The organism is Nitrospirota bacterium, assembly GCA_030684575.1.
In the GTDB taxonomy this organism is placed as follows: Bacteria; Nitrospirota; Nitrospiria; order Nitrospirales; family Nitrospiraceae; genus Palsa-1315.
Window position 1 is genome coordinate 1 of the sequence record JAUXVD010000021.1, and the last position, 115,343, is coordinate 115,343.

At 58.7% G+C, this 115,343-nt stretch carries 94 protein-coding genes and 1 tRNA gene (1 of these 95 running past the window's edge); 46 read left to right on the top strand and 49 right to left on the bottom strand.

The features are described from left to right. Window positions 1-564 precede the first annotated feature (564 nt). The 7 genes from Q8N00_15315 to Q8N00_15345 form a co-directional block, all read right to left on the bottom strand. Window positions 565-1,980 carry a sigma-54 dependent transcriptional regulator gene (locus Q8N00_15315; protein MDP2384159.1) on the bottom strand — a complete coding sequence of 472 codons (1,416 nt, stop codon included), beginning with the start codon at window positions 1,978-1,980 and terminating at the stop codon, window positions 565-567. A gap of 51 nt (window positions 1,981-2,031) precedes the next feature. Next, the gene (locus Q8N00_15320) at window positions 2,032-4,062 is read right to left on the bottom strand and encodes an ATP-binding protein (GenBank protein MDP2384160.1); all 2,031 of its coding nucleotides are present in this window, start codon (window positions 4,060-4,062) and stop codon (window positions 2,032-2,034) included. Between the two features lie 120 nt (window positions 4,063-4,182). Beyond that, complete coding sequence (locus tag Q8N00_15325; protein MDP2384161.1) at window positions 4,183-5,097, bottom strand: SUMF1/EgtB/PvdO family nonheme iron enzyme; 915 nt, start codon at window positions 5,095-5,097, stop codon at window positions 4,183-4,185. A gap of 20 nt (window positions 5,098-5,117) precedes the next feature. After that, a complete protein-coding gene (locus Q8N00_15330) occupies window positions 5,118-5,729 on the bottom strand; it encodes a hypothetical protein (protein MDP2384162.1) in 612 nt (203 codons plus the stop codon). 28 nt (window positions 5,730-5,757) lie between these two features. Further along, window positions 5,758-6,759, bottom strand: coding sequence for a zinc-dependent alcohol dehydrogenase family protein (locus Q8N00_15335; protein MDP2384163.1), 1,002 nt, complete (start codon window positions 6,757-6,759; stop codon window positions 5,758-5,760). A gap of 203 nt (window positions 6,760-6,962) precedes the next feature. Next, window positions 6,963-7,574 (bottom strand): YceI family protein, encoded by a 612-nt coding sequence (locus Q8N00_15340; protein ID MDP2384164.1) that lies wholly within the window; start codon window positions 7,572-7,574, stop codon window positions 6,963-6,965. Window positions 7,575-7,643: 69 nt separating this feature from the next. Continuing rightward, window positions 7,644-8,621, bottom strand: a complete 978-nt coding sequence (locus tag Q8N00_15345; protein ID MDP2384165.1) for an energy transducer TonB — start codon at window positions 8,619-8,621, stop codon at window positions 7,644-7,646. A 60-nt stretch (window positions 8,622-8,681) separates the two neighbouring features. On the opposite strand from Q8N00_15345, the gene tdh reads away from it, so the two are divergent. Then, window positions 8,682-9,746, top strand: a complete 1,065-nt coding sequence (gene tdh, locus Q8N00_15350) for an L-threonine 3-dehydrogenase (protein MDP2384166.1) — start codon at window positions 8,682-8,684, stop codon at window positions 9,744-9,746. Window positions 9,747-9,832: 86 nt separating this feature from the next. Beyond that, a complete protein-coding gene (locus Q8N00_15355) occupies window positions 9,833-11,023 on the top strand; it encodes a glycine C-acetyltransferase (protein MDP2384167.1) in 1,191 nt (396 codons plus the stop codon). A 224-nt stretch (window positions 11,024-11,247) separates the two neighbouring features. Here the strand turns inward: Q8N00_15355 and Q8N00_15360 are convergent, their stop codons facing one another. The 3 genes from Q8N00_15360 to Q8N00_15370 form a co-directional block, all read right to left on the bottom strand. Continuing rightward, complete coding sequence (locus tag Q8N00_15360; protein MDP2384168.1) at window positions 11,248-12,123, bottom strand: VacJ family lipoprotein; 876 nt, start codon at window positions 12,121-12,123, stop codon at window positions 11,248-11,250. A gap of 227 nt (window positions 12,124-12,350) precedes the next feature. Continuing rightward, window positions 12,351-13,112, bottom strand: a complete 762-nt coding sequence (locus Q8N00_15365) for an alpha/beta hydrolase (GenBank protein ID MDP2384169.1) — start codon at window positions 13,110-13,112, stop codon at window positions 12,351-12,353. Between the two features lie 33 nt (window positions 13,113-13,145). Next, window positions 13,146-13,793, bottom strand: a complete 648-nt coding sequence (locus Q8N00_15370) for an outer membrane beta-barrel protein (GenBank protein MDP2384170.1) — start codon at window positions 13,791-13,793, stop codon at window positions 13,146-13,148. 290 nt (window positions 13,794-14,083) lie between these two features. Between Q8N00_15370 and Q8N00_15375 the strand changes: the two genes are divergently transcribed. The 4 genes from Q8N00_15375 (at window position 14,084) to Q8N00_15390 (ending at window position 17,954) form a co-directional block, all read left to right on the top strand. Continuing rightward, window positions 14,084-15,439, top strand: coding sequence for an NAD(P)/FAD-dependent oxidoreductase (locus Q8N00_15375; GenBank protein MDP2384171.1), 1,356 nt, complete (start codon window positions 14,084-14,086; stop codon window positions 15,437-15,439). Window positions 15,440-15,464: 25 nt separating this feature from the next. After that, entirely contained in the window at window positions 15,465-16,511 is a 1,047-nt protein-coding gene (locus Q8N00_15380; protein ID MDP2384172.1) for a hypothetical protein, read from the top strand. A 76-nt stretch (window positions 16,512-16,587) separates the two neighbouring features. Further along, on the top strand, window positions 16,588-17,547 hold the full coding sequence (locus Q8N00_15385; GenBank protein MDP2384173.1) for a polysaccharide deacetylase family protein: 960 nt from the start codon (window positions 16,588-16,590) through the stop codon (window positions 17,545-17,547). Beyond that, the gene (locus Q8N00_15390; GenBank protein ID MDP2384174.1) at window positions 17,544-17,954 is read left to right on the top strand and encodes a hypothetical protein; all 411 of its coding nucleotides are present in this window, start codon (window positions 17,544-17,546) and stop codon (window positions 17,952-17,954) included. Before Q8N00_15385 ends, Q8N00_15390 begins: the two co-directional genes overlap by 4 nt. Before the next feature lie 72 nt (window positions 17,955-18,026). Here the strand turns inward: Q8N00_15390 and Q8N00_15395 are convergent, their stop codons facing one another. From Q8N00_15395 to Q8N00_15475, 17 genes are all read right to left on the bottom strand, one after another. Next, window positions 18,027-18,836 carry a glycosyltransferase family 2 protein gene (locus tag Q8N00_15395; protein MDP2384175.1) on the bottom strand — a complete coding sequence of 270 codons (810 nt, stop codon included), beginning with the start codon at window positions 18,834-18,836 and terminating at the stop codon, window positions 18,027-18,029. Continuing rightward, window positions 18,833-19,555, bottom strand: a complete 723-nt coding sequence (gene fabG, locus Q8N00_15400; GenBank protein MDP2384176.1) for a 3-oxoacyl-ACP reductase FabG — start codon at window positions 19,553-19,555, stop codon at window positions 18,833-18,835. Before fabG ends, Q8N00_15395 begins: the two co-directional genes overlap by 4 nt. Then, window positions 19,555-19,998 (bottom strand): 3-hydroxylacyl-ACP dehydratase, encoded by a 444-nt coding sequence (locus tag Q8N00_15405; GenBank protein MDP2384177.1) that lies wholly within the window; start codon window positions 19,996-19,998, stop codon window positions 19,555-19,557. The genes fabG and Q8N00_15405 overlap by 1 nt, the downstream gene beginning before the upstream one ends. Next, complete coding sequence (locus Q8N00_15410; protein ID MDP2384178.1) at window positions 19,986-20,786, bottom strand: beta-ketoacyl synthase chain length factor; 801 nt, start codon at window positions 20,784-20,786, stop codon at window positions 19,986-19,988. Before Q8N00_15410 ends, Q8N00_15405 begins: the two co-directional genes overlap by 13 nt. Next, the gene (locus Q8N00_15415; protein MDP2384179.1) at window positions 20,786-22,000 is read right to left on the bottom strand and encodes a beta-ketoacyl-[acyl-carrier-protein] synthase family protein; all 1,215 of its coding nucleotides are present in this window, start codon (window positions 21,998-22,000) and stop codon (window positions 20,786-20,788) included. The genes Q8N00_15410 and Q8N00_15415 overlap by 1 nt, the downstream gene beginning before the upstream one ends. Then, entirely contained in the window at window positions 21,990-24,311 is a 2,322-nt protein-coding gene (locus Q8N00_15420) for an MMPL family transporter (GenBank protein ID MDP2384180.1), read from the bottom strand. Before Q8N00_15420 ends, Q8N00_15415 begins: the two co-directional genes overlap by 11 nt. Then, entirely contained in the window at window positions 24,308-24,934 is a 627-nt protein-coding gene (locus tag Q8N00_15425; protein ID MDP2384181.1) for a LolA-related protein, read from the bottom strand. The genes Q8N00_15420 and Q8N00_15425 overlap by 4 nt, the downstream gene beginning before the upstream one ends. 61 nt (window positions 24,935-24,995) lie before the next feature. Beyond that, the gene (locus tag Q8N00_15430; GenBank protein MDP2384182.1) at window positions 24,996-25,892 is read right to left on the bottom strand and encodes a lipid A biosynthesis acyltransferase; all 897 of its coding nucleotides are present in this window, start codon (window positions 25,890-25,892) and stop codon (window positions 24,996-24,998) included. Next, a complete protein-coding gene (locus Q8N00_15435; GenBank protein ID MDP2384183.1) occupies window positions 25,889-26,215 on the bottom strand; it encodes a hypothetical protein in 327 nt (108 codons plus the stop codon). Before Q8N00_15435 ends, Q8N00_15430 begins: the two co-directional genes overlap by 4 nt. Beyond that, window positions 26,205-27,551, bottom strand: a complete 1,347-nt coding sequence (locus Q8N00_15440; protein MDP2384184.1) for an AMP-binding protein — start codon at window positions 27,549-27,551, stop codon at window positions 26,205-26,207. Before Q8N00_15440 ends, Q8N00_15435 begins: the two co-directional genes overlap by 11 nt. A 14-nt stretch (window positions 27,552-27,565) precedes the next feature. Beyond that, window positions 27,566-27,838 carry a phosphopantetheine-binding protein gene (locus Q8N00_15445; protein ID MDP2384185.1) on the bottom strand — a complete coding sequence of 91 codons (273 nt, stop codon included), beginning with the start codon at window positions 27,836-27,838 and terminating at the stop codon, window positions 27,566-27,568. Window positions 27,839-27,845: 7 nt separating this feature from the next. Then, a complete protein-coding gene (locus Q8N00_15450) occupies window positions 27,846-28,637 on the bottom strand; it encodes a class I SAM-dependent methyltransferase (GenBank protein ID MDP2384186.1) in 792 nt (263 codons plus the stop codon). Between the two features lie 71 nt (window positions 28,638-28,708). Further along, window positions 28,709-30,664 (bottom strand): DUF4105 domain-containing protein, encoded by a 1,956-nt coding sequence (locus tag Q8N00_15455; GenBank protein ID MDP2384187.1) that lies wholly within the window; start codon window positions 30,662-30,664, stop codon window positions 28,709-28,711. A gap of 10 nt (window positions 30,665-30,674) precedes the next feature. Beyond that, the gene (locus Q8N00_15460; protein ID MDP2384188.1) at window positions 30,675-31,187 is read right to left on the bottom strand and encodes a DUF3015 domain-containing protein; all 513 of its coding nucleotides are present in this window, start codon (window positions 31,185-31,187) and stop codon (window positions 30,675-30,677) included. Between the two features lie 277 nt (window positions 31,188-31,464). Continuing rightward, the gene (locus Q8N00_15465; protein ID MDP2384189.1) at window positions 31,465-32,607 is read right to left on the bottom strand and encodes a M48 family metallopeptidase; all 1,143 of its coding nucleotides are present in this window, start codon (window positions 32,605-32,607) and stop codon (window positions 31,465-31,467) included. A gap of 166 nt (window positions 32,608-32,773) precedes the next feature. Beyond that, on the bottom strand, window positions 32,774-33,457 hold the full coding sequence (locus tag Q8N00_15470; GenBank protein MDP2384190.1) for a TIGR00266 family protein: 684 nt from the start codon (window positions 33,455-33,457) through the stop codon (window positions 32,774-32,776). A gap of 147 nt (window positions 33,458-33,604) precedes the next feature. Beyond that, window positions 33,605-38,044 (bottom strand): hypothetical protein, encoded by a 4,440-nt coding sequence (locus Q8N00_15475; GenBank protein MDP2384191.1) that lies wholly within the window; start codon window positions 38,042-38,044, stop codon window positions 33,605-33,607. 503 nt (window positions 38,045-38,547) lie between these two features. Between Q8N00_15475 and Q8N00_15480 the strand changes: the two genes are divergently transcribed. From Q8N00_15480 to Q8N00_15570, 19 genes are all read left to right on the top strand, one after another. Next, entirely contained in the window at window positions 38,548-40,143 is a 1,596-nt protein-coding gene (locus Q8N00_15480; protein MDP2384192.1) for a secretin N-terminal domain-containing protein, read from the top strand. A gap of 505 nt (window positions 40,144-40,648) precedes the next feature. Continuing rightward, the gene (locus Q8N00_15485) at window positions 40,649-42,331 is read left to right on the top strand and encodes a proton-conducting transporter membrane subunit (protein ID MDP2384193.1); all 1,683 of its coding nucleotides are present in this window, start codon (window positions 40,649-40,651) and stop codon (window positions 42,329-42,331) included. A gap of 26 nt (window positions 42,332-42,357) precedes the next feature. Beyond that, window positions 42,358-45,621: a DUF2309 domain-containing protein gene (locus Q8N00_15490; GenBank protein ID MDP2384194.1), complete on the top strand. Its 3,264-nt coding sequence runs from the start codon at window positions 42,358-42,360 to the stop codon at window positions 45,619-45,621. After that, window positions 45,584-45,913 (top strand): P-II family nitrogen regulator, encoded by a 330-nt coding sequence (locus Q8N00_15495; GenBank protein ID MDP2384195.1) that lies wholly within the window; start codon window positions 45,584-45,586, stop codon window positions 45,911-45,913. The genes Q8N00_15490 and Q8N00_15495 overlap by 38 nt, the downstream gene beginning before the upstream one ends. 130 nt (window positions 45,914-46,043) lie before the next feature. After that, window positions 46,044-48,008 (top strand): PAS domain S-box protein, encoded by a 1,965-nt coding sequence (locus Q8N00_15500; GenBank protein MDP2384196.1) that lies wholly within the window; start codon window positions 46,044-46,046, stop codon window positions 48,006-48,008. A gap of 1 nt (window position 48,009) precedes the next feature. Next, window positions 48,010-49,410: a sigma-54 dependent transcriptional regulator gene (locus tag Q8N00_15505; protein MDP2384197.1), complete on the top strand. Its 1,401-nt coding sequence runs from the start codon at window positions 48,010-48,012 to the stop codon at window positions 49,408-49,410. Window positions 49,411-49,724: 314 nt separating this feature from the next. Continuing rightward, window positions 49,725-50,729, top strand: a complete 1,005-nt coding sequence (locus Q8N00_15510) for an alkaline phosphatase (GenBank protein ID MDP2384198.1) — start codon at window positions 49,725-49,727, stop codon at window positions 50,727-50,729. A gap of 93 nt (window positions 50,730-50,822) precedes the next feature. Further along, window positions 50,823-51,197, top strand: a complete 375-nt coding sequence (locus Q8N00_15515) for a hypothetical protein (protein MDP2384199.1) — start codon at window positions 50,823-50,825, stop codon at window positions 51,195-51,197. A 20-nt stretch (window positions 51,198-51,217) separates the two neighbouring features. Continuing rightward, on the top strand, window positions 51,218-53,596 hold the full coding sequence (locus Q8N00_15520; GenBank protein ID MDP2384200.1) for a hypothetical protein: 2,379 nt from the start codon (window positions 51,218-51,220) through the stop codon (window positions 53,594-53,596). A 27-nt stretch (window positions 53,597-53,623) separates the two neighbouring features. Continuing rightward, window positions 53,624-54,421 carry a sulfate adenylyltransferase subunit CysD gene (cysD, locus tag Q8N00_15525; GenBank protein ID MDP2384201.1) on the top strand — a complete coding sequence of 266 codons (798 nt, stop codon included), beginning with the start codon at window positions 53,624-53,626 and terminating at the stop codon, window positions 54,419-54,421. 296 nt (window positions 54,422-54,717) lie between these two features. Beyond that, window positions 54,718-58,005 (top strand): DUF2309 domain-containing protein, encoded by a 3,288-nt coding sequence (locus tag Q8N00_15530; protein MDP2384202.1) that lies wholly within the window; start codon window positions 54,718-54,720, stop codon window positions 58,003-58,005. Window positions 58,006-58,045: 40 nt separating this feature from the next. After that, complete coding sequence (locus Q8N00_15535) at window positions 58,046-59,431, top strand: Mur ligase family protein (protein MDP2384203.1); 1,386 nt, start codon at window positions 58,046-58,048, stop codon at window positions 59,429-59,431. Between the two features lie 122 nt (window positions 59,432-59,553). After that, on the top strand, window positions 59,554-61,332 hold the full coding sequence (locus Q8N00_15540) for an IPT/TIG domain-containing protein (protein ID MDP2384204.1): 1,779 nt from the start codon (window positions 59,554-59,556) through the stop codon (window positions 61,330-61,332). A 95-nt stretch (window positions 61,333-61,427) separates the two neighbouring features. Beyond that, window positions 61,428-62,417, top strand: coding sequence for an L-threonylcarbamoyladenylate synthase (locus Q8N00_15545; GenBank protein ID MDP2384205.1), 990 nt, complete (start codon window positions 61,428-61,430; stop codon window positions 62,415-62,417). Between the two features lie 85 nt (window positions 62,418-62,502). Then, window positions 62,503-63,210, top strand: coding sequence for a nickel pincer cofactor biosynthesis protein LarB (gene larB / locus Q8N00_15550; protein MDP2384206.1), 708 nt, complete (start codon window positions 62,503-62,505; stop codon window positions 63,208-63,210). Window positions 63,211-63,620: 410 nt separating this feature from the next. After that, window positions 63,621-64,637, top strand: coding sequence for an isocitrate/isopropylmalate family dehydrogenase (locus tag Q8N00_15555; GenBank protein ID MDP2384207.1), 1,017 nt, complete (start codon window positions 63,621-63,623; stop codon window positions 64,635-64,637). Window positions 64,638-64,675: 38 nt separating this feature from the next. Continuing rightward, the gene (locus Q8N00_15560; protein MDP2384208.1) at window positions 64,676-65,026 is read left to right on the top strand and encodes an isocitrate dehydrogenase; all 351 of its coding nucleotides are present in this window, start codon (window positions 64,676-64,678) and stop codon (window positions 65,024-65,026) included. Window positions 65,027-65,200: 174 nt separating this feature from the next. Beyond that, window positions 65,201-65,401, top strand: a complete 201-nt coding sequence (locus tag Q8N00_15565) for a hypothetical protein (protein MDP2384209.1) — start codon at window positions 65,201-65,203, stop codon at window positions 65,399-65,401. A gap of 18 nt (window positions 65,402-65,419) precedes the next feature. Further along, window positions 65,420-65,794, top strand: coding sequence for a Na-translocating system protein MpsC family protein (locus Q8N00_15570; protein ID MDP2384210.1), 375 nt, complete (start codon window positions 65,420-65,422; stop codon window positions 65,792-65,794). A gap of 455 nt (window positions 65,795-66,249) precedes the next feature. Here Q8N00_15570 and Q8N00_15575 read toward each other — a convergent pair whose 3' ends face one another. The 4 genes from Q8N00_15575 to Q8N00_15590 form a co-directional block, all read right to left on the bottom strand. Further along, on the bottom strand, window positions 66,250-66,840 hold the full coding sequence (locus Q8N00_15575; protein ID MDP2384211.1) for a site-specific integrase: 591 nt from the start codon (window positions 66,838-66,840) through the stop codon (window positions 66,250-66,252). 472 nt (window positions 66,841-67,312) lie between these two features. Continuing rightward, entirely contained in the window at window positions 67,313-67,624 is a 312-nt protein-coding gene (locus tag Q8N00_15580; GenBank protein MDP2384212.1) for a helix-turn-helix domain-containing protein, read from the bottom strand. A 21-nt stretch (window positions 67,625-67,645) separates the two neighbouring features. Next, entirely contained in the window at window positions 67,646-68,677 is a 1,032-nt protein-coding gene (locus Q8N00_15585; protein ID MDP2384213.1) for a replication initiation factor domain-containing protein, read from the bottom strand. Then, window positions 68,674-68,973, bottom strand: a complete 300-nt coding sequence (locus Q8N00_15590; GenBank protein ID MDP2384214.1) for a helix-turn-helix domain-containing protein — start codon at window positions 68,971-68,973, stop codon at window positions 68,674-68,676. Before Q8N00_15590 ends, Q8N00_15585 begins: the two co-directional genes overlap by 4 nt. A 955-nt stretch (window positions 68,974-69,928) precedes the next feature. Between Q8N00_15590 and kdpF the strand changes: the two genes are divergently transcribed. The 6 genes from kdpF (at window position 69,929) to Q8N00_15620 (ending at window position 78,119) form a co-directional block, all read left to right on the top strand. Further along, window positions 69,929-70,018 (top strand): K(+)-transporting ATPase subunit F, encoded by a 90-nt coding sequence (kdpF, locus tag Q8N00_15595; GenBank protein MDP2384215.1) that lies wholly within the window; start codon window positions 69,929-69,931, stop codon window positions 70,016-70,018. After that, the gene (gene kdpA, locus Q8N00_15600; protein MDP2384216.1) at window positions 70,018-71,823 is read left to right on the top strand and encodes a potassium-transporting ATPase subunit KdpA; all 1,806 of its coding nucleotides are present in this window, start codon (window positions 70,018-70,020) and stop codon (window positions 71,821-71,823) included. The genes kdpF and kdpA overlap by 1 nt, the downstream gene beginning before the upstream one ends. 25 nt (window positions 71,824-71,848) lie before the next feature. Next, on the top strand, window positions 71,849-73,933 hold the full coding sequence (gene kdpB / locus Q8N00_15605; protein ID MDP2384217.1) for a potassium-transporting ATPase subunit KdpB: 2,085 nt from the start codon (window positions 71,849-71,851) through the stop codon (window positions 73,931-73,933). Between the two features lie 10 nt (window positions 73,934-73,943). After that, window positions 73,944-74,519, top strand: coding sequence for a potassium-transporting ATPase subunit KdpC (gene kdpC, locus Q8N00_15610; GenBank protein ID MDP2384218.1), 576 nt, complete (start codon window positions 73,944-73,946; stop codon window positions 74,517-74,519). 156 nt (window positions 74,520-74,675) lie between these two features. Continuing rightward, entirely contained in the window at window positions 74,676-77,378 is a 2,703-nt protein-coding gene (locus Q8N00_15615; GenBank protein ID MDP2384219.1) for a sensor histidine kinase KdpD, read from the top strand. A 42-nt stretch (window positions 77,379-77,420) separates the two neighbouring features. Further along, a complete protein-coding gene (locus tag Q8N00_15620; protein ID MDP2384220.1) occupies window positions 77,421-78,119 on the top strand; it encodes a response regulator in 699 nt (232 codons plus the stop codon). A gap of 690 nt (window positions 78,120-78,809) precedes the next feature. On the opposite strand, the gene Q8N00_15625 is transcribed toward Q8N00_15620, so the two are convergent. After that, window positions 78,810-78,886: transfer RNA gene (locus Q8N00_15625), tRNA-His, on the bottom strand. 67 nt (window positions 78,887-78,953) lie between these two features. Then, a complete protein-coding gene (pyrF, locus tag Q8N00_15630; GenBank protein MDP2384221.1) occupies window positions 78,954-79,667 on the bottom strand; it encodes an orotidine-5'-phosphate decarboxylase in 714 nt (237 codons plus the stop codon). Between the two features lie 89 nt (window positions 79,668-79,756). On the opposite strand from pyrF, the gene rpsT reads away from it, so the two are divergent. After that, window positions 79,757-80,035: a 30S ribosomal protein S20 gene (gene rpsT, locus Q8N00_15635; GenBank protein MDP2384222.1), complete on the top strand. Its 279-nt coding sequence runs from the start codon at window positions 79,757-79,759 to the stop codon at window positions 80,033-80,035. Here rpsT and holA read toward each other — a convergent pair. The 4 genes from holA to Q8N00_15655 all read right to left on the bottom strand — a co-directional run bounded on the left by holA (window position 80,007) and on the right by Q8N00_15655 (window position 85,086). Beyond that, window positions 80,007-81,128, bottom strand: a complete 1,122-nt coding sequence (gene holA / locus Q8N00_15640) for a DNA polymerase III subunit delta (GenBank protein ID MDP2384223.1) — start codon at window positions 81,126-81,128, stop codon at window positions 80,007-80,009. The two genes, rpsT and holA, sit on opposite strands and share 29 nt — an antisense overlap. A 14-nt stretch (window positions 81,129-81,142) precedes the next feature. Beyond that, window positions 81,143-81,784 carry an LPS assembly lipoprotein LptE gene (lptE, locus tag Q8N00_15645; GenBank protein MDP2384224.1) on the bottom strand — a complete coding sequence of 214 codons (642 nt, stop codon included), beginning with the start codon at window positions 81,782-81,784 and terminating at the stop codon, window positions 81,143-81,145. 31 nt (window positions 81,785-81,815) lie between these two features. Beyond that, window positions 81,816-84,251, bottom strand: a complete 2,436-nt coding sequence (gene leuS / locus Q8N00_15650) for a leucine--tRNA ligase (protein ID MDP2384225.1) — start codon at window positions 84,249-84,251, stop codon at window positions 81,816-81,818. Between the two features lie 148 nt (window positions 84,252-84,399). Continuing rightward, a complete protein-coding gene (locus tag Q8N00_15655) occupies window positions 84,400-85,086 on the bottom strand; it encodes an outer membrane beta-barrel protein (protein ID MDP2384226.1) in 687 nt (228 codons plus the stop codon). Between the two features lie 175 nt (window positions 85,087-85,261). On the opposite strand from Q8N00_15655, the gene Q8N00_15660 reads away from it, so the two are divergent. Further along, window positions 85,262-85,882 carry a class I SAM-dependent methyltransferase gene (locus tag Q8N00_15660; GenBank protein ID MDP2384227.1) on the top strand — a complete coding sequence of 207 codons (621 nt, stop codon included), beginning with the start codon at window positions 85,262-85,264 and terminating at the stop codon, window positions 85,880-85,882. A 14-nt stretch (window positions 85,883-85,896) separates the two neighbouring features. Here the strand turns inward: Q8N00_15660 and Q8N00_15665 are convergent, their stop codons facing one another. Next, on the bottom strand, window positions 85,897-86,577 hold the full coding sequence (locus tag Q8N00_15665; GenBank protein ID MDP2384228.1) for an HAD hydrolase-like protein: 681 nt from the start codon (window positions 86,575-86,577) through the stop codon (window positions 85,897-85,899). Window positions 86,578-86,648: 71 nt separating this feature from the next. Here Q8N00_15665 and der point away from each other — a divergent pair, with 71 nt between their 5' ends. From der to Q8N00_15705, 8 genes are all read left to right on the top strand, one after another. After that, window positions 86,649-88,049, top strand: a complete 1,401-nt coding sequence (der, locus tag Q8N00_15670) for a ribosome biogenesis GTPase Der (protein ID MDP2384229.1) — start codon at window positions 86,649-86,651, stop codon at window positions 88,047-88,049. Between the two features lie 247 nt (window positions 88,050-88,296). Continuing rightward, entirely contained in the window at window positions 88,297-88,728 is a 432-nt protein-coding gene (locus tag Q8N00_15675; protein MDP2384230.1) for a hypothetical protein, read from the top strand. A gap of 236 nt (window positions 88,729-88,964) precedes the next feature. After that, complete coding sequence (locus tag Q8N00_15680; GenBank protein ID MDP2384231.1) at window positions 88,965-89,669, top strand: hypothetical protein; 705 nt, start codon at window positions 88,965-88,967, stop codon at window positions 89,667-89,669. A gap of 218 nt (window positions 89,670-89,887) precedes the next feature. Then, window positions 89,888-90,508, top strand: a complete 621-nt coding sequence (locus Q8N00_15685) for an RNA polymerase sigma factor (GenBank protein ID MDP2384232.1) — start codon at window positions 89,888-89,890, stop codon at window positions 90,506-90,508. A gap of 421 nt (window positions 90,509-90,929) precedes the next feature. Further along, a complete protein-coding gene (locus tag Q8N00_15690) occupies window positions 90,930-92,645 on the top strand; it encodes a hypothetical protein (protein MDP2384233.1) in 1,716 nt (571 codons plus the stop codon). Between the two features lie 56 nt (window positions 92,646-92,701). Then, window positions 92,702-93,397 carry a leucyl/phenylalanyl-tRNA--protein transferase gene (gene aat / locus Q8N00_15695; GenBank protein MDP2384234.1) on the top strand — a complete coding sequence of 232 codons (696 nt, stop codon included), beginning with the start codon at window positions 92,702-92,704 and terminating at the stop codon, window positions 93,395-93,397. 394 nt (window positions 93,398-93,791) lie between these two features. Continuing rightward, entirely contained in the window at window positions 93,792-94,817 is a 1,026-nt protein-coding gene (locus tag Q8N00_15700) for a tetratricopeptide repeat protein (protein MDP2384235.1), read from the top strand. 203 nt (window positions 94,818-95,020) lie between these two features. Then, complete coding sequence (locus Q8N00_15705; GenBank protein ID MDP2384236.1) at window positions 95,021-95,266, top strand: helix-turn-helix domain-containing protein; 246 nt, start codon at window positions 95,021-95,023, stop codon at window positions 95,264-95,266. A 767-nt stretch (window positions 95,267-96,033) separates the two neighbouring features. Here Q8N00_15705 and Q8N00_15710 read toward each other — a convergent pair. Next, window positions 96,034-97,404 carry a M20/M25/M40 family metallo-hydrolase gene (locus tag Q8N00_15710; protein ID MDP2384237.1) on the bottom strand — a complete coding sequence of 457 codons (1,371 nt, stop codon included), beginning with the start codon at window positions 97,402-97,404 and terminating at the stop codon, window positions 96,034-96,036. A 116-nt stretch (window positions 97,405-97,520) separates the two neighbouring features. Between Q8N00_15710 and Q8N00_15715 the strand changes: the two genes are divergently transcribed. From Q8N00_15715 to Q8N00_15725, 3 genes are read left to right on the top strand one after another with little or no spacing between them, the layout of a single operon-like run. Then, a complete protein-coding gene (locus tag Q8N00_15715; protein MDP2384238.1) occupies window positions 97,521-98,012 on the top strand; it encodes a hypothetical protein in 492 nt (163 codons plus the stop codon). Further along, entirely contained in the window at window positions 98,009-98,938 is a 930-nt protein-coding gene (locus tag Q8N00_15720; protein MDP2384239.1) for an NAD(P)-dependent oxidoreductase, read from the top strand. The genes Q8N00_15715 and Q8N00_15720 overlap by 4 nt, the downstream gene beginning before the upstream one ends. Then, window positions 98,935-99,636 (top strand): hypothetical protein, encoded by a 702-nt coding sequence (locus Q8N00_15725; protein MDP2384240.1) that lies wholly within the window; start codon window positions 98,935-98,937, stop codon window positions 99,634-99,636. Before Q8N00_15720 ends, Q8N00_15725 begins: the two co-directional genes overlap by 4 nt. A gap of 86 nt (window positions 99,637-99,722) precedes the next feature. Here Q8N00_15725 and Q8N00_15730 read toward each other — a convergent pair whose 3' ends face one another. The 4 genes from Q8N00_15730 to Q8N00_15745 all read right to left on the bottom strand — a co-directional run bounded on the left by Q8N00_15730 (window position 99,723) and on the right by Q8N00_15745 (window position 106,340). Next, window positions 99,723-100,184 carry a hypothetical protein gene (locus Q8N00_15730; protein ID MDP2384241.1) on the bottom strand — a complete coding sequence of 154 codons (462 nt, stop codon included), beginning with the start codon at window positions 100,182-100,184 and terminating at the stop codon, window positions 99,723-99,725. A gap of 1 nt (window position 100,185) precedes the next feature. Next, window positions 100,186-100,692: a hypothetical protein gene (locus Q8N00_15735; GenBank protein ID MDP2384242.1), complete on the bottom strand. Its 507-nt coding sequence runs from the start codon at window positions 100,690-100,692 to the stop codon at window positions 100,186-100,188. A gap of 3 nt (window positions 100,693-100,695) precedes the next feature. Continuing rightward, complete coding sequence (locus Q8N00_15740) at window positions 100,696-101,472, bottom strand: carboxypeptidase-like regulatory domain-containing protein (protein MDP2384243.1); 777 nt, start codon at window positions 101,470-101,472, stop codon at window positions 100,696-100,698. A gap of 128 nt (window positions 101,473-101,600) precedes the next feature. Then, a complete protein-coding gene (locus Q8N00_15745; protein MDP2384244.1) occupies window positions 101,601-106,340 on the bottom strand; it encodes a multicopper oxidase domain-containing protein in 4,740 nt (1,579 codons plus the stop codon). A 571-nt stretch (window positions 106,341-106,911) separates the two neighbouring features. On the opposite strand from Q8N00_15745, the gene Q8N00_15750 reads away from it, so the two are divergent. Both Q8N00_15750 and Q8N00_15755 read left to right on the top strand, forming a co-directional pair. Further along, window positions 106,912-107,856 (top strand): SUMF1/EgtB/PvdO family nonheme iron enzyme, encoded by a 945-nt coding sequence (locus Q8N00_15750; GenBank protein ID MDP2384245.1) that lies wholly within the window; start codon window positions 106,912-106,914, stop codon window positions 107,854-107,856. A gap of 23 nt (window positions 107,857-107,879) precedes the next feature. After that, entirely contained in the window at window positions 107,880-108,479 is a 600-nt protein-coding gene (locus tag Q8N00_15755) for a hypothetical protein (protein MDP2384246.1), read from the top strand. 12 nt (window positions 108,480-108,491) lie between these two features. Here Q8N00_15755 and Q8N00_15760 read toward each other — a convergent pair whose 3' ends face one another. From Q8N00_15760 to Q8N00_15785, 6 genes are all read right to left on the bottom strand, one after another. Continuing rightward, window positions 108,492-109,874 (bottom strand): sigma-54 dependent transcriptional regulator, encoded by a 1,383-nt coding sequence (locus Q8N00_15760; protein MDP2384247.1) that lies wholly within the window; start codon window positions 109,872-109,874, stop codon window positions 108,492-108,494. Beyond that, window positions 109,850-111,883: an ATP-binding protein gene (locus tag Q8N00_15765; GenBank protein MDP2384248.1), complete on the bottom strand. Its 2,034-nt coding sequence runs from the start codon at window positions 111,881-111,883 to the stop codon at window positions 109,850-109,852. Before Q8N00_15765 ends, Q8N00_15760 begins: the two co-directional genes overlap by 25 nt. Before the next feature lie 207 nt (window positions 111,884-112,090). Beyond that, the gene (locus tag Q8N00_15770; GenBank protein ID MDP2384249.1) at window positions 112,091-112,570 is read right to left on the bottom strand and encodes a DUF1566 domain-containing protein; all 480 of its coding nucleotides are present in this window, start codon (window positions 112,568-112,570) and stop codon (window positions 112,091-112,093) included. 58 nt (window positions 112,571-112,628) lie between these two features. Continuing rightward, the gene (locus tag Q8N00_15775; protein MDP2384250.1) at window positions 112,629-113,351 is read right to left on the bottom strand and encodes a zinc ribbon domain-containing protein; all 723 of its coding nucleotides are present in this window, start codon (window positions 113,349-113,351) and stop codon (window positions 112,629-112,631) included. Window positions 113,352-113,573: 222 nt separating this feature from the next. Then, the gene (locus Q8N00_15780) at window positions 113,574-114,548 is read right to left on the bottom strand and encodes a site-2 protease family protein (GenBank protein MDP2384251.1); all 975 of its coding nucleotides are present in this window, start codon (window positions 114,546-114,548) and stop codon (window positions 113,574-113,576) included. A gap of 298 nt (window positions 114,549-114,846) precedes the next feature. After that, window positions 114,847-115,343: the 3' portion of an MBL fold metallo-hydrolase gene (locus tag Q8N00_15785; GenBank protein ID MDP2384252.1), read on the bottom strand. 346 nt of this gene lie beyond the right edge of the window; the window shows 497 of its 843 coding nt (coding positions 347-843); its start codon lies beyond the right edge, outside the window — the gene reads right to left on this strand; the stop codon is at window positions 114,847-114,849.

The window sequence follows — 115,343 nt, forward strand, 5'->3', positions numbered from 1 at the left end:
TCCCCTAACGGGTTCCCGACTTCGATGACCGGCTGGAGCGCGGTCAACGCCAGGACCTTATCCGCCACCGCCACTGCGGCGACCGTCCCCACGGAGACTTTTAAGAACTGCCTACGTGACAAAAACATGGGTAACACCTCCCTGCTAGTTAGACACTGACTAACTGCTACTTGCTCCCGAATCGAACCGTCCCACCTCCCTTCGCCGTTGATCGACACGATGCAATCACGCACAGGCAACCGTTTCGATCTGCGAGGATCCTTTACAAGCCCTGTGCCCAACGGGAGAGTTTTCAGGAAAGAGATGCGGCTAGAAATAGACCAGGTTAATCATTTGGTTACGCGAGGCCTGGATTGCGATTTTTACCGGAAGACCAATGGAGGCAGGAGGGCACCGTCAGCGATTGCTGACTCATGGATTGGAGAATCTTCTAACCGTGCAGATCGACAGGATATTTTACTGTCAGTGAATCAAGACAGGAGGCGCTGGCAGTCGAAAACGCAATAGGGAGGCGTGATTCAGCCGTAAATACGGAAAGGACTGTCAGGGAAACATGACGCTCGGTTACTTCTCGTCTTTCAGATATCGTCGCATAATTTCGTGAAAATACGAACGAGGAAGTCCTGCCTCCAGCGAGGCATGAGTCACGTTTCCCTGGTGGCGGTCGAGTTTGCGCTTGATGTATCGGCGACTGAAATCCTCCAATACTTTTTCCTTCGCCTTTGCGTAAGGCAAGGAGAGGTAGTCGTCCGACTCCGGTCGTTGCGCTTGATCGGTGAATTGCAGCAACCCGACGACGTCGTGGTAACCGATACGGTCGCCTTTGGCTAACATCACAGCCCGCTCCATTACGTTCCGCAACTCGCGTACGTTTCCAAGCCAGCAATAGGCGACGAGTTCGGTCGCGGCCGAGGGATGCAAGTCCGCGATGGGTTTTCCAAATTCTTTCGCGTATCGCCTGATGAAATGGCGTGCAAGAAGGGGGATATCTTCCGTTCGCTCCCGCAACGGTGGCACCTTAATCGCCATCACATTGAGCCGAAAGAAGAGATCCTTTCTGAACTCGTTCCGTTTAACTTTTTCAATCAACTCCTGATTCGTCGCGGCAATGAAGCGAGCCCTGAATTTCTTGAGCTGGACGCTTCCGACCGCCCGTACCTCACCTTCCTCCAACACACGAAGCAGTTTCGCCTGTAAGGGGAGCGGTAAGTCGCCGATTTCATCGAGGAATAGCGTCCCTCCCACCCCCTGTTCGAGGAGGCCGAGCTTGTCTCCGACAGCGCCCGTAAACGCGCCACGCACATGGCCGAAGAGTTCGCTATCGACGGTGCCTTCCGAGAAGGTCGTGCAATCGATGACTTGAAAGGGACCGTTTCGTTCCGCGCTCCGATCATGGATCGCTCTGGCGATGAGCTCTTTCCCGGTCCCGGTTTCACCGATGATCAAGGTCGTGGTATGGACGCTGGCGGCCGCTTCGATCATGGTCGTCAAGGCGCGAAAGGCGGGGCTGACTCCTACAAGTTCCTTGAACGGGAGCGCGTCCCCGGTCTGGCCAGGCTCGTAGCGGTACAGCATTTCTGAAATCCGCATGGCGCGATGAATCCGCGCCGCTAAATCGAGCTTCTCGAATGGCTTGGTGATGTAGTCGAAGGCGCCGCACCGCATGGCTTCAACCCCGATATCCACCGTATCCACCCAGCTGATCATAATGACGGGGATCCTCCGGTCCATGGCTTGCACGCGCTGCAGCAGTTCAAGGCCGCTCATGCCCGGAAGGCGCACATCCGAAATCACCAGATCGATTCGTCGCTCATTCAGGATCTGCAACCCGCCCTCGGCTCGGGCGGCAATGACCAATTCGACTCTTTCATCATCTTTTCGAGGCAGCTCCTCCTCGACCGTTCGGAGGAACATTTCGACATCTCCCCCGTTATCCTCCACGAGCAGAATGGTAAAGGTCTTATCGATGGTGCTGTACATTGCGCATCACTCCTATTGCTTCGACCATGAATCGCTGAGCCCAGAATCCCCTTACGGAGCGGCGAGGTTGTGCTGCTGCCGGTCGGGAGGCGACGGTGCTATGGATAACACGGGCAACCGGACAAAAAACGTACTGCCCGATCCGACAGCGGACTCCACGGTGACCTCGCCCTCATATTGCTCGACCACCGTCTTGACGATCGAGAGACCGATTCCCGATCCCGGAACCTCCTCCCCTACCAGTCGGGAAAATGGGAGGAACAGGCGATCAAACATGGACGCGTCGATCCCCATCCCGTTGTCGCGGACATACAAGAGGGGCCCCCGACTGCTCCCGGTCGTGCCGATCTCTACATGGGGGTCCGCCTGATCGCCCATGTACTTAATGGCGTTACTGATCAGATTATCAAACACTTGTTTCACATGGATGCGACGGCATCCGAGGCGTGGCAGATCGGGCTCGATCGTCACCCGGATCCTGTTCTTCAGGCAATCTTTCTCCAGCAGGGCCAGGATTTCGCCGATGACCGAATTCACGTCCACGCTTTCCAGCGGCGAGGGCTCATATTTGATCCGCGCAAGATCCAAGGTTCGCTCAGCCAGCGCCGCAAGATCCTTCCCCTCGTTCTTGATCCAGGCAAGGTATTGCAGTCCCTTCGCATCAAGGTGCTTGCCGTAATCCTGCTCGATCCATGACGCGAACTCCGCCACACGTCCCGCCGGCGCTTTGACCTCATGAATCATCTCGGCGACGTTGCGCTCGACCGCCTGCAGTCTCGCGCGCAGCGTGTGAGACTCGAACTCGACCGCCTCGAACAGACGCGCATTCTCCATCGTGACCGCGGCATACGACGCGAATTGCTGAGCCAACTGAATGTCCCACTCCGTAAACTTCTGTGTATGCGTCAGGCTCAACAGCACCAGCACGCCACGGCACTCATGCGGGCCCACCATGGGAACCGCCATATAACTCTTGGCGCCGAACTGGTCGCGAAACCGGATTGGTCTGTCCGGATATTTCGACAGGTCTTCGACCACCACGGGGCGCTTCGTTTCGAACGCCTGGTTGGAAAACGGCGTTTCTTCGACGAGGAGAATTTGATCCCGGATCCGATCGAAGGCCGTGCCGGAAGCCGCCGCCACCAGCCAGCATTCCATCGTAGGATGGCGGACCATCACCAGCGCGAGATCGGCTTCCAAGGATTCGACCGCGCGATCGGCGATTCGTCGAAGCACACCATCCAGCCCCCCCGGCTCCAGCATGCCGATGTCTTCCCCCGTCGCGTGCAGGGCCTGTATTTCCTCAATATGACCTTGAATGGTTTCGGCCATTCGATCAAAGGTCCGCGCGAGCTGTCCCAGTTCATCCCTTGTGTCGACTTGGATTTTCGTATGGAACTCGCCGGCTGCCATACGCTCGGCTCCCTCCGTCAGGCGTTTGAGCGGCTCACGGATCAGACGATAGAGAAACAGCAGCGCCGTGCCTACCAATCCGAGCGACAGGACAAGAAACCCGATCTGCAAACTATACAGAGCGTGCAGCCGACCGGCAGACTCCTGCTCCACCGACTGCACCACCTCCTCCATGTCCGTGACGAATTCATCCGTCAGATCGAGGTACTCCTCCTGCTGCGTGATGAGATCCCTGCCCGTCGATTCTAACGCCCGCTCCAGGGCAGGCCTCAGCTGATTCGACCAGCGATCCTGGACCTTCTGCATTTGCGCGGACAGGTGGGGGTTGATGTCCCCGACGGCGTCATGCTCCGGCGTCCCGAAGCGTAGTCCTTCCAGGACCCGTTCCAACTCGAGGATGTCTTCGCGAATGAGCGCCGCTTCTTTTCCTGCAAGGGAACCGGGAAGACGCTGGACGAGGGAAGCCAGTTTGTATGCGCGCATGCGCTCGGCCCCGGCCTGTTCGATCGCTTTGCTCGTTCCGATGAGCTGCCGTGTGTAATGGGACGTGATCAGGAGCAACAAGCCGAATGCTACCGACAGGCCGCCGACGACCATCCCGACCTTGATAAGAATCGAGGCGGTGCCGCGCTGCCCCCCATTGTCTTGTATGCCGATCGAGGCGCTCATGGGTATGCGACTCCGGTGCCGAAAGTGCTGGAACGATGCGCCTCACAGACCAGGCCCACCGATCGGCGCAGTTGAAGATAACAGCCGGGCATGGAGTCGACGGCGGAGATGCCGCGGCTTTCAGCCCTGCCCACCAGGTGCCTCCCGGACATCCCGCGCGCAGCGAAAGCCCATCCAGTTCATCTTGGTGTTCGGATCGGTCCCGTTGCGTTGCGCGGTCCGTACGCTGGGGGTACTGTCAATCCAGCCGCCGCCGCGGAAGCTCCGCTGCGTTCCCTTCTCTGGCCCCTTGGGATTCTTATCCGGCGCAGTCGCGTAGTACTTGGGGTCGAACCAATCTGCCACCCACTCGGCCACGTTACCCGCCATCTGGAACGTGCCGTAGGGACCGACGCCATTGTCGTACTTGTCCACGGAAATGATCGGTGGATAGAGGAGTAACCGCTCGGGACGATCGCGCACCGGGCCGGACAAGCCGGTCCGACCGAAGTTCGCACGCGACAGACCGGCTGGCTGGTTACCCCAAGGATAAATCCGCCCATCCTCCCCACGGGCCGCCTTCTCCCACTCGGCCTCGGTGGGGAGGCGTTTGCCGGCCCACGTGCAGTAGGCAGCGGCATCGTCCCACGATACGTGCATCACCGGATGGTTAACCATGGTGTCCTGGAAGTTACCGCCGTCATATTGCCAGTCGATCAGCGGTGCAAAACCTTTGGCGAGGGTGTACTTCAGATATTGCACGGTGGTCACTTCGAATTTATCGATCTCATAGGCATCCAGATAGACCGTTCGCTGCGGGAACTCCGCCGGGTACGCATTGCGATCGACCTTTCGATCGCTCCCCATCAGGAAAGGCCCCGCGGGAACCAGGACCATGTCGTCGTGAGCCGGCAGCTTCGCCCGCTCGGCAGCAAGCTTCTTTCCTTCAGGAGTCCATTCCCGGACGACGTCGGACACATCCAACGCATACACCGGCCCACTGACTCCCATCAACCCTGAGATCACGACCCCAACGATGATTCCACATGCTCGCACGATCCATCCTCCTTGCTGTGTTACATGCCCGGCGTAATCGGCTCCGGGGCTGCTTGTTTCTGGAAATCTTCCAACGGCTGAAAATTGAGCGGCAGATTAAAGAGGTAGTCCGAAACCGAGCGCAACTTCACATGCTGGTACTCCACGATCCAACTCCCGTCTTTCTTCGCCAGCTTCATCGGGAAATGCATGTCCGTCGCGACCCACTGATAATAGACCTCGACCAGCTCCCCTTGCTTCGTCGTCACTTCATACAGAACGGTCGGATGACCTTCGCGCATTTCCGTCCCGATCTCCTGTCGCGACACTTCCCCCTCCATCCGTTCGCTCACCCTGAGATCCTGCTCCGGACCATAGGGCATCGTTTTGAAATGCTTCATCCGCGAAAGCAGCAACCACACGACCTGCTTATCCTTGCGCACGATGCTCACGTTGACCGGTCCCATTGAATGGTGCTCGATCCGCCACATCTGATCCCGGTAATAGATGACCGCTTTGTGCGACTTACCGTCGATCTTCGTCACTTGATCGGCGGTAAACTCCAGCGCCCAAGCCGGTAAACCGACGAGCAGCAGGCTGCAAACCATACACATAGCGAGACCGATCTGACGCATTGCGGAAAACTCTACCATAAGCCCCTGCTCACCTGCTTCTGATCGGTTACGAGAGGACGAGCACCCCGGCTCCCGAATACCCTCCGGCTTTCAATTCCTGCAGCGCGCGATTGGCGTCAGCGAGGGGGAACGACAGGGTATGTGGTTTAATCGGAATCGCAGCGGCTTCGCGCAGGAGATCGAGCCCGTCCTGCCTCGTATTGGCCGTCACGCTTCGAAGGACCCTCTCGCCAAAGACCTCGCGATCGTAGTCGAGCGAGGGAATCGCCGTCATGTGAATCCCGGCGAGAGCGAGCGTGCCGCCGCGTTCCAATGCACGCAGAGCCGGCGGGACCAATTCACCGGCCGGAGCAAAGATGATCGAGCCGTGGAGCTTGTCGGGCGGCTGGTCGGTCGCCCCGCCCACCCAGACGGCGCCCAAGTCACGGGCGAAACGTTGATGCGCCTCTGTCAACGAGCTGACATAGACCTGACAGCCCCAATGGCGAGCAATCTGGATGACAATGTGCGCGGACGCGCCAAACCCATAGAGACCGAGCCGTTGCCCCGGCTTGATGCCGCTCAAACGCAAGGCGCGGTAGCCGATGATCCCGGCACAGAGGAGAGGGGCCGCTTCTTCATCGCTGAAGATAGGTGGAATCGGATAGGCAAAGGCTGCCGGAACGAGCGCATACTCCGCATATCCGCCATCGACCTGATAGCCGGTAAACCTGGCATGCTCGCACAGGTTCTCGCGCCCGCTCGTGCAAAACTCACACATGCCGCACGTGTGCTGCAGCCAGGCGATGCCGACTCGCTCGCCGACCGTCCGCTCACTCACGCCGGGGCCAACCTGACTGACGACCCCCACGGCTTGGTGGCCGGGAATAAGCGGAAGCGTGGGATTGGCCAACTCGCCTTCGATGACATGCAAATCCGTCCTGCAGATCCCGCAGACGGTGAGGCGAACCAAGACCTCACCAGGACCTGGCTGTGGTGTTGGACGCTCGCACAGCTGCAGCGGGGAGGTTTCCACATCCGCCGTGCGCGCCAGAACCATCGCTTTCATGCGTGATTGCTCTCAGAAAGATGAGACTCGATGCGCCGATTATTGGTCACGCGTATTAGGACAACAGGAAAACACTCTTGCAGGCTGTTCAAAATGACCGTCCGGCAAGGCCGCAGCAAGCGAAGTGGCGAGGCGTACCCTTGAGGTACGTTGAGCCTCTGAGCAAAGCGAGAACGAAGCCGGCGGGATTTTTCAACAGCCTGCTAGGGTTTCGCCTTGATACATTCAATATCGAGTCGTATCTGAACCTCATCGCCGACCACGAGCCCGCCGCTATCCAACGTTTTGTTCCAGACCATCCCGAAGTCTTTGCGATTCAGCTTCCCCTCCGCATTGAAGCCGGCCCTCGTATTGCCCCAAGGGTCTTTCGTCACTCCGTTATAATGGCCCACCAGGGTAATTTCCTTGGTCACGCCCCGCATCGTGAGATCGCCCACCGCCGCATAACCCTCTGCGGTTTTCTTATAGCTCTTCATCTTGAAGGTCATCGTCGGTGCATGTTCCACATCAAAAAAGTCGGCACTCCGCAAGTGGGCATCCCGTTTTTCGTGATTCGTATTCACCGACCCCGTCTTGATCGTGGCCTCAATCGCCTTCACCGTGCCGGCTTCGGTATCCATGTCGATATGCCCGGTATAGTCCATGAACCGCCCCGTCGTCTTCGATACCAGCATGTGCGCGACACGAAACTCGATCGACGAATGCTCAGGATCCACATTCCAACGAGCCGGTTCTGCGTGACTCTCCAACGGACACCAGACCATCACGCCGAACAGCACACACAGACCCCACCTCTGCATTCTTCGCCTCAACATACAACACTCCTTTGGGATCCCATCGATCGGTATGGCCGACAGGGCCTGAATGGAATAATGGAATAACTGCTACTTCTTCGCAGGCTGGCTGACTGACGGATTCCCCACCGCCTGTACATCGCGAGACCGCACCCGGCTACCGGTTCGCATCCGGATATGCACGTCCACCGCGTCCTCCCCCAGCTCACTGGGGAACGGCAGAAACGGTTGCGCATGGACCACGGCATAAATTCCCGCTTCGTCGATTTCACGGGCGCCGGACCCCTTCTCAACTTCAATCAGCTGGGCGCGGCCGTTGGGAAACATTTTGAAACGGACCTTTACGGTTTCGCTGCTCGCCGCATGCCGGATTCCGCGGACCTGGCGAGCCCAACTCTTGCTGATCAGTTGACTGACATGCTGCCAGTAGGCCTTGCCCTCCCCGGGAGAAGCAAACGGGACCAAATCCTCCTCGGCTAAGACGCCCGTCGAGATCGGTTCCACCGCCGTCTGCACTTCATCCAGAACCACCTCATCGCCCCGTGATTCTTCGGAGCGGACAGGGAGCACCTCACTCGTCTCATCGACCGGCTCTGACCGATCCATCGTCACATACACGACCCGACGCATCAGCCGTTCGAGTTTATCCTGACGGGATCGGGCAAAGGTCACTTGGACTCGCGCCGCTCTGGGCGGCACAGAGGTCCGGCTCATCGGGATGGGCTCGAGCGTCACCGTCCCCTTCAGCCCCATCGACTCTGCATCCGGCTCAAGCGTAACCGTTTGGGCTTGAAACGCCATCGATTCACAGATCGCCACCACCGGAGTCGTCCCCGCAGCGACCCCCCCAAGTACGATCGTCAATGTCACCGGCTTGCCGGTTTGCGGATCGCCCATCGACTCCGCTTGGCTTAACTCGAACTGCGCCCAACGCTTCGTGGGACCCGACGAGGGGGCCGTCTGTGGGGATGATGCGGAATATGCGGGTGAGGGAGAGCCGGGAGCCAACCATGCGGCGCAACAGATGCCTGCCACAATCACAAGGCTTTGGTGGTACAGCGCCTTCATAAACTGCATCCTACCGATCTCGCCGCACCCGTGCAACTCGGTGTTCCCCTAGGAGTAGGCATGGTCCAATCGCTGGTATACAATGGATTCATGCAGGCGCTTGTGAAAACATCGGCTCAACCAGGATTGACGCTCAGCACCTGCCCCGATCCACAACCGGGCCGCACCGATGCGGTCATCCGCGTGAAAGCCACGTCGCTCTGCGGGACCGATGCCCATATTTACAATTGGGATCCTTGGGCCCATAGCCGCATCCACCCGCCACGGATCATCGGTCATGAAATGTGCGGCGAGGTCGTGGAAGTCGGGCCCGAGGTCACCTTGGTCAAGAGAGGGGACTATGTCGCAGCCGAGTCGCACCTCACATGTGGGCACTGTTTCCAATGCCGGACCGGACAGGCGCATGTGTGCAAGAACTATCGCATCCTGGGAGTCGATCTCGACGGATCGTTTGCGGAATACGTTGTCCTGCCGGAAGCCGTGCTCTGGAAGACGTCACCCACCATTCCACCGGAACTCGCCTGCGCGCAAGAACCGCTCGGCAACGCCGTCGATGCCGCCTTAGTCGAAGACCTCACGGGACAGACGGTACTGATCACCGGCTGCGGTCCGACCGGACTCTTCGCAGCCGCCGTCGCACGAACGGCCGGCGCCGCCACCATCATTGCGTCGGACGTCAGTGCCTACCGCCTGGACCTGGCCAAACAGGTCGGGGTCGATCATGTGCTCAACGCCACAACTGACACCGCCGATCACATCGCCGCCGCCATTCGTGACATCACCGCCGGCGAAGGGGTCGATGCCTCCCTCGAAATGTCGGGAAACCCGATCGCCTTACATCAGGCCTTCAATGCCGTGAAGAACGGTGGACGTGTGACGCTCTTCGGCATTCCCACAGGGTCCGTATGTTTTGATCTCCCCAACGAAATTATTTTTAAGGGCATCCGCGTGTACGGCGTGACGGGCCGCCGACTCTTCAAAACCTGGTACCGCTTGGCCGGGCTCTTCCAGGCCGGGCTGAATATTAAGCCGATCATGACCCATACCTTTCCCATGAAAGACTTTGAACAGGGGTTCAAGTTGATCAACTCAGGACAATGTGGAAAAGTGGTGCTGATTCCGTGAAAGGCTAGAGGCCAGAGGCTAAAGGCAAGAGGCTCCAGATAGAGCCCGCTAGCCACTCGCCCCAGGCCTCTCGCCTAAACAATGTTATGGCCTACCATTCACTCAAGACATCAGTCTCAGCGCGGCTCGCGGACATCCGTGCGGCGGGCCTCTATAAATCCGAGCGCCAAATCCTCAGTCCGCAAGGGGCCGAGATTCGCGTGACGCAAGGTGAGGTTCTCAATCTCTGCGCCAACAACTATCTGGGGCTCGCCAACCACCCTGACATCAGACGGGCCGCCATGGAAGGGTTGCACGAACATGGCTACGGTATGGCCTCCGTCCGGTTCATCTGTGGCACGCAGGATCTCCACCTACAGCTCGAACAGACGCTCAGCACCTTCCTGGGTACCGAGGACACCATCCTGTATAGTTCCTGCTTCGATGCCAACGGCGGACTCTTCGAGGTGCTGCTCGGCGAGCAAGACGCCGTCATCAGCGATGCCCTGAACCATGCCAGCCTGATCGATGGTATCCGTCTCTGCAAGGCCACCAAACTTCGTTATGCGCATTCCGATATGGCGGACCTGGAAGCCAAGCTGCATGACGCAACAGCCTGCCGCCTTCGCCTGATTGCGACGGACGGGGTCTTCTCCATGGATGGCGATCTCGCGAAACTCGATCGGATCGTCGAGCTGGCGGAGCGGTACGATGCAGCGGTGATCGTCGACGACAGTCACGCGACCGGCGTACTCGGACGCAATGGCCGCGGCACGCCGGACCATTTCGGCGTGGCGGACCGGATCGAGATCGTCACCAGCACGTTGGGGAAAACATTGGGGGGCGCAGCAGGCGGGTTTACATCCGGACGAAAAGAAATCGTCGAGCTGTTGCGACAACGGTCGCGACCATACTTGTTTTCAAACTCACTTCCCCCGGTCATTGCCGCAGCGGCTCAACGGGCCGCCATCCTGGTCGCCCAAGGCGACCAGTTGCGAACCAGACTGCGCGAGAACGCTGCCTTCTTCCGTGCGCAACTCACCGCCCTCGGGTTCCGGCTCATTCCCGGCGAACATCCCATCATCCCGGTCATGTTGGGCGATGCCTCGCTCGCGACCAGGATGGCAGAACGGCTGTTGGAGGAAGGGATCTATGTCGTGGGATTTAGTTACCCGGTTGTGCCGGAAGGGCAAGCGCGGATTCGCGTCCAGATGTCGGCAGCCCATACCAGAGAACAGCTGGAGCGGGCCAGCGCTGCCTTTGCCACGGTTGGACGGGAACTGGGTGTGATTTCCTAACAGGCGGCTGAAACCGTCCGCCAGCGTCGTTCTCGCATCGTTCAGACTCTCAACGGGGACCCAGCCGCCTCACCACTCGGCGGCGCGCACAAACATGGTACTCCTTATTCGTCGCACCGTGCGCCCCAGCGGGTACGCCTCGGCCCTTCACTCGCTGCGGCCTTGCTGAACGAACGGTTTGAGCCGCCTGCGAAGGCTATTTGCTTCTTTGCCCCAGCACTTGCTTACTCTCGGACTGCCTTCGCTCGCGTCTGCAGATAGGCATTACGGACAGCCGTGTAGAGATCGAGCGTCGCCTCTTCGACTCCCTGGTATTTCTCGAGATTTCGCGAGCGCTCATTCACGATCTCTTCGACACGGACGCCGAATTGGATCACGCTGGTCGTCGTCCGATTCTTATGTGCGATGATCGAGGGAACATTCTTGACCTCGATGAGCGGAGCAACCAGCCAGTTGATCGGGTTTAAGAACACGTCGCCCACGTAGCCCGTGAAATCTCTGACGGTAAAGGGAGGCAACAACGGCAACACTAAATAGGGGCCAGGCTTCATACCGTAATGCCCGAGTGTTTGGCCCATATCTTCTTCAGGCGTCTCTAAGCCCATGTCTTTGGCCACGTCGATCAGTCCCGCCCCACCGATCGTGCTGTTCACCAAGAACCGTCCGACTTCGATGCCGGCCCCCTTGAACTTGCCCTGAAACATATTGTTCAAGAAACGCGGAGGAAAACGCAGGTTGTAATAGATGTTGCTGATACCGATCTGAACCCAGTCCGGCAAGAGAAAGTTATACCCCTTCGCGGCCGGCTTGAGCACAAATCGGTCGACCTGACGGTTGAACTGAAAGATATTGCTGTTGAACGGCTCCCAGGGATCGTACTCCTCACCGGCTGCTTCATCGGCCCTGGCAAAGGGATCGAACGGTTCGTCTGGAGCGGTCACGTCCTGCGACGGAGGAGTCTGTGCGGAAGTCTCCCCAATCGCCGGCTTCTCGTCGCTCACCCCCTGCGTCTGTACTGTGCCTGATTTCCCCGCACAGCCAGTAACCAGTAGCATCACAACCGTCAGCAGACTGAACGTCAGCATACGAAAAGAACTCATCAGCCCGGCCTCCTTCACCCACATTGCATGAACAAGTCTCTTTCGGCCGCCATCCCCCTCTGAGCGGGCCTTCTGGTCAACCGACGGCACTCTACCAAATGCCGGCGCGATCTCCAATCACTTCTTACGAAATTCAGGCATGGCACGCGATAGGCCTACTCTATCTCGGTCTGTCGGCCCATTTGCTCAAGTCTTACAAACCTATGCGAGCACGGACTAGCAGCCTGCTAAGACCGGATGGCGGCTTGAACAAACTCTACCCACCGCCTGAAATAGGCCGTGCCACCGATCTGATAGGTATTGTTATGGTCGGCGCCCTCGATGAGATAGAAGAATTTCGGCGGCCTCGCTGCCTCAAAGACCTGCTTGCCTAATTCGAGGGGAATAATGTCGTCTCTGTCGCCGTGAATGATCAGCTTCGGCAGCGAGAGCTGCGGAAGGCGATCAAGGAGCGTGAACGCGGCCCCCAACAGCCAATGAACCGGCAACCCGCCGTAATGGAACTTGGCCACCGCTTCGATGGACGGAAACACCGATTCGAGGATCAGCCCTGCAGCAGGCTTCTGAGAGGCCAATTCCCCCGCCACCGCTCCACCGAGTGAACGTCCGAAGATGATGAGGCGTTCGGAACGGATCATTCTGGTGCGAGTTAGATAATCATAGGCACCCAGCGCATCCTGATAGAGCCCTTCCTCCGAAGGCCGCCCCTGGCTCCGACCGTAGCCGCGATAGTCGAACAGAAACACCGACAGGCCTGACTGATAGAGCAGCTTCAGATTCTCCAGCCGATGGATCACATTACCGGCATTACCATGGCACCAGAGTATGACCGGACGATCGGCTTGCGCTTCGACATACCACCCGAACAGGCGGATGCCATCGCCGGCCTGAAACCACACCTCCTCCAGCGGCAAGCCGGTCAGCCTCGCCCAATCGCGATCTTGCCAGGGTTCAGGATGATAGACGAAAAATTGGTCGAGGATGCTCATAGCAGCTTCGGACAGGTTGGCTTCGCGGTCAGTTCAGAACGACCATCCAATGCCGCCGGACAGGATCTGCGTGTGGAAATCGAGTTTGACCCGCTGGTTACCGGCGCCTCCACTGTCCCAACTATACTTGGTCACGAAATATTTGTACTCGCCAAAGAGAAACAGTTGCTCCGTCATGAAGACCCGCAGGCCGCCGAGAAACTGATAGGCGAAGGCGAAATCTGCTGAACTGCCAGACAGCCTGACATTGCTACTGGTGATGTTCACGCTATGGAGGATGCCGGTCGACGTACCCCCTCCGGCTCCGATGTAGGGGTGGACCGCCTCACCTGGATACCGCAATATCACGTTATACATCGTTGCGAGGGCGATCACGCTGCCCTGCGCCTCTGTCGTGCCGGTCCCGGACGTGGTTCGCGGAGCCCTCACGCTGCCGCCAAGCCCGAAGGCTTCGATCTCAGCACCGACGATTTTCCTGGTGAACCAAGGATAGATATCGAATTTGATCCCCGCACCGATTGCCCCCCGTACGTCGGTGCTTGGGATACGATTGCCGCCGACGGAAAGGTCCTCATTTTGGGGGAAGAGGCCCATGACATGTCCGCTCAAGTAGAGATCGATATTCTTTTCTGGCGGGGATAACGGAGCTGGCTGCGGAGGCACTCCCTGTGCGAATGCCACACCGTCCCCTATCGGCTCGATACCGGAAATTCCCGACAGGCAAACGATGGAAACACAGACGAGTCTGCTCCTCCAGGTCGTTTCTCCCATAGCCGTAACCTCATTCGCACAAATGTGCAGTACGTGAGTTTTTTCATGGAACCTAGCACGGTCGGCCAACAGAGACAACGCCGAGAAAGTCATGGCAGAGTCGTTCCAAACCGATGTCTCCAACCCGTCCTTGATCTAGCAACGTTATCCCTTCTTGGATATACTCCAACCCACTCGATTACCATGCCATGAGGTTGTCCATGTCTTCCGTCCCTTCCGCAGGCTCGAATACGACTCCGACCCCATGCGACGTCCTCGTGGTTGGAGGCGGCCCGGCCGGCTCGACCATTTCAGCTGTGCTCGCGGAACGCGGATGGAATGTGCATCTGCTGGAAAAAGATTCCCACCCGCGCTTTCATATTGGAGAATCGCTCCTCCCGCATTCGGTCCCGATGTTGAGAAAGCTCGGCGTGCTGCCGGAAATCGAGAAGATCGGCATCATCAAGTACGGCGCGGAAATGGTGTCGAAGTACCATGGTCGATCACACATGTTCTATTTCGCTAAGGCCATCGATTCCTCCCAGCCCTATGCATTCGAGGTCAAACGATCCGAGTTTGACGCTATCTTGATGAAAAACGCGGTGGCAAAAGGCACTCATATCCACGAAGGCCTGAAGGCCCAGCATGTCGAGTTTCGTCCTGGATCGTCTTCAATCGTTCATGCCGAAGATCGGACCGGGCGCCCCGTCGCCTGGGAGGCGAAGTTCGTCGTGGATGCCAGCGGCCGCGATACGTTTCTTTCCGCACAGCTGGGAGGGAAACATCGGAGCGCCACCCACAACAGCGCGGCAATCTTCGGACATTTCGAAGGGGTGACTCGATTGCCCGGCGCAGACGAAGGGAACATCACGGTCGGCTGGCACGACCACGGGTGGTGCTGGCTGATTCCCTTCAAAGACGGCACGATGAGCGTGGGCGTCGTCTGCTGGCCCGACTACATTCGATCGCGACAGGTCCCGCTCGACCAATTTCTCCTAGACACCCTCGCGCTGATGCCGTCCATCGCTGAGCGGATGAAGCAGGCCACGCTGAGGACCGAGGTCTACGCCGCCGCAAATTTTGCCTACCGTAGAGAAACCATGTCCGGCGAGGGCTATCTCATGGTCGGCGACGCATTCGCCTTCATCGACCCCATGTTCTCCAGCGGTGTCCACCTGGCCTTGAACAGCGCGATGATGGGAGCCGACGTCGTCGAGGCCTATCTGCGGCACTCCCCGGAATATAGGCCGAAACTTCGCGAATTCAACCGCACCGTGCGGCGGGGGATCGATGCATTTTCCTGGTTCATCCATCGATTCACTCAACCGGCCTTTCGGGATCTGTTCATGTCGATGCGGAGACCCCCGAAGATGGAACAGGCTGTCCTCTCGCTCTTGGCCGGTGATGTCTTTACCCAATCACGGGCGCGAGTGCCGCTTTTCATCTTTAAAGTTGCCTACTACCTGACCTATGTGCTCAATTGGAAAGAGAATAGGACTGCGGCTCGTCGTCGCAGATTAGGGCTCCAGACCACCGTCACCAACCTGAAAGATTACGCCGTCAACCACGAGACCTAGCCGAGGGACCAAGAGGAGCGTCGTCGTGCGACCAAGCCAGACACAACAATCCTACGCGGCAGGTCATCACACGTCGGACGCAACGTTGCGGCCCCGCCTGACCTATGTCGAGACTTCGGAGCTGACGACCTGGCTCGCCGCGTCCGGCACCCATCCCTTGGCCATCATTTCATTCGGACAGGCCACCCCACGCACCATTTTATGTCCAACCATGAGCCTCGACCTCGCGCAATTGGAGGGGCATCCCTTGCTTGAAGTCTGGACATCCGACCAGCCCGTGGCGACTCTTCAGAAGAATGAATGCTCCTTGGCAATGAGCGGGGATGTCCTGGCTGGGACCATCTCCCTCGACGAAAAATCGGGAGCCACGTTGGATGTCACGACAGAGCTGGCCTACCGACAGCTCCTTCAGCACACGCGTGAACTCGGGTTTCCCTATCTGTGGCGAGTCTGGAACTTTTTCCCGGATATTAATGAAGAAAAAGATGGTCTGGAGCGGTATCGGCGATTTTGCATGGGACGCCATCAGGCGTTGGAGGCAAGCCTTCAGAACTTCCCCTCTGCGCTTCCCGCCGGCACGGCAGTGGGCACGCGATCCGGGCCGCTGCAGCTCTACTTTCTGGCTGGGGCTCACCCCGCGACCCATCTCGGGAACCCACGTCAAATGAACGCCTACGAGTATCCGGACACGTACGGACCACACAGCCCGTCGTTTGCCCGCGCAACCGTTTCCCGATCTGAGACCCGCGCGCAACTCTATATTGCCGGAACGGCAAGCGTGGTCGGACATACCAGCCAACATGTAGGACTTCCGAAGCAACAGACGCTCGAAACGATCCAGAACCTCAAGGTCTTGCTCCCTCATGCTGAAAGCGCAGCCCACAGAGATTTCACCGGGCCACAGAGCGAAGCCCTGTATAAAGTCTATGTGCGGGATGCAGCCCATCTATCTGAAATCCGCGAGGCCCTCCGCAGCTTCCCGTTATCCTTGAATCAGGTTCTCTTCCTGCAAGGAGAACTCTGTCGCAAGGAACTGCTGGTTGAAATCGAAGGGCTCGTCACCTCGGACTGATTCCATCCATGCGATATCCTGCATCGTCTGTTCAACAGCCGTTCCATCTCCCCGTCATGCGCGGGAGCCATTCATAATGTTCAGAAGTCGTGCCACACATCTCCATGCCGTCGAGGGGAACGGGCATGGAGCGATCGCGCCCCCGAAGTTTTACTTTACGATCGACTGCGATTGGGTGCCCGGCTCTCACTCGGGACTCGAACTGCTCCTCAGCCTCTGCGATCGCTACCAGCTCAAGGGCACGATCTTCTTCGCGGGACGCTTCGCGGAAGCCTATCCGCATTTGGTCAGAGACTGTCACGACCGCGGACACCAGCTAGGCACACATGGATGGGCCCACGGCGGGCTGGAACACGACGAAGATTTCCGCACGGCCAGTTACGAGCAGCAACGGGAATGGATCAGCCGCGCCACCGAGGCGGTCGAGCGAGCCGCCGGCATTCGTCCTGTCGTATTCCGCGCGCCCAACCTCTCGATCGGTGAAACCACGCTCCGCGCCCTCGAACACGAAGGGTATCGATGCGACTCCTCCGTTCCGGCCAGGCGATTCGACATGGGGCTGGGACGAGTCCATTATCTGAAATACTTCTGGGCTCCACGAGACCCCTATCGACCATCGCGGGAAAATTTGACGACACCCGGTGAGGGTCCCTTGACCGAAGTCCCCCCCTCCTCATACCTGTTTCCGATCAACCTGGCGACGCTGCGCACGCTCGGCCTACCGATGATTCAACGCATGATTCGCTGGATCGGACGCCGTTCGCGCCATCTGGTCTTCTACTGTCATCCCTCGGAGTTCGTACTCGCGAAGCATCAGGTCTTCCCAAACGCCATGTCCAAGTGGAACCAGAAGGGCATGTGCCCGGCCAACCTCTCGCTAGTCGAAGATTTGATCGACCATGTCCTCGAGCGCGGCTATGCCCCTACACCTATGATGGAGGCCCCGACGCGTGAACTTGACTTGAGACCGAGGGTGGGATTAAGAGCAAAGAACTTTCAGTCAACCGGGGCCTATCCAAAGGAGGGACAGCGATGAAGCAGTTGCTATCTGGGATTCTTGTGGCATGTCTGGCTGTTGTGATCGTGACAGGATGCCGGGGTGCAGGACAAATCTATAATGTCAAAGAAGCGCCGATTACGACGTCGGCTGGCAAAGAGCTGACCGTGGATCAGGTCGGCAAGGCGATCATGGATGCGGGGATCGGACTCAGATGGATCATGGTGGTCACCAAGCCGGGCCAGATCGTCGCCACGCAAAATGCTCGAAACCACACCGCCATCGTCGACATTGCGTACGACACCAAAACGTACAGCATGACCTATAAAGATAGCGTGAACTTAAACTACAACGCCGAGAAACAAACCATCCACGAGGCCTACAGCGGCTGGATTCGCAATCTTGATAACGCCATCAAGGGTCGGCTCGCTATAGCAGGAATGTAAGACGCTTCACCCTCTGCCGCAAACATGCGGCAGAGGGAATCTTCCCGCTCCCTGCCCATCCCCGACAATTCGTTATTTACGTGAAGACTTGGCAGGCTTGTCGGCCCGCGAAAGACCTTCCGCGGACGAAGGACCGAGCCATTCCCTGACAACGCGATACAGGCCTGCCGGATACATCCCTCGCGAGAGCAACCTCGCGGCGACCATGAGCGTAATCTTCGCGATGTCATACACCGGCCTGAAATGGCTGGGGCTTGGCCCCCTCCGAGGCGCTACGCCGACGGCGATCATGTTGATCGGAGTACCCACTTGACTCGCGGCAATCAGAACTTCGCTTTCAAACACGAAACTTCGCGCCTTTCCATGTGCGAGATTAATATTTTTCAACAATGTCGCCGGATACAACCGGAACCCGGATTGCGTATCGTCGATGAGTTGACCAGCCGCCCACGAGATCCAAAAATCCGCAACTCGATTGGCACCATATCGCCAACATGACATCTTGCGCTTGTCTCGCGGGCGGACCCCGACAAGAAACGTATCGGGAGCATTCACGGAAGCCGTAAGGAAGATCGGGATCTCTTCCGGCGCATGTTGCCCGTCTGCATCGAGCGTGATGATGCCGACGGCTCCGTGGGCCAAGGCATGCTCGAATCCGCGCTGGAGGCTCCCCGCCTTTCCCCGGTTCTCTGCATTGTGGATCAGGGCGATATCCAGACCAGCCAGGGCACGGGCCGTGCCGTCGGTTGAGCCGTCGTCCACGACGATGACGTTCGGACATTGTTGCCGCGCACGCATCGCCACATCGCGCACCGTTTCCGCCTCATTGTAAGCCGGGATCACGACCCAATATGCACGGGCGAGGTCGCCCGGCGTGGTCATGCCATGCCTCCGTTTACACCGATGACCTGGCCGGTAATATACCCGGCTTCCTCGGACGCGAGGAACGACACGAGCGCCGCAACGTCGTCCGGTGTACCAACCCGTTTCATCGGCACCAACGTGGCGACCTGCTCCGCCTTGAATGATTCTCTTGTTGCGGGCGATTCGATCAAACCGGGAGCCACCACATTGACAGTAATGCCTCGTGACGCCACCTCAATCGCCAACGACTTGCTGGCTCCATGCAGACCGGCCTTCGCAGCGGCATAGTTGGTCTGGCCGCGGTTGCCTATCACCCCGGCCAGCGACGAAATCGAGACGATCCGCCCCCAGCGGGTCCCGATCATCGGCAGCAACAGCGGCTGCGTGACGTTGAAGAATCCGTTCAGCGAAAGGTCGATGACCCTCGTCCATTGTTCGTGAGACATCCCTGCCATCGGCGCATCGTCGTGGGCTCCGGCATTGTTGACGAGGACTTGGACCGGGCCATCCTTCAGCAGCGCATCGAGTGCCTGCCTCGTGGCAGACTCATCGGTCAGGTCGAAACAGACAACCGACGCCGACCCGCCTGTATTCCGAATCTTCTCTGCCGCCTGCTCAGCCGATTCAGGATGCCGATGGGCATGCACGATGACGGCATAACCATCCGCCGCCAATCGCTCGGCGATGGCCGAACCGATGGCACCACTGCCTCCGGTGACGAGGGCGCGTTTCCGCATCATGATGGCTCGCGCTTTAAAAATATCGAGGCCCGTCCCGTCATCATGTTGTGGCCCCCGGATGAAATCGCAAACTGATACATGAAACTCTCGCCGCTGTCGAACAGACGCGAGGCCTCGATCGTGAGTTCCCCTGGACAGTCGTCGAGACGGTCTACCGACAACACCACATCCTTCACCCCGCCGACATAGCCGATCAGCCCCTCCGGAGACCGCGCTCGATTCAGAAGCCCCACATGGACCCCCATCGCCTGTGCCGCATATTCCAGCCCGGTCACCGCATCGAGACGCCCGCCCTGCCGCAGTGGATTCGTCCCATCGCGATGCGAACGCGTGCGGCATCGAATCGTCGCGGCATCCCACGACTCCACGAGGTCGATCAGCTGCATCGCCCCGGTATGGGGAAGGAATACGCTCAGTTCTTCTTTGGTCAATGACGGCATGAATCGATGTCCAATACGAGTTGCTGGCTTTCGAGCAGACTCACGACCACCCTCTCCGAACCACCGGTGGCAAGTGCTTTCAAGAGCGGCAGCGAGCGGGCCGCAGGATTACCCAGTCTCACCTGCTCCAATGCAAGGTCTTGCAGGTGGCTCGCCGGTTCTTGATCTGTCTCTCTGAGATGCAGTTGCATGGTGGCGAGCGCGACCTCCGACGGCGGAGCGAGTACGAGGGCCACGGCAAAACCCGCCGCGATCGGACGCGCTTCGTTGAGCGGAGCAGGCACGGCCAGATCGTAGGCGACCAGCAACAGCGGACGTTGCTCCACATGGACGAACGTCACGGCTTCGAGTAGGCCGGCCCCAAACGAGTCATCGTAACAGGACAGCGACGTCGACGACTGCTGACAGGTTGTGGCGATTCCCCAATAACCGGAGGGCGTGTTGTGGACCGATTGATGAAAGAGCGTGGGCGAGATCACCCGCTCAGGGGTCGCCAAGGTGCGGCAGAGTGTATCGAGCACCCCCATTTCCCCGCCAGAGGACGCAAAGACCGTGGGCACCTCACGGGGATCCAGGCCAGATTGGGCGATCGCTTCCTGTGCAACCTGCACGGCCCACCGGACGCAGTCGCTGCTCCGCCGCCGTTCGTTCGGAGGCAACAAAGCCGCTTCAGGATCGGGCATCTCACCCGGTTGAAACGGACCGTGACCGGCCAGCACGGCACGGCCTGTCTCCCAACCGGCGAGACCAGAGGCCAGCAGGCCGATGCCCTGAATCGCAACCTTCATCACAATTTTCCCAAGATTAGGCTGCAGTTATTCCCGCCGAACCCGAAAATATTGCTCGCCACGCAGGAAAGCGAGCCGATCTGGTTCTCACGGAGGATTCGACTCTTCAAGGAAGGATCGACGCGCGCACAATTGAGCGTGCCAGGGATCAATCCCTCTGTGAGACAGATCGCGGAAATGACGGCCTCGGTAATGCCGGCGGCACCCAACGTATGGCCGGTCCAGCCTTTGGTCGAACTGCAGGCAGGCCGCGCGCCAAACATGCGGTAGACGGCTTTATCCTCGACTGAGTCATTAGCCCTTGTGGCCGTCCCATGCAAATTCACGTATTCGATGTCTTCAGGGCGAAGCCCGGCCCGGGCCAGCGCATCCTGGATTGCGCGAATGGCGCCAGCGCCTTCCGGATGGGGATGCGACATGTGATAGCCATCCGTGCTCTCGCCGTAACCGAGCAGCGCCACCGCTCCACGTCTGCCGACCAACTCACTGGATTCCAGCAAGGCAAACCCCGCGGCCTCGCCCAACGACAACCCGTCGCGATCCTCGTCGCAGGGACGGCAGGGAGTGGCCGAGAGCAGCTGCAGCGCCGAAAACCCATACAGGGTAGTCAAGCAGAGGCTATCGACGCCGCCGACGATGGCGGCATCGCAGAGACCCGCTCGCAACAAACGATCGGCCGTCGCGAAGACCTTTGCGCTGGAGGAACAGGCCGTCGAGACCACCAGGGCAGGCCCGCGCAACCCGAGACAGGCCTGCACGAAATGGCCCAGCGAAAACATGTTGTGGGTGTAGCGATAACGCGAGGTATACCGGTCCGGGAGCGAACCGGCTTGGTTCCTGGCCTGATAGGCATGTTCCGTCTCCAGAATGCCTGAGGTGCTGGTCCCCATGACGACGGCGACACGATGCGCGCCATACCGTTGCTTCGCTTCCGCCACCGCGACCATGAACCCATCCTGCTGCAGGCCGAGCCAGGCCAGCCGATTGTTGCGACAATCGAATCGTTCCAACTCATTGCCGAGCGAAAAATCTTCAAGGCCCTCGACGCGTCCAATGTAGGTCTTGAGCGTAACGTCTTCGAAGTCGCAGGGTTTCAATCCCGACCGCCGCCCGCGCAGGGCTTGAAGAACCGGCCCCACCCCACGGCCGTTGGCTGTGACGAGCGTATAGGCCGTCAGGGTCAAGGGAGTAATCGGGTGCACGTTAGCTGACATGGGAACCCTGCCCGGCTAAAAATCCCGCAAAGAGCAAACAGGTCAACGATCCACAGGCTGCCGTCAGGCCGATCGCATGCAGCACAGGAATGCTCGAACAGGCCAGTACGCCGAACACCAGCACGGTCGTGGTGCTACAGACCAGCAACCCAAAGACGGTCCTCTGCCGTTCCTCTCCTTGGTCCTCCGCACGATTGAAGAACAGCGCGTAATCCAGTCCCAACCCGACCACCAGGAGTAACGTCGCGACATGAAAGAGCGACAGCGATTCACCGGACAGATTGAGAATACCCACCACGACGATGAGCCCGGCGATAATCGGGACAAGCACACGCCAGAGCCGGGCAACCGATTGCAATCCGATGGCTAAGGCCCCTGCAATGGCGATCGTTCCCCACCCGAGCAACTGCACCGTTCTATTTCGATAGTCCCTCATCAGCCGGTTGGACTCTTCCTTGATATCCACGTAGGAGACCCCGGACTCTCCCCAGCCTGCCACTGCCGCCTTCAATCCCTCCCGATCGGCCAGGCCGCGCAGCGGGGCAACGGCCACCCATCGTCCATGATCTTCCAGCATCAACGCTTCGATCTTCAGGCCTAACGGCGTGCCATGGAACAGGTCCCGATCGATCAAGGGTTGCGTCCGAGCCACCTCGACTTCGTTCAGGAATGGTTCGAACAGCCCTGGCGCAAACGGCAATCCCTTCACCGCCTCGCCCAGCCGATCCTTCAACTCAACCGAATCTGGCAGGGCCTGCTGCCGCGCTCGCTGCACATGATGGCTCGGCAAGTAGCGCGATACCAGGTCGTATCCCTCCAAGATGCCGGCTTCTCGAAGACGATCCAGTTGCGGCATCACCGTTTCACTCCGCTCCAACAGATCTTCTTGCGTCGCCGCTTCAACCACCAGGAGATCCCGCATATCCGGTGCACCGAGCGCACGACGCAACTGCTGGTCGAGTTGCTTCTTCTCCTCCGATACCGGACTGATCTTCGCCAGATCTTCTTCCCACAATGGCGTATCTGACCATATCATCACGCTTGCCGCAAGAACGACGGCCACCGGCACCACCATCTTCGCCTTCGACAAATAGGCCATCGTGCCAAGTAGATTGGTCCGGATCTCCCGCGGAACAAAACCGGCCGGAATACAGACCGGCAATACCCATCGAGTCACCAGGGCCGCAGTGCCCAGACCTGCCAGCGCGAAGAGTCCCAGTTGCGCTAACGCTGGAAATCCCGCCAGCAGCAGGGAGGAAAACCCGATCGCAGTCGTGAGGACCCCGAGCCGCATCGTCGGCCAGATCGCCCGCATGGTGACAGAGGCAGAGGCCTGCCTGTTCAGATGGCTGAATAAATGGATGGGGTAATCGTCGGCGACGCCTAACAGCGTGATGCCGAAGCCCAATGTAATGCCATGCACAAACCCGAACCAACTATGCACCGCGACCATACCGGCCAAAATCCCGCTCGAAATCGGGATCAAACTCAGCAGCACCAGCATCCAGGATCGATAGCTGGCGTAGAGAAAGAGAATGACCAGCGTCGCCGCCAGGGTCGAGAGCCACCAGACTTCACGCTCAATCGTCCGCTGGATTTCGACCGTAAAGACCCCGGGGCCGCTCATCAACAACCGGGCCGATGGTGATGGCCCATCGGTCACCCGATGAAACGACGCCCGGATATCCCGTTGAATCGCTTCCTGCGCATCGGCATCGAACCCCGCGGCGTTGGTCTCAACGACCAACAAGGCGCGCTGGTGATCCGCCGACATCCAGACTCCGCGATATGTAGCGGGCGACTCCCATCCCGACCAGGACTGGAGGATCCCGAGAAACTCTCCGGTCGGATCGGTTGGAATAAATTCTTTGATCATCGGGGCGAGAGGAGAGCGCAGCTCATCGAGCCGTTGCTCAAGGGCGGCATGCAGCGAATCGGCCGAAAAGGTCTCGGCCCTCACCGTCCGGCTCAAGAGATAACGCGCGCGAAACAGGATCTGCCGCTCTTCAGGCGACAATGCCTGGGTGCCGTTGCCTACGAAATCGATCTGGGCATGCCCTCGCAACCCTTCGCCCAACGTCTTGCTGAGCCTGGCCAATTCATCCGGCGGCGCCCCCTCGATGGCCAGCAGCAGCATCCGGCCGGCCAGGCCCGAGCGCACCTGCGTCAGCAACAATCGTTGTGTCGCCGTGGTGCCTTCGGGAAGCAGGTCGCCGAGTTCGTTATGGACAGACAGACGGGTTCCGGTGAACCAGAGCGCACCGGTGATGAGGGCGGCCCAGACGAGAACCGGCCACCAGGCGGCTTTCATTTAGATGGTCCTCGGCGAAGCGTCATCACTGAGCGGTCGCCATCCGGCGCTCGGATGGCGATGCTCGTCAGGTGCCCGTCCGACCCGGACAACAGCAGATAGTCGACCATGGATTTTCCGGCCGGATCGTGGGGACGGAGCAACAATGTCCATTGTCGGCTGGTGCCGTCAACGGTGGTTTCGTACACGTTCTTGAGTCGTGCGACATCTCCCGTGAGCGTCGCCCGAAAGGCTTCGACAAAGCTGCGTAACGCCGGATAGTCTTCCAGCGAAATGGTTTTCTTCACATGTTTGCGTTCACTCTCGAAGGTCACCAGGTCTCCTTCAATGAGGTACCGTTCCCGGTACGGCTCCAGCACTTCCTTTTCCAGCGTCGACGGAGGCATAAAGCGCAGCAGGCCGCGCACGATCAAGGGCTCGGTGAGCAATGAGGAATAGGTCGCTTCTTCAAACGATACCGAGGGCTCCCGCCCTTCCTTCAGCTGAGCCACGACCTGCTCAACCGTCCAAGCACGACTTGAATGGTCGCTGTGAGACGGCACATTCTCGCCAGCTGTTGCCAGGGAACCAATCAGTGAAAACGTTCCTAGAATAATGAATATACTGGTCCACAGGATGCTCATTAGGTTTGTCCTGCAAAGCCACAGCGAGTGAAGACCGGAGGCGGACCTGTTCAACATCCTGTTACTGCTTCTCGTTCCAAAATTCATAGAAATTAAACCAATTATCCGGCGCGAGGCGGCAATATGCCTCGAGGCGATCGGCATACCGCTGCGTCCACTGCTGCAAATCGATGGCGCGCTGATCGGGCGACAGCTCCATCCCGTCGCTAAAGGACTCGAGATGCACCTCATAACGGTTCCCTCCCCGGTACAGCCCGAAGAACAGGACCACCGGGGCATGGACGACGCGGGCCAATCGCATCGCGCCGGTTGGGAATCTGGCCTGCCCCCCCAAGAAGGTACAGGCGACAGTCCGGTCATGCTGCATCACACGATCGCCCATGATCCCGACGACACCACCCCTATCCAGACATTCCTTTACGTGCAGCATGGTGCCGGCTCCGCCGACCTGAATGACCGTCTCGGCGACGGTGGGATTCAACTCCTGAATCAGGTGACGAATCAAGGGCGCGTTCTGCTCGTCCATCAGGACGCGGATCTCGATGTGCTGACGGGACAGTCCTACGGCCCGCACGACTTCAAAACTTCCAAGGTGCGACCCCAGGAGCACACAGCCACGGCCTTTCGCCAACTCCCGGTCCAACACCTCTAACCCATGGATCTGAATGTCGAACAGATCGAACCGGCCCCGCAGAAAATAGACCCGGTCAAGGATCGTTGAGGCGAAGGCACGATAATGGCGATAGAGATCGCGCCACGTCACCGGCCGACCGAACAGCCGCTCGCGAAATTGCCCGATCGCGAGGCTGGCAGACCCTGAGGCCAACAGAAAGTACAGACAGATCGGATGGAGCAGGACCCGAGCGGTCGGACGGCCCAGCGATTGCGCCACCCAGGCCATCACCCGGATGGCCGTCGGACTCCCGCGTTCCTGCTGCTGCTGCCAAGCGAGGCTCACGGCCGTTCCCTGTGCGCCGTCGCGCCAGGCATGAACTCGATGGTACCGGACGCCACGAGGCGGCCATCCACCCGGCAAGAAAATGTGGCCTGCCCGGCTGCCTCTTCATTCACACGAATGGTCACGGCCTCGCCCGGCCGGATCGGAGAAGAAAATTTCACTATCGGCAGGCCCTTCACCATCAATGGCGCAGCCAATCCCCGACGCAGGACGTCGAGCACTTCGTTCAGCAGGACCACGCCAGGCACGACGGGATAGCCGGGGAAATGCCCAGCCAGCGATGGATGATCATGGCTGATGGAGAGCACCCACTCATGTACCATGGCCCTGCCCTGCCAGCCATTGCCGGGCCAGCTCACGTACCGATTCCTGTGGTAATTTTCCTGTGGCATTGCGAGGAAGACTGGGCACACAGACCAAGGGACGCGGGAGAAACACCGGATCGATGTGGGTCCGTAACGCGCGCTGAATCTCCTCGCTGGTTTTTCCCGGAGCCACGACAAAGGCCATCAGCCTGGTGACGAAGTCGGAGCCCTCCTCGGGCAAATAGAACACACCGTCCTGCACCCCCTCGACCTCCAGCAGTTTTTGATTCAAGTCGCCGAGCGATACCCGATGGCCGGCGACATTGATCTGGTCTGCTTCACGGCCATGGACGACGAACAGCCCCTGCGCATCGACCGTAATACGATCCGGCACCCGAACCGGAGCGGGAAGGTAGTCCGTCTCTACGGTCCACCCCCTCTCGCTGGATTGAAGCCGCACTCCATCTAAGGGCCGCCAGGAATTGCCCGCAGTCGTCCGTCGCTCCGCGACACTGCCGGCTTCGGCAAATCCGAAAATTTCGTGTACCTCGGTGTGAAAATGCCGTTCAGCTTCTTGGGCCAAGTCCTGAGAAAGGGGAGCGGTGGCGGAGAGGATCAGCCCGACCGGCGGCATTCTCACGCCTTCGGTCATGCAGGCGCGAAGATGCAAGGGTGTGGTCACGAGAATCCTTCGCCCCTCGACGTCGGCCAATGCGCTCAGGATGTCGGCCGGGAAGAGCGGTCGCCCGGCATGCATGACCAATCCATGCATGAGGGGCAACATGACGGAGGCTTCGAGGCCGAACATATGTTGATGCGGAACGGTGGCCACCACCGAGGCGCGATCGCCGCCTGTGATCCCAAGCCTGGATCCGGTTGCGTAAGCCACGGACGTCAACGCCCCCCACGTTTTCTTGTTGGGCATCGGCTGGCCTGTGCTCCCGGAGGTGAAGGCGATCGCCACGACTTGATTCAAGGGGACCAGGGGAATCTCATCCGGCCAGGGAGCCAGGCCCCGTCGATGTGGCATCGCGACAGATTCGATCCCGTCGATCCTCTCGTCACGATCGGTCAGGGCGTAACTCTCGGGGTAATCGCCGGCGATGCGGCGAAGGGTCTGGACCGCCCGGCTTTGAGGCAGCAACGTCAACTGCCGCCGGAGAATGGCCGCGGCAAATCCCACCAGAAACTCGTAGCGGCTCGTTGCGAGATTGATGACGGTGAGCCGATCGGGCAAGGACTCCGCGAGTCGAGCGACGTCGGATAAAAACTGCCGCGCCGAGCGTGAACCATCCGGCTCATGCGCCAGCACATCGTCCGGACTGTAGGGGCCGATCAAAGGGCTATCGTGCATGGCCCCACCCGCGGTCACTTCGTGCGGTTCTTCACAATCGCGTTGGCCAACGCCCGCAGGGAGGAAAAGATCGCTTTGATATCTGGATCGCTCGACTTGAGTTGATAGCCGTACGTTTGTGAAATGGCCAGCGAAAGCTCCAAGGCATCGATCGAGTCGAGGCCGAGCCCCTCTCCGAACAGCGCGGCGTCAGGCTGGATCGTAGCCGGATCGATCTTCAGCTTGAGCGTCTGGACGATCAAGTTCGCGACCTCTTGTTCAAGCGGCAGTGACTTTGAATCTTCCATATTCGTGCTAGGCTTTCACGGCCCGGTAGTCCCGCAAGAGTCCGTTGAATAACTCGTGCAGCGAACAATCGGTCAACCCGACCTCCCGTAACGCGCCGAGGATCGTCTCCGGCGAAACACAAAACTCGGTCGTATCCCACCAATAGGCCATCAATGTTTTCATGTCCCGATTCCCGGTCGAGGCGGCAAAGGCGATGCCCATGACCGTCTTGATGTAAAAGCGCGACAGGGACAGCAGCAGCGGAGAACGAGGCCGACAGATGTCTAGCAGCAGCACGATCCCTCCTGGCTTGAGCACGCGCCGATACTCAGCAAACGCGGTCTTCAAATCGGAGACATGCCGCATGGCATAACCCATGCTCAAGAAATCGAAACTCTGATCGGGAAAGGGCAGCTGCTCTCCTATGCCTCGCACCACATTCCGGCAGGGGCCCTTCTGAGCCTCCCGCAACATGCCCATGCTCGGATCCAGCCCAACCACTCTACCGGATGGGCCAACCAATTCATGGGCACCTTGCGAGACTAACCCAGGCCCGCAGGCGACATCGAGCATATGCATCCCGGGCTTCAGTCCCGCTTCCCGGAGCGCCTTTTTCCGATACCAGATCCCAGAACCGAATCCGGTGGCCATATCGATATGGCGATACTGATAGGCTGTCCGATCGAACAGCTCATTCAGAAACACTTGCCGTTTCTCGTCCTCGGAATAGTATCGGCGCAAGGGGGGATGGGGCGCGACAGGCACCATCGGTACGTGGGATGCGGGCTGCTCACTGGATGGATCTGTCCTGTAACTCATGATGGGCTCCTGGAAACCCGTGACTCACTCTTGTAGCAGGACTCTCTGGTACGGGCAAGGGGCGATGCCAATTAGAAAAAGGCTTGGACGGAGAAGACCAGGTCATTATCCCGGTCCCGGTGGTTATATTCCAGCCGCAACGCCCAGTTCTGCGAGAGCGTATAGCGCGACCCGGCATACCAGCGGATGTCGTCGGACTTGTCTCCGAGTGCATACCGTAAATAGGAGCCAGACAGCATCAACTTCCAGCGATCCGTTACGTCGGTCAACATCCCGACCGTCCCGCCGCCTCCAATCCGATGCCGCTCTTCGTAGGCTCTGCTGTAGTTGGCTTCCGCTTCTGCAAAGGCGAAATAGACTTCCCGCTTCAGCAGATGGGTCTCTGCCGCAGCGCCGATGCCTCCGTTGAATACGCCGTTGCTGCAGAGTTGGCAGCCGTTGTGCCGGATCGTCTGCATCCCCAGGTTCACCTTCCAGGAGGGCAGCTGAGAAAGTGAATCCATCGGAGCCAGCGAAACAATATTGATCGGGCTAAACTTCTCGACGCGGGCCTGCGATTGGTGATGGTAGTGGCGTACCGATACCGACATGATTTCTATTTGCGCATTGGGGGTGAACCCCGGCTCCGGATCCAACAGGTCTTGGTAGGCTGCACGGAGGGTCGCTTCTTCAAACGCACGATGGTTGCGCCATCCGGCTCCCGTTGAGATTCGACTGGTTCCATGACCCAAATCAGGCCGTGTGACATAGGGCTCGACCGATACATCACGCGGCGTCACTTTCAATTCGCTTCTGGCACGCAGGATCGTTCGATTCTTATCTCGAAATGGCGCACCCTCTTCTCCCCCGACCGCACTATGCTGCAGGAGATAGTCCGATGCCGTTTCCAATACGAAGGCCTGTCGATCCGGCTGCAACAGGCGGAACCCCTCTGCCTGTAGCTCTGCGGGATTTCGGATCAGGCGATCGAACCAGGTTCGCTCTTCGATCGCCATCGACGCGCGCTTGCGCCGCACCAACGTACTCCTGGATGGCCGGGATACCACTTCGTCGACCAGCCCGGACTCCCGCAGCAGCCGAACGGTATCGACCGGAATCGTGTAGAGCGGAAACCGGTCGAGTAGATGGATCGAGGGCTCGGCTACTTCAATGAGAGAGAGGATGTGATAGGCGCAGTTTTCACCGAAGAAAAAGTAATCGAAATAGGCGTTCCCCAACTCCCACGCATGCATGAGGAGTCGCCTGATTTGCGGGGCCGTCAGATTGAGTCGGTACTCCCAAATATCCCGATTATCGATGTCGCGATATTCCTGCACCTTGAGATAGTACGGAATGGTCGAAAAATATCCAGGATACGCCCCGAAGACACCCTTGACCGCATATTCAATCCCCGCATCGGGCGGCAATTGTGCCGCGTAGTTGATCGTATAGGCGAGGATGCGGGTCTGCGGCGTCTGCTCCTTTCCGTCCACGCGTAGAAATGTGTGGCCGAACATGGAGGAGGGGTTATTCATGAACCCGGTCGGAAAGATGACGGTGATCGCAGCCGCATTGAAATCGTCGAACCAGCGCGTGAACCGTTCGCACGGCTGCTGGGGCAATCGGCGCCCGTCGAATTGAAGTCGCTCGTTGAGCCAATAATACCGAGCGATAAAGGCGCATTGCGCCGGCTGCTTTGAGCGCCCGACGAGTTCATCTGAGAAAAATTTTGCCAGGGTCGCCGCCAACTCGGCCTGAGAATCGGTCTTGCCGTCCGGAGACAGGAAGAAGCCAGGATCGTCTTGCATGCTCTCGATCCCTCCGAAGAGAGTCCGATGGTAATGCAGCAAGACCTGCCATTCACGCTCATCGGCGAGGCGCTCCACAACGGCACGATCAATGAGTTCGTTCAGATAGGAGACGTCGTCGGATTGAGCGGCCCAGCTTGAAACAGAACCGGGACCGAGGAGGACGACGAGGAAGAGGAAAAAGAAAAAGATATCCCGGAAAAGACCGTGGGGTTCCAGCACATGAGACCGGAACCCCACGGAGACACCGTTACTGCTTCAGTGAAACTTTGGCCAGCATCGGATGCGTGGCCACCGCTTCGTTGAGCGCCTTCACCATCGCAACCGGGGAGGTTTCACCCGCGGTGACGAGCGACGCATACTTTTCCTGCGTCATGGCAAAAAACGCCGGTTGTTGATCGGCGGGAATCCCCATGAGCGTCGCCAAGGACGCGATATGCTCGCCATGGCCCTGCGCCATATCCTGAGACAGGTTCTCGAAATTCAAGGCTGCAAAGGCATTGACCTTGTGCTCCGCCCAGAACTTACCATCGTTGGTGCAGCCGGATGTCCCGCTGGTGATCCCGAACGTCTGGTTGCCCATGAGCCCGTTCGTGGTCGCTTCCATGGTCTGGATACCGATGACCTTCTGGTGGGGATAATTCTGCCAGGCCAACTTGCCGAGACCACAGCCTGGTCCGGTGTCAGGATTGGCTGCCATCGCAAGTCCACCCTGCATCGCCAGAAACACTCCTACCATTCCGAGCATAATCACTTTTTTCATAGGCCCTCCTCATAATAATGATGGTGGTGAGTCGCACGGCCACGATATGACTCAATAACTTCGGCAATTATAGCCTAACTATTCGAGAGTGCCACAATTTTTTTCCTGCTCGCCGGTCCACGATCATCCCGAAGAACAGGACCGCCCCCATTCATTTGTCCTGTATCTCTCCGCTTCCTTTGATCCCGCTATTCCAATGATCGACCTTCTTCATCAGCCGGATCATAGAGACCGTGGGTATCGGCAATGACACCAAGTCGAATCGTGTTCTTCCGGCTCACGGAGCGACGACCGGCGGAGATCCGAGCGAGGCCTGGACCTGTTTCCAATTGAACGTAAAGGGCTCCGGAGATTTCTTCGGCAAGGCCGCTAACTCCGCCTTCAGTCGTTCGGCCCTGGCTGTGCTCATCGGATGCGTCGAGAGCCATCCCATCCGCCCCTCGTCTTTTTCCGAGAGCCGCTCGAAAAACTTGATCATGCCGGCGGGATCGATCTTGGCCCGCTGAAGCAGTTGCAAACCCGTCACGTCCGCTTCGGTCTCCTGCTCCCGGCCGAATTTAAGGGTGAGCAGTTCGACGCCGACTTGCTTCATCATCCCGACGAGGCCCTGTTGATCACCGAGCACAATCGCCACTACGGTCATCAGCCCAAGACTCTTGACGACCCGCTCAAGCCCATGGCGCTGCAACACATGGTTGAGCTCATGGCTCATGACGCCCGCCACTTCTTCACCGCTGTCCGCTTTTTTCATGAGCCCGGTGAACACCACCACATGCCCGCCTGGCAGCGCGAAGGCATTGACGACGTCGCTCTTCACGACGGTCACTTCAAACGTATAGGGATTGTTGGCGATCTGTTCGGTCAGCCGCTGTGTCATCTCTCCCAGCGCAGTGACTGCCGGACCTTCCGTCATCACCTCTTGATGGGCAAGAAAGTCCCGATAGGCCGATTCCCCCAGCTTTTGCTCCCACTCCACCGGAATCCGGCTCACGGCGACCTCGACCAACAGATCGGCTCCGAACCAGAGGCCCAGTACCAGGGAGAGAATCGAACCGCCGACGGCAGCCCACAGGACACGATGGCGATGCCGCACCTGCCGCACCCGCTCGGCCGCCTGTTCAAACGGAGCGCTCAAATGATCCGGCGCGGCTTGGCGGAAGGCGCGTATCACGTCGTGGTTTTTGAGATAGAGCCTCCGCTCCCCCTGTGCGTGAGCCCACTTCACCACGAGATGGTCATAGTCGAGCCCGCCTGCCGAGACAGTGAGTGCAGAAAACGGGATCACCTCTCGCGCACCCTCGGTCCCCTCAGACTCGATGATGATCGTGAGACCCTCCCCATCGACCTGGACGACGCAAGGAGCACCGCTGGCGGGAAACTCGTTACCGAAACAAAGGGCGTTGGGAAGAAATTGAGTCATGGGGTGATTGACGATTGATTCATTAAAGATGGAGTGCCTTCGTGCGGATGCTCAAAACGGCGACCAACAAGGCCGCAGGCGAGAGACAACCGGAGGCGTACCCTTCGGGGTACGTTGAGGATTGTTTCGAGCCGAGAACGACGTTGGCCGGCGTTTTGAGCATCCGCTACTCGGAGACGGGGATGAATTGCCTGATCCACGCTCCGAAACTGCCTGGATTCCGGCTTTGAATGTACACAAGTCCGGGCCCTCGGAACCGGCACACAAATCCCTCGCCAGAGGTGAAGCTGGCGACCCATCCAGACGTGGCCTTTTCGATGTTGTAAGTCGTGGTGGCAGACCAGGCCACCAAGTGGCTGTTGTCCACGATGTATTCCTGATCTGGCTTCAACTCGATCTTGTGAATCGCCCCAAAGCTGTTCAGGACCAGCGTCCCTTTCCCGCTGATTTTCAAGATGAAGAAGCCTTCTCCGCCCAATAAACCACGGCTCAGGCTCTGCATTTTGCTTTCGATCACGATCGCGTCGGCGCCTGCAAGGAAACCGTCTTTCTGCACCATGTATTCGTTCACGCCATCGAGTTCCAAGATGACGATTTCACCTGGGACGGTCGGCGCCAGCAAGGCTTCACCGGGACCACGGCTGGCACGCAGCGTTTGGAAGAAAAACTTCTCTCCCGTCAGGAACTTTCGCGACAGGGCTCCAAGAAACCCACCTTCCATTTTGCTTTCGATGTCGATGGTCGGCGAACAGGCCACCATCGCACCAGACTCGGCCTTGATCGACTCGCCCGCTGCCAAATCCACCCGCACCATCGGAAATGCCCCTGGATATAAGATCTCGCTCTTCATCTTTGTCTCTCCATCACATGTGAGTCTTTCGAACTGTTGTCCGTTCGTTGCGTCGACGATTCTCTGGAATACCACCGGCAGTGTCAAGCAGCCAGCGCGAGCAAATGGATCAACGCTTGTTGATCACGGAGGGGAGAGAGACATGGATTACTTGGGTCGAGAGGGAGACATGGAGCGGCTGCTCTCAATCGCAACCGTTTGAATCGTGGGAATGGTAGCCGCAACATCGAGACGGAGATCGCCATCTTGATCCTTGCCGTCTTGCCCGACACTATACATCACGCCCCTCTGCTGGTTGACCAGCATGGGAAGACCCGTGAAGGGGTCGTAGTAGGCTTGCCCCGCCTTTGCAAGACGCGTGAGGACATTCCCCTCTTGCGGCCCTCGTCTAATCCAGACTTGCAGGCCCGCCAAACGAAGTCGAGCATCGGTCTCCACAATTCGTCCGACGTAGGGATCCCATGAGGGAAGCGGCTCGATACCGACGATGTGCTCGACCGGATTGGCCACATAATCCAACGCGCTGACCGCGGGAGTCCGGATGAAGCTGGATGGTTTCGGCAAGTTGGTGTAGCGCCCTTCGGCCACGGCTTTGCTCGCCGCCTCGTAATAGTCCGCATAGGCGTTGGCCCGACGCTGCACGGGGAGGGGCATCGCCGCTGCGAGGGAAACGTACAGCGGACGCTCATCGGTCTTGTCGTTCTTCAGGCTGCTCGGCACCGTCTTCGTGGCCCACACGAAATGGCTCTGCATCGGCCACCGGAGGGATAGTTCTACCTGATCGAGGGGGCGAACGATCTTGCCAAGCCGACCGATGGCTGCCGCATCGAGGTCCTGACGGGTCAAGAGTCCGGACGCAATGGCCACATCGTCCTGGACTGCCGTCGCGGCCAACATCTTGACCATCAACGTCTTCGACTGTCCCAGCGCGACGCGCCAGGACCCCATATCGCTTTCAAGTCGTCCAAGCCCGGTGTTGAGATCCTGCGCAAACCCTTCTGCCAGATACAGCCGATGGGCCAGCAGAACTTGTGCACAGTTTGGACTCACGATGTGTCCGTACCCTACATCTTCAAACGGCATCGACAACCATTGTTGATACCGCGTGAGGCCGACCGCTTCTTGAGCCACCCATGATCGTACGGCTGCAGCCTGCGGCTTCATCTGCGCCACGGGGTCGGTACCGCTGAACCACCCTCTCAACACATTGGCAGAGGCCCCGGTGGTCGTCCTCCCTGCCCCTTCATCACCGGCCATACAGGCCTGTGCCGCCTGGAGTTCCCGTCCCTCGGCCTTCCTCTCATAACCAGCTTGGAGTGGGTCCCGTTCCGAAGACGAGCCGAAACCAAGCAGCATAAAGTACCCGTTCTTTCGTGGGTCTATATGCGCCTGAGGGGAGCTAGCCGTCAGGTTGCGATAGGCCGGGGTCGGGGGCTCTTCCATGACGAGCCAGGCCACTCCCACCCCTCCGATCCCGATCGCGACCAGGGCCGCACAGGCAAGCGCCAACACCAAGCAAAGCATGACCATCGATTGCGTCGTCGAAAAACAGGACCCGATCATCGATGAGAGGCCACTGCGGATCCGAGCCACCCTCGTCGCAAACAATGGGAAAGGTCGTGACTGCGCCGTGCGATACTGCGTGGGAGCCTGGGGTCTCTGCCCCGTCGAGTCAAACAGGACATCCACCGCCGACGCAGCGACCGAGAATGCAGGTTCCGGCTTGGACGGGACAGATTCGATGCCGGAATCCTGCCACGTTGCCGGAGAGGAGGGACTAGGAGTCACAAATGTAATCGACTCACTCGCCCGCATCCATTCCGGTCTCGTATCCACTTCATGAACCACTGGCTCTACGACGGGAGCCACTGCTTCAACTGCAGGAGGAAGCGCCTCAGAGGGAGCCGACTCCCAATCGGCTCGCGGCATGACAACCGGCTCATATTCCTCTACCACCGGCACGGGAGCTGGGGGAACGCCTGTCGCTTCCCCTTTTTCCTTGTCCCAGTTTCGTTTTTTATCAGTCGGACGATGTGTTTGCACCTCGACTTCGCCAGTGCTCCAATGTGAGGGGGTCTCTATCGGAGCCAATAGCACCGCTGACTCCGCACTGGTTGTTTCAGAGAGCGGAGGAGCCTCGGCAGTCTGGACTGCTGTACTGGTTACTTCATCGTTGACTGCTGAAAAAGCCTCCGGTGCGGGTAGTGCTTCCGGAATCACCACTGAAGATGAAGTCTCCGGAGCGGCGGCGTCTTGAAATGACGCCACAGGCTGAGGATCCATGGAAAATGGGGACGATAGGGGCTCAGCCTCGCGAGCGAGTTCGATGGGCTCCGACATCGTCTGCACTGGAAGGTCCACCTCAAGAACATGTGCAATCTCGACCGAAAGAGTCGATGCCTCTTCCTGACGCAAGGGCTCTTCCGATAGAAACGCCGCGACGGATTCAGAAGGGTCTGGCTCTCTGATTACAGCTGTTTTTGAGATCGAGTCACGCTCTGCATTCAAGCCTGAAGCCTGAACCGATGGCACTGGACCTGGTTCCGTGAAAGAGAATGGCGGTGCTGGTGCTGCGGTGCTGACGGGGTCGGCGAGCGCTGGCTCTGGCGCTAATTCAGGCTGACCTGATTCCAACTCCCTCGCATCCTGTGGGATCATATCCGGCCTGGAGAATGAGCCAGGCGAGCTCGGCGCCGAAGTTCCCACGCCAAACTTCCATGCGCCATCAAACACGGAGTTCCATGAAAACGGAACAGATGCAGGAGAATCTGCGACAGAAGGGGTCGGGGCTTCAGGCTCTGAAACCACCGCATCGCTCAATGCACTCGGCAGCGTCGGCTCCGGCACAAACACCGGACTCGCCGGCAGCACTTCCTCCAATACTGGCTGCGACAGGAAGGAGAACGGCGGCACGTCAGGCTCTGCGACCACCGCGGGGCTTGCCGGCGAATCCACCGCATCGCTCAATACACTCGGCACCGCCGGCTCTGGCGTAAACTCAGAACTCGGCGGCAGCGCTGCCTCCGATTCTGGCTGAGCCATGAAGGAGAATGGCGGCACGTCAGGCTCCGCGACCACTGCAGGGCTTGCCGGCGAATCCACCGCATCGATCAACGCACTCGGCACCGTCAGCTCCGGCGTAAACTCAAAACTCACCGGCGTCGGCACCTCCGATTCTGTCTGAGCTATGAAGGAGAGCGGCGGCACGTCAGGCTCTGCGACCACCGCGGGGCTCATCGCCGAATCCACCCCGGACGACTGACTCGGCTCTGGCAATTCCTGGGAAAGAGTCAGGCTGGCCGCCTGATCGGATGCAGGTCCAGACTGTGCCATGCTGGGCGAAGCAGGAAACGATTCGGCCCCAAAGAGTGGGGCCTCATCCGATTGAGCGGGAGGAGCTATCGACGGCGCCGCATCTTCAATTCTGATATTGGAATGCTCGATCTGTTCCCAAGGCATGGGAGCGGACAACTGCGGCGATTCGACGGGAGAGGGAATGGATATCCCGACCTCCGTTGCACGCTCCTCTAATATGTCCGGAATAGGCCCTTCTCCCACAACAGAGGGGGGCAATTCGAACATTGGCTGCCCAATCCCAATATCTCGATGTTCGAAAGACGAAAGCGACGGCTCGGCCGATACCATCGGAGGGGCAGACGGAACTTCCCCGGAACTCGGCAAGCACGACATCTCTGGCAAATGATCCTGTCCGGGAGCATCGGCTGACAGGATTAGCTCCGTCGACTCGGACAGTGGAACCAGCAATTCCTGAGGGATCGAAGAGACAGGTACCGAGTCGATCAAGACCTCCGGAACCTCGCTCGATTCAATGACGGGACTCGATGTCGCAGGTAGCGGAACATCTTGATGGCTCGGAGCACGATCGCCCGGCTCCCATGACATCACACCAGAAGAACTCGCCTCTTCAGTGGGAGCAAGGATTACATCCTGAGGCGGGACAGTATCGACTTCTGCTAACGTCGCTGCTTCAGCGACGACCGGAGCTGACCCTAAATAATCACCGGTTTGTATGTCGAAGAGCGAGGCGAACTGAAACGCCACAGAGCTGGCCGGTGCAAGCGTTCTCACCTTGGCATAGAGCTGAGACGGCTTCTTGGGATTGTCAGAGTCGGGACTCTCGATGAGAATATCGATGGCCTTGCCCAATTCGGCCACTGCGGCCATGGCATCACCCTTCTCCTCATACACATGCGCCAACTGTTCGAGAAATGGCACGCACCGAGGGCCAGCCGCTAAGTATTCACGCAAGAGGGATTCGGCTAACCAAAAGTCTTGCCTGCCGATCGCTTCATTGGCAAGAGATTCAAATGCCTGCCGAGCCGTAACGAGGCTGCCGAGTCGCAAATGCAGCGTGGCAAAGAGCCGGCGAGCTTCCGTATTATGAGGATCAAGAGTGAGCAGCTCTTTCAACGCAGCTGACGTCCGGCCGTATTTGCCGGCATTCATGTGCGTGATGGCTTCTTCGAGCAGTGCGCTCTTCTTGCTGTAGCCGACAAGACCCCGCTTCGGTGCCCGGGATGGAGCCTTTTTGTCCGTTTTTTGAGGGGGAGTTTTATCCGTCCGCACGCTTCAACCTTAGCAGATCATTAAAAGGTGCAACATGGCTCCCCAAGCCACTTTGCCAAAAATTCACATCCGTGTGGAGGCTCACGCTCGTCGAGGGGCAAACCAAGCAGAGAACTGCAATCCCAATGCCATTACAGCTTTCACATATAATTTGAGCACCCCTATCTTATTGAGGAGTTAGTCGATACCGTTATTCCCCCCTTGTCCCGTCTGGTCGTCAAAAATGAACAAGGCTGTCAGAAATCAGCAACAGGTACTGTGCCACGGCGTAGCTCCGCCGCTCAGCTCAATGTTCAGACGGAGACAAACGAGACACAATGAATGATCGGTAGCCTAACAAATAAAGAAGTTCGAGGCATTGCTCGAGCACGAAGGCATCGCTGTAGTTTGGTTGTGTCGATGGCAAGCTTATGGTACGGTCGTTCATTCCCATCTTCATGATCGATGTGATCCGGGGGATTACCGACCCCACCGCATACGCATACATTCATTGTTTGTAAATCATGAGTACTTTCTCTTTCGGACAATTTAAGTGGATCAGGCAGACCTCGCTCATCTGTCTGCTGGCAGTACTGAGTGGGTTTCTGCTTCCTCTCACCCTGCGGGCCGAACCTGGCGCAAGCTCCCCCGGTCGCGTCTCCCTCGACTTCAATGACGTTGAACTCGCTGTTTTTGTTCGTTTCATTAGCGAGTTGACCGGCAAAAACTTCGTCTTGGATGATGTCGTCAAGAAAGCCGGCGGGAAAATCAGTGTGTATTCCCCGACCAAGGTCACGCATGACCAAGCCTACAGCATGTTCGTGGCAGCGCTCGAGGTGAGCCGTCTGGCTGTCGTCCAGAAAGGCAATGTCAATCAGATCGTCGCGATGGGGGACCTTCCTCCAGAGCGAGGCGCATTCGTCTACAAACTCAAACATGCCAATGCGACAGACCTGGCCGCCATCCTGACTAATCTCGTTGCCCGATCTCAAACCGTGGCACAAACCTCACCGGGCACGAGACCGCTGTTCAGGCCCTTGAGCGAATTCGAAGCCCCTGTTCAAGTCTTTGCGGACAAAGCCACAAATTCGATCATCATCAGTGCGACCAAAAGCGCCTATACCAAGTTGCAATCTGTCATTCGAGACCTGGATACGCGCCGGAAACAGGTCTTTGTCGAAGCCGTCATCCTGGAAGTGCAGGTCGACCGGCTCAGACAGATCGGGAGCGACCCTCTTCAGGTCATCGGTTCAGGCAGGAGCGGTTCACTGCAAGGCATTGCCGGACTCAATAGTGCACCGGAAAACTTAGCCACCATTGCGCAGGCCATTAGCGGCGTGGCTGCAGGTGGGGCAACAGGGGGAGCATTCACGGTACTCAACACGGTCAATGTGCGGGCATTTCTTCAACTGTTGCTGAACCTCACAGACACCAACGTCCTCTCGACACCTCAGGTACTTGCCGCAGACAATCAAAAGGCCAAAATCGTCGTGGGTGAAAATCGTCCCTTCCCAACCGGCCAGGCCCAGGGAATCACGGGCGGTACGCTCGTCACGATCGAACGAAAAGACGTGGGCGTCACACTGGAGTTCACGCCCCAAGTCTTAGAAAACGACTTGATCCGCTTGGAGATCAAGCAGGAGATTTCCGCGATCGCGGAAAATGTGTCACAAACGATCGGGAGCGGAACATCATCCGTCCCCGTAGGACCGACCACGACCAAACGGTCAATGGAAACCACCACCATTGCGAAAGATCAACAGACCATCGTCATCGGCGGGCTCGTGCGCGACAATCTCGTTCTCAACGAACGGAAAGTCCCGTTCCTTGGAGATATTCCGCTCTTAGGCTGGCTCTTCCGCTTCCAAAGCCGGGCGACCGAGAAACTCAGCCTGCTGGTGTTTCTCACCCCAACCCTGGTCAGGGATGAAGCAGACATGGTGGAATTGAACGCCCGCAAAGCAGCGGAGCTGGGAACCCTGCAGCGAGAAAATCGTATCGAGGAGCCCACAAGGCTCAAGCAAGATGTCCTGGAAAAACTCGAACGCCCGAATGGTTCCCGGCAAGTCCCCCCCACTTCAGACCAGCCCGTAGCCCCTCAGCCGGTGCCACAGCCCTGAGCATGCCGTCGTCGCCCGAACCGGCAACAAATAGCTCCACCCCAACGCTGTCTCCGCAATCGACATCCACAATAGCTGTCAGGAATTTTTCACGCAGCGCGAACGCACCGTAGCGTTAACGGATCAATGTTACACCTATGCAGATTACTCGATCTGATGTATAGGGTGAATGCACGAGCGAACTCATAGCGTTTCTGGACGGGCATCCTGACTTCACATTCGACGAAATGTGGGCTACGGTCACTCCCTAAATACAAGTTGGCAAAGACGGAGGTGCCCGGCGAGCCCTGTGATCGGCTTCAGTGGTGCGCCACAGCACGATCAGTGCGCCCGCACACCGATCTTCCGATCAGCTCGCTGATCAAACCTTCCAACCGCAGTATATTCCATTTAGAATTTATATTATTATTCATCGACTTACATTGATTGTCGGCCATTCAAGCCCATCGGCCCTGTTTTTGCTGATGGATTCTCGATTCCTACGATCACTATAATGGAGCAATCAATGGACTTTATCTTCCTGATCATCGCAATAGGAGCTCCCCTCCTGGCAAGCGGATCGATCGCGCTGCTCGGGGCCACACTCGGCGAGAGGAGCTCCTCCATCGGGGTCGGTGCCCTGTGGCTCTCGACGGGCGCAGCGCTGGCTTGCCTCTATCAGGTCGTGCAAGGCGAGCCGCTGCTCCTCACGCTGTCCGGATTTCTTCCCGGGCCTCTGTCCTACACGATCCTGCTTGATCGACTTGCTGCGGTGATGATGGTCCTCATCACCGGCGTGAGCCTGGTGATCCACGTCTATTCACAACGCTATATGCAAGGCGACCAGGGCTACGTGCGGTTCTTTAGCCTGCTGGGCCTGCTGACCTTTGTGCTCTTGAGTCTGGTAACCAGTGGCAATCTATTCTGGCTCTTCATCTGTTGGCATCTGGTCACGTGGTTATTAGTCCACTTGCTCTCCTTCAATGCCGCCAGTGCTGCAGCGCGGGCGGCGGCTCTGACCACGTTGCGGGTGCAAGGATTCGGTGATGCCACCTTGCTTGCCGGTATTGTCCTCATCTACGCCAAGTTCGGGACCTTCGATCTCGCGGAACTGTTCCGTGCCATTCACACGTCTCCCGCGCCGGCCTTCTGGGCTGGAACCGTCTTTGAAATCAATGCCATCACGGCGATTACGCTGTTGAGCTTGATCGCGATCATGACGAAGTCCGCTCAATTTCCCTTCCACGTCTGGCTGCCTGGAACCATTGAGGCGCCCACGCCAGTCTCGGCCATGCTCCATGCAGGGATCGTCAACGCCGGAGGGTTCCTGGTCAACCGGCTGGCCCCGCTCTACGGCGCCGCTCCGGCGTCGCTCCATCTGATGTTTCTCATCGGAGGGCTGACCGCATTGATCGGAGCCACCACGATGCTGACCCAATCCAGCATCAAGCGGACGCTCGTCTATTCCACGATGGGACAGATGGGCTATATGATCATGGAATGCGGGCTCGGAGCCTTCGCCCTTGCCGTGTTTCACCTCTGCGCTCATGGGCTGTTCAAGGCCACCCTGTTCCTCAATTCTGGAGCCAACATTCAAAAAGCACGGAACGAGTTCAAACTTCCTGGGCATGAGCCCGTGGAAAAAGAGATTCGCTTCTCCTTGGTGACCTGGGCGACAGGCCTGGGGGTCACGCTGCTGTTGCCGTTGATCATCCTGCTCGCGGCCCACGGTCTCGTCCACATCCCCCTGTTTGAGACGCAGGGCACCTTGATCTTCTTGTTCTTTGCCTGGGTCACCTCGGCTCAAGCGATCTTCAGCCTCTATCGCCTTGATGCGGTGGCCTCGTGGAAAGTCTCCTTGACGATGGTGGCGACACTCGCCTTGATCGGCCTGACCTACTTGTGGGCCGGGGAATCCTTCACCCATTTTCTCTACCCGGACACCGAGCAGGTGGCAACCTATTTCCAGGCGGCATCTTGGCCGAAAGGCCTCTTTGATGCCGTGGTCGCCCTCGCGGCCGTCCTCGTGATTGGGGTCTGGATCCTCTTATACGGCAGGGCCCATGGAATGCGGTTCCTGGTTCCAGGCTGGCTGGGCACCCTCCAGACCCGCGCCTATGTCGCATTCCTCAACGGCCTCTACGTCGAGGATGCGCTGCGGGCCTGGGGAAGACGCTTAGGACGGATGAAGGCTCGACCACGCGAATAAAATAGGGCTGAATCGGAGTGTTGGCGATGACCATCGAGAGACAGACGTTCACCGATACGCAGCGCATGGAAGTGCGCTCCTACGTCCAATTGGCGAGAGAAGTCATTGCCCCGTATTGGCCGATGCGGACCTTCATCCATCACAATCCCTTACATGGGCTGGAAGGGCTGCATTTCGACGCGGCCATCAAGCGGGGGACACAGCTGTTCGGCGGCCGTGGGTATCTGAGCAACGAGACCTTTCGCCGCTACTTCAAGAGCGGGCGCATTTCCCCGGAAGACCTGCAGGCCACCATCGAGCCTCTTGCCGCTGCGAAACAGGTGACCTTTTCCGGTCGCACCACATCACACGTGGATGTGCTCATGGCGTCAATGGTGCACGGCATTTCCGAGACCCGGGTGAGTCAATCCGATCCGCCGGATCAGGACACACAGCAGGCCGTTCGCATGATTGAGTCCTGGCTCAAGGCCGTGGGCGCCGACGTTACGCCCCCCACCCTGTCGTTGATGCCGTGGGAGCCAGCGGAGCTTCCTCTCCGAGAAACTTGTGCCGTCTGGTGTGACCGGACGATCGGCACGACGATCGTCGAGACGATCAACCGTGAAATGGTCAAGTGGTGCAGCGCCTTCCTCGATGAGGGGGAAGCCTCCTGGGCGATGCCGGATCGCGGCAAGAAGTTTTACCAAGTGTGGAAGTCTCTGGCCACGCACGATATGAGCTTACGGCTCATCGGCATTCGGAATGCGGCGCAGAAAATCGCCGCTCTGTCCGATCGGTCGGAAGACGCCCTCTTAGAGAGTTTGACGATCTTACAAATTCCCAAAGCCGCGTGGGAGGAATATCTGGCGCACCAGTTAGCGGCCTTGTCAGGCTGGGCCGGCTACATCAAGTGGCGTGTCGATCAAGGCAACTATCCCTGGCAACAACAGCAGCCGATCGATCTGGTGAAATATTTGGCGGTCCGCCTATTTTACGAACGCGAACTGGTCGACCGAAGCTGCCGGGAGGCACTCGGATTTCCTGGAAGTGCCGACGCGATCCGCGCCTACATGGAGCGCTATCCCCACGCCTACTGGTTCCGCCGGGAATGGGTGGCAGGCTGTGTGGCGACGTCGGCCGCCAAACAGGCACGCCGGCTGAGCAAGGCCGGACGAGGGCCGGACGCCGACGCCTGGGAGGAACTGGGCCGTCAGGAGTTTCGCCAGGCGAACGACCGCCGGGCGGAGAAGGCTGTGACCCTGGCCGCGCAGCGACTGCTCGATCTGGCGCAAGCCCTGGAGATCGATCCTCCCGCCATCGAATCAACCGCTCCGTCTGATGTCCCTGTCCTGCTCAACTGGATCGAAGGATTTCCTGCCTCGCAGCACGGACCGCGATGGCTTGAGGCGTTTGAGGCCAGCCACCGCCGACAGGTACTGGCCGAACTGGCGACCGGAGTCCGCAAGGCTGCAGAAAACTCTCAGGCAGGAGATCACGCGGCCCCTTCACGACCGCTTGCCCAAGTGGTGTTCTGCATCGATGTACGCTCAGAGGTGTTTCGTCGTCACCTCGAACATCGCGGCGGGTACGAAACCTTGGGGCTTGCCGGATTTTTCGGTGTACCACTAGACTATCAGCCGTTCAATGCACAACATGCGGTGGCCCATTGTCCGGTGCTCCTGAAGCCCAAAAATCGGATTCGGGAGGTGCCTCGAAGCTATCATGTGGTGCAGGCCGAGCGGCACAAGATGGCGGCGCAACTCAGCAAGGCCGCGCACATGCTCCTGCACGACTTGAAGGAAAATATCGTCACGCCCTATGTCATGGTGGAAGCGGTCGGGTGGCTGTTCGGCCTGCCCCTGTTCGGGAAGACCCTGTTCCCTGGCCGGTACCACGCGATTTCCCGGTGGTTGAAGGCGCTCCTCATGCCCTCCATCGCCACGACGTTGACGGTCGAGAAAATTACGTGGAGCGAGGGCGAGGAAATGGTCGCGACCGAACAGCAGGCGAAGATCCGTGAAGTCGTGCGCGAGCGGTTCGGCTTGCACGGCGCGGCTCTCTCGTCCTCGCTCATGGAACAGATTCGCAGAAAGGCCATGGGAACGGCGGACGGAACCAGCAACGACGTGGCCCGAACCTTGGCCCTGTCGCCGCAGGACGAAGAACTGTTCTACGAGCGGCTCCGCCGGGAGTACGGCATCAGTCCACGAGGCGTTTCGGATCGGCTCCACCGTATCACGCATACCGGCTTCTCCACGACCGAGCAGGCCTATTTCGCCGAAGCGGCGCTACGGCTCATGGGGCTCACCTCAAACTTCTCCCGCGTCGTCCTGTTCTGCGCACATGGCAGCACCTCGCTCAATAACCCCTACGAATCGGCGCTCGACTGTGGCGCCTGCGGAGGCAACCAGGGCTTGCCCAATGCGCGCGCCATCGCGGCGATGGCCAATAACCCAACCGTGCGTGAGTTATTGCAAGCACGCGGCATCAAGATTCCAGGCGATACCCATTTCTTCGCCGCGCAACATGACACCACCAGCGATTACGTTCGCATCGTGGATTTGGAGGACGTGCCTGCCACGCACCGGAAAGATCTCCAGCGCCTGGCAACAGACTTGGCCAACGCCGGGGCACGGACCGCACTCGAGCGAGGCACCTTCCTCGACGAGGGGGCCAACAGGATCGACCCCTCGACGGCCCAGCAGCAAGCCACGCGACGGGGCGACGACTGGGCACAGGTTCGTCCGGAATGGGGGCTCTCGAAGAACAGCCTCATGGTGATCGGGCGGCGCGAATTGACTCAGTCCGTCAATTTGCACGGGCGATCGTTCCTCCACTCCTACGATCATCGGCAGGATGCGTCGGGCAGATTACTGGAAACCATCATGACGGCCCCGTTGGTGGTGGCGCAGTGGATCAACATGGAGCATTACTTTTCGACGGTCGATAACGAGGTCTACGGCAGCGCCAGCAAGGTCTACCACAACGTGGTCGGCCGCATCGGGGTCATGACCGGCGTCTGGAGCGATCTGCGCATTGGTCTGCCCGCCCAGACGGTCTGGAATGGGCACGAGCCCTACCACGAACCTATGCGGTTGCTGGCCGTGATTGAAGCGCCCAAAGACCGTATCCGCGCCATCATCAATCGGCAACCGCTGCTTGAACAATTATTCGATCGGAGGTGGGTGACGCTCGTGGCCTTGGAACCTCGGGACGGCGCGTTTTATCAGTACGATGGCATGAGCGAATGGACATTATTAGGAGGAGAGTCGCATGATCAGCTTAACACTGCATCCCATGAAAGAAATTAAGATCGTAGTCGAGGGCGAGCAGGTCAAATTTGTGACCGACATGCTGGATCGTGTCGGCGCAACCGGCTACACGATCATCAACAATGTATCGGGCAAGGGCCATCACGGATTTCATGAGGGCCATTTGCTCTTTAACGACACCAGCAGCCAGGTGATCGTCTTCACGGTCGTGCCGGAAGAGCGAGTCGAACCGATTCTGGCGGGCCTGGGTCCGCTCTTCAATAAACATTCAGGCGCGATGTTTGTGACGGACGTGGCCGTCAGCCGTCGTGATCGCTTCGTCGCCAAATAAGAAGGCCGGTCGCCCCGGTCCGCTCGCGCCGATGCCTCCCTTGAGGGTCTGCGCCAGACGGGGCATACTGCCCACGCGACGATAAGAGCTCTTTTGCTCCTGTGCGCTGCCTAACTGAGTACCAATGCCTATGCCTTCCTCACGTCGATCACGTCCCAAGCTATCCGCCCAGGCGCAATCGGACATCGCCGCCGGGGAAGTCTTGGTGTGGCTCAGTGACTGCATCCAGGGCGGCCTCTGTTTTGTGTCCCACGGCGCCGTGATCTTCGAAAACGCGCAGTTCGGAGAGCTGGTCGAGGCACCTCATCCGGGGTCGGAGCTTCCGCTGCGAACGCGTCTTCTCGATGAGGCGATGGCCTGGAATCACGAACCGCTCGGAGCCCGTGACACAACGGAATATCGCATGACGGATCGACAGGGCGATCCGCTCATTTACGAATGCCGATTCAACGTCGTTCCCTATCGCGGCGACAACGGCGTGCTCATCGTGCTGGAAAATGTCACGGAGCGGACTCTGCTCTCGCAGGAAGCCTCCCAGGTGGCCCGGTTTCAGTCGGTCCTCGCGCGCATCGGAACGCTGGCGGTGAGCGGAACCCCGGTCCAAGAAATCATGAACGAGGCCGCGCGCCTGACGGCCGAGGCCTTGCACGTGGAACTCTGCAAAATTCTCATTCCTCGTGAGTCGGATGAGCACCTGTATCTCGTCGCCGGTACCGGGTGGCCTGAAGGGCTCATCGGAACCTTGACGGTAGAGGGAGGTACGCATTCTCAGGCGGGTTTTGCGATCCGCGAACGGCAGCCGGTAGTCGTGCGCGACTTGCGCACAGAAACGCGCTTCATGCCCTCGAAGCTCCTGTCGGAACATGGCGGCATTGCCGGCATGAGTGTGCCCATGATGGTGCAGGATCGGGTGTACGGGGTCATGGGGGCGCACTGCAAGTCCGTGCGTGATTTTTCACCCAAAGAATTGGAGTTTCTCCGCTCGGTCGCCAACACGGTAGCCACCGTGCTCGAACGATGGCGGCGAGAAGAAACGCAGCTTCAGCTCTATCACCGGATGTTCGAACTGGTGCAGGACGGCGTCATGTTAACCGATACGCAGGGGGCGCTCCTGGAATGGAACCCCGCGATGGAACGTCTGTCGGGCTGGACACGGCACGAGGTCATCGGGCGAACGCCGTCGTTACTGAGATCCGGAAAGCATCCGCCGGAATTCTTCGAGCGCATGTGGCAGACGATCCGCTCCGGGTCGGCCTTCGTCGACCGTGTGGTGAACCGCCGCAAGGACGGGTCCGAGTTTCTGGCGTGGGAAAGCGTGAGCCCGGTCAAAGACCCGGACGGGACCATCCGCTACTTTCTCGCCATCCTGACCGACCTCAGCGAGCGCGAACAGATGCTGGAAGCCCTGCGCCATACGGAACAGGTGAAACTCGTCGGCCAACTCGCCGGCGGCATCCTCCACGAAGTCCGCAATCCTCTTATCGGACTCGGGAGCCTCGCCACCCATCTGGCCGACCAGGACACGCTCCCTCAAGCCGCGCGCGACCGGTGCCGCTTGATCGCGCGCGAAGCGGCGCGGATCGACGACCTCCTGGAATCTCATCTTGGGCAGTTGCGGCCACGACCCTTCGAGATCGCCCCCTGTGACCTGTCCTCGCTGCTTGACGACACCCTGACCCTGTTGCATCCGAACCTATCGAAGCACCGCGTGTCCGTGAAGAGAAACCTGGCCGCGAACCTTCCCTTGGTGGAGGCCTCGCGAGCCCATATGCTCCAGGTGTGTCTGAACATCGCCATGAATGCGATCGACGCGATGCCGAACGGCGGAGAATTGACGATCACCCTCAGGCCGGAGACCAGGCGAGGCCTAGGGCTGCTCATGACTGTCGCCGATTCCGGGAAGGGCATCTCCCCTGAAAACTTGCAGCGCATCTACGAACCGTTCTTTACGAATGGAAAAGCCAAAGGTGTCGGTCTTGGGCTGACCATTACCCGCGACATCATCGAGCGACATGGCGGCCACTTGCTGATTCACAGTCCACCTGGCAGCGGGGCCGTCGTGGACGTCTGGCTTCCACTGAAATGCGAGGGCTAACATGGCATGGCAACTTCTACTGGTCGAGGATGAAGCGTCCGTTCGGGAGGCCTTCGCCCTGCGTCTCACCGGCCAGGGCTACCTCGTCCAAACGGCGGGATCGGGGGAAGACGCCCTCACCCTCCTGCGCTCCTTCGAGCCGGATATCCTGGTGTTGGATCTCGTCATGCCCAACCTCTCGGGCCTGGACGTCCTCGCCCGGGTGAAACAAACCACACCGGAGCTTCTCGTGATCGTGCTGACCGCCAGAGGAACGGTAAAGGATGCGGTCGAAGCCATGCGGCTCGGGGCCTTCGATTTTGTGGCTAAGTCCATCGACATGGACGATCTCCACCACACCCTGCGCCGCGCAACGGATCTGCTCACGCTGCGCCGGCAGGTCCAACTGCACACCAGTCAGGATGCAAAGGGCTATGCGATCGATCGCATCATCGCAAACAGTCCCGCCATGCAGACGTTTATGCAGCAGGTTCGGGAATTGGCCAAGAGCGATCGCGTGACGGTCCTGCTCCAAGGCGAGACCGGGACCGGCAAGCAGTACATGGGCCGCGTGATCCATTTCAACAGTCCACGGGCAGACAAGCCCTGCATGGAAGTGGATTGCCCCTCTATCCCGCGCGAACTGTTCGAGAGCGAATTGTTCGGCCATGAGAAGGGATCGTTTACGGGGGCTGCAGGACGAAAATGCGGACTGCTCGAACTGGCCGATGGCGGGACGGTCCTCTTCGATGAAATCGGCGACTTGCCGCTCCCCCTGCAGGCGAAGCTCTTACGGGTGATCGAAGAGCGGACGTTGCGTCGCGTCGGAGGCGCGGCCACGATCCCTGTGGATGTCCGTTTCATGGCCGCGACGAATCGTGATCTCAAAGAGGCGGTCGCGAAGGGCGAGTTTCGCGAGGATCTCTACTATCGGCTCAACGTCGTGACGCTCACCGTCCCGCCGCTCCGCGAACGAGGCGACGAGATCATTCCTCTCGCCGAGCAGTTTCTCATTCGTTCTGCGGTGGCGCTCAAGAAGCCGGTCCGCACATTGGGCGCGAGCGCACAGGCCCTCTTGCGCCAATACCGCTTCCCCGGCAATATCCGTGAGTTGAGCAATCTCATGGAACGGGCCGTCCTGTTCTGCCAAGGCTCAACCCTCGAAGCCGCCAACTTTCCCTCCGATGTCCATAGCGGAAGCCTGCCATCGGTCCCAGCAGCGCAGACACATCCGATTCCTGCATCGGATGCGTCCGATCCCACCGCCGTCCAGATCTCCTTTCGAGTCGGAGAGCAATCGCTGAACGATCTTGAAGATCGGATCATCGCCGAGGTGCTGCAGCGGTCAGACGGCAACAAGACCCTAGCCGCCAAACATCTCGGCATCACGCGCTGGATGCTGGACCGGCGGCGCAAACCGTAAATCCTCCACCTACGGCCCCTCCTCCCTCTTGTCTGGCGTCCCAGCCCCCTGCTCTCCACCCACGCCTCAGGGCATCTGTACGACAACGGTGAGTGCGGCCATGCACGATCGTTGGGCACACCGTGCATGCACACACGGTTTCACCGACGGAACACGAGCTCTCCGCTCCAGCTCTTTTCAGTGGGTGGGAGGCCCACGGGAAGATTCGTGAGTCGCGGTGCGGAGTTACTCTCTTCTCCGCATGGGGAACCCTCGTGCAGGAGCGCGGAACTCTATTTGCAATAGCTTCAGGAGACAACCAGGGAGCGAGACCCATGAAGACTCTGTCCTTCGTCATCGTCCTGCTTCTGACCAGTGCGTCTGCCTGGGCGGCAATGGTGCAACCCGTTCCCGCGACAAGCTCAACGTCGTCGGAACAGATTGTGCCCGATCATGTGATTCTGTTTGTGCTGGAAGGAGTCGATCAGCCGGCGCTCACGGCGGGGCCGATGCCGGTCCTGAAGCGCCTTGTACAGGATGGGGCCGTGACATGGTCGGCCGCAACGAGTACGCCTCCGCTTCGCCTCCCGGCCATGGCCTCCCTGCTCACGGGGCTACCGGTCGAGAAGCACGGCATCACATGGAACACCTTCGAATTCAGCCGAGGCTATCCTCGCCCCCCCACGATCTTCGACTATCTCGACCTCAGCGGCGGGCGGGACAGCGCCATCTTCCTGATGGACGAATCGCTCTACCAGCTCGCGAAACCGGAACCCTATACGGATTATCAGCTGTGCGGGCCGCTCAAGCCGGAATGCAGTCCGGAGCGGCTCGTGTCCTATATCAAGCAGTATTTCAAGAAGGCGACGAGCGGCCATGGATATGGGCATGCGATTCTGGCGCTGCCGCATCTCCTCGTGGTGCATCTGCCGGATGGAGGGCGCGCCGGCGTCGAGCGAGGCTGGACCTCGAAGAACTATCGCACAGCGCTCCAGTCGGTGGATCGGGCGATGGGGTCAGTGCTGGAGATCTTCAAAGAGCATGGATTGCTCACGCGCACCACGGTGTTTGTCACGTCTTTGAGTGGGACCGGCGCGACGAAACCAACAGCGGCAGAAGCGCAGACCACACCCGTCTCATCGCTCGTCCCCTGGATTGCCTCCGGTGTCGGGATTAAGACCGGACATGCGATTCGTCAGCCCGTCTCCATTGTAGATACCGGCGCAACAGTGCTGCGGGCGTTTCGAGTTGAGACGCATACCGAGTGGGACAGCCGTGTGGTCGAGGAGATCTTTCGCGACGCCGGCGCCATATCCGCTATTCCGACGAAGGGACGGTGATTGCGCATGACCTCTGCCGACTACAAGCCGCGCCTTACTACGCAGATCTGGCGCATAATCCTGGGTTGCGCCTCTGTCGCATGGATTACGTGGGTGGGGGCCGACGCTATCGCAGATTCGCGTGAAACGTCGGCGAAGGCCTATGCCATCACCATCGATGCCACGTCGATCGTGTCCCAAAGCTGGTGGCAGGTGCCGGGCGTGACTCCCTCGATTTGGACCTCCGATCCAGAGACGTCCGATGCCTATCGGACATCGGAGCCTCGCGATCTTCAGTTGAAGCCGGGCCAATATAAATTCATCAGCTTCACGTTCGACTTTCCCTTTGAGGTGACGCCGGAGGGAGCCGTGGCATATGCACCGACACTCGATCAATGCGTGGAGGGACGTGGCACACACACCTTGATCGTGCGATGCAAGCGGACCTATCCGCATGGGGGACAGCCGGAGTATTCCTTCGCTCCATGAACCAGGAACAGAGAGGCACTATGGGAACGCAACATCGTTTGACGAAGTGGTTGTTCGTGATGCTGGCGCTGGCCGGGTCGGCACTGGCTCACGATAGAGCGGCTGCCGCCGGGACTAAGCCGGCAACACCCGCACAAAACGGCCCGGCTCGCATCGTGTCGCAATATGGTGCGGCGCTCGCCGCGAGCCGGGTGACAGAGTGGGCTGCACTCGATTTGGGTTGCTTGACGCTCAGGCGCCAACGAGGCCTATCCGAACAGACCGACAGGGCCTGCTGGGACGGCACGCTGAAGGTCCATCGGGAATTGGTCCAGGATCATCCGGAAACCGGAATCTTCGAGTCGGTGGGGCGGGGGGTTGGGTTCGGCTTGCTGTCCGAAACACATCGCCATGCCGATTACTGGAAGGACTATATGCCGGCGGTCGCCGTCTCCCCTGCCGTAATCGGCAGCGAGGAGGGAGCAGGTCCCGCCCTTGAAGTCCTCACCGTCTCACCCACCAGACCCTTCGCCTTGAAAAATCTCACAGGGAAAGATCCGGTGGGGGTTTCCGGCCATACCGTCGAGATCAGGGTATCCTATCCGGATCCTCTGACGGCTCCTCTCGCGTTGCGCCCAGGAGAGGTATGGTGGGCCAGCGGCGTCCTGCGCCGATACGGTCCGGTCAAAGAAATGACGGTCCGATTCGTGGTGGTTTCAGGATTGCGAAAGCTGGGCTATCCGGTCGATCAGGCCGTCATCAATGAGGCCCTCCCCGATGCGCCGGTGCAGGTCGGCATTCATTATGGGCGTCTTCCGAAAACAAGCGATCCCGGTGGGCAGCAGAACGAAGAGGTCAAGAATCGCTTAGGGGCCGGCGGGCTCGTCCTGGGTTCCGCTCGCTGGTGGGACCTGAAGGACGCGCGACCGATCTTTGCCACCGCGCTGGCACGCGCCAAACAGATGCCACGCTCCGTTGAACGGACCAGGCTTCTGACTCGGCTGACCTTGATCGATTCAGACGATCCGGCCTTGCACAGGGTCATCGCCGACGACAAGTTTCGGACTTTTATCTTAGAAGGTCTGGCAAAAAGTGAAATCTCTGGACCGGATAGTACGGTGACGGAGAAGCTGGCAGAATTGTATTGGAACTTTCAGGCGCAGAGTTGGCGCCAGGAGCTCACGGAAGTCGCAAAGGGGCACTCTCACGCAGCGGAGGCGTTCTACCAGGCCATCGATTCCCTTGAGCATGTCACGAGCGGCGGACGGGCGACTCCCGAAGAACGGAGGCAACTCGGCGCACTCTCTCGATGGAACAACGATGCGACCACCGCGCTGACGGTGCATGAAGCACTGCTGAACGACATCGCCCCGGAAGGACCTCTTCATGGCCGGCTGTTATCCGAACTCGCCTGGGACCGGATTCAGTGGCTCTCCTGGGAGCGCCGATACGGGCATCCCTGGCTGGACCAGGCCCGCCAAGAGGCCGAGCAGGCGTTGAGCCAGGTCGAGACTCCCGTCGATAAACTCGTGGCCGCATATGCGTTGGTTCTGGTGGAGGCCCTGCGGGTGCCGCGCGAGCCGGCGCGCCTCCAGGAACGACTGCGCACCGTGAAGACCTGGCACGATCGCGTGACCGGCGTTGCCGGCCTGTGGCCCCATCTCATCGGGAACGACATGGTGAAGGCCTTGGTGCCTGGCGGTACCGAAGTGATGCTGCCCATGACGGATCGTGCCGCCGACGTGCTCGATGTCGAAATCCATTCCCAACCGCCGCAGCAGGATATTGTGTGGCAGTGGAACTTCGACCAGGATGTTCCCCAGGCACTGCCCGTGGGATTCGTGGCGGTGAGTACGCCTGGAGCGAAGCCCTCTGGCTGGCATGTGCTCCCGGACGGCCAGATCCCCACGCCCGGGAAACTGGTCGTCCAGGATCTCCCATGCGGGACAAGCGATTGCGCCCATCTGCTGCTGGCCGATCGCATCCGCACCACCTATCCTGACATCGCGGTACAGGTCCAGGTTCTGTCGGCAGACGGCAGTGGCGAAGCCGGAATCGCACTAGCTGTGCGCGACAACCGGAATTTCTATGCCGTCACGCTCAATCCCTCGACAGGCAGGCTGACCACGAGGCGCGTGGCCGACGGCCGCACGACGGTGCTGGGGGACATCCCGGTCAAGCTGACCCAACGTCCGTGGCATAGCCTGCGAGTTCAACGAATCAATTTCATTCACCTGGATCGCGGACGCCTGAGTGTATTTATCGACGGAGCCCAGGTCGCCGCAGTGGCGGACGAGTGGATCACGGGGGACGGGTCGATCGGGCTGATCACGTTCGGCCGAACCGCGGCACAGTTCGACGGGCTCCACCTGCTCGATCTCGTGTCGAATCGCACGCTGTCTGGCCCCGCAGCCTATTGAACGGGCCCTTGTGGCCGGAGGACTCCTGTGCAACATCTTCGCGACCTCGAAGACCAAAGCGTCTATGTGATCCGTGAGTCCTACAAACACTTCGACAACCTCGCCATGCTCTGGTCGATGGGCAAGGACTCGACCGTGCTGCTCTGGCTTGCACGCAAGGCCTTCTTCGGGCATGTGCCGTTTCCACTGGTACATATCGATACGGGTTACGAGATGCCGGAATTGATCGACTATCGGGACCGGCTCTGCCGAGAGTGGGGGCTCAATCTGGTCGTCGGCCAGAACAAGGAGGCCTTGGCGGAAGGTATGAACCACACGGTCGGACGCGTAAGCTGTTGCTCGGCCCTCAAGATCGAGGCGCTCAAACAGACCATCGCCACACATGGGTGGACGGCCGTCATTCTCGGCATTCGCGCGGACGAGGAAGGCACGCGGGCGAAAGAGCGCTACTTCTCGCTCCGGGACAAACATGGAGAATGGGATTTCCGCGACCAGCCTCCGGAACTGTGGGATCAGTACAAGACAACGTTTCCCGCCGGTTCTCATGTACGCGTGCATCCGCTGCTGGATTGGACCGAACTCAACATTTGGGAGTACATCGAGCTGGAGCAGATTCCCCTGCCGAACCTGTACTTCGACCGGGGCAACGGCACCCGTTATCGGAGCCTCGGTTGCGTGCCTTGCACGGGAACTGTCAACTCCTGTGCGAACACGATTCCACAAATCATCACGGAGTTGCGGACCACGACGACCGCTGAACGCGCCGGTCGGGCACAAGACGAAGGCCGCGGCATGGAAACCCTCCGCAAACTCGGACATATGTAACCACTCACGACTCGCGCAGCCTGCTCCCTCTCCAACTTCCCCCTCCCCCAATCTGCAACCCTTCTACGCACGGCGGCATGCGATGGCTACGGCCACGTGCAGGCATGCACGAGCGTGTGTCTGCGCACTTATATTTGAGGGCAGGATCTGCTTGCGCTGGCCGTTCGACGACCCTGGTAGATCGGTTTCTCCTTATTCACGAAGCGGTTGCGCACCCTCATTGAAGGAAGACCACGTCGCGGCCCTCTTCTTGCTGTATGTAGAGGGACAAGGGACAGAAGGGAATGGTGAACAGCATGACACAGGCGAAGGAGAAGCCGATGCCCTATACCGACGTGCAGCGAATGGAGCTGCGCTCCTATGCCAACCTCGCAGGCGAGGTGGTGGCGCGTCTCTGGCCGATGCGGACCTTCATCTCAAGAAATCCGCTGCAGGGACTTGAGTCGCTTAGTTTCGACAAGGCCGTGAGCCGGGGAGAAGAGCTCTTCAGCGGGCGGGGGTATTTATCCTCTGAGGCCTATCGCGACGCGTTTCGAAGCGGGCGTATCCAACAGCGGCATCTGGATGAGGTCTTACGGTCGCTCGACTCCGGGAAAGAAATTGTCTTCGGCGATCGCAGGCTTTCCCACCTGGACCTTCTCCGTGCCGCGATGGTGCATGGCGTGCAGCCGTCCTCCTCCGACCGATCCGCACCGGCCGGGTCCGGATCGCCACGCGAGGACGCCACGTCCCTCGCCCAACTCACGCAGTGGATCACAGCAATCCTAAAATCCGATGTGTTGGCCGAGAGTGAGAGCCTGCGCCTCTGTGAGCCGGACGAGTGGCCCTATCGGGAAACGATGGCCACCTGGTGCGATCGGACGATCGGGACCGATCTTGATGACCAAATTAACCGCCAATTGATCAAATGGAGTGCCGCCTTCTGCGACGAGGGGGAAGCCACCTGGTCGATGCCCCGTCGCGAGGGCACATTTTTTCGTGCCTGGAAGACTGCCGCGCAGCATGACCTGAGTCTGTCCTTGCTCGGAATCGACCGGGCATCGGAAAAAATCAGCGCGTTATCAGACCGCCCCGAGGATGCGCTCCTGGAATCGCTTGAGCGACTGAAGGTCCCCACATCGGCGTGGGAGGAATATCTCTCGCGCCATGTAGCGGCATTGCCGGGATGGGCCGGATTCATTAAATGGCGTGCCGAACAAACGGCGTATCCCTGGCAAGAGGCCTATCGCATCGACTTGGTGAAATATCTCGCCGTGCGCCTGTTCTATGAGCGGGAGCTGGTGGACGTCTCCTGCCGGAACAGTTTGAACTGCTCAGGGAATATCGAGGCGATTCAGGATTATGCGCGGCGGTTTCCCCATGCAGTCTGGTTTCGCCGTACGCTCCTGAAGGGACAGCTCCCGAAGAAAGCCTCGGCGGATGCCGCGAGGCTGCAGGGCTGGTGGCGATCGTCGGATGCCCAGGCCTGGGAGGATCTCGGTCGGCGGTGGTACGGCGAGCACCGGCTTCTCCGCCTGGAAGAGGCCACCACCGACTATGCCCGCACCCTATTACGGCTGGCTGAGGCCCTCGACATCCCCACCGAGCAGATCGTCTCGATGGCGCCTGGCGATCTCAGGACGCTCCTGCACTGGTTCCGGGCCTTTCCAGAACAGCTGCATGGCTCCAAGTGGCTGGAGGCCTATGAACGTTCGCACCAGGCCATAATCCTGCGGCAGCTGGACACGCAGGCTCACGGCGACGTCCGTCTACAGCGCCATGGGAGCCCTGTGCGTCCGCCCGCGCAGCTCGCCTTTTGTATCGATGTGCGATCGGAAGTCTTTCGCCGGCATCTGGAGCAGCGCGGCGGCTATGAGACCTTCGGTTTTGCCGGATTCTTCGGGTTGCCTGTCGCCTATCGCGCGCTCGGCACAGACTTTTTGACGGACCTGTGCCCGGTGCTCCTCAAACCGAAGCACATCGTTCGCGAGATCCCGCGGACCTATCAGAACGGGGCCGCGCTGCGACGGAAATCGAGCAGCCAGATGGCCAAGGTCGGACATGACCTGCTGCAGGATCTCAAACACAACGTCGTGACGCCCTATGTCATGGTGGAAGCGATCGGATGGCTCTTCGGATTGCCGTTGTTAGGAAAGACGCTTTGTCCTCGCTGGTATCATCGAGTGGCAACCTGGCTGAAGCACTTGTTTATGCCTGAGGTGGCCACGACCTTGACGGTAGACAAACTCCCCGCCGTTGAGGCGGAAGAGATGGTCGCGGCCGAGCAACGGATAGATATTACACGATGGCTGCGTGCGAGATTCGACGTGCCGGGCCACCGGCTGACGGCTGACAGGCTTGAGGGCATCCGGCGTCAGGCTCTGGGAGAAGGCCCAGAGCTCCAGTCGGCGTCGGGCGATCTCGGTCATCTCCTGGCTCTCTCGACGACGGAGGAAGAGGCCTTGATCGAGGACCTCCGCCGTGAATGCCGGATCACGCCTCGCGGCACCGCAGCCCAGCTCGCGCGGATCGCGCAGAGAGGGTTCACGCTGACCGAACAGGCGTACTACGTGGAGACCTCGCTTCGGCTCATGGGCTTGACCTCATCCTGGTCGCGCCTCGTCATCCTGTGCGGGCATGGGAGCACCTCACAAAACAATCCCTATGAATCGGCGCTGGATTGCGGCGCCTGTGGAGGGAGCCATGGGCTTCCAAATGCACGCATGTTCGCGATGATTGCCAACCGGCCACACGTACGCGAGCTATTGGCGAAGCGGGGCCTGTCCATCCCGGCGGACACCCATTTTCTCGCGGCCCTCCACGACACGACGACGGATCACGTCCGGATCGCGGATCTGGAAGATGTGCCGCCGACGCACCGCAAGGAGCTGGCGCAGGTGCTGGAAGACGTGAACGAAACCGGGTCCATGGCTGCCGCTGAACGAGGGATCGCGCTGCAGGCCGCGTCCACCCGGCACGATCGTCGAAACTCGCTGCAGGACGTGCAACTCCGCAGTATGGATTGGGCGCAGGTCCGTCCTGAGTGGGGCTTGGCAAGAAACAGTCTGTTCATTATCGGGAGCCGACAGTTGACGCAGGGGGTCGATCTTGAGGGCCGATCCTTCCTGCATTCCTACGACCATCGGCCAGACCTGGACGGGAAGCTGCTGGAGATCATCATGACGGCGCCCCTGATCGTGGCGCAATGGATCAATCTGGAATATTACTTTTCAACGGTAGATCCGGAGACCTACGGCAGCGGCAGCAAGGTGTACCACAATGTGACGGGTCGTATCGGGGTGATGACGGGGGGGCAAAGCGACCTCCGGATGGGATTGCCCGTTCAGACAGTCATGAACGGCCCGCGCCCATACCATGAGCCCATGCGCCTGACGGCCATTATCGAAGCCCCGCGGGACCGGATTTCTTCCATCATCAATCGCCAGCCGCTGCTGCAGGGGATCTTCAACAATCGGTGGCTTCACCTGATCGCCTACGAACCGAGCGAACGGCGATATTATCGCTATGAGGGCGCAGGAGAATGGGTTCACGTCACCATTGAGACCGTCGATAACGAAACGGCTGTCGCCGGCGAGCGGGCCTAAGCCGCGTCACGCAGGTGCGGTACGAGTAAAGGAGAGAGGTATGCCGGATACGGATTCGATGAAGTTCCCGCGATATCAGGCGGTTCCGTTCTCCTCCTACAAAGAGGTGACCGATTTTCTGCGCGAACTTGAAACCGCCTGCATCCTGCGCGGCCAGCCCTCGGACGGCACCGTCAGCTTCGGAGCCCTCGCACGATGTCTGCACGAACTCGGCCGTCCAGACCGAGCCTACCGGTCCGTACACATCACCGGCACCAACGGAAAAACCAGCGTGAGTCGTATGACGGCGGCGTTGATCCAAGCCAGCGGGATGAAGGTCGGACTCTATACCAGTCCCCATCTCGGACATTTTCGAGAACGGATCGCCGTCAACGGTCAGCCGATTAGCGAACGGGAATTGCTGGATGCCTGCAACCACCTCAAGTCGCTGATGGACTGGGCAGGAGCCGAACTGACGTCCTTTGAGTTTCTCACCGCCGCCGCCTTCTTCGCGTTCCGCACGGCCAAGGTGGACTATGCCGTCGTCGAGGTCGGTATCGGCGGGCGGCAAGACGCCACCAACATCATCGCGCCCGAGGTGTCGGTCATCACCAACGTGGACTACGACCATATGGATATTCTGGGCGACAGGCTGGAGCAGATCGCCGCGGAAAAATCAGGGATCATCAAACCGTTGACTCCCGTCGTCTGCGGGCCCATGCAGGAGGGTCCTCGATCGCTGATTCTGTCGCGGGCGGAGCAGCTGAAGGCTCCGGTCTTGTCGATCGGACAGGAGTATGACACCAGTGATTTCGTGCGCACCGGGTACCGTGGAACATGCACGATTCGAGTCGGAAGCACCATCTGGGAAGAGGTCACCGTGGATTCCCCCGCCGCCTTTATGGCCACCAACGCCGCACATGCGGTCGCCGCCTATGATGTCCTTCGACGCCGCGGGTTGGTCACGGCCTTGGATGGACCGGCGCTTCGTCACACATTCGAACAGATTCACTTGCCGGCCTGCTGTGAAGTACTTCCCGGACATCCGACGATCATCATCGACGGGGCCCACAATGCGCCGGCTGCCGCCAGTCTCTCTTCAACCATCCGAAGCGTCTGTGAAGGCCGCCGAACGGTGTTGCTGGTCTCGCTTTCACGGGAGAAAGAGTTCGAAAAAATTATCCGGCATCTGGCCTGTGCTGGAGCTGACCGGGCCATCTTCACCCGGTATCCACAGGATCGCTCGGTCGACCCTCAGGATCTTTCGGATATCTGGCGATCCTGTACGCCGGCCGCGGCAGAAATCGTGGGCGACCCCGATGATGCCTTTCGCAGGGCAGTCCAAGGAGCAGGGTCTCAAGGGCTTGTCGTGGTCACCGGGTCTTTGGAGTTGGGGGGCTATTGCCGTCCCCTCGCGCAAGCGGCGTTATCGGACGTTGGCGTCTAACCGCCTCATGTGACGCCGGAGTTTCGACGCGCATACTGCCTCCGGGGAGGATGGAAGGTGCATCGAAACCCATCAAACGAGAAACATTACCGACAATGCGGTGTCGAGATAAGGAGGATGCGATGGATGAGCATGCGCAAGATCAGGTGGAGGCGTCTATGAGTCAACCGAACCGGTCCTTCGAGAAGACCAGGACGCGATGGATCCTGGCGCTGATTGTCACGGCGTTTGGGGTTTCCGGAGTCTCCCCTGGATTTGGCGCATCCGCTCGCCCCGTCACGCTCCAGCCGGACCATGCCACTCCTGGCGCAACCCTGTCGCTCAACGGGAAAGGATTTGGGAATTTCCAATCTGTCCAAACTAATAAAGTCACGGTGAACGGTGTGCCGGCTCTCATACAGCGATGGGAATCTGACCTGATCGAAGTGAAGGTGCCGTTGACGGCGACAAGCGGTCCCGTTGAGGTGGTGGTGGGTAAGAAGAAGCGGCCTGCCGGGACATTGACGATCGTGCAACCGCACATCGAGAGCATCACACCGGCGGAAGCCGAGCGGGGCACGCTGCTCCAGATCACGGGGCGCCATTTCGGCGTGACGGCAGGCGCGCGCGATCCCAATACCATGTTCGGCGTGAATGATGTGGTGATCGGCGGTGGCGTGGTGCGCCCTCGGCGATGGACAGACAACCTGATTGAAGTCAAGATCCCCGCGAACGCGGTGTCCGGAGACGTCGTCGTTCGCTTGGCCTCTTCCGATCCGCTGCCGGATGGATCCTGCTGCGCACCGGTGACGCATGTGGTGAGTAACGCGGTGCCGATCTCGTTGATTCCTTCAATCCGTGTGGACCCCGTCCATGGTCCTGCCGGCACCAAGGTCGTGCTGTTTGGGCAGGGGGTCGGCACCGGCAAGGGGCCGAACGACGCGGTACTGATCGGCGGGAAGCCGGCCACGATTGCGCAATGGAACGACGAGGTGATTGTCGTCCATGTGCCACTCGGGGCTGAGTCGGGCCCGATGGTGCTGAAGAGCCGCGGGCGCGAACGGACGGTGGGCACCTTCACCGTCCATGTTCCCAAGGCCACCACGATAAGTCCGGCGAGCGCGCCCATCGGCACGCTGCTCCGCATCAACGGAGAGCACTTCGGGTACTATTCCGAAAGCGGCTCGACGCCCTACAATTTCATGGACTTCAATACAGGCGAAAATCGCGTGGAGATCGGCGGGGTCCCGGCCGTCATCTATCGCTGGAACGACGACCGGATCGATGTCTGGGTGCCCTTCAGCGCGAAAAGCGGACCAGTCGTGATCTATCGCAGTGCCAACAAGCCGAACCCGGATGGCTCCTGCTGCGCCGAACGGGGAGTGGTGGCGACGGGCGCCGGAGACTTTACGCTGGTGACGCCGGTCATCGAGTCGTATGAACCGAAATCAGCCGGGTTGGATGAGCGGGTGACGATCAAGGGGAAAGGATTCGGAACGTTTCTCAAGACCGCTGAGCATACGGAACTGGCGATAAACCAGAAAGCCTATAAGCGGCGACTCGATGTGGAAATCAACGAGTCCGATACGAGCACGACCGTCGTGTCGAACGTGTCGAGAACGGAAGTGCTGTTCAATGGGGCGGCTGCCCTGGTTCAGTCTTGGAGCGATACGGAGATTGTGGTGACGGTGCCGCATCGGAATCTCTATGGGATCGGGAGGCGGGGTGAGTTTTTCGACAATCTGGCGACTGGTCCGCTGGTCGTTCGGCGTGGCTCCTGGGATGTGCTTCCCGATGGCACCTGCTGCTCGCCGAAGCAGTGGGTGACGCGTGAGGCCGGATCGTTCACGATTGAAGCGAAGGGACTCCCCGACACAGGCTATTGGAATAACAATCGGCCCGACGCGAACACCAATCAGTAGCGGAAGGTCGAACCAGAGGCATGGCGATGTCGGGCGCGGCGAGCCGCACGTCGTCACCACTCAATAGAGAACGAAGATTACTGAACGGGAGGACGATGACTCCAACAGGGAAAGTGCTCCCGGCAGCGAACGAGGAGTCGATCAGGCTTGCCGCCGAGGTGATCCGGAACGGCGGCCTCGTCGCCTTCCCGACCGAAACGGTGTATGGGCTCGGCTGCGATGCGCTGAATCCCGATGCCGTGGCGCGCGTTTTCGAGGCCAAGCGCCGACCGTCGTTTGACCCCCTCATCGTGCACATCGCGACCGAAGCGTCTCTCGATGGGTTGGTTCAGGCCATCAGCCCAGCCGAACGCCGATTGATCAAACGATTCTGGCCCGGTCCGCTGACGCTCGTCCTCCCGAAGCGAGCGCAGGTTCCCGATCTCGTGACGGCAGGGCTTCCCACCGTCGCGATTCGGATGCCGTCCCATCCGGTGGCACAAGCGCTGATCCGGGAAGCGGGCGTCCCGATCGCCGCGCCAAGCGCCAATCCGTTCGGCTACGTAAGTCCGACGTCTGCGCAACATGTGGTGGAGGGACTCGGCGATCGCGTCGACCTGATTCTCGACGGAGGCCCGTGCCCGATTGGCGTGGAATCCACCATCGTATCGATGGGCGACACCTGGCCGGAGGTCCTGCGGCCTGGCAACATTACGCTCGCAGAAATCCAGGAAGTCATCGGCCAGGTTGTGCGAGGGACTGCCAGCCGGCCCGTGGCTGCGCCGGGCCAACTCCCCCGCCATTATGCAACCAGGACACCGCTAACCATTCTGGCTGCTCAAGGGGCCAGACCAGTTGTTCATGGCCACGAGCGCGCCGGACTGTTGGCTGTCTCGGCACCGCTCCACAGGGACGAGGGGTTCTGCGCGATCGAAGTGCTCTCGACATCAGGCGATCTGCGGGAGGCTGCACGGAATTTGTTTGCGGCGCTGCGGAGGCTGGATGCGCTGGGCCTCGATCGCCTGTACGCCGAGCCCTGCGACGAACGAGGCCTGGGTCTGGCAATCATGGACCGGCTTCAGCGCTGTGCAGTGTCAACCGACTAGCGACTGTCGCGCCTGTAGTCATGGATATAGAGGTGACGGATATTTTGACGGATTTCGTTCCTGCCACACCACGAGCGCTGATGGAATGAAGAGGGAGATCAAACTGGCAACCGGCACACGTTCCAAAAAGCCGCGCGCGGCGAGCGACAGCGCATCTCTCGGTGGGCTGCGGTCCGCTCGGCAAGGGTTTCCGTCCGTGGTCTTTTGTGACGGCAAAACTCCACAAGAAATTGTGAGGCTCGCGCGCAAGCTGCTGGCTCAGCATCGGCATCTGCTGGTGCCCCGGGTTTCGCCAGAGATTGCACGTGCCCTGCTGCGATTGGATCGCCGCGCCGTGTATCACAAGGCGGCCAAAGCCGTCACGGTTCAGGATCCAACACAACGGCTCAAGGGAGACCTGTTGATCGTGACGGCGGGAACCGCCGACACCCCGATTGCGGAGGAAACGCGAGTGACGGCTGAAGTGATGGGGAGCCGGGTGGAAGTGATCTCTGACGTGGGTGTGGCCGGTCTACACCGAGTGCTGGCCCGTCATAGCAGACTCTTGCAAGCCCGTGTCATCGTGGTGGTAGCCGGTATGGATGGGGCGCTTCCGAGCATCGTCGGCGGACTGGTCAACTGCCCCGTCATCGCAGTCCCGACAAGCATCGGCTACGGGGCCAGCTTTGGCGGCGTCGCCACTCTCCTCACCATGCTGAACTCATGCGCCTCCGGCGTGGGGGTGGTCAACATCAACAACGGATTCAGCGCCGGCTGCCTGGCGCACCGCATCAATATGGTAACCGGTGAATAGAGAATGGCTGTTGCCGTCTCTACCGACAGACGCGGCACGTCTTCACGCTGGTCCGTTGAATCCTCATGCTGACTGGCAGCCGTAACAGAGCCGACAACGCGACCTTCCTCTATTCCTGCCTCAAAAATTCTTTCAGGTCGGACCACCTAGCACTGAACCTCCACGAGCATTGAGCAGTGACGCACAGCTCACCGTGCAGCATCGTGTGCCGATGCACGGGAAATTTCTTACCCCCAGAACAACATGTACGCGCCGCGAACTCCCGATCGTGTGAGCCGCGAATTTGCTGGTGAATTTCGATGGTCCGTTCGGAGCGCAGGCCCCACGCGCTCTGGAATCTGTTTTGCAAACATGACCAGTCATGGGAACGGATGGTCCGATCCCCCTTGCTGCTTAAGGGAGGTTGTTGAATGGGTACACAGCATATCGTAACGATGTTGCCGGGAGAGGGCACTGGCCCGGAAATTTGTGAAGCGGTGCGGCTGGTGATCGATGCCAGCGGCGTCAATATCAAATGGGAGTACGAAGAGATCGGACTGGACTGCCTGGATAAGCACGGCACGTTGCTGCCGGACAAGACGGTCCAAGCCATCGCCAGAAACAAGATCGCGTTGAAAGGGCCCACGACCACGCCGATCGGGACCGGTCACAAGAGCGCGAACGTGACACTGCGGAAGGTGTTCGACCTGTACGCCAACGTGCGGCCCGCGAAGCTGATCCCAGTGCTCAAGAGGCCCTGGGACAAGATCGATATCCTGAACTTTCGGGAAAACACCGAAGACTGTTACGCCGCCATTGAACACATGGTGTCCGACGAAGTGGCGCAATGTTTAAAAGTCATCACCTGGCCTGGCTCCTATCGTATCGCTGAGTTTGCCTTTAAGTGGGCCAAAGCCAATGGGCGCAAGAAGATCTACTGCGTCCACAAGGCCAACATCATGAAGATGACCGACGGGCTCTTTCTCGATGCCTTCAGGGAGGTCGCCAAGAAATATCCGGATATCGAGTCCGGCGACATCATTGTCGACAATTGCTGCATGCAGCTCGTGAGAAACCCGGCACAGTTCGACTGCTTGGTGCTCCCGAACCTGTATGGCGACATCCTGACGGATCTCTGTGCCGGACTGGTCGGCGGGCTCGGGTTTGCACCGGGCGCCAACGTAGGCGATAACTGCGCGATTTTCGAAGCGGTCCACGGCTCTGCGCCGAAGTATGCCGGACTGAAGAAGGTCAATCCCTCGGCCGTGCTGGTCTCCGGAATCATGATGCTCCGTTGGTTAAAAGAAGAAGCGGCAGCCGATCGGATCCAAAAGGCGATGTTTGCCGTTCTCGATGAGCGGAAGCACGTGACATACGACGTCGGCGGGACGGCGACAACGGACGAGTATGCACAAGCCATCGTGGATAAAATGCAGGCGAAGGCCTGAGCTCAAGACTACTGGCTGAATGAACAAGGAGAACACCCATGCCAACATGTACTGAAATTGCGAAAGCGACGAAGAAGAAACGCGAGATCAAATTGGTCGGGATCGATATGTACCTCATCTACGATAAGGGGATCCCGAAATTCGAAGACATCGGGCCGTTCAAGTGTGAATTCATTTCGAACCGAGGCACGAAAGTCTGGCCCGGCTTTGTGAGCCCGGATCTGCTGCAGGTCAATTGGTACCGCTGCAGGTTTATGGCGACCAAGGACGTACAAGATGCGGACGTCAACACCTTTCTGGACGCCTTGACCAAGCAGGGCTGGTGGTGGTCTGCCTCCCAGAAATTGTGGAACTACGACGGGGAAGCCGGATTCAGCAAGGCGTACTAGGCGCCACATGCGCCTGACGTCTCCAACGGCGACGTCAGGCTGCCGTGCAGCGTTAGAACATGAACGGGTTGGAGCGCTGCGTGCCTCGTGAGTTACGGGGCACGCAGCGACTCTCCCTCGAACATGCTGAACATCAAACGTGCCGCTGATCCCCCAATATGGAGGAGCCTATCGATGGACCCACAGGGTGACGAAGTGCCGGCGCCAAGGCTCCTCGAACGCTCTGAATCAGCCATGGGAATGGACTCCCGCGGCTCCCTGCGCTCGGAGCGCGATGAGACGAGCGATCCCTCCTCTCAGTCGATTGAAGAATTCATCCGCGACCGTTTCAGCACGAAGCTTGAAGACCCGCACACAGGTCGCATGATTCGATGAGCAATCTCTGAGGTACCAATGACACACACGACTCGCAACAAGGCCGATGTCGAATATGCGATTATGTTGGCCGTGCTGAACTTCCAAAAAGAGTTCATGCAATCGCACTATTCGCACATCCAGGTTCGGTTTCTTGAGAATTTGATCGAGGTGGACCTGACCAGAACCTCGCCGATTCCGGCAGAAGAGCGGCTCGCTCAATCCCAGGAAGGACGTACCCAGCTCAAACAGATGCACCGGGCGTTGTTCAGCGCAGGACGGGATATGTTGAAGCAACAGCTTGAAGAGATACTCGGCAAAAAGATCTGTGAGATAGTCGCCGATCTTGAACCACTTTCAGGGAAAAGCATGATCGTCATCAGGCTGGATGAAACAGCTGATAGCTCAGCTTGATTGTTCATAACCTTGATCTGCCTATTTCAACCCTCCTCTGCCGGCCGCCATCTCACTGTTACACCAATCATTGATGCCAGGTAGCGCCAAGTGCCCCGCCCGGTAAATCTAAACCAACGAGACCTGAGAAATTTCCCCGCTGACCATTTGGCAGCCCTGATAACCTGACGTTGCGCACCCCTTCAGGTGCGAAAAATGGTTACACACTGGCCCCACACCTACCCTAAGAACCCGTCACCGGTAGCCGATGAAGCCCAGTAGTTCGTGGCGGTCTGATCCAGCCCCGTATGAGGTGGCAGAAAATACCGAACACCACGGCTTAGAATAATGCAAAAATTTCTTGGAACCGAGAACTAGCCCGAGGGGTCAACAGTGAGGTATGGGGTGAGTGACGGGTTTCGAAGTGGGGATTTTCTGCCCCGCTTCAGCCAAATGACTCTTGCAGAATCAGGCACTTAGCATACCGCCACTAACTCCCCTGTTTGTAACTGTGCTGCCGTTGTGTTTTCGCGTCTTGTCACTCTATCGAGCACCTCTGCTCCCGCTCTTAGGCTTTCCGAGTGATGATGCGCGTAGCGCATGACCATGGAAAGCGTCTTCCATCGGCCGAGCTTCTGCACAGTGTACAGATCCACCCCGGCTTGGACTAAGCGAGTCGCAAAGGTGTGCCGAAGGTCATGAAAGCGCAGGTGTCCAATGTTCGCCTTCTCGATTGCCGAGTGCAACCCTCGCAGCACGTTATTGATGAGGATGGCATTCCCTGTGGCGGTGAAGAAGACATACTTGGACGTGAGATGCCGAACCTTTGCCCTCTCCTTCAACACGTCAAGCGCTCGAACATTTAACGGCAGCGTATCGATGCTCTTATTTTTCTGCTCTAGGATCGTGATGGTCCTTCGTGAAAAATCGACCTCAGGCCACTGGAGATGCAGCACTTCCCGATGACGTAGGCCGGTGCTGACAGCAAAAACAATCAGCTGCTGCAACCACGGAGGAGAAGCGGCGAGTAACCCTTCTTCTTCCTCCAGTGTCAGCCACCGTGCCATGTGATTCCGCACCTTTTCTCTGGAGACTCGCTTCACGGGATTGTCCCTGACCAGCTCCCATTCTTTTACACAGAGGGTAAAAGCATGGCTCATCAGGGTCAGCTCGTTATTGATGGTTTTCGGTGAGACTCCGTCTAGACGCCGCTTAGACTTGTAGTCCGCTATCAGCCTTGGTCTGATTGCTGACAACATCATGTCTCCAAAAAACTCTGACAGACGGTCCCTCATCCCACGGTCGCGACGCTGAGAACTCAGCGCCTTATTTCTATCCGTGTGTTCTGTCAAATACCGCTCCATCATGTCACGAAACGTCGTGTCCTCACCCGGTAAGCGATCAAACCATTTGCCTTCAGCGATCTTCCCTAAGACACTGTGATAAATCCGTTCCGCTAACTTCCGGTCCACAGTTTCCGTTGATTTCCGTGTCAACGTCCCGTTGTAGGTGAATCTCATCCACCAGACCGGGCCTCGTTTATACAGACCCATTGGGGGTTACTCCTTTCTTTTCCCTGGGTCTGGTCTCCCGAGGCGGAGTATAAACATCTCGTTTCGCAGCCGCAATGAGACGCTCCACCTCGCTTTGGGGTTGAGGAGGTGAGGAAGGAGAGCCAGCTGTACCATGAGCAGGAGTAAAGGAATCTAGCCAATGATGAATCTCTTCCTGGTCAAACCGAATTAATCCGTGAATCTTGCGACAGGGGATTTTGCCTTGCGCTGCCCAGAGATAGAGCGTGGATGGCTTGATATTCAGCTGAGCCGAGAGGTCCTTGATCGTTAGCAGCATGGCATCACAGCAGGGGGAGTCTTACGACACCCCCTTCCCCCCCTGAAACGGTGCGCCCGCGTCACCGCCGGCGTCCTGATTAGAACTCGATGGTATCTCTTTCTTCAGCAGCCCCCGATGCTTATTGTTCCATCGGCGCTTCCCCGCAAGGATTTGCCGCTCCAACCAGGCGTGCCCCCCGGGATCTGCCGCATAGATAACGGCCAACATGGGAGCCACGGACTGACTGACCCAGCGCTTCACCTTGGGGAGGGTCTGGGCCTCCTTCTCCACGACGAGACGGCCCTTCTTGAACCCGTCGGTGAGCAGCAGCCACCAGTCAAGGAGTGGGGCCCGATACCGAAACTCGTCCTCCTCGTCTCGGGTGGTGTCTCGGAAATCGACATATCCTCGTAGCACCCCGACGATGAATTCGAGCCAGTCGGTGTCCTCCAGGTAGGACAGGACCTGTCCACAGACCTGGGCGCGGTCCTTTTTCAACTCCAACTCCCACCGGATGCCGTAGTCCTGCCAATCCTCTCGCTGTTTGGCCTGACTCTCCAGACGCTTGTCATAGATGCGCAGCATCGTTTGACTCTGAGGACTGCCGAGATAGAGGGTCTCTCCGCTGGGCGTGTCTTTATGGATGGACCTGGATGAAATGCGCTGCATCCGGTCAGCTCGGGTGACACACTGACCGGCTTCAATGGCCTGTCTGATCGTCGAGAGTGGGACATAGCTGTTCCGATCATCGAGCGCACAATCGAGGCGTGTCAGGTGACCCTCTTGCTTCAGAATCCATTGGAGGACCGTCCGGACCTTCTCCGTGGGCCAAGGGGCCACAATGCCAGCGGAGAGATCGACATGGACTTCGAAGGGCGCACGGGGCGCGCCAGTACCCAGTTTGCCCACCCCCCGGCTAGCACTCGTGGTGATCCAGGACGCGGGATAGCCGCGAAAACCGGTTTGGCCCTTGGTCCAGTCCCCTCCGAGCATCTGCATCGTGTCCTGGAGGGAGCCTGCCGGCAAGGTGAAGGCGAGCCAATCTATGGTGAGGGTGAAGGGGGAACTCATCGAATCCGTAGACCTCCTGTAATGATCCCTGTGGGTAGTGCCCCCGTGTTACCAGACGGGGGCGTGTCGTCCTGCGCGCGGCCGGCGGTGCCGTCCGGCGCGCGGGACGAGCATGGCCCATACTTGGCCTCCGCGTTCCGCTGCATACACGTGATTGCTTTGTGGAGATCAAACCGTAACGCGGTCCTGACCCGTGTCGCCGGAATCTCACCTTTGCGAACTGCCCGCCGGATGGTATCCGTGCTCACGCCCATGAAGGCCGCGAGTTCCTTGATCGAAAAATTCGTTGTTTTCATGCGCGCTCCTTGGTTGTTGAACGTGACCCCACGATAACGCCGGAGACTCCGTCTGGGAATTAGGCAGATATAGGCAGTTGTGTGCTCTCGGCGCATTTCATCGCGCTCAGATGATCAAGGCTGCATCCGCTCAGCGTGATAAGGAGCGTAGACCAAAGAGGGGGAGAATGGAATTAGGCAGCTGAGGACTGGTTAGGCCAGGAGGGGACAGTGAGGGACAGAATTCAACGGTCACCATCGGGAGCACAGATTGACGTTTTTATTGGAAAGAGCACGAGATCGCTCGTGTAGGGATATGTAGCCGCCCATAGTCCTGAATCAGGTTGCTACTACACCACACCCAACTCGATGCGAATGGCCGGACACGGCCAGGTTGCGACAGTCGCTAAGGCAAGCTCCGCGCCGGAAAGCTGCCGTTCATGCGATTGTGTTTGTTTCGTGCTCAACTCTACCTCATTCCAGTCAACTCCAGCCAAAGCTCAGATTTCCCGCTACGCTTGGCTGAAGTAGGTCTGAGTCGGCTGGGGGAGGGTCGTAGAACACCCGCTTATCGGCGACCACAAAACCTGCCGAAATGTCTTCCTGTAAGTTCTCGAAAGTGGGCTATCTCCGGTTTCATTCATACACCTAACTCGCTGTCTTTGAAACCGGCAGCAGCCCAGTCACAACGGCCACGATGGCGTGCGGGTTGTCGTCGTTGTCGATAAGGCATCGTCGACAGACTGTCGAATCAGGAGAAACCTGTTCCGGATGCTCCGCAGTCTTTACACCGTTTTTACATCCTGCGGTCTATTGTGAATGCGGACCAGTAGAGAAAGACATACTGGAAACATTTCCTTTAGCGTCAATTAGGAGCCTGCATATGGATCTCATGTACCTGACCATCGCCGCCACGTTTTTTCTGCTAACCGGCTGGCTCATCTCGGCGCTGGAGCGACTATAAAGGGGGACGGCTATGAATGCGATGTATGTGCTCGGTGGAATACTGTCGTTGGGATTGTTGATCTATCTCATGGTCGCGTTGCTGAAACCGGAGTGGTTCTAATGACGATCAACGGCCTGGTTCAAATCGGACTGTACTTTATCGTGCTGCTCGCGCTGGTCAAGCCAGTGGGTTGGTATATGGCCCGAGTGTACGAAGGCCAACCCTGTGGGCTCGACCGGCTGGTGGGCCCTCTTGAGAGGCTGGTGTATCGCCTGTGCGGAGTGCGGTGCACCGAGGAGATGAGTTGGAAGACCTATGCCGTCGCGATGCTTCTGTTCAACGGCGCCGGGCTCTTGGTCCTCTATGCGTTACAGCGCTGGCAGGGATTCTTCCCATTCAATCCGCAGGGATTTGGCGCCGTGGCTCCTGATCTCGCGTTCAACACCGCCGCGAGTTTCGTGACCAACACGAACTGGCAGGCCTATGGAGGCGAAGCGACGTTGAGTTATCTCACTCAGATGCTCGGGCTCACGGTCCAGAATTTCGTGTCTGCGGCGACAGGGATGGCGATTCTGGTCGCGCTGATTCGCGGCTTGGCGCGTCGGACCTCGGAGACCATTGGGAATTTCTGGGTCGATTTGACCCGCAGCACCCTCTATATCCTGCTACCTCTTTCCGCCATCATCGCCCTGATCCTGGTGTCACAGGGAACGGTCCAGACTTTTGGAGCCTATCACACGGCTGCGCTGGCTCAGCCCGTGACGTATGACAAGCCGCTCACCGATTCAACAGGGCAGGCCATCCTGGACGAGAAGGGCCAACCGAAGACTGAATCAACAATAGCGGCCGAGCAGATCTTGGCCGTTGGGCCCGCTGCATCGCAGGTCGCGATTAAGCATCTGGGGACCAACGGCGGCGGGTTCTTTAATGCCAATGCGGCCCATCCGTACGAAAGCCCCACACCCCTGACGGACTTCCTCCTCCTGCTCGCTGAGACCTTAATCGCCGCATCCTTGACATATACGTTCGGCAAGATGGTTGGCGACACGCGTCAGGGTTGGGCGCTCCTTGCCGCGATGCTCAGCGTGCTCGCTCTCTTCATTCTCGGGGCCTATTGGGCGGAGTTGGCGGGAAATCCTCGCATCGCCACGTTGGGCATCGATCAAGCCGCCAGCAACGCGCAGCCTGGCGGCAATATGGAGGGCAAGGAAGTCCGCTTCGGCGTCGCCCGCTCGGCGCTCTTTGCCACCGCGACGACTGCCACCTCGACCGGAGCCGTGAACTCGATGCACGATTCCTTTACCCCGCTCGGTGGTTTGGTCCCGCTCTTAATGATGCAATTCGGCGAGGTGATTTTGGGCGGAGTCGGCTCCGGGCTCTACGGCATGGTGGTCTTTGCGATCATCGCCGTCTTCGTGGCCGGCTTGATGGTGGGACGCACGCCGGAATATCTGGGCAAGAAGATCGAACCCTATGAGATGAAGATGGCCTCCCTGTTGATTCTGATCATGCCGATGGTGGTCCTCGGTTTCACGGCCGTGGCGTCGGTGACAGGCGCTGGCACCAGCTCGATTTTGAACCCGGGCCCCCATGGGTTCAGTGAGATGCTCTATGCCTATAGTTCGATGGGGAATAATAACGGCAGCGCGTTCGGTGGACTGAATGTCAACACACCCTTCTACAACCTCACCGGCGGGATCGCGATGCTGATCTCCCGCTTCTGGTTGGCGATTCCCACGTTGGCCTTGGCCGGCGCGCTGGCCAGGAAGAAACTTGTGCCGGCTGGCCCAGGAACCCTGCCGACCCATACGCCGCTGTTTGTCGTGCTGCTGATCGGTGTCGTCGTGTTGGTGGGAGCCCTGACCTTCGTGCCTGCACTGGCCCTGGGTCCAATCGTAGAACATATCCTGATGGTGAGCCGATAACAGCGCTGGAGTGGAGGATGTTGAGATGACAACGCAAGATAAGAAAAGGTCATTGTTCGATCCTAGGATTATGCGACGAGCGCTGCTGGAATCCTTCCGGAAGCTGCATCCGCGCCACCAAATTCGCAATCCGGTCATGTTCGTGGTCGCGGTCGGGAGTGTGCTGACGACCGTCCTGTTCTTCCAGGCACTGTTCGGGACAGGCGAAGCGCCGGTCTGGTTCATCCTCGCCGTCTCGCTCTGGCTTTGGTTCACCGTGCTGTTCGCGAACTTTGCCGAAGCGATGGCGGAAGGGCGCGGAAAGGCGCAGGCGGAATCGCTGCGCAGTTCGCGGCGTGAAATGAACGCGAAAAAACTAGGCGAGCCTGAGTCCGGCGACCAGTATCTCAGCGTTCCCTCCTCCGTGGTCCCCGCGAGTACCTTGAAGCGGGGAGACGTCGTGTTGGTGGAGGCAGGGGATTTTATCCCCTGCGACGGAGAGGTCATGCAAGGCATCGCCTCGGTGAACGAAAGTGCCATCACCGGTGAAAGCGCCCCTGTCATTCGTGAGAGCGGCGATCGGAGCGCTGTGACGGGCGGCACACGCGTCCTGTCGGACTGGCTGGTCATACGGGTCACGGCCAACCCAGGAGAGACATTTCTGGACCGGATGATTGCGATGGTCGAGGGGGCCAAGCGCCAAAAGACGCCGAATGAGATCGCGCTGAACATTCTGTTGGCAGCGCTGACAGTCATCTTCCTTTTGGCGACGGCCACATTGCTTCCCTTTTCGCTCTACAGCGTGCAGGCGGCAGGACAGGGGGCTCCTGTCACGGTGACGGTCCTGGTTGCGTTGCTGGTCTGTCTGATCCCGACGACGATCGGAGGATTGCTCTCTGCCATCGGCATTGCGGGGATGGATCGCATGGTGCAGGCGAATGTCATCGCCATGTCGGGAAAGGCGGTCGAAGCGGCGGGCGATGTGGATGTATTGCTCCTCGATAAAACCGGCACCATTACATTGGGGAATCGGCAAGCGACCGAGTTCCTTCCGGCCGACGGAGTGAGCGATCAGGCGCTGGCCGATGCGGCCCAGCTCTCGTCGCTGGCGGATGAGACACCGGAAGGACGCAGTATCGTCGTCCTGGCCAAGGAACAGTATGGATTGCGTGCGCGCGACATTCACGAGTTAGGCGCGACATTCATTCCCTTTACGGCTCAAACGAGGATGAGCGGCGTCAATTTGAACGGGCGGGAAATACGCAAGGGGTCTGATGGCGCAATCGAAGCCTATGTGACGGAACGGGGTGGGCATTTTTCTCAAGCGGTCCGTTTACACGTGGAGACCATTGCGAAGCAGGGGGGTACCCCGCTGGTCGTGGCGGAGGGGCCGAAAGTGCTGGGCGTGATCTACCTGAAAGATATCATCAAGGGCGGGATCAAAGAGCGGTTTGCCGAATTGCGACGGATGGGGATTAAGACCGTGATGATCACCGGCGACAATCCGCAGACTGCGGCGGCCGTGGCTGCGGAGGCTGGTGTGGACGATTTCCTGGCGCAGGCCACGCCGGAAGCCAAACTCAAGCTGATTCGCGAGATGCAGGCCGGCGGACGGCTCGTCGCGATGACGGGAGATGGGACGAACGACGCGCCGGCCCTCGCTCAGGCAGACGTCGCCGTGGCCATGAATACCGGCACGCAAGCCGCCAAGGAAGCCGGAAACCTCGTTGACCTGGATTCAAATCCGACCAAGCTCATCGAAATCGTGGAAATCGGCAAGCAGCTCTTGATGACCCGAGGGGCGTTGACCACGTTTAGCATTGCCAATGATGTGGCGAAGTATTTCGCGATCATTCCCGCAGCCTTCGCCTCGACCTATCCTGCGCTCAGCGTGCTCAATATTATGGGACTGGCGACGCCGGCTAGTGCCGTATTGTCGGCCGTGATATTTAACGCGCTGATTATCATCGTCCTCATTCCTCTCGCCCTCCGTGGTATCCGGTATCAACCGATCGGCGCCGCGTTGCTGCTTCGCCGGCATCTCCTGGTCTACGGGTTAGGCGGGATCATTGTCCCCTTCGTGGGCATCAAGCTCATCGATATGTTGCTTATCGCTCTGCATTTAGTCTGAGGAGGTATCTATGCGGACCCAACTTCGCCCAGCTTTGCTGATTCTCATGGCCCTGACCCTCATCACCGGGTTCCTCTACCCGCTCGTGATCACAGGGGTCGCGCAGGTGCTGTTCCCGAGGCAGGCCAATGGCAGTCTGATCCTGATCGCCGGCAAGCCGGTCGGATCTTCGCTGATCGGCCAGCCATTCGACGCGCCGAAGTATTTTTGGGGTCGTCCTTCTGCCACGGCACCGTTTCCCTATAATGCCGACGCTTCGTCCGGCTCTAATCTGGGCCCGACCAATGACGCGCTGATGAAAGCCGTGCAGACTCGGATCGATGCGCTCAAGGCCGTCGATCCGGACAATTCTCTTCCCCTCCCGGTGGATTTGGTCACCGCTTCGGGGAGCGGTCTCGATCCGCATATCAGTCCCGCCTCAGCGGCATACCAGGTGGCACGCGTCGCGCGCGTCCGAGGGATGGAAGAAGGCGTCGTCCTCCGACTGGTCTCTCAGCATACGGAAGGCCGTCAGTTGGGGATTCTCGGAGAACCCAGGGTAAACGTGTTGGCACTGAATCTGGCACTGGATACTCACGTGAAATAGAACCACTCGTACGATCATTCCTGGCACTAAGGACCAACTGTGCTCGGACTGTCGTACAACAGCAAGAGCTCTCGTTGACCGATTTCAGCATCTCTTCTACACTGATACGAATGTTCCAATCCGCATGAACTCCATGTCACCGCTCACATACATCCGATGGAAGACCGACGACCAGACCCAGATGCCTTGCTGAAGCGCGTGCAGGCTGAAGAGGCTGAGCAGGGGCGTGGCAAACTGAAAGTATTCTTCGGCGCCACAGCGGGCGTTGGCAAAACGTACGCGATGCTACAGGCCGCGCATGAGCAACGGCGTGAAGGTGTCGATGTCGTCATCGGGTGGGTCGAAACGCATGGTCGTGCGGAAACCGAATCCTTGCTGGAAGGGCTGACGATCCTGTCGCCACGCCTGGTCGAGCATCGCGGAACGGCCTTGCGGGAATTCGATCTTGACGCAGCGCTCGCCCGTCGTTCTCAGCTCATCCTCATGGACGAACTGGCCCACACCAATGCCCCTGGCTCCCGGCATCCGAAACGATGGCAGGACGTGAAGGAACTCTTGAATGCGGGCATCAACGTCTATACGACCGTCAACGTGCAGCACCTGGAATGTCTGAACGATGTGGTGGCTCAGATTACAGGAGTGCGGGTGAGTGAGACGGTGCCGGACTCGGTGCTTGAACAAGCCGATGATGTCGAACTGATCGATCTTCCCCCAGACGACCTCCTTCAACGCCTGAAAGACGGCAAGGTCTATATGCCGGAGCAGGCGCAGCATGCGATCCAGAATTTCTTCCGCAAGGGGAATCTGATCGCGTTGCGCGAATTGGCTCTCCGGCGAACAGCCGAGCGGGTCGACCAGCAGATGGAGGTGTACCGCCGCGACCATGCGGTGGTCCAGACGTGGCCTGCCGCCGAAACGATCATGGTCTGTGTGAATATGAAGCCCAGAGGACCCCGCTTGGTGAGGGCTGCCAGAACCATGGCGACGGGTCTCCATGCAAAATGGATCGCCGTGTATGTGCAAACACCCAGACATCTGCGCATGCCTCAAGGCGACCGCGACCGGGTAAACCAGACACTTCGGCTTGCCGAGCTGCTGGGTGCCGAGACAGCGGTGCTGAGCGGAGCCAATGTCACACAAGAACTGTTGTCCTATGCCCGCACGAGAAACGTGGCGAAGATTCTCGTCGGAAAGCCGGTCCGTGCCAGATGGAAGGAATGGGTGTTCGGTTCAGTCGTGGCTGAACTCGTGCAACAGAGCGGGGAGACGGACATTTATGTGATCACGGGCGAGGCCGGCGAAAGCCGCCCGCTGACGACGCAGGCGGTGAAGCGGAGCAGCGAGTGGTCAACATACGGCCTGAGCATCGGGGGAGTAGGCCTGTCGACAGGCGTGGCGTGGCTCATGTTTCCCTACTTCGGTCTGGCCAATCTCATCATGATGTATTTGCTGGGCGTCGTCCTCGTGGCCAGTCGGTATGGACGAGGACCGTCGGTCCTCGCCTCAGTCCTGAGTGTCGCCGCGTTCGATTTTTTCTTCGTTCCTCCATATTTATCCTTCGCCGTATCGGACATTGAATACCTCCTGACGTTTGCCGTCATGTTGGTTGTTGCGCTGACGATCAGCGGACTGGCGGTCCGTACCAAGCAACAGGCTATGCTGGCTCGTCATCAGGAACGGCGGACTGCGGTTCTCTATGCATTGAGCCGCGATCTCGCCACACATCGGGGGACAGGTCTGTTGACCCAGCTTGCGGCAAAACATCTTCGAGAGGTGTTTGACGGCCAGGTTGCAATGTTTTTGGCGGATGCCGACAAGCGGGTGCAGCTGCAACGGGGTGAACATCTGTACTTTGAATTCGACCCCAAGGAGTCGGGTGTGGCCCAATGGGTATTCGAGCACAACGAGCGGGCCGGACTCGGGACCGATACGCTCGCGGGGGCCAGCGCCCTGTATCTGCCCTTAGTCGGTTCGGCCGGACCAATCGGGGTCGTGGCGGTGCGGCCGACTGAGTCCAGCCGACTCGCGGACCTCGATCAGTTGCTCTTGCTCGAATCGCTCGTCAACCAAGTGGCATTGGCGATCGAACGCACGCGCCTGTCAGAGGAAGCCCAACAGGCTCATGTACATGTGGAAACAGAGCGCATGCGGAATGCCATTCTCAGTTCGGTCTCCCACGACCTGCGGACTCCGCTGGCAACCATTACCGGGTCTGCCAGTAGCTTGATGGACGAACAGGGACAGATCGACCCTGCTGCCCGGCTCGAGCTCGTGCGATCCATCTATCGGGAGGCGGATCGCCTGGATCGCTTACTCAAGAACCTGTTGGATATGATGCGCATCGAGGCAGGGGCTGTACAACTGAACAAAGAGTGGCACCCTGTGGATGAGGTTGTCGGGGCGGCCCTGGCCAGACTAGAGGGACGGTTGCGCGATCATACCGTCAACACGGCGTTTCCTGCCGACCTGCCGCTGGTGTTTGTCGATGGCGTGCTCCTGGAACAGGTGGTGATCAATCTTGTGGAGAATGCCGTGAAATACGCGCCTGCTGGAAGCGTGATCGATTTGTCCGCATCGGCGAGCGATCGTGAAATGGTCGTCGAAGTCGCAGATCGAGGCCCGGGAGTTCCGGTCGGCGAGGAGGCTCGCATTTTCGACAAATTCTATCGCGCCAAGCCTGCGCGAGAAGGGGGCGTCGGCCTTGGACTGACCATTTGCCGTGGGGTCATCGAAGCGCACGGCGGACGTATTTGGGCTGAGAATCGGCACGGAGGGGGGGCGGTGTTCCGCTTTGCGATTCCGCTGTTGGAACGTCAGCCGTCTGTCGAATTGGAACAAGCCGAACCGAAGCCGGCCTAATCGCCTCCGGGAAAGAGTTGCGGCCGGGAGGCCGTCATCAGTATGTCAGGGCAAGAAGTCACCGTGCTCCTCATCGAAGATGAACCGGAGATTCGCCGGTTCCTCCGGACAACCCTGCCTGTGCACGGTTTTCGACTCTACGAGGCCGCGACGGGCAAGGAGGGGCTGGCAGAGGCCCAAGCGAGGAATCCCGATCTCATCCTGCTCGACCTCGGTCTGCCGGATCTGGAGGGAAGCGAAGTCATTCGCCAAGTACGGGAGTGGACGGCCACTCCGATCATCGTACTTTCCGCCCGCGACCAGGAACAGGTCAAAGTGACGGCGCTTGACCTCGGCGCCGACGATTATGTCACCAAGCCGTTCGGAGTCAATGAGCTGCTCGCGAGGATGCGGGCTGCGCTTCGCCATATCACTGGACCGGCAGGAGAACCGGCCGAACCAGTGTTTATCCTCGGCGATCTCAAGGTAGATCTCGGACGGAGGCAGGTGTTTGTCTCGGGGAAGGAAACTCATCTCACGCCGATCGAATACAAGCTGCTCACGACGCTGATCCGGTACGCCGGCAAGGTGATGACTCACCGTCAGCTCCTGAAAGAAGTGTGGGGTCCGCTGCACGTGGAAGAAGGCCATTATCTGCGAGTGTACATGCGCCAGTTGAGAAACAAGTTGGAGAAAAGCCCGGCCCATCCACGCTATCTGGTGACGGAGTTGGGAGTGGGATATCGGCTCCTGACGGAATGACCCACCGCCCAAGGGCGGAGCCATTCGTGGAGTGGCCACTGGTCGAGACGGGCTCGAGACTTATTAGTTAACTCCGTTTCGATCACATATTCGCCAGATTTCAGCCAGCAGAGAAGACCGCTGTGCTAAAGAACATCGAAAAGCACAGAACTATCAGAAGCCATCGTAATAGATAGAGCGCTGTAAGACCTTAACTAATATCTAAGTAGTATATATTTGTTTGCCAACCCATTCGTTTCCCCGATCCGCCCTCAAATTGCCCCTTATGACGTCCACTGTCCCTCAAAGCAGGTAATTTGAGGAAGCTGTTGGCTATGATCAGATTATGCTGTTGCTGCCCTCGGTTCAGGAGCAGGTGCATTGCTGCCGCTCAAAACCCGTGGCTGAAGGACTGCAGAGGATCGAACTGAGAGTTGCCCGCGAAGGGCCGCTTTGGGTCGTCTGCAGCCGTTCAGAAAGGGAGAAAACCTCAATCCAGTGCCCATCTTTGCCCGACTCGGGGAGCCATGCAGAAGTGAAACCCTCAGAGCAAAGCTGTGCTGAAATTGTGCCAGTAGAAGGTTTGAATGGCGGGAAACAATAGAAAACTTAGAAGAGATAGAAACGTGGTTCGCCTGCGGAAAGCGATGACGCAAAAGGCTTTATTGGGAGACCAGACCTTTGATCATCAACTTACGCAATTGAGGGGTATGGGGTGAGTGACGGGTTTCGAACCCGCGACCTCCGGATCCACAATCCGGCGCTCTAACCAACTGAGCTACACCCACCATACGGAGAAGACAGAGGAGATTCTAGCAAAGGGAGCAGGAGACCCGCAACTCACGGTTGGACTGCTCAGCCTCGTGTATCGAAGGCCGTCTGCATTTCGGCAAGAATTGCCGCAGCGGCGGCAGCGGGGTCCGCGGCATCTCTGACCGGACGGCCGATCACCAAATAGTCGGCTCCCACTGAAATCGCCTGGGTCGGCGTAGTCGCTCGAGCATGGTCATCGACATCTTTGCCGGCCGGACGCACACCGGGCGTCACGATGAGAAAACGCGGACCGACTTTGGGACGGAGGATCCCGGGCTCTTCGCCCGAAGCCACGACTCCATCACAGCCCACCTCGGACGCCAACAGAGCCCGCGCGGAGACCAAGTCCTGCACGCTGCGCTGAATACCCATCTCACGAAGATCGTGGCTGTCGAAATTGGTCAACACTGTCACCGCCAATAATTTAAGCGCAGACTCTCCACGGCCCTGGACGGCGGCGGTCAATGCTTTCCGGTTGGCATGAATCGTCAAGAACTCCACGCCCATCGATGCAACCAACGCTGTGGCCCGACGCACCGTTTCCTCGATGTCGAGGAACTTGAGGTCTAAAAACACCCGCTTGCCTCGCTTGATTAAGCTGTGGACCATTTCCGGTCCGGCGGCAGTGTAGAGTTCGAGTCCGACCTTCACAAACACAACCTGATCCTCGACTCGATCGAGCAGCCGGTCGGCTTCGCCGCGTGAGGGAACGTCGAGGGCCAAAATTAAGCGGTCACGGGCAATGATCGTTGACACAGGCTGGTCCTTTTCAAAAATGGCTCATCTTGACGCTTCATGGAGCCGCATGGTACAAGTACGCTTCTTTTCTACTAGAGGAGTCTACTATGCCGGTTGTACATAAATCGACGATTCGCCGAGCCCGCCAATCCGTGAAGCGGCACGACCGTAACCGGGCGACATTGGGCACGCTCAAGACCCTGGTCAAGAAGGTCCAGGCCGCCGTGGCCGAGAAGAAGGTTGAGGATGCCACGTCGTCCCTCCGCATCGCCACGTCAGCCCTTAGCAAGGCTGTGACGAAGGGTGTGATGAAACCCAACACGGCCTCGCGCCGGATTGCTCGCCTTACGCTCCACGTCAACTCCTTGTCCGTTTCACGCTCGTAATCGTTCGCACATTCGAAATGGTTCTGGCTCTCACCGGTTGCGGCACTTCGGCGCCACGACTCGGTGAGGGTCGACGAGTTTGTATCTCTGTCTGCGCCCGATCACACAACCGCAGCAACAGCCCCTCAAGCACTCGGACAGGGCGGCCACCACTTCCACCCTTCAGATTGGCATCTGCATCCAAGAGCAACCCTAGCGCTTCTTGCAAATGGGCGTCGGGAAACTGCTCGAGAAATACTCGCACCTTGGCGGGGTCCATCCGCAACGTCCGAGCGGCTTCCCCCTCACGGCCTCCCTGCCGTAGGACTTCCTTCACCTTCCAGAGTCTCCGGTATTGCCAAGCCAGCGAGCCAAGAATCCTCAGTGGGGCCTCTCCTGCTTCCATATTCCTCGCCAGAATCGCCAAGACCCGCCCACGGTTTCTCGCACCGATCGCCAACGTGAGATCGAATACCGAGGCACCAGGCTCTGTGCCACGCAACGTCGCCACATCGCCAGCGGTGACAGCCAGGCCCGGTGAAACATAGGCCGCCAGCTTTTCCAATTCACGCCGAACCGAGTAGAGCGAGCCGCCGCAGGCCTCCTTCAGCAACTCGACGGCCTCCTCGTTGAGCTGAATCCCCACCCGTTCTGCATCCTGCTTGAGCCAGGGAAGCCAATGCGCCTCTCTGAGTGGGGAGCAATCAATCGTGACCGCAGTCTGCGCTAAGGCCTGTGTGAACTTCAGTCGCCCGTCTAGCTTTGAAGCAACAAAGATCACCGTCGTAGAATCGTTCGGCGCTTTCAAATAGGGCAGGATCGCGTCGCATTCCCTGGCAGGGATCTTATCGGCCGCCTTCACCACCACCAGGCGCCGAGGCGCGAATACAGCCACTTCCGAAGCGCAGGTGACAATCTCAGATCCGCTCACGTCGTCGCCATAAAACAGATCGCAATTGAAGTCGCTTTCGCCCTCGCCCAATAACGCGGCCTTCAACAGCCCCAAGGCGACATCGCGAAGCAAGTCTTCCTCGCCGACGACCACGTACAGCGGTGCCACCGTTCCTTGCGCAAGCTGCGCTCTGAGTTGCGCATGAGAAATCGCTGAAGCCATAGTTGTGATGCGATCTATTTACTGTTGATGTCCGCGCCGGTCGACGCCGGATGCACGATCGGCTTTGCCAGCTGACTCGATTCCAATTGGAGCAAAAAGCGAGACGCCAAGTCCTCGGCGATAAAACGGCCGGCTTGCTCTAGGGCCCGGTTCTGCAGAACGCGGTTAAATTGCAGGTCTGGTGTCACGTAAAATTCCGAGGAGCCCTTCGCGGTTTGTGCCCAGACCACACGTTTCGTCCTGGTTTCCTCCACCTTGACCGTCACCACCACTTCTGCGCGGCTCTCGAGTGTGGTGGTCTGGCTGAAACTGAGCGTCGGAAGGTTGACTGAGAGAATTTGCCCGGACAGCACAAGATCGGCAGCCTCAGTATCTGGAACGATCTGCGCCCCGCTGCCGGACGAAAACTCGTGGCGAAGATAGTTGGTGTAGCGGGCCTCAAGATTTGGTTCGAAACTCTTATTCTCTAAGGTCCGAACCACCAACCGCGGCGGAGACGACGTGGGAGAGGCCGTCGCTGCCGCCCCTCCGATCGTCGGCCCTGCACCCTCGACACGGAACTGGTAACCACAGCCGACGAGAGTCGCAAGTAACACGAGACTCGCGGGAAAAGCGAGACAGGTAAGAGCATCTTTGGTTTTTCGAATGTCGCGCATGTCTCGCTTTCCTCGCCAACCTCGGCGAGGTTCACACCACAAAGTTCATCAGCTTTTTTTCAACATACACAATCTTCTTGGGCTCCTTGCCCTGCAGCCATTCCCCAATCTGCGCACGAGCCAGCCCTTCAACCTGTTCACGGGTCGCGTCGACTCCGACCTCGAGTTTGGTGCGCAGCTTTCCATTCACCTGGATCGGAATGGTCAAACGATCGCTGACGGTCATGGCTGGATCGAAGATCGGCCAGGGCTGCTGAGACACGCTCGGCTTGTGACCCAGCACTTCCCACAATTCCTCCGCCAGATGGGGGGCAAACGGTGCTAAGATCAGGACGAAGGGTTCCAGTAAGGCCCGGGGACGCTGCTCGGCCTTCGTCATCTCGTTGGTAAACACCATCATCTGAGAGATCGCCGTGTTGAACCGCAACGCCTCGATATCTTCAGTGACTTTCTTTATCGTCTGGTGAAGCAATCGCTGGTGCTCGAGCGTCGGAGCGATCTCCACCACAATGCTCGACAGACGGCCCTCTTCATTCGCCATCAGACGCCAGGACCGTTCGAGAAACCGCGTCACCCCTTCCACGCCCCTCGTGCTCCAGGGCTTCACCGCCTCCAACGGGCCCATGAACATTTCATAGAGCCGCACCGCATCGGCCCCGAACTGGTCCATGATCTCGTCGGGATTGACGACGTTGCCACGGGACTTCGACATCTTCTGATTATCTTCTCCCAGCACCATTCCCTGATGCACGAGCTTCTTGAACGGCTCCGGCGTACTGACCACGCCGATGTCGTACAGTACCTTGTGCCAAAAACGCGCATAGAGCAAATGCAACACGGCATGTTCGCTGCCGCCGATGTAGAGATCCACCGGCATCCAATACCGTTCTTTTTCAGGATCGACGAGCTGGCCCTGATTCTTCGGGTCAATGAATCGCAGATAATACCAACAGGAACCGGCCCATTGCGGCATTGTATTGGTTTCACGGCGTGCCGGCGCTCCACTGATCGGATCGGTCGTCGTGAGCCAGTCGGTGAGATTCGCGAGAGGACTTTCGCCGCCCCCGGACGGCTTGAAGTTGTTCGTCTCCGGCAACAACAGTGGCAGTTGCTCTTCCGGAAGTGGAAGGGCCTGGCCATCCACCCACAGAATCGGAAAAGGCTCGCCCCAATACCGCTGACGGGCAAACAGCCAGTCCCGCAACTTGTAGTTCACGGCCCTGCGGCCCTTGCCGCGAGACTCTATCCAGGCCGTGATTTTCGGAATCGCATCACCCGGCGTCAACCCATCGATCGTAAAACTTCCGTCCGGCGTTGTGGAATTGACAACGGTCCCCTTGTCGGTTGTGACGAACGCCTCTTGTTCAACCTGACCGCCTGCAATCACTTCGCGGATCGGCAATGCATAGGTCTTCGCAAAAGCCCAGTCGCGCTCGTCATGCGCCGGCACAGCCATGATGGCCCCGGTCCCATAGCCCATCAACACATAGTCGGCAATCCAAATGGGCAATGGCTCGTTATTCACCGGGTTGAGCGCGTAGCCGCCGGTGAAGACCCCGGTCTTTTCTTTTTCGAGTTCCTGCCGCTGGAGGTCGCTTTTTCTGGCCGCAGCCTCGCGATAGGCCGTAACCGCGGCGCGGCAATCGGCAGTCGTGACGACTTCCACTAACGGATGTTCGGGGGACAGCACCATATAGGTCGCCCCGAACAGGGTATCCGGCCTCGTCGTAAAGATCCGAACTGTGCCGGGACAGCCGGCCAAATCGAATTCGACTTCCGCGCCAACCGATCGGCCGATCCAATTCTTTTGCATCTCCAGGGTACTGGCCGGCCACTCGACCAGCTTCAAATCTTCGAGGAGTCGATCGGCATAGGCGGTAATCTTCAACACCCATTGCCGCATCGGTTTGCGGATCACATCGAACCCGCCGACCTCGCTCTTCCCATCGATAATTTCTTCATTGGCGAGTACCGTCCCCAGTGCAGGGCACCAGTTCACCGGCACTTCCGCCACGTAGGCCAGCCCTCGCTCGAACAGCTTGAGGAAGATCCACTGGGTCCAGCGATAATACTCAGGATCGATCGTGCTGAGCTCGCGTTCCCAGTCGTAAGAAAGACCGACCCGTTTCATCTGGCGCTTAAACGTGGCGATGTTCTGGGCTGTCGTAACGACCGGGTGAATACCGGTCTTCACCGCGTACTGTTCCGCAGGAAGCCCGAATGCATCCCACCCCATCGGATGCAGCACATTGAAGCCACGCATCCGCTTGTAGCGGGACACAATATCCGTCGCAGTGTAACCTTCGAGGTGGCCGACATGGAGGCCCGATCCGGAAGGGTAGGGGAACATGTCGAGGCAGTAAAATTTCGGCTTGGTACGGTCGTCAGGCACGCGGAAAGTCCGGTGCTCCTCCCAATAGGCCTGCCACTTCACTTCAAGAGACTGATGATCGTAGGTCTTGCTCATACCGTGATATTCCGCAACTGCACAGAAAAAGAGGAAGGACTCTAACATAGACATGCGGGAGCAACAAGAATCGGCGGAGGGAGAAGCTTGCGCACCAGAAGCCGGTCTTCGTACGAAGACCGGCTTCTGAATTCAGCGAGGGGAGTCGCTAGAAGTGATAGCCGACGCCGAATACGAAATGATGCAGGTTGGCTACCGCATTAATCCCCGCATAGGGACCATCGGCCTGGCCTGCCAGATTAAAACGAACATAATTATACTTCCACTCTCCGAACATCGAGACATGATCTGTCAGGCGGTATCGGAGGCCGACTTGCGTATTCAGCCCCACGCGGGTACTGGATTGAGAGTAGGCCGTCGTGCCGGAGGTCAGGGGTTCCTGTCTCTGATGCAAGAAGAAGACTCCTGGCCCGACCCCGAGATAGGGCTCGAACGCCCCGGCCCGATACCGAGCCACCAGGTTCGGCGCGACCACAATGAGCCGATTCGTCGCACCGGTCTCATTGATTAAGACCGTCCCAACACCCGGTGCCTGGAGCGTGACCCGCTGTTGCGGAGCATGTGGCGTAGTCATGAAACTTTCCAGCTCCACACCCAACCACGGCGTCGAATCGAAATAGTGGCCGAGCTTCATCCCGTACATGAGAGAGTTGTTCAAGCTCAAGTTAGACGCGGTTGTGCCGCCTGGCAGCCCGACATATGACGGGTCCGTCACTCTGCCACGGGTCGTGTCCTGCGCCACGGTATAACCCACTTGCCCTGCGACATAGGATTCCGCATGGGCGGAAAGGAGCCACGCCCCCCAGATTGCACAAGCACCGACCAGTCGAAACATCAGTAGTTGGTGGGCTCGTTTCCTATCTCTGCACCCCATCAAATTTTCCATTTTGAGACATTCCCTCTATACCGGTACGCCATACTCACAGATCCATCGTTTTGTACTACAATAACGGCTGGCGTCTCGGCTGTCCATTCCACGATGGGAGGACGAGACACCCTTCGAAAAAATTATGGGACTCTACGCCAAACATATTTTCCCTCGCCTGATGGATTGGGCCATGAGCGGAGAGGAGTTTCAGCGACTTCGGGGTGGGCTGGTCTCCCAGGCCTCTGGCACGGTGTTGGAAATTGGGCTCGGGACGGGACTCAATCTGCCCTACTATTCCCGACATGTCACGTGGCTCCATGCGGTGGAGCCGGCCATCTTATTGCCAAAACGCCTCGTGCAGCGTGGCAAGAATGCGTTGTGCCCGATCGAAATCACACGTATCAGTGCGGAAATGCTCCCGTACGACGACCGGACCTTCGATTATGCCGTCAGCACCTGGACCCTCTGCACCATTCCCGATCCGGTCCGGGCACTCCAGGAAGTACGCCGGGTACTCAAGCCATCCGGCCAATTCCTCTTTCTTGAACATGGGCGAAGCGAGGACGAACAGACTGCGAAGTGGCAGGACCGACTCAACCCTATCCAGAACATCATCGGGTGCGGGTGCCACTTGAATAGACGGATCGATCAGCTCGTTCAACAGGCAGGATTCTCAACCGCTGAACTTGATCGGTTCGTGATGCAGACCGTTCCCCGACTAGGCGGATCGATGTATCGCGGACGGGCTTTCAGGGGAGACTGAATGCACACTCACGATCAGGAACTCGCAACCTCACCGTTGGTGAGGGATAAGAGGCATTCGATTGAGCTGAACTTCGTCGAGGATACCGCCGGCAATTGCGAACTCGACTTGGAACTATGAATAATCTGCCCGAGGCCGTACTCCTCTGCCGCGATCAGACAGCCCTCATCATCATCGACGTAGAGCGACCGCTTCGGATCGAAGCCCACAAGACGCTGACAAGTCGGCCAATATTCCGATCTCATCTTGAGATAGCCCACCTCAAACGCGTCGACAATCCGATCCACTCGACGATCCAACCCCGTCTTCGCAGTTTTGACATCCACGCCGGCACGATGGGCATTGGTGATAATCGTGATCCGCTTCCCGCGCTGTTTGAGTTCGCCAAGAAACGCTTCTGCCCCAGGCAGATAGCCGATCATGTGGTTTAACTCCCGATGCATCGCCACCACATCGATGCCCACCCGCCCGGTCCAATAGTGGAGGTCGGTCCAAGCCAACTCTCCTTCGACCGATCGGTACATGGCCATGAGCTGGCCTCGCGCCTCCTCGAACGAGAGCCCGTGCAGAACGGCATACCGACGCGGCAGCTCCTCTTCGAAAAAGAAGTTGTCGAAATGCCGATCCAGCAACGTGCCGTCCATGTCGAGCAGCACGTCATCGATCTCGTCCCAATTCCATTGAAATGACGTCATTTCAATGGAGTGTACCTGACGATGGTTGTGTTTGCCAAAATTCTTATGTTACGGTCGGTATAGAAGTTTCTATGCCACGCACGAAAAAATCCAAAAACATCCCCGAAGAGACCGTCGCTGAAGAAACGGCACCGATACGGCAAACCACAGCGGCACACCCGCCTATTGTGGCCATTATCGGTCGCCCCAACGTCGGCAAATCGACGCTCTTTAATCGCATGCTCGGCAAACGAACGGCGATTGTGGACGACGTCCCCGGTGTCACGCGAGATCGCAACTACGCTGACGGCACCTATCGGAACCGGCCGTACCGCCTGGTCGATACGGGGGGCCTGGACCCGACCGCCTCGGAAAGCATGTTGATCCTCATCAAGCGTCAATCGGAACTCGCCATTGCGGAAGCGGATATTTTGATTCTACTGATGGACGGCCGGACCGGGCTCACGACCCCGGATCTCGCAGTCGTCCGGCTCTTGCGCGGCACCACGAAGCCCTTGTTCATCGTGGTAAATAAGATCGACACGCCCAAGGTCGAACCCCTCGTGGCGGATTTCTATCAATTGGGAACGGACACACTCTATCCTATCTCTGCAGAGCATGGCATCGGCGTGTCCGACCTCCTGGACGCGCTCTATCCGCTCCTCCCGGTCCCCGATGAAAACCCTGAGAAAACGACGATGCCCCGCATTGCCGTCGTGGGGCGACCGAATGTCGGAAAGTCCACGCTGGTGAACGCCGTGCTCGGGGAAGACCGGGTGGTCGTCAGCGATGTGCCGGGGACCACCAGAGATTCGATCGACTCCATCGCCCTCCATCAAGGACGGAATTATCTCTTCACCGATACCGCCGGCATTCGTCGTCGAGGAAAAATCGACCGGGGCATCGAAGGCTACAGCGTGGTCCGTTCGCATCTGGCTATCGGACGATCCGACCTCGGAGTCTTGCTCCTCGACGCCACGGAAGGCGTCACGGAACAGGACACCAAGATTGCCGGGATCATCATCAAGCAAGGACGAGCCTGTTTCCTCCTCGTCAATAAATGGGACCTCCGGGAAGGCGACAGCCAGGCCCGGCAGGAAGTCGAACAGGAACTGCATCGGCGCTTCCCCTTCCTGACGTGGGCACCGGTCCTCTTCGCTTCCGCAGCACATCCCGATTCGCTTGGCCAGCTCTTTCCGACTATCGATCGGGTGTTCGCGGCATTCTCAAAACGGATCCCGACCGGCGCCTTGAACAAGTTCCTCCAGGAGATCCTCTCCACCCACCCCCTGCCGGTGCGGAAAGGCAAACCGACGAAAATCACGAAGTCAGCCTTCATGACCCAGGTCGCGATACAACCACCCGTCTTCGCGTTGTTTGTCGGGCACCCGGACAATATCACGCCCTCCTACCTCCGCTTTCTCGAGAACCAAGTCCGCGAGGAATATGGATTCGAGGGAACCCCGATTCGCCTCTTGGTTCGCAAGAAATAGCCGGTTCAATTTCCGCCACCACCACACTCTCTTTGTGCGCCACCCGACTCTAGACATCACGTTGTGATCGGTATTCGTAGGATAGTCACGCTTCCTGGAGTTTTGCCACAGGTGCAACTCTTGCACAGTCCTGAAGCATTTCCTCGAAAGGATGCCTGTGTCACCCCTATTTCCTGAAAGCCCTCTTCAGTGCCTACCAGAAGATCTCTTGACGGCGAACGAGGCAGTCTCACGGGGAACAGATACGATGCCACAATCCCTCCTCTCTTCCCCGGACTCTGGCATGATCGTGTTTTCTTCATCCGCTCGCATCCTGCATATGAATGGACCGGCTCGTGCACTCATGGCCCTGTTCGGTGACACCCATGAGCTCTGGCCGCAGATGGCACCTGAATCCATGCCGTCCTTCCTCACGGAATTCTGTCGTGACGTCCTGGCACAGCTCCACCGCCGAGTCGAGACCGAGGACTGGGCACAGTTCGAGATGCGCCGCATTTGTCACATGGTTACGCCGTCCCTCCTGCTCAGAGGATTCGGGGTACCACACTCGACCGGTCATGAACTCAGAATTATCCTGACCCTCGACCCCCTGCGCTCACTCCCTCACCCTGGCAACAGTCCCGCACAGCTCCAACCCCTTACCACGATGCCGACCGATTGTTCACACACACATGCATAAGGACCGCACTGGTCCGGCATCTGAGATAATGGCATTCACCTTGACTCCCCGATGGCATCATGTTATTCGCACAAGATGACGATGCATCGCGGAAGGACATACCTCAGATGATTGGAGCCTGCCATCCATGTCTTCGCAGGCTTCAGCACTCTATCCGTGGCACGTTCTACGCCGGGGCAATCCTCGGCACCCTCCTGGGTCCAGTTCATGCCGAGGAGGTACCGGCCACGACCGGAATGATCTCCGCCCCAGTCGCTGAGGCCCCAGCTGCGAGTGAACCAACCACGATCGATCCCTCGATCACGTTACGCGGCTCTGTCTGGCGAACCAAACCCGGAATTGTCTTTCTCAAGACCCCGATCGGACTACTGACCCTCAGCTCCACGACAACCTTGAAGGATCTCAAGGCCTCACAGGTCGTGACCTTTTGGGTGCATGGGCGCCATACCGTCGTCGAGATCCGAAAAAGGACCGACGGATCGTTAGTCCATCGCTACCTCAGCGGGCCCATGACACATGGAACTGGCGATCAAAAATCCTTCCAATGGTGGGGGCCAGACGGTGACCTGACCATCCAGCTCGACACAGAGGACGAGCGGCTTTCGAGCTATCACGAGGGAGATCCGCTGACCGTCGAAGTCGACGACGACAATAGACTCCGAGGAGTCCACAACCTGCAGTTCGATCTGCAAGTCAGCCAAGCCCCGCCGACCGGCGCCGAGGCGCAACTGCTCCTCTCGGGAACTGTGACCAAGCTCAAATCCAACTTCGTCTTTATTCGTACTCCCATCGGCCTGGTCATGCTCAATTCAAAAATCGGAGTGCCTCACGTGAAGGTGGGACAGCCCTTGACCCTTCATATCGACCATGAGCATGTCACCGTCACGCTCCCCTCGACAAAGCCCGCAACTGCACGACCCGGCGCTGCAACCATCCGTTGACCCTCGGCTTTTGTACCATTCGCCCGTGACCGAGCAGGATACTCAAAAAATCCGCCCAGCAAAGCCGCAAGGCGTGAGCAACTAAACGCTGACGTGAACCGCGTTTTTGTGCACCGTTCATCGCTCAGCATTCAGCGTTTCCCAACTGGCAACCTTTTCAGCATCCTGCCAAGTTGGCTTGACAGGCCTCAACCAAGCCCCTAGACTCCGCGCCAACCATGCGCACTCCCGTTCCAAAGACGTCTCTTCAACGCCCGGCCACGCAAGAGCCGGACGGATTTGATAACCTCTATCGAGACCATGTCGACCTCATCTATCGATATGCACACCGGTTATGCGGCGAAACGGAGTCGGCCAAGGATCTCGTACAAGAGACCTTTCTCAATGCCTACCGGGGGCTCAAAGATTTTCGCGGCGAGGCACGGGTTTCCACCTGGCTCTATACCATCGCCTCACGGGCCTGCATACGGATGCGACGCAAACGCAAAGGGGAGCCGCAGCATGAGCTCTCGCTTGAAGATTTCGTGCCCACATCGGAAGGGGAGTTTCGCCTTCAGATCCCCATGGAAGGGCTCAGTCCGGAAGAGGCGCTACAGAATAAAGAGCTCCGGCAGGCCCTCGACCAGGCGATCGACAAGTTGCCTAAAAAATATCGGATGGCCCTCGTGCTCCGCGATATGGAAGGGTTGAGCGCCAAAGAGGTGGGATCCATCATGGGTTTGAACGAACGAGCCGTCAAATCGCGGTTGCACCGGGCCCGCTTGTTTGTGCGGAGGGAACTCAGTGCCCGCGGCATCACCAACCACGATGACCACAAGTCGGGAGGCTTGGGCTCATGACCAAGAAAAAAATAGCGACGCCAAAAAAACGCACGCCATCGTCTCACCGCCATACGCCAGGCCAAGGTCATTGCATGGACCTTCTCCGACAATTATCCGCCTATATCGACGACGAACTCCCCTCCGACATTTGCCGCGAAATACGCACACACCTTGGAGCCTGTCCAAACTGCGAAGTCTTCATCGCTTCGCTTCAGCAAACTGTCACTCTCTGCCGACATCGCCCGGTCCCGCCATTGAAGTCCAGCGACCGTGTGAACATGCGCCGGGCAATCCTCCAAGCCGCCAAGGTATAGTACGGACAACGACTGTTAACGGCCTACCAGCGGTGAATCGTCTTCCCCCGCCCCTTTCAGATCCTTCAAGCTGCATGGTACAGTACCGACTTCTTATCGACTTTTATCCTAGAGGAGCATAAGACATGATGCGCCTGCAGATCCTCCAACCTCGCCGATTCACGATCCTGTTTCTTGCTGGAACCCTGTCGATGGTCACGGCCATGAGCGTGATCGAGACCGCATCGGCATTTGCCGCAACAACGAAGAAGTCGAAGCGAGCGGTGACTGCTGCTGAAACGACGGCTCAGCGTTACGCCGAAGCCATGGGCGCAGGCAATGCCGTCGTCGTGGGCCAACTGGACTTCGCTTGTCAGTATCCCCTCGTGACCGCGTCTCCCAAGGGCATCAAAGCCTATCCGGCCGACTCCGATCCCCTCTACGACTCCTGCTGGCAAGGTCTGAAAGCCGCCCATGCACCCACCTTGGTTCGAACCGACGTAGGCATGGAGGTCTTGTGGCCCAGTAATGGAGACCTGGTCTTTTTCAGTGAAGAGCTCAACCGCTACCCCGCCTCGGCCTTCGTGACCGACTCACTGGGTCTGACGCCGCCGGGAACCGGGTTCCATACTCGCATTGTCGGCAGTACCGCAATCCCGTCGGCCTCGTTCCGCCTCCGACCGAATGGTCCCGTCGTGGCGGTGCCGACCACCTTGGTGAAAATGGCCGTCAGCTATCAGGACCCCCTGACCGCTCCGTTGACCTACGAGGCCGGTTCGGTCAAATGGACGAATACGATCAAGCGGACCAGACGCGGACTGAAAGAGATCACGCTCCAATGGGTCGTCCTCTCCGGGCTGAAGAAACATGGCTTCGCGGGCGACATGGCGGTCGTGAACCTTCCCGTGACCAGCGGCGCCGTCGCCGCAAGCGGCATCCGTGAAAAAATTCCGTTCCTCACCGAAAAGAGCCGAGCCCTCCCGGACTCGCGCGTCTGGTGGGGACCGACGGATCTTCCCGGTCTCTTGACCGCCGCAGCCGCTCGCGCCGCGACCTTTCCGGAACTGCGCGACCGCGTGGCCATGTTGAACCGTGTGCTCATCATCGATCCCAATCAGAGTGAGGCCCTCATGGTGCTGAGCCGGCACCTCTATGCCGTCATCCTGCGTGAGGCCATTCCCTTTCACAAACTCATGGTGAAGGATCCGGCGCTGGCCTTGGTGGTCAATGAGCATTTCTGGAACATCTACGCCCAGGCTATACGCATAGACCTCTCGCTGGGGATGGAGATGGGCGGGTTCGACAAACCGACGACGGCCGACTACCTCTACCGCATGCTCTCGGCCATGAGGACCCTGGCGGATGTCCATCCGGAACAACTCGATAACCTGTTCCGGTTAGGCGTCGCCCTGCGTTGGAATCTCGACCAAGACGCCTCGATCGAAACCCATCAATCCCTGGTAAAAGCCATTCCGCCCGAGCGACGATCCGGCAGAGCCGAAGCCCTGCTCCAACTGGCCTGGTCCCGCATCAACAAAGTAGCCTGGAACCGCATCTTCGACGACTCGGATATTCGGACCGCCTATCAGGACGCCGACGCAGCGCTCGCAACCGCCGACCTGCCGCTCGATAAATTCATGGCGGAATACACCAAGGCGTACAGCTTGCTGTTCACCCCGGATCGGAATAATCAGGCGGTCTTGGAGCTGCTGACAGAAGCCAAGAAATGGTTCGTTGAAATTCCCGGGCAGACGCCGGACATCTGGAATTTCTTCATCGGAGCAGAGTCATTGAAAGCGGTCCTGGATGCAGATCCCATCTTCCAGCCGCTCCTGGCTCAGGCGGAAGACAAAAAAGGCTGACGGCTTGGTTCCAGAAGCTATAGTTTTTTAGCGTCGATTGACGTACCTTGCTTGTCATGTTCAGGCTCAGCGCAAACCCGTCCGATCTGCGCTTTCCGCCCGTTGAGGAATCCACCCCTGAAGGACTACTCGCTGTCGGAGGTGACCTGCGGCCTGAACGGTTGCTCCAAGCCTACCGTCATGGCATCTTTCCCTGGTACGACGACGATCAGCCGATCTTGTGGTGGTCGCCCGATCCCAGGACCGTCCTCTTTCCCCCCAAGCTCCACATCTCACGCAGCCTCAAGAGAAGTCTCCGCCCCGGCATCTTCCGCGTCACATTCGATACCTGCTTTCGCGAGGTGATGACTCACTGTGCAGGCCCGAGACCGCAATATCCTGACGGGGGCACATGGATCACCAAGGAGATGCTCGACGCCTACACCCACTTACATGAACTCGGGTACGCCCATTCGGTTGAAACCTGGCAGGACGAACACCTGGTCGGCGGGGTCTATGGCATCGCAATCGGTGGAGCCTTTTTCGCAGAATCGATGTTCACCCGAACCTCCGATGCCTCGAAAGTGGCGCTGGTCTCGCTCATCCGCCAGCTCCAAGCCTGGGGATTCCAACTCATGGACTGCCAGCAATCCTCACCCCATGTGATGCACTTAGGAGCAGAAGAGATCCCCCGCAGAGAGTTTCTCGATCACCTCAATGCGGCGCTGACCGTTCCAGGTCGACGAGGACGCTGGCAGTTCGACATTCCATGATATAAGTCGTGAGCCGGTAGCTCAGTCGTCTAATTGAAATTAGTAATACCGTTCCTCCGTTATATAACCGGTTATCTAACTTTTTAGACTTTTCTCCTTCGTTACTCTCACCGTTTCTGTTCTGACTAGCACTTCAGCATTTGCCAAGACTGAGACTCACAGTATCATCACGCGACTTCGCGCTCGGCTTCGCACACGCCACTCCACTCGCCTATACGAGTCTCTCCATGCTGCTCATTTACCGCACACTAGACCCTGCGCCTTGACGGTCTCTGGGGTCCGCGCCATACTGCGCCCCATGCGCACCCTTTCCGTCATAAGGTACCTGGCTGCACTCGTTCTCCCCTCTGGGCATACGTCAGCTTCCCCACCGATCAACATTTCACCTGAAAAATTGCAAACGCTGCATACACAGGCAACCCAGGGCGTCGTGGAGGCACAGGACTTTCTCGGGACGCTGTATTTCGAGGGACGGAGTGTGCCGCAGGATTACGCGAAGGCACGGCAATGGTGGGAAAAAGCCGCCGCGCAGGGAAGCGCGAGCGCACAGAACGACCTCGGGCTGCTCTATGTCAACGGGCAGGGCGTGCCGCAGGACTATACAAAGGCGCGACAGTTGTTCGAGAAAGCGGTAGCCCAGGACTACGCGACAGCGCAGAACAACCTCGGGACGCTCTATGTCAACGGGCAAGGCGTGCCGCAAGATCACGCGAAGGCACAACAGTGGTACGAGCAAGCCGCCGCCCAGGGGAACGCAGATGCGCAGTACAACCTCGGGGTGGTGTATGCCGAAGGACGGGGTGTGACGCAGGACTATGCGAAAGCGCAGCAGTTGTTTGAGCAAGCCGCCGCGCAAAGTAATGCAAGCGCGCAGAACGACCTCGGACTGCTATATCAGAATGGGTGGGGCGTCCCACAGGGTTACGCGATGGCACGACAGTGGTACGAGCGAGCCGCTGCCCAGGGGTACGCGAACGCGCAGCAGAACCTCGGGGTAATGTATGCCAAAGGAGATGGCGTTCCGCAGGACTATGCGAAGGCACGGCAGTGGTACGAGAAAGCAGCTGTTCAGGGGAACGCAGATGCGCAGTACAACCTCGGGGTGATGTTTGAAGAAGGACACGGCGTCCAGCAAGATTACGGGAAGGCGCGACAGTGGTACGAGAAAGCCGCGGCACAGGGTGACGCGACAGCGCACTTCAATCTCGGGGGGCTGTATTACAACGGGAACGGGGTGCCGCAGGACTATGTGCGGGCGTATATGTGGTGGAGCCTCGCAGCAGCCAACTCGACAGGGGACGTGCAGAAGTCCGCAGCAAACAATCGAGAAGCGGTTGCACTTTGCATGACTCCCGCGCAGATTGTTGAAGCACAGCGACTCGCGCAACAGTGCCAGGCACAGCAGTTCAAGGGCTGTTGAATGGGATCCGTCGAATCCCCGCATTCACCGCAACCCGCACGCCACGCTCAAGGTGCCACTGGATGAGTTCGTGAGCTGATCGAGGGTCACACCCTCTTGCAATGACTAACGCGGGAATGGAAGTCAAAGAAGTAGTCCACAATGAAGCTGACGAAGTTTCTGGGCGTTCCTGTAACCAAGCTGCTCCAATATGGAGACGTTGTATGCGTCAGAGGACTAAGGCTCGCCACGTTAGCGACAGACTTCTTGGTAAAGGGAAAGGACTTGGGAGAAAGGTCGCATATTGGCAGATGGAGCGCAGCCTCAGCGATGACGAACTGGCAAGCAAAGCACGCATCTCAGTTGAATTTTTAAAAAAGATAAAAACGGACGAGCAGGAGCCGAGCGCGAGCATGCGGCGGAAGATTGCTGAGGCGCTGAAGGTGACGGTAGGGGAGTTGCTGGAGTGAGAGAAATATGGAAGTGAAAAGTAAAAACGCCCCCGCGATCCCCTACGGCTTTGCCAAGCTAATCGGTTATATAGCCATGGGACAGACTGAGGATCGTGTGCTGACCTCGTAGATAAAATGGAAGACCAAAACATGCTCAAACCTAATAATCCATCACCGTGCCATAAGGATAACGGGGGGAAACTCACAGGCACCAACCCTAATACACACCAAAGAACTTGGGACCCTATCAAGCAGAGCGGAAAGCTCTATTGCTCATATTGTCACAAGGAAGTTGATTCCAGATCATCAAACTGACCCACTACCCGTCTGTCAGACTAGTTCTCAAACTCATGACTATCGGAAATGTTTTTCAGCAGGAAGGAATTATGGATTCAGACTTTGTAACAACGAGGGATCGAATTGCCATTCCAACTCGGCTTCTTCGATCCCTACCCTGTCCATCCGTTTCCTGACTCGCTTCATAAGGAATCGCCGACTGGCCTTCACTGCGCGCATCGAACGAAATATATGCTCCCTCCAAGTTCGCTCGTTATCTCTCAGGGATGGGGACTGATTGATCTTCCACTGCGCGCGTCCAACGAGGGGAGTCCGCGACCGCGCGTTGCGCGAGCACAGAAGATCATCAGTCTCCATCCCTTCTTCTGCGCGAGCGATCCCTCACTACTTCGTTTTCAAGGGCAGCCTGGTCGATCCTCGAGTGCGCGCGTCGAACGAGCACATTCCTATCGTGCGCGTTCCGCGAGCAGGAGGACGACCAGGCTACCCTATCCCTTCCCCATCTTCGCCAGCTCCTCAAAGTAATGCGCGAAGGCCTTCATCCCGCTGGAGGCCTGGCCCCAGTCGAAATATTCGTTCGGCGCATGATAGCCATGCTCCGGCAGGCTCAAGCCCATGAACAGAATCGGCACCTTCCAGGCCTTCTGCATCGTCACCACTGCGCCGATCGATCCGCCTTCGCGGATGAAAGCCGGTTCTTTTCCAAACCCGGCCTTCGCGGCCCGCTTCACACAATCGACATAGGGCCCGTCGAAGCTCCCCTTGAACGGGTGCAGCATGCCCTCCTTCTCCACCTTTACATTCGGATTGATCTTGGCCACATGGCGCTTGAGCAGGGCAAAGGCTTTCTCCGGAGTTTGGTTCGGCACCAGCCTCATGCTCACTTTCAATTCGCCATGGCCAGGCACGACCGTTTTTACGCCAGGCCCGTGATAACCGCCGGTCAAACCATGCACCTCGAACGTCGGCGCGGCCCAGATGCGGCGCATGATCTCGGCTGGATCCTCCGTACGGAGCTTCTGAAACCCATAGGCCTGTTTGAAGCTCTTCACCTGGAAACCAGAGGCGAGGAAACTCTTGATCTCCGCCTTGGTCGGCTCAATCACATCGTTATAGAAACCGGGAATCTTTACCTTGCCGCTCTTGGCATCGACACAGGCATGGGCCACTTCCATCAGTTCCGCGAGCGGATTCCTCGCCGCGCCGCCGGTCACACCGGAATGGGCGTCTTTCGTGCCCGTCCGTAGCGTGAGTCTCGCGCCTAGCAGTCCACGCAAACCATAGGGCATGGCGGGCTTTCCTTTGGCGAGCCAGATGGTGTCCGACACCACGACTGAGTCCGGCCGAGGAATCGCCGCGCGGTTCTTCATCCCGGCTGCGAAATGCGGACTACCGATTTCCTCTTCCAGCTCCCAGAGAAAGCGGATGTTGATCGGGACTCCCTGCTCGATCGCGTACCTGGCGCCGAACAAGGCTGCGAGTGCCGGGCCCTTGTCATCCGTCGCGCCACGGCCATGATAGAGGCCGTTTTCTATCTTGAACGCAAAAGGCGCCTGCTTCCATTCCGGCTCCTGCGCCGGTTGCACATCCATGTGGTTATAGATGGTCACCGTCGGATGCTGGGCGCCGGTCATCCAGCCACCGGACAGGATCGGATATCCACCGGTCTCCACAATCTGAGCCTCCGCCCCCAGTCCCGTCAGCAACTGCCTCGAAAATTCCGCCATGCGCTTGATGTCGGGGGCCTTCGCCGGATCCATACTGATCGAAGGAATCTCCACCATCTGGCCAAGCAGATCTTCAAACCCTGGGCGGGTCTCCGTGATATAGGTTCCAAGTTGTCGGTCGTTTACACTCATGATGAGTCCTCCTAAAAGATGCCGCGGATTATACCGACTGTGTCTAAACTACGAAAGAGATTGCCTCGCCGCGACAGTGCGAACCGCGACTGTAAGAATGGTAGAATGCTCCACCGATGACCATCGAATGGTTCGACAAACATATGCGAGCTGTGTCGATCTGTCTCGCCCTCTGGTTGAGCTGGACGACATTGCCATCCGTATCTTACGCCGCCGACCCCATCACAGTTCGCGAGATCCTGGAAGAGCCCAGCCGCTTTCACCTTCGGCAGGTGATCCTACAAGGGACCGTTCGGAACGTGCAGCCCCTCGATCCCTATACGCTGCCGGCCGGCAGCACCTGTTACGGCGCCTACCTCTTCTACTTGGAAGACGAGACGGCGTCGATCAATGTGGCCTCGTTTGGCCGCTGCGGTCTCCCGACGGTCAAAGATCCCGACGTGGAAGACGGCACACGCATCGAACTCCACGCCACCATCCAGGCGCCAAGCCACGGTGGCTATTATCTGAGTTTCCAGGGAGTCGCGGTGGCAGGAGAACGCGAGGGTGTGATTCAGGCGGTGGCTGACCGGATTACCCCACTCCTTGATGAGGCGCAGACCCAATGATGAAAACTCAAAAAATATTTACTCCGGCACAAACGAGAATCGGATGGATCGGCACAGGCGTGATGGGATCGTCCATGTGCGGTCATCTACTGGCCGCGGGCTATACGGTAACCCTGCATAGCCGTACGAAAACCAAAGCCACAGCGCTGCTGGACCTCGGCGCAACGTGGGCCGAGAATCCGCGCGCAGTCGCCGCTGACTCGGATCTGCTGTTCACAATGGTGGGATTCCCCCAGGACGTGCGGACCGTCTATCTCGGCGAAGAGGGAATCCTCGCCGGCGCACAACCAGGCACGGTGCTCGTCGATATGACGACGACGGACCCGGCCCTCAGCCGCGAAATCGCCGAACGTGCAACGGCCAAGGGGCTCTCAGCGATTGATGCTCCGGTGTCCGGTGGCGATGTGGGCGCGCGCAATGCCACCCTCTCGATCATGGTGGGAGGCAGCAACGAAACCGTGCAGGCCGTGATGCCGCTCTTCGAACTATTGGGAAAAAAGATCGTGCACCAGGGCGGGTCCGGCACCGGGCAACAGACGAAACTCTGTAACCAGATCGTAATCGCCGGCACGATGATCGGCGTCTGCGAGAGTCTGCTCTATGGCTACAAGGCAGGGCTCGACCTGAACAAGATGCTGGACTCCATCCGTGGTGGAGCCGCCGCCTGTTGGACGCTGGATCATCTCGCGCCTCGTATTCTGCAACGCAACTTCGATCCGGGATTTTTCGTCGAACATTTCGTCAAAGATATGGGCCTCGCGCTGGAGGAATCGAAACGGATGGGGATTGCCCTGCCAGGTCTCACCTTGGTACATCAGCTCTACAAGACCGTCCAACAGCTCGGGCATGGCAGGAGCGGAACCCACGCGCTCATCCTGGCCCTTGAAGACCTCAGCAACGTCCACGGGAATAGGACGCCGACATGAATGCTCCATCATACATCGCGCTCGCCCTCTCGTTGCTCCTCACTGGTTGTGCGAGCAGTCAGGGCCTGCACCTCGATTCTCTCCAACAGACGCTGCGCGACGAAGAGACTCGCTTCGTCGGGGCTCAGCCATCACCATCGGCGGTAAGCCCTCCGACCAGACAAGGTCCACTAAAATTGGGGATCTATGTTATGCCGACGGGATTTCTTCACCATGAATTCGAGTGGACCGATGCCGATCGGGAGTCCCTGCTGGCCTGGACCAACGAATTACAACGCGACCACCTCATCAGCGGCGCCTCCTTCCTCCACATCGCGTCGATCAAGGGAAACCAATTCGTACAGTTACGCGAATCCGCGATACGACAGGGCATAGACCTCCTGCTCATCGTGGATGGCGCCGCGACCGTCGATCGTTATAACAACTACAAGGGCCCCTTATTGTACTGGACAATCCTCGGGGCCTACCTTGCCAACGGCACCCACAGCGATGCCCTCTGTCTCGTGCGAGCGGCCTTGTGGGATGTGCGTGGAGAAACCAAGCTGGCACAGGAAGAGGCGCAGGGATCGTCGAAGCTCGTCGGGCCCGCCACACGAGTGGATGATCGCGATGGAGTCACCGCAGCACGCCGACAGGCGCTGACCGCACTGATGAGCAGACTGCGGGAATATTTTGCAAGGACCGGCAGCGGATATTGACCGTGAAGGACATAACTGCCGCGTCTCACAACCCGTTGACGAAGGGAACTGGTGTGGCCCTCTCCCCTCGTCAGGTCAAGAGTGTATTAGGCTCCGCTCTCTCTGACAGCAGCTAGGTGTTTGACGGCTTCACGCACGGCCGTTCTGGCTTTGATCGCCGGATTCAAACTCGCCCCCGGATCCACCCTGTCCCCCAATTCCGCAACCCGTCGGCATTGCTTGATCGCCTCCAATAGGTAGGGCTGGGCTTCTTTGCCATGCGGATCGGTCGGAGGAAGGGACTTGAGGATTGTTTCTGCATGTTTACTGACCTCACCACAATGGTGGACGATCGCTTTGGTATCCCCCATCCCCCCGTGCGCCACCATTTCCTCGACGTCCTTGATCAAACCATCCGCTTCTTCTTGCAGCTTCGGTCTTGGGAGCTCGGACGCCAGGGAGACCTCCCCGGTCACAAGCGGTGGAAGCCATGTGGGAGATACAGCCCCCAACAGCATGGCGGCGATCATCCCTACGTTGAGAGTCGGAATCGACCGTACCTTCACCATCCTAATACCGTCCCTTCGGCTCTGCCAACGTTGTGGTCAATGTACGATAGAGACGATGAAACTCGTCTGTCGTGAGATCGGGGCTCTGCAGTTGCGCAAGAGCGGCTTGGTTGATGGGAAACTCGACCGTGTCGTCGTAATTCGATGAGGCAATGGTCACAAAGCGAGGAGGAAAGAGCCGTTCAGGCAAGAGAATCCCTACGCCCAGATTGTACTTGAGAGCCAAACGAATCACTTCCCTGGCCCGCTCGGCCGGCACGTCCCGACCTAGGCCGATGTTCTGCGGCGGCTGGCCCAATCTGGCAAACTGAAAGTGAACATTCGTCAACCCTGCTTGGGCGAATTCCTCCTGTAACGTAGCCACCTGGCTCTTATACTGCTTGGCCAGTACCACCTCGACCCGACTCACCGAGAGAGCCGGCCTGTCCTCGGCACAGAGGGCGGGCACAACCATCGTGGCGACAGAAACAGCGACCGCGAATGCATTCACATATCGATGCAGATTCATGGCTTATTTCCCCTCAAAGGTAAAGCCAACCGACATGGTCCCATTGTCAGCCACCGTGATCGCTTGTTCCTTCTCTCCAAGAGTCGGGTGCCAGGCCTTGATGCGATAGGACCCTGGTGGGAGATCTTTGATGGCAAAGGTCCCCTCCATTCCGGTGATGGCATAGTAGGGATTCTCCACGGCAAGCCCATGCCCCTGCATATAAGGGTGCATCCCGCATTGCATGGTGATGCCACGACGGTTCCCGGTCAACCGGACGATGTCGCTGGTCCCGGCCTTGGTCAGGGCAGGCCGGTGAAACATGATGAAAATGTGTTCCCGTTCCCGTTCATAAAACTGCAGGTCATGCGATACCGAATCCAAGTTGACCACGCTCAGCGGATGTTCATTTCTCATGACAGAGACGAACGGCACGAATTGACAGATATTCGCCTCGAGTTTTGTCTCCTGAAACTCGAAGGGCTTCCCCTTTTCCACCCCCTCGATGGTGACAATCACGTCTTTCAGTCCCTGCTGTTCGCCAACGGCCACTTCGCGAAGGAGCCGATAGCCGGATCCGTCTGAGAGGGCGCCGCAGTAGGCACGATCATAATACCGGCGAAGTTCAAATCGCGTCGGCTGCGGTTGCTCACCGACAAACCGCACGGTGCCCGTGACCGTAGCCCCGTTCGACACCGCTATTTCCTCGTAGGCTGATGCCGGAGCTGTATCCATCAAGGCGGCACTCAGAATCAGAGAACTGAAGAAACAGGTCGCGAAGCCACTTGCACGTCCTGACATATATACCACCCCTATAAAAATACATGGGGGAGCATGATGCTCCCCCATGGTCTGAGTGATGTTGACCGGCCGGAATCTCTATTGGAGGCGCCCCTGCGTATTGAGCAAGGACGCCACCAACTTGTTAGTTACTGCCCGCCCATCGAGGTCCGCGAGATACTCCCACCCCTATTTTCCTGATCCGCCGTCTTGACGGGCGGGACTTGAGGCGTCAATGGGAGAATGCGCTGATCCTCGACCGGAAGTACTTTGAAGAGGCCCCATTGCCCGGCATTCGCAAACGCCGGACGCTGGTTCTTCCACATATAGTCGCCGACGATTTTATTCGGTCCACCAGCGCCGCCTGTGAGATAGGCGTTGATAACCTCGGATCCGCCGAACTCCATGGTGCTGACCTGGTCGGCACCCTGCATGTACGGCTCGTGTGGCCACTCATGGCCATCCACGGTAAACAACTGCACCTGCTCGCTGAATGCCCCGAGCACGTGAACCGCCACCGGGTCTCCCACGTGCGCCTGCAAGAGCGGCGTGGAAGGCGTATCTCCGGCCTTCACGCAACTGAACACTTCGGAGATTTCACAGCCCTTTTCGATCCGCCAGGCGGTCGGCTCCGACCGGTAATTGACCGCCGTGATGCCGGCCACCTGCTGGATGTAGGGCATGAAGCTGACGCCCACGATGTTATCCTCGTCCTGGAACATCAACGAGAAATCGCGGTAGTTCTTCCGGTTATCATTGCCGGGAATCGTCCGATCCACGAGCACGTCGGCGCGCCAGCTGCTCTTCATCGTGATGTCGGTGCCGGTCACCGGGTCGCGGTAGCGCGATCCCTTCGGACCGACAATGATGGAACCAAACAGACCGTTCCGTGGATTCTCGACCACGTTACCCCAATCCTGAATGAGGGCGGCCAATTCTCCGTACTCCGGATGCGCGTAGTACGTGTAGGTCTTGCTCTGGCCAGGAGCGATCGTTTGATCGCCCGGATTGTTGCCGACATTGGCACCGAACGAATCTTTCGGATCGAACGCCATCATATCGACGTGGAATCCGGCTCGTTCCTTAGCCATCTCATTTTTCAGATTCACCTTTACGCAATCCCCAACGTTGACATGCAGGGTCAGCGGACTCGGCCTCAACTCCCCGGCCTTCACCCGACCCCGATCCTCGTCGAGTACGTACATCTTGCCCTGTTCGTTCCCGAAGACCATCTTCCGTTCGAGATCGACTTCCATCGTACCGGGTGTTCCTTCATGGTACCGGATGTTCTGATCGATCGCCGACACGTTGAAGCTCTTCACCGGCGCATCCGCCGGGCAGACCGACGGGGCAGACTTTTGAATCTGCTCGCGGCTCGGCAAGGGCTTCAGATCCCCTTGCAGTTCATCGAAAACCCGGAAGAGGCCCCAACTGCCTTCCGCAAAGTGCGAGGCACGGCCACTGTAATAGAGATAGTCGCCTGCCTGCTTTTGCGGACCACCGGCTGCTGGAATCGCCGGGTCGTAGCGCTCTCCGATCGCCAAGTGAATCGTGCTTCGCGGCATGGCCATGATGCCGTACCGTTCCATCGGGAACCAGTGGCCCGTCACGTGCCACGTATGGACTTCATTGGCGGAACCGACGAGTGCACGAACCAGAATCGGATCGCCGAGATAGGCCCGCAGCAACGGCGTGCCAGGATCTCCGTGAATACCGGACACAAACAGCTTCGACGGATCAGGATTGTTGGCCAAACGCACACTCAACGGCTCGACGCGCATGCTGTAGCCGCTGCCCGTCGTCGCCTCTCCGCCATTCAGAAACGTCATGGCCGATTTGTTAATGCGCTCCGGGAACTGATGCGACGGAGGCCCGTCGACGGTCGTCGCCCCCATTCTAGCTTGGGGATTGTCGGTGCTGATGAGCTCCGCCGTCCGCGCATTGCTGTCCATGATATGCATCATGACCTCGCGGAAGCTCCCACGGATATGGGCCGACACCGGTTCCAGGGTATGAATATCGGCGATAGGACCGCTCCGGATTTCTTTCCCGGTCACTGGATCGTGATAGGTCGAGCGCGGCGGCTCGGTAATGAAGGCAGAAAACAGTCCATGTCCCCAGGTATCGGTCCCGAAGACATGGTCATGCCAGTAGACTGTCCCGAAATCGGAATCCACATACCAGCGTTCGCGGATGAACTCGACACTCGCAATGTCCTTCTTCTTATGCGCGTACTTGAGCGGCGCATCGAAGGTGATCGTATTGCCCTTGATGCTCTTGATCCGCACCACCTCAAAATACTTGGGATCGTCCATCCCCACGCCGAGTTCGATGTTCTCGTGGAACTTGGATGGATCACTCACGGTGATGCTGCGCGCGCCGGCCTTGGTATCCGCCGTCAGCACCGTGTTGCCCGGCAGCGGCATCCCCTTGTCCGGTTGCGGGTCTTCCAACATCGTGAAGGCCCGCAGCGACATGTCGTAGGAGAACCCAATCGTCGGTCCATCGGACGCGCTGGTGTCGAACTGGAAGAAATGCGGATGGAGATTGATCTTATTCGCCCATCCCGTCCTCGCATCGTCGGGAATTTCGTTCTTGAATATGATATCGACGCAATCATACACATTGCCGCGGATAACTAGCGGCAACTGCTTCTTGGGGTTCTTGCGAACCTCTTCCTCTTCTTCATGCAACACATAGATCATGCCGATCGGATCGACAATCGCAGGAGAGTTTTTAGTCGCCGGCTTGAGCGTGATCGGAAGCGTAATGGAATGAGTCGTGTAGAACTTCCGTGGAGAATGTTCCGGACACAAACTCCAAGGCCCCTGCTCGCCTGGTCGAGCCTGCTCCGTACTCTTTGTTCCATCTTCACGCACATGGAAAGGCTCCAACCACGGTGCTCCACCATGATTCGGCGCGAACGGAGGGCGCTTTCCAAGATGTGGACGCAGCCAGGGAAATGCCAGCTTCCCGGTCTGCGGATCGAAGGTAATCGCCGGACGCTTCAACGGAGTCGGTGACACATAGTCCGGCCACTTGTGCGGCGTCTCCGGCTCGTTGAGCGCCAGTTGGCCCTCCCACTTCCAGTTCACGACCGTCGCATCGTGCGCCTGGGCCTGCTTCACCTGATCTTCCGTCTTGCCCGGCAAGCCCTGCGGCGGCAGCATGTACTCGACCCAATCCTTGATCGAAACCTTCACTGGGTTGGACTTCCAATCCGTCTTATCCTTGGTGATCTCATACTTCTTTCCGCCGTACCAATCCACCGTGGTACCGACCAACTTGTCCGAACCGACTGCAAGCTTGATCTTCCCCTTACGATCCGGCAGCTCGACGAGCGGCTTCATCACATCGGTCTGGAACCCGGTCGACTGCAACGTGTTGTACACACGCCAGAACCCCCACATCCCCGTCACATAATGCTGCGGGATATGGCAGTGAAACACGAACTCGCCGGCCAGGGCCTGCAAACCACCGGACCCGCCCTCGGTCACTTCATCGTAAATCTCGGACGGCCCAATAGATTGCACATCCAGCCGATCCGACACATCGCTGATCGGCGGAAATTTCACCGGGCCATTCTTGGAGAGTGTCGGATCGAGCTTGCTCGTGCCGGGCTGTCTGGCCCAGCGGATCGATCCACCATGCAGGTGGTGCGAATGTACGATTTCCGAACCGCCGATCATCCGGAACTTGGCGGGATCGCCCAGATAGGATCGCGGAACCGTCGTCGCCGGATCGCCGAAGGTGTAGGACCCGTAACCCTGCGATTCATCCGCAAACCCGACCAAATGCGCCTGTAACTCCAACCGTTCGCCGTGCGGTTCGCTCCGGTAATTCAGCAAGCGAGCGGCAGGTCGATAGGTGTCCGTATGGGCGTCACGCTGCGGCAGCATATCGCCTTTGCGGTCCAGAAGACGGAAGGTTTCGTCGCCCGCCTCATGATAGAAAATGACGAATTCACGGAAGTCGGAACCGTTCGCGACATCGATCATGGCCTCCCACCCGCTCTTCATCTCTTCCGCCGTAAAGGGGCTGAGATGGCGGGATCCCCGCGGCTCGACGACGACCGAGCCCAGCAAGCCCAAGGAATATTGATCCCTGCTCGCGTAGCTATGGAACGCGCGACCGCCTTCCTGCAGATCGATGGGGATGAACCATTCGAATTCCCCGCTCTTCCCTGAAGACACCAGGGCTTCAGGATTATTGGTGGTCGCCGGCTTGCCGGTGCTCGCCACGAGCATCTGGGAGCCGTTGATGATCATGTTCGTCGGCTCGTCGGGAATCTGATTCCGCAACGTGATCCGCAGGCAATCTCCCTGATTCGCCCGAATCACGAGCGGCTGAATGAGATCGCCCTGCAAACCATTCGAGACGGCGCCGCCAGCAAAGGTCGGATCCTCACTCTCCCGGGCAGCCTTGTTCTTCGTTTCTTCCTCGCGCACCCCTGCCACATTCTCCGTCAACACATACATGAACCCCGGATAGAAATCGCCGAATCGATTGACGGTGATTTCGACATTCATCGCCGTGACATCATAGGCTCGGACAGGAGCGGTCACTGGACAGCGAGCGCCCTGCGTCACTTGCACCTTGTCCGGGTCCTCAGCCACGAGCAACACACCCTGCTGCATGGCATGGGCGCCGGCCCCCTGGAACGGTCCTTTCGTCTTGACCTCCCGCTCGATCTGCTGAACGGCCTTCGACATCTTGTCCTGCATCATCGGACCGGCAGCCTGATGGACGACCGTCGCCTCCGCTGTCTTGTCCGCATGCATCACAGCCCGGTGCTGATGAGGGGTCGCTTCTGCCCATGTCTGCGTGACGCCCAAGACGGCGGCAAGCAACGCGACTCCTGCCTGACTCATAATCTTTCTACTGGTCATTCTCTTCCCCTCCTGAACAACATCCGTTGAATACCGTTCATTCACAGCAGCTCAATGCCTTCAACGACGGCGCGCTCAAGCACACTCGCGTCCTGTCTACTAAAAATAGTCCGGCGAAGGTTCCGCTCTTCGCGGTTGCGATTTCAGGAGGCCAGTCCATTCATGCCGCAGCCTTCACCGGACAGATTTTGAATGCTCATTCACACAACAAATCAGACGGTGAGTGAGCAAGTCCCGTTCCATCGAAGGCTGGTGAAGCCGGAGAATGGTTTTCTCAACGATTCAGGCAGATTTCGATTCTGCCGGAGGCGAATCGCGTTAAGTCATGGGACAGCAACGCCCCCTGGCTCGCAACGAGATCACGATAAAGCGCTGATGAGAGAAGTCGATTGTGAATTGTCTGAAGATACCGCTCGATGGGGCGCTGACGTCCCATTCACCCTGAATAATTCACCACCGCACGATGACAGGGACACACAACGCTCGATGCCTGAAGTGTAACCCTTCATCCTTGTGCCGATAATATCCTCGTATTATAGTGACCCCCTTTTTGTCCTTGTATTGGATCATCATGCAGAACAGCACTCGCACGATCAGACGCACGAGCCGAATTCAGGCTTACCTCTACGCCTTCGGCGGCTGCATCGTCATCGTCGTGCTCATGGGGGCACCCTTAGCGCGTGGCTCTATCGAAATAAGAAACCATGAACAGAGCCCTCTCGATGCAATCGTCGCACGTTCGGGCGAATCTCCAATGCTGTCTGTCCCCGAGGGCACGTTCATTATGGGCACCGCCCGCTACACCGACAAACCCTTCAGCCTGGAGCTTCAATATGACGACACGGAGCAGCCCCAACGACGCATCTGGCTCGATCGGTATGAAATCGATCGGGACGAGGTGAGTCTGGGAGAATACTTGCTGTGGCTCAGGCAGCAACAACGCCTCCTCCCCGAGGAGGTACGCAAACTGATCGACCACGTCACGACCATCCATGCCCTATCGCCCGACACATTGGCACGGTGGCCTGCACTCTACGTCACCTGGTCTGAGGCCTCGGATTTCTGTCACGCGCACGGCAAGCGGCTCCCGACGGAAGCCGAGTGGGAGAAAGCTGCTCGCGGGGACAGCGGCAATCTATTTCCTTGGGGACAAAAACCTCCCACGCCGGTGCTCGCGATGTTCGGGCAGTATCACGTGCACGAGATTCCCCTCGTGGCGCCCGTTGATCATGGTGAGGAGGGGCGAAGCCCCTACGGCCTGCACCACATGGCGGGCAATGCCGCCGAGTGGGTCGAAGACTGGTTCGGAATCGACTACTATATGACCATGCCAAACCGCAATCCTCGCGGTCCGGCCAACGGACGCTACAAGGTGGTGCGCGGAGGCTCTTGGAAAAGTACGCCCGTGTTGTTGCGAACGGCCACCAGAAGCGGGGCATCGCTGGATCAGCGCGCCGCGACCATCGGTTTCCGCTGCGCGCAATCCGTCACGTCCTCCAGCCTTACAACTCCATGAGGACCGCTATGTACTGGACCTGTGTGCTGCTCGTGATCGGGCTCAGCCTCAGCACGATAATCCCGGCCATGTCGGCCACCCCACATGACCAAAAATCCCTGGCATGGAGAAGCTACACGAATGCCCGCTTCGGCTTTTCCGTCCGCTATCCCGGCACCTGGAAGCTCGGCAATCCGCTTCCGGACGGCAGTGGCATCAGCCTCCAGCCGCCGATTGACCAGAGCCTCGTCGCCCTCTCCGGCCACATGAACCTCATAGAGGGATCGAGCCAGGATACACGGCAGACGCTCGACGAATTCGCCACCGCCCATCGGCGAATCCTCACCAACCTATTCGAAAAAAAGAAGATCGCCCTCGCCTGGCAAAAGGAGCAAGACACCACTCTGGCTGGGTTCCCGGCCAAACGCTTGGCCTTCACGTACCAAGACGAGCACCAGACCGCGATGTTCGAACTGCATATTTTTTCGTTGGGACGTAACGAAGGACGGGGGGTACGGATCAAGGTGCCGGTCTCAGCACAGGCAGATCTGCTGCCGTCCGTCACGAAAGTGCTGGAGACCTATCAGCCCGGACGCGATCAAAACGCGGTCAGCCCTCTGGCGCAGAAATCAGCCACTCCGTAAACTGCAGACCTCTTAACTCGGCTCCCGAAGACCATGCCGCTTGACCATCCGTTCGATGGTCTTGCGGTCCACACCGGCTTCCTGAGCCGCGTTGCTCATGTGCCACTGGTGGCGCTGAAGAAGTTCAAGCAGAAAGCTGCGCTCGAACGAACGAACCACTTCTTGTTTGACCTGCTTATAGGACCCTCCTTCCATAGAAGCCGTATCGCCGGAAGCGGCCAGCCCCAGGCCGGATGGTAAATGCTCGAGACGGACCACTGGGCCGTCGGCCAATGCCGCCGCTCGCTCGATCACGTTCTGAAGCTCCCGAACATTGCCCGGCCAGCTATGGCTCATCAAGGCCGCGACCGCTGCGGGCTCGAAGGTCGGAATGGCACCGGCATCCGTTCGATGCTGCTGCATGAAACGCTGCAAAAATTCGTGCGCCAATACTTCAATATCACCCTCCCGCTCTCGCAAGGGGGGAAGGACGACGGGAATGACGTTGAGGCGATAATAGAGATCTTCTCGAAACTCGCCCTTCTTCTGTGCCTCCGCCAGATCCCGATTCGAAGCCGCAATCACTCGCACATCGATATCGATATACCGTGTCCCGCCAACCCGACGAAACTGGCGTTCCTGCAACACTCTGAGCAATCGCGATTGCAGCGTCTGGCTCATCCCGCTGACTTCGTCCAAGAACACCGTGCCGCCATGGGCCGTTTCAAACAGACCGGGTTTGGCCGCATGGGCTCCGGTGAATGCGCCCCGCTCATGCCCGAATAGTTCCGATTCCAGCAAGGCATCCGGCATGGAGACACAGTCCACCGGCACAAACGGCTTATTCGCTCGCTGACTATGATCATGGATCGCGCGGGCAACCAGCTCCTTGCCTGTTCCGCTTTCACCATAGATCAGAATGTTTGCATCCGTTCTGGCCACCTTAATGACCAGACTCAAGACGGCTTGAATGGCCGAACTCTTGCCCACAATCTGTCGCAGCGGGTGCTTAGCTCGCGCGAGGACCGGAGACAGACTCTGCCGAGGCGACTCCTCGAAGGCCCGGTGCGCGACGTCTTCAAGATCCCTGCTCGTATAGGGTTTCAGGATGTAATCCAGCGCCCCTTGCCGCATGGAGGACACCGCGGTTTGTACAGTCGCAAAGGCCGTCATCAGAACGACCTTGATGGTCGGATCGAACCGTTTCGTCGCGTTGAGCACATCGATGCCGCTCAGACCCGGCATGCGCAAATCGGTGAGCACAAGGCCTGGGCGCTCCTGTTGAACGACGTTCAGCGCACGAACCGGATCATGCTCCGTCAAACATTCATGGCCGAGCCGGCTCAAAATGCGACGACAGTTTTCGAGCGCCTCCACTTCGTCATCGACGATCAGTATTTTGCCTGCATGTCCCATCCGTCCTCCTGTGATGTTTCGGACACGATCGCGAGTGCGGGAAAGATCACCGTCGCCACGGCCCCCACCTCTCCATTCGCAACTTCCAAGCGCCCCCGATGATCAGACACAATGCCATAGCTCAAAAACAGCCCCAGCCCCGTCCCTTGACCGGCATCCTTCGTCGTAAAGAACGGATCGAAGATGCGACCGAGGATCTCTTCGGGGATACCAGGTCCATTGTCGCTCACCGTGATCGTGGCCCACGCTTCCCCATCGCGTCGCAGCCGATCCGACTGAACGGTCACCACCCCTTCACAGTCGCATCCCCGCACGGCATCGATGGCATTATTGATGAGATTGAGGACGACCGTTTCCAAACGATCGCGATCACCCATGATCGCCGGCACATCGGGGGAGAAGATAGACTCAAGGCGAACCCCCTGAGTTGCCGCCCGTTCTCGTGCCATGTCCACACAGGAACGGAGCACACAGTTCAGATCGATCGGCTTCAGCGTCGTGGCCGAGCCATGTGAGAGGGCCAACATGCTCTTGGTGATCCGACTGATCCGTTCTGCTTGGGACCGGATCGCCAGCAGATCGCGCTGCATCTCCGCCGGCAGCTTCAGTTCAGAGGCTTCCGCTTCGATACATTCAATCCGGTTGAGCATGATGCCCAAGGGATTGTTAATCTCATGGGCAATCCCGCTCGCCACCTTGCCCAGCGTCGCCAAACGTTCCGAAAGATGGAGCTGCTTCATGTGACGCGTGACCTCGGTGGTCTTTTCCTCTACCCGCCTGGTCAAATCGTTGTTCAACGATTCCATTTCAGCATGGGATGCGTTGAGTTTGTCCGCCATGCGATGCACGGCTGTCGCCAATTCTTCGAACTCGTCTCCTGTTCGAATGTCGAGCGGTCCCCCGTAGGTGCCTCGGCTAATCGCTTCGACCCCCGCCTGCAGCGTTTGGATCGGGCGGGCAATTCTGGCCGCCACATAGCGGCCGATGGCCCACAAGAGTCCGAACATGACGAAGCCGATGATAGCGAGATTGCGGAGCTGATCCCTGATCGGTGCGTAACTTTCGGCAGGCTGTTGCCGGACAAAGACATGCCAGGTATTGCCAGGAACGCCAAGACCCAGTACCGGCGCAAAGCCGACCACGGTATCGCGAGCGCCATGCCCATCGTCCTCAGCGACCCCCCACCCGGGATCGTTGGATACGATCATGGCCATAAGGGGCGCCGCAATGCGGTGAGCCTGACGGGGAAGGATCGGACAGATGAGCGGCTGGCCATCGGCGCTGAACAGCATGGCATGGCCGGTCTGACCGATGCGGATTTGATTGATCATCCCGAAGAGGGTGTCGAACCGGTATGACACCTTGATCGCGCCGATCACGATACGCTGGTGGTCGTCGAAGATCGGTACCGCCACATCGATCGTCTCTTCCGGCGAACGAAAGGAACCGCCCCGCCCGGCTGTGAGACCGCTCAGATAGACCTGTTCACCGCCTCCATCCTGAATCGCTTTCCACCAGGGTTCATCTCCGAAAAAATAATGATCCGGTTCCGATGTAGCCGCGACCAACGCTCCGTAACGGTCTGTGATGAGAATCCCGACCATCTTGTCCCCGTCCCGCACTTTTGTCTCCAGAAGAAACCGGGACAGTTCGCGGTTCAAGAGGAGGGCGGCCACGTTCGTGCCTTGCTCCCAGGCTCGGGCACGATCTTGGATTTGGACGATAGCCTTGGAATGCGCCCCGGGATAGGAACGATTGGCGAGCTCTACCGGCTGGCGAACCCGCAACGGCGCCGAGGCCAGGAGGCGAACCCGCTGGATTTCTCCTTGCACCAACATCGTCACGCGATCCGCCGCCTGAGCCGCAATCGTTTGAAAGTTCCCTCCGATCACATCGCGGAGCGATCGCATGCCCGATACATAGGCGAGGATAAGGCACGTCAGCAACGGAATGCAGCCGACCACGACAATGGCCAGTACGATGCGCCCTCTGATCGTATGAACCGTCACTCGGCTCCTTTCGGCAAGGAGCATATTCTACGCAACGCCGGGCAGAAACCGCTAGCCTCTCATAAGCGTGGCCCAAGATCATACAACCGGCCACAAATACCTTAGAAATGAAAGGAGATGGGAGATGAGTGAGACTGGCCGAATAGAATCGAATGTCGAAATCACAGAAGACTCTGCTGATTTACGTGAAGGTCGGCTGAGAACTGTTTACTTGCGTGGCTCACCCAGCAGGCACCACAAACGCCTAGTTCCTGATTTCTGATCCGTCACCGGTTCGCCGCTGAAGAAGCTGATCTGCCAGGCCACCATATCGTCGGTGGGATGCGGCGTCGCGGTCCAATAGATCCCCGACTTGATGTTGGAGAAGGGGTGGCCGGTCGGCAAGGCGGGATCATGCTGCGAAGCATCGATCAAGGTCTTGAGTTCGTCCACCGATGGAGTGCGCCAGCCCTTCTGCCCACCGACTTCTTTCGTCGCACAACGAGCCACCGACGCCCCCCATACATCGTGCTCCCGATCCGGCTCCTGTTCCCAAATCAAGCCGGTGCTGTTGTCCTTCACGGCGGCACCATTCAGCAACAACGTGAACCGAGAAGAAACAGTGGTGTCGGCTGCAAGGGCCTGACCGGTCAACGCCATCATGCCCAATACGATGAGACAAGCTCGAACGGCTCGCAGACGTTGCATGTTCGTACCTCCTGATCGAGGTCTATGGTAAGAGAGTTTCTGCGGGCGCGCAAGCCGGTTACGGTGAGAGCCTGCGATATTGTTTGAAGAGAAGCAGCCCGCCCCATCCGAACGAAACCAGCATCAGAAGAATGCCGACGTTGTAGGCGAGGTGAGCTAGGCGATGGTCGTACTCCAACCAACCCAACATGGTCAGGATATTGTTCCAGTCGTGCCCGTCCGTTTCTTTTCCCGTCACGCCGCCAAGGAGCATGAGATCCAATGCCCGCGCATCGTTGATATAGGGGGCGATATCCATGAAACTTTCCGCCGTCCACCAGAGGGCCACTGACGCACCGAAGGGGTCGCGCGTCTTGATGAGAAAGGTGCCCAGACAGACGAGCGGCATCAGGACCTGGCCGAGACTTCCACCCAGAATCATCATGAACCGTCCAAGGGGGATAAAGAGAAGATGGCCCGCCTCATGGAACGGCAGATTGATCAGATGGAGGAACGACTCCCCTGTGTAGTTGGTTTCGAGCGGCGTGACGATAAAGGCTCGCCCCCACCAGAGCAACAACAGAAATACCGCAACTCGTCCGGCGAACGTGACCGAGTCGGTCGGCCGATCCGAATCAATGAGCCATTCTTTAGCAAAGGCCACCCAGCGAGAGCGGTTCAGAAACAGATGCTGACGCTGCAATGGGGCAAGCGGACGATACTTCGCAAAGATGATTCCGCACTTCACACATTCTGTCGCTCCGTCGAGCCGATCAGCCTGACATTTTGGACAGGACAGCATTGCGATCTCTATAAGTGCCATAGGCACACTGTAGGGCCGAGTGCTCCACCAGGCAAGAAATTCTCCGGATTGATCAAGACCACTAAATGGTGTCTGCGCAGGCTGCTCAAACCGGCCGTCAGCAAGGCCGCAGCCGATGGAAGCACCGGAGGCGTAGCCCCTGGCTACGTTGAGGATGCTTTCGAGGTGAGAACGAAGCTGGCGACCGGTTTCAGCAGCCTGTTAGTGGAAGGAGAAAGGAATGGGCGCGAAGGTGAGGATAAACACGGCGAACGCGATCCATCCAACCATGGTTCGCCCTCGTCCGAGCGGCACATGTGGATCGAGCACCGGCGGATGGCCGAGACCCCAGATTCCTGACATAAAGGCCCAGAGCCACCAGCCAGGCCAGCCCACGAATCCCAGCATAATCAACAGCGGCACCATGGCAAAGGCGATTGTGCGTTGGCGGGAACCCCACAGGGCGTACGCCACATGCCCGCCGTCGAGTTGGCCAATGGGAATCAGATTCAGCGATGTGACAAATAGACCGAACCAGGCGGCAAAACCAATGGGGTGCAAGACAATGTCGGCCTGAGGAGGAAGCGATCCGACGACTAGCCAGGAGATGAACTGCAAGAGCAGGGGTTCGCCCAACTGCAATCCGTAGGTCGCCGTTCGATCCACCACCGACGACAGGTTCAGGCCGATGACCAATGCCACAACTGCAACAACAAACCCGGCAAGCGGGCCTGCCACACCGATGTCGAACAATGCACGCCGGTTCATGATCGGCCCACGCAGACGGATGATGGCGCCAAACGTCCCGATAAAATGGGGAGGGCCGGGAATGAACAGAGGCAGTGAAGCCGGCACCCCGTGAATGCGGGAGAGTGCATAGTGACCACATTCATGGGTCACGAGAATCCCCAGCAACGTAGCGGCAAAGGGAATCCCGCTCCAAAGCATTTCGTAATGTTTGAGGAGAAAGTCTACGGGTCCATGGAACGGCCCGTGAAAGGCCTGATAGGCCCCGGCCCAGAGCGTGGTAAAGATTGTCACCACAAGGAGGCTGAGGGGCAGGATCCATTTCGAGAAGGGCGTCTCCTCGAATTCGTCGTCCGCGGAATTATCGGCGAGATCTTCTGAATCTACCGCCGTAACCGGCAGTGGTCCGATGCGGTTCGGCTGGCCGTCGTTCCGCTCCTCAAGGCTCATAGTATCTTCTTCAATCGGATTACCGCAAAGCTAACGCGGCACGGCAGACATTCACTGACCACACGCCTAGTACAAGGGAAACCCTGCCAGGATGCTCAAAAGGCCGTCCAGCAAGGCCGCAGCGAGCAACTACCGATAGTTTTTCCAAGCTTGCTTGTTGATTTTTTTTGGAAATAGCCAGGAGGAGTCCCCCACTGCGCGCGTCCAACGAGGGTCTTCTGAGACCGCGCGTTGCGCGAGCACAGGGGACTCCTCCTGGCTATTCCTTCGTTTGCTGGCGGACTGTTTCAGCATCCTGTTAATGATCCAAGGCGAAGGGATTATGATCAAGCTCTTCACGAACCGTCGTGGCCGGTCCATGCCCAGGCAGCAATCGATATTCAGGCGGTAACCCGAGGACCTTGGTCCTGACCGACCCCAGATGGGTCTGGTACAGCGCACTGGGATTCGAGCGGCCGATGGATCCCGCAAACAGAGTATCGCCGACGAAACACATACGTTGAGACTCGGCATCCACTCGATAACAAATCCCGCCAGGGGTATGGCCAGGCGTCGCCAGACATTGCACGCGCAACCGTCCAACAGCAATCGTCTGGCCATCCTCCGGCGCTTTGAGCTGATCGGCAGGAGGTCGCCAACTGAGGAGTTCGACATCCTCAGATCCGAGATACACCGGCGCCTCACGATACTTCAAAATCTGATCGATCCCATCCGCATGGTCTGCATGACCATGCGTCAGACAGATCCCGACCAGACGCAGATGGTGCTTTGATAAGACATCGATCATTGCCGACG

Bases quoted from the DNA above. Each gene is read 5' to 3' on its own strand.
- Q8N00_15315 (MDP2384159.1), bottom strand. From the start codon at position 1,980: ATGTACAGCACCATCGATAAGACCTTTACCATTCTGCTCGTGGAGGAT.
- Q8N00_15320 (MDP2384160.1), bottom strand. From the start codon at position 4,062: ATGAGCGCCTCGATCGGCATACAAGACAATGGGGGGCAGCGCGGCACC.
- Q8N00_15330 (MDP2384162.1), bottom strand. From the start codon at position 5,729: ATGGTAGAGTTTTCCGCAATGCGTCAGATCGGTCTCGCTATGTGTATG.
- Q8N00_15335 (MDP2384163.1), bottom strand. From the start codon at position 6,759: ATGAAAGCGATGGTTCTGGCGCGCACGGCGGATGTGGAAACCTCCCCG.
- Q8N00_15340 (MDP2384164.1), bottom strand. From the start codon at position 7,574: ATGTTGAGGCGAAGAATGCAGAGGTGGGGTCTGTGTGTGCTGTTCGGC.
- Q8N00_15345 (MDP2384165.1), bottom strand. From the start codon at position 8,621: ATGAAGGCGCTGTACCACCAAAGCCTTGTGATTGTGGCAGGCATCTGT.
- tdh (MDP2384166.1), top strand. From the start codon at position 8,682: ATGGTCCAATCGCTGGTATACAATGGATTCATGCAGGCGCTTGTGAAA.
- Q8N00_15355 (MDP2384167.1), top strand. From the start codon at position 9,833: ATGGCCTACCATTCACTCAAGACATCAGTCTCAGCGCGGCTCGCGGAC.
- Q8N00_15360 (MDP2384168.1), bottom strand. From the start codon at position 12,123: ATGAGTTCTTTTCGTATGCTGACGTTCAGTCTGCTGACGGTTGTGATG.
- Q8N00_15365 (MDP2384169.1), bottom strand. From the start codon at position 13,112: ATGAGCATCCTCGACCAATTTTTCGTCTATCATCCTGAACCCTGGCAA.
- Q8N00_15375 (MDP2384171.1), top strand. From the start codon at position 14,084: ATGTCTTCCGTCCCTTCCGCAGGCTCGAATACGACTCCGACCCCATGC.
- Q8N00_15385 (MDP2384173.1), top strand. From the start codon at position 16,588: ATGTTCAGAAGTCGTGCCACACATCTCCATGCCGTCGAGGGGAACGGG.
- Q8N00_15390 (MDP2384174.1), top strand. From the start codon at position 17,544: ATGAAGCAGTTGCTATCTGGGATTCTTGTGGCATGTCTGGCTGTTGTG.
- Q8N00_15395 (MDP2384175.1), bottom strand. From the start codon at position 18,836: ATGACCACGCCGGGCGACCTCGCCCGTGCATATTGGGTCGTGATCCCG.
- fabG (MDP2384176.1), bottom strand. From the start codon at position 19,555: ATGCGGAAACGCGCCCTCGTCACCGGAGGCAGTGGTGCCATCGGTTCG.
- Q8N00_15405 (MDP2384177.1), bottom strand. From the start codon at position 19,998: ATGCCGTCATTGACCAAAGAAGAACTGAGCGTATTCCTTCCCCATACC.
- Q8N00_15410 (MDP2384178.1), bottom strand. From the start codon at position 20,786: ATGAAGGTTGCGATTCAGGGCATCGGCCTGCTGGCCTCTGGTCTCGCC.
- Q8N00_15415 (MDP2384179.1), bottom strand. From the start codon at position 22,000: ATGTCAGCTAACGTGCACCCGATTACTCCCTTGACCCTGACGGCCTAT.
- Q8N00_15420 (MDP2384180.1), bottom strand. From the start codon at position 24,311: ATGAAAGCCGCCTGGTGGCCGGTTCTCGTCTGGGCCGCCCTCATCACC.
- Q8N00_15425 (MDP2384181.1), bottom strand. From the start codon at position 24,934: ATGAGCATCCTGTGGACCAGTATATTCATTATTCTAGGAACGTTTTCA.
- Q8N00_15435 (MDP2384183.1), bottom strand. From the start codon at position 26,215: ATGGTACATGAGTGGGTGCTCTCCATCAGCCATGATCATCCATCGCTG.
- Q8N00_15440 (MDP2384184.1), bottom strand. From the start codon at position 27,551: ATGCACGATAGCCCTTTGATCGGCCCCTACAGTCCGGACGATGTGCTG.
- Q8N00_15445 (MDP2384185.1), bottom strand. From the start codon at position 27,838: ATGGAAGATTCAAAGTCACTGCCGCTTGAACAAGAGGTCGCGAACTTG.
- Q8N00_15450 (MDP2384186.1), bottom strand. From the start codon at position 28,637: ATGAGTTACAGGACAGATCCATCCAGTGAGCAGCCCGCATCCCACGTA.
- Q8N00_15460 (MDP2384188.1), bottom strand. From the start codon at position 31,187: ATGAAAAAAGTGATTATGCTCGGAATGGTAGGAGTGTTTCTGGCGATG.
- Q8N00_15465 (MDP2384189.1), bottom strand. From the start codon at position 32,607: ATGACTCAATTTCTTCCCAACGCCCTTTGTTTCGGTAACGAGTTTCCC.
- Q8N00_15470 (MDP2384190.1), bottom strand. From the start codon at position 33,457: ATGAAGAGCGAGATCTTATATCCAGGGGCATTTCCGATGGTGCGGGTG.
- Q8N00_15480 (MDP2384192.1), top strand. From the start codon at position 38,548: ATGAGTACTTTCTCTTTCGGACAATTTAAGTGGATCAGGCAGACCTCG.
- Q8N00_15485 (MDP2384193.1), top strand. From the start codon at position 40,649: ATGGACTTTATCTTCCTGATCATCGCAATAGGAGCTCCCCTCCTGGCA.
- Q8N00_15490 (MDP2384194.1), top strand. From the start codon at position 42,358: ATGACCATCGAGAGACAGACGTTCACCGATACGCAGCGCATGGAAGTG.
- Q8N00_15495 (MDP2384195.1), top strand. From the start codon at position 45,584: ATGATCAGCTTAACACTGCATCCCATGAAAGAAATTAAGATCGTAGTC.
- Q8N00_15500 (MDP2384196.1), top strand. From the start codon at position 46,044: ATGCCTTCCTCACGTCGATCACGTCCCAAGCTATCCGCCCAGGCGCAA.
- Q8N00_15505 (MDP2384197.1), top strand. From the start codon at position 48,010: ATGGCATGGCAACTTCTACTGGTCGAGGATGAAGCGTCCGTTCGGGAG.
- Q8N00_15510 (MDP2384198.1), top strand. From the start codon at position 49,725: ATGAAGACTCTGTCCTTCGTCATCGTCCTGCTTCTGACCAGTGCGTCT.
- Q8N00_15520 (MDP2384200.1), top strand. From the start codon at position 51,218: ATGGGAACGCAACATCGTTTGACGAAGTGGTTGTTCGTGATGCTGGCG.
- Q8N00_15530 (MDP2384202.1), top strand. From the start codon at position 54,718: ATGACACAGGCGAAGGAGAAGCCGATGCCCTATACCGACGTGCAGCGA.
- Q8N00_15535 (MDP2384203.1), top strand. From the start codon at position 58,046: ATGCCGGATACGGATTCGATGAAGTTCCCGCGATATCAGGCGGTTCCG.
- Q8N00_15540 (MDP2384204.1), top strand. From the start codon at position 59,554: ATGGATGAGCATGCGCAAGATCAGGTGGAGGCGTCTATGAGTCAACCG.
- Q8N00_15545 (MDP2384205.1), top strand. From the start codon at position 61,428: ATGACTCCAACAGGGAAAGTGCTCCCGGCAGCGAACGAGGAGTCGATC.
- larB (MDP2384206.1), top strand. From the start codon at position 62,503: ATGAAGAGGGAGATCAAACTGGCAACCGGCACACGTTCCAAAAAGCCG.
- Q8N00_15555 (MDP2384207.1), top strand. From the start codon at position 63,621: ATGGGTACACAGCATATCGTAACGATGTTGCCGGGAGAGGGCACTGGC.
- Q8N00_15560 (MDP2384208.1), top strand. From the start codon at position 64,676: ATGCCAACATGTACTGAAATTGCGAAAGCGACGAAGAAGAAACGCGAG.
- Q8N00_15565 (MDP2384209.1), top strand. From the start codon at position 65,201: ATGGACCCACAGGGTGACGAAGTGCCGGCGCCAAGGCTCCTCGAACGC.
- Q8N00_15570 (MDP2384210.1), top strand. From the start codon at position 65,420: ATGACACACACGACTCGCAACAAGGCCGATGTCGAATATGCGATTATG.
- Q8N00_15575 (MDP2384211.1), bottom strand. From the start codon at position 66,840: ATGGCACGGTGGCTGACACTGGAGGAAGAAGAAGGGTTACTCGCCGCT.
- Q8N00_15580 (MDP2384212.1), bottom strand. From the start codon at position 67,624: ATGCTGCTAACGATCAAGGACCTCTCGGCTCAGCTGAATATCAAGCCA.
- Q8N00_15585 (MDP2384213.1), bottom strand. From the start codon at position 68,677: ATGAGTTCCCCCTTCACCCTCACCATAGATTGGCTCGCCTTCACCTTG.
- Q8N00_15590 (MDP2384214.1), bottom strand. From the start codon at position 68,973: ATGAAAACAACGAATTTTTCGATCAAGGAACTCGCGGCCTTCATGGGC.
- kdpF (MDP2384215.1), top strand. From the start codon at position 69,929: ATGAATGCGATGTATGTGCTCGGTGGAATACTGTCGTTGGGATTGTTG.
- kdpA (MDP2384216.1), top strand. From the start codon at position 70,018: ATGACGATCAACGGCCTGGTTCAAATCGGACTGTACTTTATCGTGCTG.
- kdpB (MDP2384217.1), top strand. From the start codon at position 71,849: ATGACAACGCAAGATAAGAAAAGGTCATTGTTCGATCCTAGGATTATG.
- kdpC (MDP2384218.1), top strand. From the start codon at position 73,944: ATGCGGACCCAACTTCGCCCAGCTTTGCTGATTCTCATGGCCCTGACC.
- Q8N00_15615 (MDP2384219.1), top strand. From the start codon at position 74,676: ATGGAAGACCGACGACCAGACCCAGATGCCTTGCTGAAGCGCGTGCAG.
- Q8N00_15620 (MDP2384220.1), top strand. From the start codon at position 77,421: ATGTCAGGGCAAGAAGTCACCGTGCTCCTCATCGAAGATGAACCGGAG.
- rpsT (MDP2384222.1), top strand. From the start codon at position 79,757: ATGCCGGTTGTACATAAATCGACGATTCGCCGAGCCCGCCAATCCGTG.
- holA (MDP2384223.1), bottom strand. From the start codon at position 81,128: ATGGCTTCAGCGATTTCTCATGCGCAACTCAGAGCGCAGCTTGCGCAA.
- lptE (MDP2384224.1), bottom strand. From the start codon at position 81,784: ATGCGCGACATTCGAAAAACCAAAGATGCTCTTACCTGTCTCGCTTTT.
- leuS (MDP2384225.1), bottom strand. From the start codon at position 84,251: ATGAGCAAGACCTACGATCATCAGTCTCTTGAAGTGAAGTGGCAGGCC.
- Q8N00_15655 (MDP2384226.1), bottom strand. From the start codon at position 85,086: ATGTTTCGACTGGTCGGTGCTTGTGCAATCTGGGGGGCGTGGCTCCTT.
- Q8N00_15660 (MDP2384227.1), top strand. From the start codon at position 85,262: ATGGGACTCTACGCCAAACATATTTTCCCTCGCCTGATGGATTGGGCC.
- Q8N00_15665 (MDP2384228.1), bottom strand. From the start codon at position 86,577: ATGACGTCATTTCAATGGAATTGGGACGAGATCGATGACGTGCTGCTC.
- der (MDP2384229.1), top strand. From the start codon at position 86,649: ATGCCACGCACGAAAAAATCCAAAAACATCCCCGAAGAGACCGTCGCT.
- Q8N00_15675 (MDP2384230.1), top strand. From the start codon at position 88,297: ATGCCACAATCCCTCCTCTCTTCCCCGGACTCTGGCATGATCGTGTTT.
- Q8N00_15680 (MDP2384231.1), top strand. From the start codon at position 88,965: ATGATCTCCGCCCCAGTCGCTGAGGCCCCAGCTGCGAGTGAACCAACC.
- Q8N00_15685 (MDP2384232.1), top strand. From the start codon at position 89,888: ATGCGCACTCCCGTTCCAAAGACGTCTCTTCAACGCCCGGCCACGCAA.
- Q8N00_15690 (MDP2384233.1), top strand. From the start codon at position 90,930: ATGATGCGCCTGCAGATCCTCCAACCTCGCCGATTCACGATCCTGTTT.
- aat (MDP2384234.1), top strand. From the start codon at position 92,702: ATGTTCAGGCTCAGCGCAAACCCGTCCGATCTGCGCTTTCCGCCCGTT.
- Q8N00_15705 (MDP2384236.1), top strand. From the start codon at position 95,021: ATGCGTCAGAGGACTAAGGCTCGCCACGTTAGCGACAGACTTCTTGGT.
- Q8N00_15710 (MDP2384237.1), bottom strand. From the start codon at position 97,404: ATGAGTGTAAACGACCGACAACTTGGAACCTATATCACGGAGACCCGC.
- Q8N00_15715 (MDP2384238.1), top strand. From the start codon at position 97,521: ATGACCATCGAATGGTTCGACAAACATATGCGAGCTGTGTCGATCTGT.
- Q8N00_15720 (MDP2384239.1), top strand. From the start codon at position 98,009: ATGATGAAAACTCAAAAAATATTTACTCCGGCACAAACGAGAATCGGA.
- Q8N00_15725 (MDP2384240.1), top strand. From the start codon at position 98,935: ATGAATGCTCCATCATACATCGCGCTCGCCCTCTCGTTGCTCCTCACT.
- Q8N00_15730 (MDP2384241.1), bottom strand. From the start codon at position 100,184: ATGGTGAAGGTACGGTCGATTCCGACTCTCAACGTAGGGATGATCGCC.
- Q8N00_15735 (MDP2384242.1), bottom strand. From the start codon at position 100,692: ATGAATCTGCATCGATATGTGAATGCATTCGCGGTCGCTGTTTCTGTC.
- Q8N00_15740 (MDP2384243.1), bottom strand. From the start codon at position 101,472: ATGTCAGGACGTGCAAGTGGCTTCGCGACCTGTTTCTTCAGTTCTCTG.
- Q8N00_15745 (MDP2384244.1), bottom strand. From the start codon at position 106,340: ATGACCAGTAGAAAGATTATGAGTCAGGCAGGAGTCGCGTTGCTTGCC.
- Q8N00_15750 (MDP2384245.1), top strand. From the start codon at position 106,912: ATGCAGAACAGCACTCGCACGATCAGACGCACGAGCCGAATTCAGGCT.
- Q8N00_15760 (MDP2384247.1), bottom strand. From the start codon at position 109,874: ATGGGACATGCAGGCAAAATACTGATCGTCGATGACGAAGTGGAGGCG.
- Q8N00_15770 (MDP2384249.1), bottom strand. From the start codon at position 112,570: ATGCAACGTCTGCGAGCCGTTCGAGCTTGTCTCATCGTATTGGGCATG.
- Q8N00_15775 (MDP2384250.1), bottom strand. From the start codon at position 113,351: ATGCTGTCCTGTCCAAAATGTCAGGCTGATCGGCTCGACGGAGCGACA.
- Q8N00_15780 (MDP2384251.1), bottom strand. From the start codon at position 114,548: ATGAGCCTTGAGGAGCGGAACGACGGCCAGCCGAACCGCATCGGACCA.